The organism is Thiomicrorhabdus sp. ZW0627 (assembly GCF_029767005.1).
GTDB lineage: Bacteria > Pseudomonadota > Gammaproteobacteria > Thiomicrospirales > Thiomicrospiraceae > Thiomicrorhabdus.
In genome coordinates this window covers 288,198-403,540 of the sequence record NZ_JARUQR010000001.1, presented here as the reverse complement: position 1 = coordinate 403,540, position 115,343 = coordinate 288,198, and the positions used below count along the sequence as shown (strand labels likewise).

Below are 115,343 nucleotides of genomic sequence, written 5' to 3'. Positions count from 1 at the left end.
GCGTGAAGCGATAGGCCGGTTCTTGCATTTTATTCAGGGATATCCGTTGGTTGGTTATTATCTTGAATTCGATGTGGCGATGGTGAACGGTGCCATTTCAGATTGGTTGGGGGTTCGTTTGCCCAATCGCATGATTGAGGTCTCGGAGCTTTATTATCAGCAGCGTTTGAAGGAAGTTAGTCAGTCGATTGCCCAGCCGAATATCGATTTGAAGTTTGATTCAATTCTCAAGCGTCTCGATGTTCCCAATCTTGGTCAGCATGATGCGTTTAGTGATGCTTTGATGACTTCTCTGATTTTTCTTAAATTACAACAGCCTAGATAGAAATTGGTGAGTCTGCTTCATGAATCGTAACTAGGTATTTTTCTTGACAAAATTTCATAAAAGGTGTATTGTTCACGCAGATTTTTTAAAAGTTTCGATTAAGTGGTGTTTAAACTGTGTCTAAACATCGGCTTAAATTTTTAAAAACCCCGTTTTTACGGGGTTTTTTGTTATTTGAATTGGCTAAACCTAACGAACGGATAACTGCGTGATATTAGAGAAAAAGTTAGAAGAGTTGCTGAAACCGACCATAGAAACTATGGGGTTTGAGCTTTGGGCCGTAGAGTATATGCCTGCCGGCCGCCATTCAACCTTGCGTGTTTTCGTGGATAAAGAATCAGGTATTACCGTCGATGACTGTGCGGATATCAGTCGCCAGCTCAGTGCGGTTCTGGATGTAGAAGATCCGATTACGAACGCCTACATGTTGGAAGTTTCGTCACCCGGGTTGGATCGTCCGCTGATTAAGCCGGAACATTTCAAACGTTACGAAGGAAAGCAAGTGCGTTTGAGAACGGTTTCGTCTGTATTGGGGCGCAAGAAGTTCACCGGGCCTATGACCCGTGTGACGGACGAAGGAATTGAGGTCGAAGTGGATGGAGAGTTGTTTGAGATTCCGTTCGACATGATTGATAAAGCAAATTTAGTAGTTGAAATTTAATATAACTGACATCCAAATTATTTAGAGCGAGTGAATAATGAGTAAAGAAGTTTTAGCCATTGTTGAAATCATGGCAAATGAAAAAGGTGTAGAAAAAGAGATCATTTTTGATGCGATCGAAACCGCTTTGGCTACGGCAACTCGTAGAAGTCATAACGATGAGTTGGATGCTCGAGTTGAAATCGACCGTGTTTCAGGTGACTACAACACCTTCCGCCGCTGGGAAGTCATTGAAGACGACGCATTGATCGAAGATCACGTTGGTTGGTATATTCGTGAAATGGATGCGGTTGACGTCGATCCGCATATTGAAGTTGGACAATTCATCGAAGAGCCGATGGAATCAATCGATTTCGGTCGTATCGGCGCCCAGACAGCAAAACAGGTCATTATTCAAAAAGTACGTGAAGCAGAACGCAAGAAAGTTGTTGAAGAGTACAGTAAGCGTGTCGGCGAAATCATGACCGGTCAGGTCAAGCGTATCGACCGCGGCGATGTCATCCTGGATATGGGTGACAACGTTGATGCCGTGATTCCTCGTAGTGAGTTGATCAACCGCGAAACATTCCGTATCGGTGATCGCGTACGTGCTTATTTGCAGGAAGTGACTTACCGTCCACGTGGTGCGCAGTTGTTCATGTCTCGTGCCTGCAAGGAAATGTTGATTGAATTGTTCAAGATCGAAGTCCCTGAAATCAGCGATGACCTGATCGATATCATGAGCGCGGCTCGAGATGTCGGATTCCGTGCTAAAGTCGCCGTCCGTGCTAACGATCCACGTCTTGACCCGATCGGTGCTTGTGTCGGTATGCGTGGTGGGCGTGTTCAAGCGGTAACGAACGAGTTGAACGGTGAACGTATCGATATCGTCCTGTGGGATTCGAACGACGCGCAATTCGTGATCAACGCGATGGCGCCGGCCGAAATCTCTTCGATCATGGTCGATGAAGATCGCCACACGATGGATTTGGCTGTAATCGACGAGCAGTTGTCTCAGGCGATCGGTAAAAACGGACAAAATATCCGATTGGCTTCCGAGCTGACCGGATGGGAATTGAACGTCATGTCGGAAACAGATATGGCAGCAAAGCATGAAACGGAATCGAAAGATCAAATCGATACGTTTGTTAATGCGCTGGATGTCGATGAAGATATGGCAGAAGTTTTGGTGGCGGAAGGGTTTACCACTTTGGAAGAAGTGGCTTATGTACCTGCTGCCGAAATGTTGGAAGTTGAAGGGTTTGATGAAGATATTGTCGCCGAATTGAAGCAACGTGCTAAAGATGCGTTGTTGACACAGGCGATCGCGAATGAAGAGAAGGCCGCTTTAGCAGAACCGGCTGATGATTTGTTGGCTCTTGAAGGGATGACAGCGGAGATGGCTAAGCAATTGGCTACCAACGGTGTGATTACACAAGAAGATTTGGCAGAGCTGGATACTGACGAATTATTAGCGTACGTCGATTTAGATGAAGCCGCAGCAGGTGAATTAATCTTAAAAGCGCGCGCACCATGGTTTGAATAAAGGGAGAGTTTCAATGGCAGAAGTATCGATAAAACAATTTTCGGAAACACTCAGCCTTTCGGTAGATAAATTACTTTCACAGCTTGAAGCATCAGGCGTGAAGGGGAAAAGTGCAGATGACACCATTTCGGAAGAAGAAAAGCGCACTTTGTTGGCCTATTTAAAAAGTCTGCATGGTGAGTCGAGTGACGACGCGCCTAAAAAGGTGACGTTGCGCCGCAAGCAGACTTTGAACCTCTCATCAGGTTCCGGTTCCGGTAAGCGTACCGTAAATGTTGAGGTACGTAAGAAGCGTACCTATGTGAAGAAGCCTGAGACTGAACAGGCCGATAATGCGCTTGATAAGGAATTGATTGAACAAGTTGAAGCGGTTGAAGAGACACCGGTAGAAGCGGTTGTTGAGTCAAGTGTCGTAGAGGAAGTAACGGCTGTTGAAGAAAAACCTGCCAAGGAAGAATCTAAGGCGGAAAAGGAATCAACAGAAGAAAATCTTGAAGTCGTTGTCCCTCCACCTGTGAAGGAGGATCATTCAAAAGCGGCTAAGAAAGCCAAGAAGTCACGTCATATAGACGAGGATAGCGAAGAGTCTAAGCAGGGTAAAGGCGGTAAAAAAGTACTGAAAGATAAGAAGACTTCAATCGGTGAAGACAATCTACGTCGTTTGAAAAAACGCAAAGGCAGTCAGCCGGAACGCCAAAAGCCTCAGCAGAATGAACACGGTTTCCAGAAACCGACCGCTCCGGTAATAAAAGAAGTTAAAGTACCTGAAAGTATCAAGCTTTCCGAACTGGCTGATCAGATGTCGGTTAAGGCGGGTGAAGTCATCAAATTCATGATGATGAATCTTGGCACTATGGCGACGATCAACCAGGTGTTGGATCAGGAAACTGCAATGTTGATCGTTGAAGAGATGGGGCATAAACCGGTCGCTTTCAGCGAAGTGACTATTGAAGACGAAGTAACCGGACAGGAGTACCACGGTGAAACGGTTCAGCGTTCTCCTGTTGTAACTATCATGGGGCACGTTGACCATGGTAAAACCTCTTTGCTTGACTATATTCGTAAAGCCAAAGTGGCTCACGGCGAAGCCGGCGGGATCACTCAGCACATCGGTGCTTACCATGTAGATACCGATAAGGGTGGTGTTACCTTTATCGATACTCCGGGTCACGCAGCGTTTACCGCAATGCGTGCTCGTGGTGCCAAGGTAACTGACGTAGTTGTTATCGTTGTCGCGGCGGATGATGGTGTGATGCCTCAGACCAAGGAAGCAATCCAGCATGCGAGAGCGTCTGGCGTAGGCATCGTTGTTGCGGTGAACAAAATGGATAAGGAAACGGCTAACCCTGAACGCGTCAAGCAGGAAATGGTTGCCGAGGAAGTTATTCCTGAGGATTGGGGCGGTGACGTTCAGTTCGTGCCTGTTTCCGCTAAAACCGGTATGGGTATCGACGAGCTTCTTGATGCTATCTCGCTTGAATCTGAAATGTTGGAGCTTGAAGCGCCGACTGAAGGTCATGCTAAAGGTGTGGTTATCGAATCCCGTTTGGATAAAGGACGTGGTCCGGTTGCAACCGTATTGGTTCAGACCGGTACTCTGAAGAAGGGTGATATCGCACTATGCGGTATGGAATACGGTCGTGTGCGAGCATTGGTCAGCGATTCCGGCGACATGGTCGATTCGGCTGGTCCTTCTATTCCGGTTGAGATCCTGGGTCTTTCCGGTGTTCCGGTTGCCGGTGACGAGATGATTACCGTCGAAAACGAGCGTAAAGCGCGTGAAGCGGCGACTTTCCGTCAAGGTAAGTTCAAAGAGCTTAAGATCGCCCGTCAGCAGAAAGCCAAGTTGGATAACATGTTCAACAAGATGGCGGAAGGCGATTTGCAGCATATCAATGTGGTGCTTAAAGCGGATGTACAAGGTTCGATCGAAGCGATTGCGGACGCGTTGACCAAATTGTCTACGGATGAGGTTCGAGTTAATATCGTTTCCAGCGGCGTTGGTGGGATTTCGGAAACGGATGCCAACCTTGCGATCGCTTCCGATGCATTGATCGTAGGTTTCAACGTACGTGCAGATGCAACGGCCAAGCGTTTGATTGACAGTGAAGGCATTGGCTTGAAGTATTACAGCGTTATCTATGAAATTGTTGATGACGTCAAGCGCGCTATTGAAGGTAAGATGGCACCTGACTTCAGAGAAGATATCGTCGGTGTGGCAGACGTTCGTGATGTGTTCAAGGCTCCTAAGATCGGCCTGATTGCAGGTTGTATGGTGACTGAAGGGGTTGTTAAGCGTAATAACCCAATTCGTGTCCTACGTGATAACGTTGTTATCTATCAAGGTGTACTTGAGTCGTTACGTCGCTTCAAAGATGACGTTCAGGAAGTCCAGAAGGGTATCGAATGTGGTATCGGTGTTAAGGACTACAACGACGTTAAAGTGGGTGACCAGATCGAGTGTTATGAACGCGTTGAAGTTAAGCGTACACTGGATTAAGCGTTTACCCCTAAACTTACAAATTGTGTTTACAAAACCAGCAGGCCTGCCGGCTTGTTGAAACACGAACTTAGAAAATGCTCCTGTCGGGGCATTTTCGCTTTATGAGAAGACATAAATATGAATCAACAAAATTTCAGTCGTCCGACCCGAGTGGCGCAAGAAATCAAGAAAACTCTGGCAGAATTGCTTCTGAGAGAAGCGAAAGACCCTCGTTTCCAGAAGATCAATCTGACAGACTGTAAAGTTTCAAAAGATTTGAGTCATGCGAAGATTCACTTTGCCTTGATCGGGCACAATGAATCTGATCCGGAAGTAGCCGACGTGCTTCAAGCGCTTGAAAAGGCACAGGGTTTTTTGAGAAGCGAATTGGGCAGCCGTTTGAAGTTGCGAATCGTACCGCATCTACGTTTTTATTACGACTCAGCACCGGAACATGCCGCCTATATTGAAGACTTGATCAATAAGGCGTTGAATAAGTAAATGGCTCAATACAAACGTCCTCCTAGAGAGAATATCAACGGAATTGTATTGTTGAACAAGCCGGCCGGCGTTTCGTCGAATGGTATCCTTCAGAAAGTCATGCGCGTTTTCAATGCTAAGAAAGGCGGTCATACCGGTGCTTTAGACCCTTTTGCAACGGGGTTGCTACCGATCTGTCTTGGTGAAGCTACCAAGGTTTCCGGTTTGTTGCTCGATTCCGATAAACGATATACCGCCACTTTGAAGCTGGGAGAGCAAAGCGATACCGGAGATACCGAAGGTGACATTGTCAAAACACTACCGGTTCCTGAATTAAGCGTCGAATTGATTGAGTCGGCGTTGGACAAATTTCGTGGTGACATCGATCAGCTTCCGCCAATGTATTCCGCACTCAAGCATCAGGGTAAGCCGCTCTATTACTATGCCCGAAAAGGGATTGAGATTGAGCGCCCGACACGTCCTATCAAAATTCTGGAATTGAATCTTGTTAGTTTCAGTGACGATCAAATCATTTTCGATGTGTTTTGTTCAAAAGGAACCTATGTTCGGACTTTGGGAGAAGACATCGCCATGGCATTAGGTACAGTCGGGCATCTTACGGCGTTGCACCGAACTCAGACAGGCAGTCTATCCGGTGATGATATGTTGACGCTTGAGGAGATTGAGCAGCAGAAGCAGGCCTGCTTGAAACCGCTTGATATCGCTTTGACCCATCTGCAACGCATTGATCTCGATGCCGAACAGGCCGATTTAATCAGGCATGGACAAAAATTGAATCTGCCAAAGCCAGAGACACAGTTAGTGCGTTTTTATGATGATCAAGGCGTATTTTTCGCAGTCGGTGAGTGGCAGGCAGAAAAAAATCTTTTGAAGCCGAAGCGGGTTTTTAATTTGGAAACTACCGAGCTGAAGAGTGCAGAGGTGGCAGCCGAATGATGATGTTTAATAAAGCCGATGGAATCATCGATCTTCGCAGTTTCGAAGCATTCAAGGTATCCCATCTCACGAATTCCACTTGGATGGCTTGGCAGGATCTGCCAGAGTTGCTAAACGAACTTCCTGCATCACCGGCCAGTTTCATGTTGGTGGGTGAAGAGGGTGCGATCGAAGAGATTTCAATTTTTCTGAATGAAAAAAATTATCAGGTGATCGGCTCTCTGGTCATAAACGATGAGGCGGATTTAAGGCGTTGGCAAGAGCAGCTGCCGGAACGTTGGGAAGCTGGATCACAATCTAAAAGGTTGTGGGCGTCCAACCCGCTTTTGGAAGCGTTTTCGGAATTGATTGATTTGGACGTTAAAGGTCTTCGCCCAAGTGCGGTTGATTTAGGATGCGGCGGTGGTCGTGACTCTGTTTACCTTGCGAAGCTTGGATGGCGGGTTGTCGGAATAGACCAGGAGGCCCGGGTCATTAAACGTGCTAAACAGTTGGCAAATCGTGCCGGAGCGGCAGTCAAATGGAAGTGTTGTGATCTGAAAAAAGACGGCTGCCTTCCTGTTGAACCTGTCGATCTTGTGGTGGTGATGCGTTTTCTGAACCGGGATCTGTTTACACAAATCAGGGAGTTGGTCAAACCCGGTGGTTGGATCGTTTTCCAAACATTTGCGGAAGGCGCGGAAGTATTTGGCTCCCCTAAAAATCCAAACTTCCTTTTAAAACCGGGTGAGTTGAAAGAAGTTTTTGCGGACTTTTCGGTGATTATTGATAAAATAGACGCATTGCCTGACGGGCGTCCAGTGGCTTCTTTCATAGCGCAAAAGCCAAAAGCGACCGTCTAATTAGATTAAATGTTGGAGACTTTATGATTAGTATGACCGCCAAAGAATTATTTAACTTCTTTCAAAGCCACTTGATTTGTGAGTCGTTGACTCGCGATGATGTTGAGAAATTGATCACCTTTTTACAGGAAAAATCCTATAACGGTGGCGATGTAATCTCGGATACTGGTGAAGTTGGTGATTCCTTAGGTTTTGTCATCGAAGGTAAAGTTCAATTTATCAGCGGTAAAGGTTCCGAAGCGGCGGAAGTCGGTAAGCAGGGTGAAGGGAGTTTGATCGGTGAAATGTCGTTCTTTGACCGTAAGCCGCGTAACCTTAAAATGTCGGCTTGCAAGAAAGGGGTCAAGTTATTGATCTTGACTCGTCCTATGTACGACCGTTTGAAGGTTGAAGAGCCTTATATCGCGGTAAACATTCTTGAAAATGCGATCGTCAGTCTGGATACATTGATTCGCCATATGGGTGATGACATCAATGCATTGGAAAACTACGTCCACGGTTACGGCAAGCGTTAATCGTTTTTTTAGACTTTTAGAGTCTAATGTCTTGATTATTTTACGGTAGTTACAATTTAGTGTTGAATGTTGAGTTTAAATCCGTAAAATACTCAAGTTCGGCTTCTATCATCGGTTGTGGAAGTTGATATTTAATCAAAACCGATCCAAATGGAGAAAAAACGAATGTTTAATGCTGAAGTTAAAGCAAAAATCATTGCGGAATACGCTACTTCTGAAGGTGATACTGGTTCACCGGAAGTTCAAATCGCACTTCTTACTCACCGTATCAAGTACCTAACTGAGCACTTTAAAGAGCACAAGCAGGACAACCATTCACGTACTGGTTTGTTGCGTTTGGTAAGCCGTCGTCGTAAGCTTCTAGATTATCTTCACAAGAAAAATGGTGAAAGATATCTAAGCATCATCAAACGTCTTGGTTTACGTAAGTAATCACTTCGTTTGAAGATAAAAAAAGACCCTGCTATGCAGGGTTTTTTTTTGCCAAAAAAGTTATAAAAAGGCCTGGTCTGTAAGCGAATAAAAGGTAGAATGGACGGGTTTCAAAATTCGTTTTTTTATCGTATTTTTCTGTATTGGCTGTAAACCAATAGCCTGGATCCCTAAGCGTGAAAATCCTTTTATGTTTAGGGATTCAGGTTTTCAGCCGGAATACAGATCGCTTTAATCATGAGGATGCTGTATGGCTAAGATTACCAAGACATTTCAATATGGAAACCATCAGGTTTCCTTGGAAACCGGAGAAGTAGCTCGTCAAGCTGACGGTGCCGTGATCATCGGTATGGGTGATACCCGTGTGCTTGTCACGGTCGTAGCGGCCAAGTCCGCTAAAGAAGGTCAGGACTTTTTTCCGCTGACCGTTAACTATCAAGAAAAAGCGTATGCTGCAGGCCGTATTCCAGGCGGTTTCCTGAAGCGTGAAGGACGTCCTTCGGAAAAAGAGACTTTGACGTCACGCTTGATTGACCGTCCAATTCGTCCGTTGTTCCCTAAAGGATTCCTGAACGAAGTTCAGATCATCGCAACCGTTATCGCTCTGGATCCGGAAGTCGGTACTGAAGTACCTGCTATGTTGGGTACGTCGGCGGCATTAGCTATTTCCGGTATTCCATTTAATGGTCCGATCGGTGCGGCAATCGTCGGTTATAAGGATGATGGTTACCTATTGAACCCGAGTGCGGATGCGCTTCAGGATTCCGATTTGGAATTAAGCGTGGCTGGGACCAAAGACGCCGTATTGATGGTAGAGTCTGAAGCGGCAGAATTGCCTGAAGAAGTCATGCTAGGCGCAGTTATGTTTGGCCACGAGCAAATGCAAACAGCCATCTCTGCAATTGAAGAGTTCGCTCAAGAAGCTGGAAAGCCAGCCTGGGATTGGCAAGCGCCAGAAGAGAATACGGCACTTAAAGACGCAGTATTCGATTTGATTCGTTCAGATGTTGAAGCGGCATATCTGATTTCAGACAAGATGGATCGTTACAGCGCGTTGGATGCGGCCAAGTCGAAAGCAATTGAAGCGTTGGCTGTTTCGGAAGCGAACCCAGAAGGTTTTGAAGAAAAAGACATTGAAGGCATGTTCGGTAAGTTGCAGAAAGATATCGTCCGCGGACGAATTATTGCGGGTGAACCTCGTATCGACGGCCGTGACGGTAAAACCGTTCGTAACATCGAATGTAAAGTAGGCGTTTTGCCTCAGGTACATGGTTCCGCCTTGTTTACCCGTGGTGAGACGCAGGCTCTTGTTGTTACGACGCTAGGAACCGAAAAAGACGCTAAGATCGTTGATGAGTTGACAGGTTCTTACCATGACCGTTTCATGCTTCACTACAACTTCCCTCCGTTCTCGGTTGGTGAGTGTGGACGAGTAGGTAGCCCAGGTCGCCGTGAAATCGGTCACGGTATGTTGGCACGTCGAGGTGTTGCGGCATTGTTGCCGACTTCGGATGAGTTCCCGTACACCATTCGTGTGGTTTCGGAAATCACCGAATCGAACGGTTCGAGCTCCATGGCTTCCGTTTGCGGTACTTCCATGTCATTGATGCACGCCGGTGTACCGATTGCAGCGCCAATTGCCGGTATCGCAATGGGGCTGATCAAGGAAGAGAGCGGTTTTGCAGTTCTTTCGGATATCCTTGGTGATGAAGACCACTTGGGTGATATGGACTTTAAGGTAGCCGGTACCGATCAAGGTATTACCGCCCTACAGATGGACATCAAGATTAACGGTATCACCGAAGAAATCATGAGCATCGCATTGGATCAGGCTAAGGAAGGTCGTTTGCATATTCTGGGAGAGATGGCGAAAGCAATCACGTCTTCAAACACCGACGTCGCGGGTACAGCACCTCGTTTCTTCATGGTAAAAGTGAAGCCGGAGAAGGTGCGTGAAATCATCGGTAAAGGTGGAGCGACCATTCGTGCGTTGACCGAAGAGACCGGATGTACAATCGAGATCGACGACGATGGAAACGTTAAGATCGCTTCTTCAGATGAAGAATCAGCGAACTTAGCCAAAGCACGTATCGCCGAAATTACGGCAGAACCTGAAATCGGTAAGACTTACGATGCCGTGGTTAAGAAGATCGTTGATTTCGGTGCGTTCGTGGCTTATATGCCTGGTCGAGAAGGTTTGGTTCACGTTTCTCAAATCGCTGAAGAGCGTGTTGAGAACGTTGAAGACTACCTGAAAGAAGGCCAGGAAATCCGCGTGAAGTTGACTGATATCGACAAGCAGGGACGTGTTAAGCTTTCCATGAAAGACGCGGACGCTTAATAAGCCGTTCCGTTTTAACGCGTTTGATTTAAAAGGCCATTTAAAATGGCCTTTTTTATCACTTGAGTTCCGGCTGAGTAAGCCTTATAACAAAACAATTCTACTAAAAATATATTTTGGAACTATCTATGTCTAAATCCCATCCAGCATTCGAGTTTTTAGGTCAACACACAATCGATACTTTGAATCTTACGGTTGAAGAGTACCGCCATAAAGTGACCGGTGCCACCCATTACCATTTGGCGGCAGACGACCCTCAGAATGTATTTTTAGTCGCGTTGCGCACCGTTCCGATGGATTCGACCGGGGTGGCGCATATCCTTGAACACACCGTGTTGTGCGGCAGTGAAAAATATCCGGTTCGCGATCCATTCTTCATGATGATCCGTCGTTCCCTTAATACTTTCATGAATGCTTTCACGTCCAGTGACTGGACCGCTTATCCGTTTGCAACGGAAAACCGAAAAGACTTCCAGAACCTGCTGCAAGTCTATATGGATGCCGTGTTTTTTCCGAATATCGATCCGTTGGATTTCGCTCAGGAAGGACACCGTTTTGAATTTGAGAAGATGGACGATCCTACGTCGCCACTGACCTATAAAGGTGTGGTCTTCAACGAAATGAAAGGGGCGATGAGCTCTCCGGTTAGCCGATTGTGGCAGAGCATGACCGAAGCACTGTATCCAACAAATACTTACCATTACAACAGCGGTGGTGAACCGACTGACATCCCTAATCTGACCTATCAACAGTTGGTTGATTTCCATAAAGCGCATTACCATCCGTCCAATTCGGTTTTCATGACTTACGGTGACATCAGTGCATTGGAACACCAGACGCAGTTTGAGGAACTGGCATTGAATCGTTTCAAAACTCCAGTTGCGCAAGTTCATGTCGGTTTGGAAGAGCGTTTCGATGAACCTCAAACCGTGGATGGCGTTTATGCATTGGATGAAGAAGACACCAGTAACAAGACGCATATTGTTTTGGGTTGGTTGCTTGGTGAGAACAAAGACCCTAAAGAGGTGCTAAAAGGACAGCTGTTGACTTCCGTACTGTTGGACAACAGTGCCTCGCCTTTGCGCAAGGTATTGGAAGAGACAGAACTGGCCAGCGCACCTTCACCGTTGTGTGGTGTGGAAGAATCTAATAAAGAGATGGTATTTGTCGTCGGTGTGCAAGGCTCCGAAGCCGAACATGCCGATGCGGTCCAAGAATTGATTCTGAATGAATTACAGCGTATCGCCGATGAAGGCATCGACCAAAAGCAACTTGAAGCGATGTTACATCAATTAGAGCTGTCACAGCGTGAAGTCGGAGGTGATAGTTACCCTTACGGTCTACAACTGATTTTGCACGCATTGCCAGGTGCTTTGCACGACGGTGATCCAATTGCCTTGCTGGATGTTGACGAGGCGTTGAAAGAGCTGGAAGAAGAGATCAAGAATCCACAGTTCATTCCTGGTTTGGTTCAGTCGTGGTTATTAGACAATCCGCATCGTGTCCGTCTTTGCTTGCAGCCGGATACCGAATTGGCTAAGCGTGAAGAAGAAATCGAGAAAAACAAACTGGCACAAATCCAAGCAGGCCTGTCCGAAGAGGAAAAGCAAGCGATAATAGACCAGGCATTCGCTTTGGAAGAACGACAGCAGCAGGTTGATGATCCAACTATCCTGCCGGAAGTAACCAAGGATGATATACCGGCCGAAATCAAGACCATGACAGGCGAAACGCTTTCGGTTGGCGACCTGCCTGTGACGGCTTACGAATGTGGTACTAACGGCTTGGTTTACGAACAGGTCTTGATTGATTTGCCGGAATTTTCCGACAACGAACAGGCGATTCTGCCGTTGTTCAATACTTGTATCACCGAAGTGGGTAGCGCAGGGCGTGATTACATCGAAACTCAAGAACATCAAGCTGCGGTTTCCGGCGGTATTTCAGCGCGTTCGGCGCTGCATTCCAAAATTGGACAACCGTCTGATTGTCATAGTCACTATATCCTGTCGTCCAAAGCTCTGAACCGTAATCAGCAAGAGCTGGCCGGGTTGATCGAAGATACGCTTTATACGGCTCGTTTCGACGAGTTGGCGCGCATCAAGGATTTGGTTGGGCAGGTTCGTGCCAGTGTTGATCAGGGGATCACCGGTAACGGTCATGGTTTGGCAATGATGGCGGCAACCCAGAACTTCACGCCGATGGCGAAATGGAAATTCGATCGCAGTGGCTTTGCCGGAATCAAGTTCATCAAACAGATTCACGAAACCTTGAAAGACGATGCTGAACTTGAACGTTTTGCCGAGCAGCTACAGGGTATTCAATCCAAATTGCAGGCAGCGCCGAAACGGGCGTTACTGGTGGTGGACGAACCGGGCAAGCAGCAGGCAATTCAAGGCATGGAAAAGCAATGGTCCAGCCTAATGCAAAAAGCATCTTCCGGTTCTTCGTTCAAGCTGGAAATCGGACAGCAACAAATCAAACAGGCTTGGGTAACCAGTACTCAGGTGAACTTCTGTGCTCAGGCGTATCCTGCGGTGTTGGCGGATCATGCCGATGCGCCTAAGTTGGCTGTGTTGGGAGCTTGTCTGCGTAACGGTTTCCTGCATTCGGCGATTCGCGAGAAGGGTGGCGCTTACGGTGGTGGGGCGACCTACAATGCCGAAGCGGCGGCGTTTATCTTTTATTCCTATCGTGATCCGCGTTTGATGGAGACTTATGCTGATTTCGCGAAAGCAAAAGACTGGCTGATGAGTAATGAAATGACACAAGCTAAAGTGGACGAAGCGATTCTGAACGTCATCAGTGCGATGGACAAGCCGGGCTCTCCGGCTGGTGAAGCTAAGAAAGCCTTCTATCAGTCTTTGTATGGTCGTACGCACGATGTCCGCATGGCGTACCGTGAAGGTGTGATTTCAACCACGGTAGAAGAGCTTCGTGAAGTGGCGGAACGTTACCTGAATCCTGAAAAGTCTTCTTCTGCGGTACTGACGCACAGCGGAATGAAAGAGATCGTGGGTGATAACGGTTTTGAGGTATTTACTTTGTAGCTTTCCAAGTTTCCCAGTATCGGTTCAAAAGCCTCAACACATACGTTGGGGCTTTTTTGTATAAGGGGAGCGGAAGGGCTGAACAAAATATTTTAAATATGAATATCGTTACTTTTTGTACAGAATAGATTAATAATCATTACTTATATTATTGGCTTTATATGTTTCAAATGAGAAATTTCGTCCGTGTTTTGTTATGTGTAATGCCTCTGGGGGTTGCTGCATCAGAGGAAGCGTTGCCGCTAAAATTCGATTTTAACGCCACGGCCATTTATCAACACGCCTATGTGTCCGGTCTGGATAATGACTTGAACTGGTCGGCTGATCTGTTTGCACACTATTTGGCAGATAACTACGAGCTTAACGCCCATTTTGAAGCCAACTCTACACCCAAGAGGAAAGGTATCGCCTATGTCATCGGTCAAAGTAACGCGGATGCAGGTACGGCTTTATCTCGTAATGATGAAGGGCGTTTGCAACTATCGGAATTTTATATAAGTGTGCCTTTAGAATTTGGTAGCAAGGTATCTTTAGGGCTTTTGGATTCCACCGCTTACTTTGACACGAGTCGGATTACGAACGATGAAAACAGTCAGTTTATCGCTTCCGATTTTGTTAACAGCCCCGTTATCGACTTTCCGGATTATGCTTTGGCAGTATTCATCGAACATCCGTTTTCACTCACGAATACAACACGGTTAATGATCTCATCGACCAACGGTCTTGCGGATAATCCGAGTCGAGATTACAGCAGTTTGTTTGAGGTAAACGACGATACCAAGGGGATTTTTTCGATTCTGGAAACTCAGTGGCACAATGAGCAAGGTTATATTGAATTGGGAGTTTGGTTGCACAATGGTGACCATGAAGCGTTAGACAATCCTGAAAGTAAGAGACTTAAAAACTATGGCGCCTATTTGACTGGCGGTAGGAATTTAAACAATCACAAGTTGGAAGTACGTGCCGGTAGTAGTAATGAACGTGTCTCGACGGCCAGTTCTTTTGCCTCGATAGCCTATGCGTATGCGGCCAAAGAGTGGACGTTTGGCAGTGCTTATGGCTATACAAAAACTTCCAAGTATCTTAATAGGGTACATGATAATGTTCAGGAGCTCGAGGTTTATGGACGTAGGCAGCTTGGAAAACATTGGTCTTTAACACCTTCCGTTCAGTGCTTTAAACACCCGTTATATGAACCCGCTGGCTTCAACGATGATGAGATTTGGACGGCTAATCTAAGAGCAAATGTTGTTTTTTAGACTGTATTTCCCGGGTTTCAGTTTTGAACAGGCCTGTTCAGTTTTATTTAATTAAAAGACTTATAAAACAAATGGATAGAGTTTAATGCCACATATAATTCTAGAATATAGTCAGGATACGATTCCGGATAATGTTGTCAAAACAATGGTTTCGTCTGCTTATGATGCAGTGAAGTCGACAGGCCTGTTTGATGAGGCCAATCTCAAGGTGCGCGCGCATCCTGTCACGCATTATCAACTCGGATTATTAGACTGTGGTTTCATTCATGTGATGTGCAGGATTCATTCAGGCAAAACAGATGAGCAGAAACGTCTGCTGACGCAAACGGTTTTGAAGAATCTGGAAGGGTTGTTTAAAGGTTCGGTGGTGATTACCGTCGAAGTGGTCGATATGGATAAGAGCACCTACGCTAAGGCGCTTGTCAGTGGTGAATCTTAAACTTAGCTATCGTTGAGAATCGCAAGGGTTCTTTCGTCTCTCTGCTCGCAGTATTTTTCAATTGCCGCATCAAAGAATGCTTTTCGTTCAGCTGTTTCCGAAACTTCTGAAAATAGCGTCATGCAGGAGCAGAATTTGCGATTGTCCGGTTTTCCAAATATCTCGAAAAGGGTAGAGCCCTCTACCGCCATGACCGCTTCTGTGCATTCGATCAAACGCTGACCTAGGACAGAGTCATTCAAATAGGCCTTGGCCTCGTCAACACTCTTGATGCCATAGAAGATCGCCGTTTCGGTACGCCCAAGCCCCTCTAACTGTGGAAAGATAAACCACATCCAGTGCGTACGCTTACGCCCAGCCTGCAATTCAGTAAGAGCCGTTTCATAGGTGTCTTGTTGGGCTTTGATGAAGCGCTCTAATTCAAAGTTATATTCTTGCGGCATCGATTTCCTCTATGATCAGTTTAGAAGGAATGTAATGAAACAAAACCCTTTCTAACAATTAAACGGAGCGATTCCCATCCATACCTTACGTTTGAAATTGATTGGCGGAATTTTTTGCTCCACTCCGTCAATAATGAGAGGCGGTAGAGTGACTTGGAATTGTTCCGGAATTTTCCCTTCGATTTTAATCTCGACGGTATAAGACCAGCTTTGAGAGAAGCTAGAGCTATAAGGCTCTGTCATGGTCGTTGATTTGTCGTTCCTATAAAGATAGCTCGGTGTCTTTTTGAATTTTTGGCCTGACTCAGGGAAATAAACTTCAAATTCTGAACTTGTGAAATTGAACGTCTTCCAGCTTACGTTCTCGGGTCTAATCGTTGGAAGGTTGATTATCACGTATAAGGCTTTATTGTGGCCTTCGACTACTCTAGCCACTAGTGGTAAAGAAGAGAGTTCAATAATGGACGCTGTCTGAGAGCATTTGTTGGTGAGGATATTACCGCCTTGTGCAGAAGGGTGGTAATAGGTCGTTGCACTAGGAACAACACAGCCGACCATTAATAAAGAAAGTACACCGATAGTCAGGTTTCTTATACTCATAGCGGGACAATCTCCATGTGGTTTACTATTTTTGAGAGTGAAGCTATCTAAAATTCCTGTTGTTTAGTATGGATTTTAACCCGATTTCAAGGTTGGTGCTCAAATGCGTGAATTCATTTTTATTCTTTGAGCTATAAGGCTTGAAAGTATCATTCGATAAACGTCAAATATTGCAACTTCCATAAGTCGAACAGAAGTTCCAGATTGCCTTGATTCGATGCAATCTTGCTGAGATCTTCCTGTGTCAGGAAAGACTGGTTGGCAAGTTTTCGGAGGAAGTCCGGCTGGGCTCCGAAGTCGTTCCAGATGGCACCGTTGATGTAAAGTACTGGTTTGTCTTCTGTTTCCGTGTAGGCGAAGCGGCAGACCGGGTCTTTGATCAGGCCGTTCTCAATCATAAGAGCGCCAGCGAAGTCTTCGATAGACGGCGTTTCTTCTTCGGTCAGTGGTTCCGGCAATTGCTGTGCGGCGACTTGATCCAATTGGGTGGCGAAACGTCCGAACCAGGTTTTGAGCAGGGCTCTATCTTGCAGGATTGTTTGCAAAAGCTTCTCAGCTTGATCGACTGCCGCATCGGTCACTTCTCCCGGGTTGAGGTTTTCCTGCCATTGCGGGTCGATGTAGAGGTCTTTGAATGCTCCCATCTCTGAAAGATGGTCGCCGAAGCTGTCCCACAGTTCCTGTCCGCGATAGGTGCGGTAACCGACGGAATAGGTCATGCATTCGTCGTCCAGCGCGATGCCGTGATGCCCCCATTTCGGCGGTAGGTAAAGGATGTCGCCGGCTTCGAACACGTAATCTTCTTCGACCTTGAAGGTTTTCATCAAACGCAGGTCTACGCCTTGGATGTAGTTGTCTTCGGAACAGTCCTGTGCAGTAAGTTGCCAACGGCGTTTTCCGGCCGCTTGCAGAAGGAATACGTCGTAGTGGTCGAAATGCGGGCCAACGTTACCGCCGGTGGTGGCGTAGCTGATCATGATGTCGTCAATGCGCCAGCGCGGCAAGAAGTCGAAATCATTAAGTACGTCGGTAACGTCCGGAATCAAACGGTCCATACCTTGAATCAACAGGGTCCAGTTCTGTTCCGGCAATTCAGCGTAAGTCGACTCGTCGAACGGGCCTTTCAAGAGTTGATAATTCTGTTCGCCGTGCTGAATGACAATTCGGCTTTCCACTTCTTCTTCCAAAGACAGGCCTGCCAACTCTTCGGCGGAAACCGGAGACTCAAAACCGGGTAGGGCATTGCGAATCACCAATGGTTTCTTTTGCCAGTATTCGGTTAGAAAGGTTTTTAAATCAATGTCTTGAAACTGAATCATGATGCGATTCCTAATGGGTTTGGTTTGTTCCGGTAATAAAAAACCCACCAGGCCTGGTGGGTTTTGAATGCGCTCGAAAAGCGGTTGGCTTATCGACCTTTCAGCATGGTGATCGCTAACTCGATGTTCGCCGCTTGCTGAGCTGCGTTACCAATGTAGGTAGCAGGCGTCAGGTTGCGCAAGTACTCTTTGGCGTCAGCAGGTAGGCCTTCAAGACCGTCGACGAAGTTCTGCATGATCTCTTTGTTGACGCGCTGACCGCGAGTCAGGTCTTTCAGTCTTTCATATGGCTTTTCGAAACCGTGACGGCGCATGACAGTCTGGATCGCTTCCGCAAGAACTTCCCAGTTGCTGTCCAGGTCCGCCGCCATTGCTTCAGCATTGACCTCAAGTTTGCCTAGACCTTTCATAGTCGCCTGCAATGAAATCATTGTGTGCGCCACACCGACACCCAAGTTACGTAGAACGGTTGAGTCAGTCAGGTCACGCTGCCAACGGGAGATTGGAAGTTTCTGGCCTAGGTGATCGAAGATCGCATTGGCGATCCCCAAGTTACCTTCGGAGTTTTCGAAGTCGATCGGGTTGACCTTGTGCGGCATGGCCGAAGAACCGATTTCACCGGCAACGGTCTTCTGCTTGAAGAAACCGATTGAGATGTAGCTCCAAACATCGCGGTCGAAGTCGATCAGGATGGTGTTGAAACGCTGCATCGCATGGAAGTACTCTGCAATGTAGTCGTGCGGTTCGATCTGGATGGTGTAAGGGTTCCAAGCAAGTCCAAGGCTCTGTACGAACTGTTCTGACAATTCATACCAGTTGACCTGAGGGTAGGCAGCAAGGTGAGCGTTGTAGTTACCGGTTGCACCGTTGATTTTACCCATGATCTGAACGTTCATCAGTTGTTTGGCCTGACGCTGTAGGCGGTAAACAACGTTCGCCCACTCTTTACCGGCTGTTGTCGGAGAGGCTGGTTGACCGTGCGTACGAGACATCATCGGGATGTCCGCCATCTCTTCAGCCATCTCGACAAGCTTCTCGATCAACTTGTCCATTTCAGGGATGATGATGTCCTGGCGAGCGTCCTTAAGCATCAAAGCGTAAGCCAGGTTATTGATGTCTTCGGAAGTACAGGCAAAGTGAACGAATTCGCTGACGGCATTCAATTCTGCGTTGTCGGCGAAGTGTTCCTTGATTAGGTATTCAACCGCTTTTACGTCGTGGTTGGTGGTACGTTCGATTTCCTTAACGCGCTGTGCCATCTCAAGTGTGAATTCGTCAACCAACTTGATCAGGTGGTTTTCAGCTTCGGAACTTAGAGCCGGAACTTCAGGAATTCCTGGGTGGTTAGCCAGCATACGCAACCAGAATACTTCCACTTTGACACGGTTTTTGATCAAGCCGTACTCACTGAAAATTTCTTTAAGGTTGTCCAAGCGTGCGCCGTAACGGCCATCAACAGGAGAAATTGCGGTCAATTCTGAAAGTTGCATCGTTGTAAGTTCCTTATCAATATTTTTATGCGCGGTATTATATCGCAAAAAACTTCCTTTTTGCGGAGAAGGGCGAAAGGCTTCGCCATATTGAAACCCCTCGGTTGAATTCCTTTTGGTAATTCTTGTCTCTATAGCGTAATAAAGCTCTTCTTCAAGGTTCTGTCAAGGATTCGACGGATGTACTTACAGCTGGGTTTTGTTATAGTTAATCGAAAATTTAGCTATGGCTAAAAATTAAGTTTTGTATGGTTCTTAATCGTTGGTTTTCTCCGGCTTCGAGTAGGTGAAGTGCGGAGCCAGTCCTGCCATGTAAGGTAAAGAAAGGTAAGAAGGTTTTTCATTCATGGATGTTCCAACTGAAAGCAAAATTCCAAAAGAGCGTTCTTTTTGGTATTTTTTAGGGCCTGCTTTTCTGGTGTCTGTCGGTTATATGGATCCAGGTAACTGGGCGACCTCAATTGAGGCGGGTTCGCGTTACGGCTATAGTTTGTTGTGGGTGATTACACTGGCGTCTTTGATTGCTATCTTGATGCAGTTGTTGAGCGCCAAACTCGGGATTGCAACAGGTAAGAACCTAGCACAACTGATACGAATCCAACACCCTGGTAACGGCGGTACTTTTCTGTTGTCGTCCGCCGCCTTGGCGATGATTGCCACTGATTTGGCGGAATTCCTCGGCGTGGCGGTCGCCTTGAACCTATTGTTCGACATTCCTCTGGTAGCGGCTATTTTCCTGACCATATTCGATGTGTTGTTCATACTCTGGCTGGAACGATTCGGATTTCGGTGGGTGGAGATGACCATATTTGCTTTCGTGGCGACAATCGGTTTGGGCTATGTGATTGAATTGTGGCTGGTTCAGCCCGAATGGGCTGAGGTTGCGCAAGCTTTGTTGGTGCCAAACGACACCATTATGAACACCACGGCACTGTTTATTGCTATGGGGATTTTGGGTGCGACTGTGATGCCGCACAATCTCTATTTACACTCTCATCAGGTAACGACGCGAGCAAACGCGGCGGGTGAGGCCTTGAAACGTTTCTACAAGATGATGAAATGGGATACGATTCTGGCATTGATGGCTGCGTGGGTCGTGAACTCCGCCATTTTGATCATGGCGTCGGCGGCATTCCACGAAAAAGGGTTGTTGATCACTGATATCGATGAGGCCTATCACACGCTTGGACCTTTGCTCGGTGAGTCTGCTGCGTTGACGTTTGCTATTGCCTTGTTGGCTTCCGGTATTGCAAGTTCGACTACGGGCACTTTGGCTGGGCAGATCGTATTTGAATCGTTCTTTAGAAGACGTAAGATCAATATCTTGAAAGTCCGCGTTTATATCCGTCTGGCAACCATGATTCCAGCGGCCGTGGCGATCATGTTGAGTGCCAAACCTTTGAGCTTATTGGTGTTGTCCCAGGTGATATTGTCCATGCAATTACCATTTGCCGTGATCCCACTGGTCAGGATGACGTCCGATCCGATGTTGATGGGGGACTTGGTCAACGATGCGAAAACCAAAATCGCGGCTTGGACGGCAACGGCTGTGATTGTCGTCCTGAATGTCTGGTTGCTTATCATGTTGCTTTGGGAAGGTCTGGAAACCGCAAAACTTCATTAAAATAATGTCATTATGAATTTTCCGTCAACTGTATTTTTTACAGTCTGCGTGGTCTTTAAGCTATTGTTTTGAAAACATTCCATTGAGGCTGTTTTGTGGAATTCGACAGGCCTGTCTGTTTTTCAATAGGTTTTTTTAGCTTCTAAGGCCGATGACGTAAGCGTTTCACTTTCTCTGTGTTAAAATATCGCAAATTTATTTAGTTTGATTTTTGAGGATGAATATATGTTAGAAGCTTATCGTCAACATGTTGCTGAAAGAGCGGAGCAGGGAATCCCACCACTTCCTTTGAATGCCGAACAGACGGCGGAATTGGTTGAATTGATTAAGAACCCGCCTGCCGGTGAAGAAGAGTTTGTATTGGACTTGCTGAGCAATCGCGTGCCTCCAGGGGTGGATGAAGCTTCTTATGTAAAAGCTGGTTTCCTTGCTGACGTGGCTAAGGAAAATATCTCGGTTGATTTGATTTCGCCTGAAAAAGCGACGTTCCTTCTGGGTACGATGCTGGGTGGTTATAACGTTCAGCCTTTGATCGAATTGTTGGACAGCAAAAATACCGCAGTTGCGGAAGCGGCTGTTGTAGCGTTGTCGAAAACATTGTTGGTTTACGATGCATACCATGACGTTGTCGAGAAATCGAAAGACAACGATTATGCGATGCAGGTTGTAAAGTCTTGGGCGGAAGCCGAGTGGTTTACGAACAAACCGAAAATGCCTGAAAGCATTACGGTAACGGTATTCAAGGTGGAAGGTGAAACCAATACGGACGACCTTTCTCCTGCAACGGCGGCTTGGTCTCGTCCGGATATCCCACTACACGCTAAAGAGATGTTGGCGGCGAGAATGGATGACGTCGACGGTACAATCGAATCTTTGAAAGCGAAAGGGCATCCGGTTGCTTACGTGGGTGACGTTGTCGGTACCGGTTCTTCGCGTAAGTCTGCGATGAACTCGGTCATGTGGTTCTTCGGTGACGACATTCCTTTCGTTCCAAACAAGCGTCAGGGTGGTGTGGTACTTGGCGGCAAGATCGCTCCGATCTTCTTCAATACTGCCGAAGATTCCGGTTCTCTACCGATCGAATGTGACGTAGACAGCATGAACATGGGCGACGTGATCACAATTTACCCATACGAAGGTAAGATCACTAACGAAGCCGGCGAAACCATTTCGACATTTGAATTAGCGCCTGACACCATGCCGGATGAAGTTCGTGCGGGCGGTCGTGTTCCTTTGATTATCGGTCGTGGTTTGACCGACAAGGCACGTAAAGCTTTGGGTATGGAGCCTTCAGATGTGTTCATGCGTCCTCAGGATAAATCCGAAGCGTCTCACGGTTATACCTTGGCTCAGAAAATGGTCGGTAAGGCGTGTGGTATCGAAGGTGTGCGTCCTGGCATGTACTGCGAACCTCATATGGCAACGGTCGGCTCACAGGACACTACCGGAGCGATGACGCGTGACGAAATGAAAGAATTGGCGTGTCTAGGATTCTCTGCGGATTTGGTCATGCAGTCGTTCTGTCATACGGCCGCTTATCCTAAGCCGGTCGATATCAAACTACAGCACACGTTGCCTGACTTCATGACCAGCCGTGGTGGTGTTGCGTTGCGTCCTGGTGACGGGGTTATCCACTCTTGGTTGAACCGTCTGTTGTTGCCGGATACCGTTGGTACCGGTGGTGACTCACATACGCGTTTCCCGATTGGTATTTCGTTCCCGGCCGGTTCCGGTCTTGTGGCATTTGCCGCGACTTTGGGCGTAATGCCGTTGAACATGCCGGAATCGGTTCTGGTGCGTTTCAAAGGTGAGATGCAGCCGGGTATCACTTTGCGTGACTTGGTGAACGCGATCCCTTACCAGGCGATTCAGGAAGGACATTTGACCGTTGAGAAGAAAGGTAAGAAAAACGTCTTCAACGGTCGTGTACTGGAAATCGAAGGTCTTGAGCACCTTAAGGTTGAGCAGGCGTTTGAATTGTCGGATGCTTCCGCCGAACGTTCCGCGAACGGTTGTGTGGTCAAACTTGGCGAAGAGCCTATCATCGAATACCTGAAGTCGAACATGGCTTTGATCGACTGGATGGTCGAGAACGGTTATCAGGATGCACGTACTTTGTTGCGTCGTCGTGACGAGATGCAGGCTTGGATCGATAATCCAGAGTTGTTGGAAGCGGATGCGGATGCGGATTATGCAGCTGTAATCGAAATCGATTTGAACGAAATCAAAGAACCGATCGTAGCTTGTCCGAACGATCCGGATGACGTCAAGTTGATGTCTGAAGTCGAAAACTCGAAGATTGATGAAGTGTTCATCGGTTCTTGTATGACCAATATCGGTCACTACCGCGCTGCCGGTAAAGTGCTTGAGCAGATGGGGAATGTACCAACCCGTCTATGGATTGCGCCACCAACGAAAATGGACGAGCGTCAGTTGATTGAAGAAGGTTACTACAGCATCTTCGGTAAGGTTGGTGCACGTACCGAGATGCCGGGTTGTTCATTGTGCATGGGTAACCAGGCACGTGTTGCTGATGGTGCGACCGTGTTCTCGACTTCAACCCGTAACTTCCCGAACCGTTTGGGTAACGGCGCAAACGTTTATCTCGGTTCTGCCGAGTTGGCAGCGGTTTGCTCGGTATTGGGCCGTATTCCGACTGTTCAAGAGTATATGGATGCCGTTGGCATGCTGGATACAATGGGTGATGAAGTCTACCGTTACTTGCAGTTTGATGAGATGGCGGACTACGAAGTTGAATCGCCTAAGAACTTGTCTGATATCGGTGTTGCCGTAGCGTAATTCGCTTAGCTAAACCGGTCAATCGAAAACCGCCTGATGAATTTTCGTCAGGCGGTTTTTTTATGTCTTCAGAAAAGTTAAGAGTTTCGTTGTTAATCAGTGTAACTGATGAAAGAAGAGAGTTGGTCTTCTTAATCGATCTGTGCGAACGACAGGCTGCTCATGGCAGCAACACAGTTTCGACCGCGCTCTTTGGCGATATAAAGGAGTTCGTCCACTCTGTGCATGAAACTGTCGGCCGTGTCATGTGGTTGAAGATCGGAAACACCGAAGCTGGAGGTGATTTTGAATTCAAAATCACTCAGGTTTTCCAGTTTCTTTCTAAGACGTTCTGCGACGCCTTCAGCTTGTTCGATGGTGGTGTCTGGTAGAAGAATCACAAACTCTTCGCCTCCCCAGCGGGCAAACACGTCCGTGTGGTGCAAACCGGCCTGAATGGTTTGAACCACTTTTTTAAGTACCTTGTCGCCAGTGAGGTGACCATAGGTATCGTTAATCTTTTTGAAGTGGTCTATATCAAAAAAGATCATGCTTAGAGGCTGTCGTGAACCGTGACTGGATTTAATGCTGTCCTTCAAAGCGCGTTTGAACATAGCGCGGTTTAGGATTCCCGTCAGGTTGTCGGTTCTGGCCATCTTTTTCAAACGGCGGTGCCGGTAGATCTGATGCGAAAGATAAAAGTACATCAACACGCTGATGATTAATAGCAGTACTTCGATGACCAGGCTGTTTTTCAAGAAATTGGCGTAAAGTATCTTCAGTCCGGGTTGCGCTTGGTAATTGATAATATAACCGACTCTTATATTTTGAATATTTTTCAAAGGGAATAAGCTGATTAAATAGTTATCGCCATGCAGATCGGCAATAAAACTGTAGTTATTGCAATCGTTATGGAATTTCTGTTCCATTTCCATTCGTACAGCGGCATGCAATTCATCAAGGCGTTCCTGAGGAATCCGGTTTTGTTCACTTTTGCTGTTATCGAACAAGCTGTTCTGAGTCTGAGTTTGAATCGCCTTGTCGATCAGGAAGTCCTTGAGGATTCCTGAGTCCTTGTAGTTTTTACGCTGTTCTTCGCTTAGAACCTTGTTTTCGATGACCTCTTTGTGAAGAAGCAGGCCGTAGAATTCATTATGGTCATGAACAATCGAGTTGAAGATTGCGTCTAGCGAGAATGAAATCTCGACGCTTCCTACAAATTCACCTTTATAGATAATCGGGTAGACGTGGCGGTAACCGTTGAATATCACACCTTCCTCAAACCCCTCCACGGGCTCATGGGTCTGGTTGACGAGTCGGATACTGTAACGAGCGTGCGAGATGTTATCGCCATAAAGTTCAGGCCGGTGGAATCTTAAAAAACTTTCGCCTCCCGGAAAATGGAAGTGTAGTTGGCGAAGTTTTTCGGTTTTAAGAATCTGGTATTCAGGGTAGAGCTTGGTCAACAACTCCTGTCTTTTCAGGTCTCGTATTTTTCCAGGGTTGTGAAATGCGTCGGCCATGAGCTTATAGATGTCATCTCGGAAAATGACTGTGCTGAAAATGGTCTGTGCATTAATGTTCAATGCTGTAGTGCTGGAATTGAAGCTGTTGATCTCTTCCTTGCTGATGTACTGGATGAGGCGTTGCTGCTGGGAAGTATAGCTGAGGTAATTGAATAGGATGCTGATACCGCTGAACAGAATGAAGATGCCAAACGCGATGAAGAAACTCAAGCGTTTTGTCGATGTCAGAAATTTTCTGATATGGGACTGTCGTTGTTTGTACGAAAGGGGCATCTGCTCTTCAGGGAATATATTGGCATAAGCAGATATTATAACCTTTTATAACTATTTGTTTATATGAGTTTATTACGTATTTTCGTGGCCCATGTTCTAAACGCTGCCTTCCAACAAGGCAGCGTTTAGAGTTTGCTTTTCAGGCACTGGGTCAGGCCTTATTTCAGTGACATCAGATACATTGAAAGTTTGGTCGAGGTTTCGCTGCTGATGTCGCCCATCAACTCTTCGAAAAGCGATTTTTCCGCTTCGTAGACACGGCGATGACTGACACCGATGACATCACGTTGAACCGAGCCCATATCTCCCAAGCCATCAATTAATCCGTTTTCGACGGCCTCGTCACCTAACCAGACAAGACCTGTGTAGGTTAGGTCATTTTCCTTGATGCGGTCACCACGACCAGCTCTGACGGCGGCGATGAATTGCTGATGAGTACGTTCCAATACACGTTCTTTGAAGAATTTACGTCCTTCTTCGTCAACAGGAGCAAATGGGTTGATAAAGGTTTTGTGTTCTCCGGCATGCATGGATCGGTTTTCGATACCGATTTTTTCCATCAGGCCTGTAAAGCCGAAACTGTCCATGCGAACGCCGATCGAACCGACAATCGAACCTTTGTTGGCAAAAATCTTGTCTGCCGCAACCGCGATGTAATAACAACCCGATGCGCACAGGTCCTCGACCACGACGTAAACCGGTTTATTGTATTTTTTCTTCAAACGGGTAATTTCATCATTGATCAATGCGGACTGTACCGGGCTACCGCCAGGAGAGTTAGCTTGAATGATGACCGCTTTGCTGGCTGGGTTTGAGAACGCCTTTTGTAGTAGCGGATTCAGAACCTCTGCACTGACCTTGGAACCAGGCATGATTGGCCCTTCAAGTTTTACGATGGCAGCGTGTTCTTGATTGGAGGAAGTTGTGTTCATTTCATCGAATCGATTCATGTTTTGAATCGCCGTGTAGATGAAGAAGACGATGTAGCCGGCAACCGCCAATTTAAGAAGGTTGGCAAACCGGCGTGTCCAACGTTCCTGTTTGACCAGTGATTCAACGGCGCCTGCCAGACGTTTAAAACCTTGAGGATCGTTTTGTGGGCCTTGTTCCATCTCTTATCCTTTATAATGGTGATTTAGTCATTCGCATTTTACCTTGTAAACACTCATGACCCAACCGAATCTGGAAAAAACCGACACACAATCAAAACTTGATGAAGTCCCTGTAGAAAAAGTCGTGCACGATTTCGATATAGAGGCTTTTCTCAAACAGTTGACTCAGCGTCCCGGCGTTTATCGGATGTATAACGCCAAGGGCAAGGTAATTTATGTCGGTAAGGCCAAAAATCTTAAGCGCCGTGTGTCCAGTTATTTCAAAAAATCACACGAAGAGATCAAGACGGCTGCGATGGTTGCGCAAGTTGCGTATATTGAAGTGACCGTCACAGACACCGAAAGCGAAGCGCTGATTCTGGAAAATACTCTGATCAAACGTTTGAAGCCGAAATATAACATCCTGTTTCGTGATGATAAGTCTTATCCCTATATTTTTGTTTCAACAGGGAAAACCTTTCCATCATTAAGTTATCATCGTGGTGCGAAACGTAGGGTGGGAAAATATTACGGTCCATTTCCAAATGCGTCGGCAGTTCATCAGACGCTGCAGGCGCTGCAGAAGATATTTCCGGTCAGACAGTGTGCCGAAAGCGTATTTAATAACCGTTCCCGTCCGTGTCTCCAATATCAGATAAAACGTTGTTCTGGCCCTTGTGTCGACGGGTTGGTGACTAAGCAGGAATATGACGAAGACGTTCGCCACACTCTGATGTTTTTGGAAGGTAAAAGCTTTGATGTCATCGATGAGCTAGGCCGTAACATGGAGGAAGCTTCCGAGGCGCTGGATTTTGAGAAGGCGGCGGTTTACCGTGACAAAATTGCGGCTTTGCGTGCCATTCAGAGCCAGCACCTGATAAACCAGCCTGGCGCTAAGGATATGGATGTATTGGCGGTTGCTGAGCAAGCCAATCAGATTTGTGTCTGTTTGATGATGTATCGTGGAGGTAATCTTTGGGGGAGCGAGCATTTCTATCCAAAGCAGGTTGACCGTATTGACGACGGGAACAATGAATCAGCGGTTTTGTCGGCTTTTATTGCTCAGCATTATGAAAGCCATCCTGTTCCTGCAATTCTGTTGTTACCGAGTAAGCTGGAAGAGCAGAAGTTGCTGGAAACATGGCTTTCCGAAAAACGTCAGCAAAAAGTTAAGATTCAACAGCCTGTGCAGCAGACGGCCAAGGGTTTGATTCAATTAGCCTCGACCAATGCGATAACCGGGTTGAAGCAGCATCTTGGTCAGAAGGCCAGCCAGTTTGAACGGGTGAAAGCCTTGCAGGAAGTATTGGCACTGGCTAAGCCCCCCGAACAGATGGAGTGTTTCGACATAAGTCATACTCAAGGAACTCATACAATAGCCAGTTGTGTTGTGTTTACGGATGGCGTTCCAAATACTCAGATGTATCGCAAATTCAATATTCAGGGAATTCAGCCTGGAGACGATTATGCAGCGATGCATCAAGCGCTTGAACGTCGTTACAGCCGTATTCAAAAAGAAGATGGGCGATTACCTGATTTGATTGTTGTCGATGGCGGTAAAGGGCAGCTTAATCAAGCCATAGATGTGTTGAAGTCGCTTAATCTTGAATCGGTGCCTTTGGTGTCGGTTGCAAAAGGAGAAGGGCGCAAGGCGGGGCTGGAAATTCTCTATACGCCATTCAATGAAGAAGGCATTGATCTCGAATCGGACGATATTGCTCTGCATCTAATCAATCATATCCGGGATGAGGCACACCGATTTGCAATCACTTCACATCGCGCTAAACGTACTAAAGCACAAACTTCATCCAGTTTAGAGTCGATCGCCGGGATTGGACCAAAAACCCGTAAGTCCTTATTATTGCACTTCGGTGGTCTGAATGAGATTAAAAACGCATCGGTGCAAGAGTTGAGTAAAGTTAAGGGAATCAGTTTGGAAAAGGCTCAGACAATTTACGACTTTTTTCATGGAAGCCTTTAGGTCGCCTGAAGCAGCACTCCAGATTTTGAACAGGCCTGTTTGAATTTGTATGTAAAAATTAAGGTTATTGTTTCTTATAGGGGATTTTAACGGATTAAATACCGTTTAAACGTGATAGTATTAGTGATAATTTGAATTCGTAATTTTGGTTAATTTTTTAAGAGAAACATTTTGAAGATGAATGTTCAGTCCATTCCCATGATCATGACTTGGTCTCGAGTCGTTTTAATTCCTGTATTTTTGATTTGTTATTACGCACCGATTGAGGATGCCCGTTTTTGGGCTGGTTTGGCGTTTATGATTGCCGCCATCACAGATTGGTTTGATGGTTTTCTGGCCCGTAAACTCGGTTCTGACAGTAAGTTGGGTGCGTTTTTGGACCCGGTGGCTGACAAGTTGATCGTTGCGGCGGCGTTAATCGTGGTTGCGGCAGAGTATCATGACAATATATGGGTTATCCTTTCGGCTGTTGTTATCATGATGCGGGAAGTCGGTATCTCTGCCTTACGTGAATGGATGGCCGAAAATGATGCACGAGAAGTGGTGGCCGTTTCCAAGTTAGGCAAGATCAAAACCGCTTCACAGTTGGCCGCTTTGACTTGGTTGCTGTATGGTGGTGAACTATGGGGTGTTGACTGGGGAGCACTCGGTTTCCCGATGCTTTATTTCGCAGCGGCGCTGACAGTGATTACTTGGGTGCAATATACCCGTGCGGCGTTACCTGAAATCATTCGTTCAACGGAATCAAACACTTAGTTTGCATTAAGAATTTATAACTCGTTTATAGCTACCGGGGCAAGAGTGAAAAAACGAGATTCTTTAATAAAATAGCTTGACCTTAATTGGGAAAGCCCTATAATACGCCCTCATCAGCGGGAATAGCTCAGCGGTAGAGCACAACCTTGCCAAGGTTGGGGTCGCGAGTTCGATCCTCGTTTCCCGCTCCAATATGGCGGAATGGCAGAGTGGCTATGCAGCGGATTGCAAATCCGTGGACCTCGGTTCGACTCCGGGTTCCGCCTCCAATTTACCCCTCGTAAATTGACACGAATTCTTTCTAAGGTACTCCGGTACTTTCTGTATGCCCAGGTGGCGAAATTGGTAGACGCAGGGGACTTAAAATCCCCCGGTGGAAACACTGTGCCGGTTCGACTCCGGCCCTGGGCACCATTATTTTCTAAAAGACTTCATATCAACTTGTGAATATTCACATCGGTTTTTGAATCAGAGTGGTTTGTGAGCACTTAGATGGTTTGAATGTTGTTTCTATTCAGTGATTTGGCTTTGTAAAGTGCTTTGTCGGCACGAGAGAAGATTGAGTCCGATGTATCTCCTTGCGTATAGGCTGTTACCCCAAAACTGCACGTAATATTGGCTTTATCCAGAAAATGGGTATTGGCGATGATTTGACGTAATTGTTCCGCTTTCTCCGCCGCTTGTTCAAGTTTGGTGTTGGGAAGTATGGCAATGAACTCCTCACCCCCCCATCGGGCGAGCAGGTCACTGTCACGAAGGTGTTGCTTCAAGAGATTCGCAACACAGCGCAACACCTCATCTCCCATTTTATGTCCGTAGTTATCATTGAAAACTTTAAAGTCATCAACATCCACTAAAATGACACTTAAAGGGTGCGCATAGCGTTTTACACGATCGAGCTCCTGATGGAAGCGCTCTTCGAAACATCTTCTGTTGAAGGCACCAGTCAATACATCGTGTGATGCATTGTATTGAGCCTCTTCGACCTGTGACTTAAGTTTATGATTGAGTTTTATGAGTTCGCCGGCGCGTTGGTTGATAAGGCTTTCGAGCGTCGAGTTGTCGTTTTGAAGCAGTTGGTTTTGACGTCGAAGTTTTTTTTGTGCGTTTTTTTCTTCGTTTATATCGGTATGGGCGCCGATCATGCGCTCTACATTACCGTCAGCACTACGGGCGACGATTTTACCGGAGTCTTCGATCCACAGATAAGAGCCGTCGGCTTTTCTGCAGCGGTACTGAATTCGATATTCATTAATATCGCCACGGATGTAGGCTTCAAAGTGTTGCATGACCTTTTCATAGTCATCGGGATGGATGACATTTTCCCATGTAAAGACACTTTCTTCGAAGCTGTTAACTTCATATCCTAGCATGCGATACCAGCCTGGACTGCGTTGTACGTGTCCAGTCGTGGCGTTCCAGTCCCATACTCCGTCGGAGACGATGTCGAGAATGTATCCCAGTGTGGCATCCGCTTCTTCCAATGAAGCATGGTTGTAACGTGAAGACATAGTTACTCACCGCCATATAATATCCTAGACTCTAAGTATAAAACTAAAAGCGATTCATTGCTAATGTTATGAATTTTAATAAAAAAAATTTATTTTAAGACATTTGTCCTACTTGTTAAAAAGCAGGTAAATGTAAAAAAATCACTTTTTAATATTGACGTGTGAAATTTTCCCATTTAGTATAATCGTAAAAGGATGCATGGATTCTTGAATAATAACTAACCAAAAGGTGGACGCATGACAATTAAAGAAGTTATTACAATCGGTATGTTTGGGTTTGTATTGACCGGAACTTCGGCAGTAGCGGATGCAGCAGAGAACATTCAATTACAGACAAGAGACCAGATTCAGTTGCAGAATCAGGATCGAGTCGGACCGGAAGTTCCTAAAAGCACTAGTAACCAGTATCAGAAACAGAATAAGAATACCTATGAATATCGCTACGAGAAGCAGCAACAGATAAGCAATGGTCAGGGTGATCGTAGCGTTAACCGTCCAATGAACCGTAGCTTTGATAGTGGAGTGAAGAATGGCGGTTCAATGGGAATGAATCATTCAGGTGGCGCGGGCAAGCGCTAATTCCTTTTTTGATTTGTCGTTAAACTCAATTGGCCCGGCTTGTTAGTAACCGGGCTTTTTTGTTTTCGGGGCCTGGTTAATGGGCATTGGTTTTGTTATGAGGTTAGAAGCTACTGCCTTTTATTTTGTTATATAGGGCTAACTTTGAGTGAACCTGGTATTTGAAGAAAATGTTTTTCATATGGGTTTTGACGGTGTTCAAACTAATATTCAGCTCGTCTGCGATTTTTGGGTAGTTCTTCGCTTGTAGAAGCAATTTGATGATTCGTTTCTCCGTAGCGGTCAGCATCGGCATTTCTGTGCAAACACGATTGCACTTAGAGTAGAAAATTTTACTTTCCTGATCATAGAGTGGTTGAACAATGGCTTGAAAAAGCTTATTAATTTTTTTCAAGTTGGTGAGATTTGGTTTTTCATTTTCATGAAAGACGAAGATTGAATAACCGATTTTTTGATCATCGTAACTGAAAATAGGTAACACCAAAGCTGATTGGAATTTAATAGCTTGTTCAAGTTGTTGGCACTTGGTCTCGGTTAATAAACCCTCAAAAAAATTGAAAAGTGTTCTGAATTCGGTGTAACTGCCTTCTTCCAACATTTCGGTTTCATGTTGCTTCATGAAATTTGAAAGGTCCAGTTGACCGGGAACGACGTTCAGTTTTTTCAAGTTCTTAATCAGTTGTTTTTTTCTATCCAGAATAAATTCAAGTTGTAATCTGCCCTGTTGTTCCAAGCAAATCGCCATGATTTTGCATTCTGTTGTTTCGGTGATGAAAGGCACCTCCGTCTTAAGTATGGCTTGTATGTTGTGACCATAAATCAAGCAGGATTGGATGTGTGTGAGTTTTTGTAGGAACTCCGTATCCGTAAATAAATTGGTTACCGATGAACAAGGGCTTTTAGCTATGTTGTCTGGAAGGTTGTGCATTGAAGAAAATCCCTTTATCTAGTTTTTACCAACAATTTTATGAGGGTCATTATTTAAAAAGATAGCAAAAATAACGGTATTTTGTTGATAAAAATCAAGATTGAAAAACATAGAATCAAATTTATGAAAATTTCCCCCGAACGGGGGATGCAAGCGTATTAGGTTTTGTTTATACTTAAGCCCAGAATACCATAAAATACTTATGGGTAATTTTACTTACCCTTGGTCGGGTGACACTATAAATTCAGAAAAGATCGTATCGGAGGATGGAAATGCAAATATCTAAAATGTTCAAACTGAGCATGATTGCTTCAGCTTGTTTGATGGCAGTGCCAACCGTTCAAGCGGGTCAAATTGTAGGTGTTGCCCAAGGCACTCCTAGTTCAAATTTGACTGAAGAATGGAAAAATGGCTTTGGTGGTTGGAATCTTGGAAATATTGAAGTCAAAATAGTTGATGCGGAAACCGGTGCGGTTTTGAATAAAACATTTAATGAAACCGATGGTTCTTATAACGCTATGGTTTCGGGTGATACCTTCCAAAGTTTGATCTACGATGGCGTAGGATCAGGGACTTTAATGGGGCGTCTGACCGGTAAAAACTGGCCGGTTGGTGAACCGGCGGGAATCAAGGTCATTACAACCGATACAATCAGTAACTTAACAAACGGTCGCCCGGCAAGTTGTATTATGACAACCTCTTATCTGAGTGCGGATGACTTAAGCACGGAAGAAACGAATTTGGGTTATACCGGTTATTTAGATACCGCTAAACCGGCTCCGACTTTATGCGGCAGTCCTTACCAGACACATAAGCGTTTTAAAGTGGCGGCCTTACCATCCTCAGCTACTTTGGATGGTTCGAAAGGAATCGACATCGTTTTCAATGTTGATAAAGGCGTCACCAGTTCTGCTGAGACTGCTGTCAGACGATATACGGTTCTTCAGAAGTTGAACAACTACACCGACAAACGCCTTGATGGCTTTAAAATCGAGTTAGGTTTTGGTGTTGGTGCTGATTTCAAGAAAATTACGGATGCATCCTATGCCGATTCAGTAAGAACCAATCTGCATTTGGCGGTAGGTGATAATACTGATGCGGATACAACGAACAATTTTTGGGATTTAACCGACCTGGCAAAATTCTCAACTGGTTTGTTTGGTATTGACGACAAGGTGATTACGGACCCTGCAGATCCTAATTATGATCCTGCTACAGCCGATCCGAATGGTTTCTTCGATACCCGTTCGGCAGGTTATGATGTGACATTGGCGGATGCAGGCACAATTCAATCTGTGGCTGTGAAGACGAGTAATTATCCAACTTTATTCGGTAAGTGGATTCCGAGTACGTTTGTTCCGGCAGGTATTTTCTTCGATCACGACAGTGATGCCACAACGGATGCGTTATTGCGCGCATTTTGGGACGGTACCCAATGGAAATATGGTCAGAAAGAAAATTTTGCACCTGTTCCTATGAGTGTTTTAGAAACATGGTCTCTTGATTCACGTTATTCAGTTGATCGAATTGAAGATTTGCTGAACCTGGGATTGACTTATATGGTTGAAGTTGGTGATGTAAGCGCCTTGCCTCAAGATACGTTTACTATCCGCATGGTGCCAATCGTATCGACGGATCAAACGGCCCCGACAGGGACTACGGCCCCGACTGATTTAACTGGATATATTCCAGCCAGTGGTAATGCATTCAGCGTTTACGATAATGGTAGCTTGTTAGCAAGTATCCTTGGTTTCTTGGGATTGGGAGCCTTGATTGCACGCAGAAAACTGTCTAAATAATCGTCTCTAAAGTCGATTAAACAAAAGGGCGCACCACTCAGATGATAGGCTTTGCAATTCGCTATGCAGTCTGGGTGGGAGCGCTCTTTTTTTTGCTTTTCTTTGATGGGTTGAGCCCGCTCTTTATCGTTAACCAGCTTCAAACCGGATTAACGATTCACATCACCCACCTTTGGGTCTCTATTTTTGATCTTCCCGTTCATTTTCAAGCCGAGAGTCTTTTGTTGGATAATGGCATGCATTTGAAGATTCTGCATGAGTGTAATGGTCTGACCCCATATCTTTTATTGGCAGCGGCGATTCTTGCTTATCCTACTTCTTTACAGAGCAAAGCCCTGTGGCTGTTGATTGGGTATTGCGCTGTGTTAGTGATCAATACGCTTCGTATGCTTTTTATCACGTTAGTTGTTATAGACCAGCCGGAGCAGTTTCATTTGGTTCATGATTGGATTGGACGATACAGTGTTGCATTGTTGACCTTGGGACTGTTTTATCTGTACACGAATTATGTTCGGATCATTCAAAAGAAAACATTCACAGGGTGAGTTGTTTCGGGTGTTTTACAGTTGGTTTCTATCTTTTACAAAGCCAGCAGGCCTGCTCGTTTTTTAAAACAAGTCAATCCTTTCACACACTGTTATTATGGTTGGATTTTGCGAAGAAACCATGCTGGTCGATAAATTCTACAGTATCTTCAAAGCCCGAATTGACAGGTCTGGAAGGCTCTAGTAGACTGCATTTCAAATAGAACTGCTCTCAACCTTTCCAGAGAATAAAAATAACATTATGAATAAAGTCATTGACCTTAAGGGGTCTATTCTTTCTTTAACGGTTTTAAAACTTTTCAGTAACGACATTGAACAGACCAAAGAGGCGTTGGAAGCCAAGGTCAGTCAAGCTCCTGATTTTTTCGTCGGCATTCCAGTGGTCTTAGAGCCGGAAGTCGATAATTTGGATCCCACCTTTTTGGCACTTTTAGTTGAGCTGTTGCATCAGAAGCAGATGATCCCTATCGGGATAAGAACCCAGGATGAGGCTATTAAAGAGCAGGCGAATTATGCAGGGCTGGCCGTATTTACAGAAGAAGTGAAATCCAAAAAACGACCAAAAGAGAAAAAAGAGCAGGGTGGTGCCGAAGAGCAAACGGGTCTTAAAACCGCGATGGTCGTCAATCACGCAGTACGTTCCGGTCAGCAGATTTATGCTAAAGATCGTGATTTGATCGTTATGGGATCGGTGAACCCGGGTGCCGAGATCATTGCCGACGGTAACGTTCACGTTTACGGTACCATTCGAGGCAAGGTGTTTGCCGGCTCTCAAGGTGAAATCTCTGCACGGATTTTCGCCCAGAAGATTGATGCGGAACTGGTCTGCATTGCCGGGCTATATCAGTTATCGGAAGATATTCTGCCTGAGTATAAAACCGGTTTTGTCGAAGTTGCTTTAATGAACGAACAATTAAATTTTAAGCTACTATAATTAAACAAAATTTTTAAAATCATTTAGAAACATTTCACCATCTTTAGATAGATGTTAAAGGAGTCAGAGTGTCTCGTGTAGTCGTAGTGACCTCCGGTAAGGGAGGCGTGGGTAAAACCACCACAAGTGCAAGTTTTTCAACCGGTTTGGCTTTAAAAGGCTATAAAGTTGCGGTCATCGATTTCGATGTGGGTTTGCGTAATCTTGACCTCATTATGGGGTGCGAACGCCGTGTGGTTTATGACTTCGTCAACGTCGTGCAAGGTGAAGCGAGTCTACAGCAGGCACTGATCAAAGATAAGCGTGTACCGAACCTGTACATTCTTGCAGCGTCACAGACCCGTGATAAGGACGCCCTGACTCTTGAAGGCGTCGAGAAAGTCATCGAAGATTTGAAAGAAGCCGGGTTTGACTACATCGTATGTGATTCTCCAGCAGGTATCGAAAAGGGCGCGCAATTGGCACTTTATTTTGCCGATGAAGCGTTGATTGTCACCAACCCTGAAGTTTCTTCGGTACGTGATTCGGATCGTATTCTGGGCATTCTTCAGGCGAAATCCAAACGTGCGGAAAACGGCGACGCTCCGATCGTCGAGCATTTGGTTCTGACTCGATACAACCCGGCACGCGTAGAGACTGGTGAAATGCTGTCAGTCGAAGATGTAATTGATCTTCTGAGTGTGAAGTTGTTGGGTGCGATTCCGGAATCGGAAGATGTATTGAATGCATCAAATGCCGGTTCTCCTGTCGTTTTGGATGAGAATTCAGCGGCGGCACAGGCCTATAACGATGTGGTTGATCGCTTCTTGGGCGAAGAAATCGAGCATCGCTTCTTGACGGTTGAGAAAAAAGGCCTATTCAAAAAATTGTTTGGCAAGTAATAGGGAGTAAAGAATGGCATTACTCGATTACCTAATTGGACAAAGAAAAAAGAAATCGGCTAATGTGGCCAAAGATCGGTTGCAGATCTTATTGGCGCATGAGCGTTCTGAACGTAATACTCCGGATTATTTGCCGAAGATGCGCGAAGAAATTCTCGCTGTGATTTCCAAGTACGTTGATATCGATCAAGACAAACTGCAAATATCAGTGGATGAAGCAGATGGTTTTGAAGTGTTGGAATTGAATTTGGTTTTACCTGAAAATCATTGATTTCATTGAGTATTTTGATTAAAAAAGCCCGGTTTTACCGGGCTTTTTTTGTTCTTTGTTTTTATGACAGTTTTATGAAATTTAGGGGTGTAAAGAATATTTACTCTACCTATTACCCAACGCCTTGATTAGGATGAAATTACCATAAATGAGACTTGGGCAGGAGTATAAATAAAACTTCCACCCAAGTAAGCAATTCTATTTTTTTTGTAAAAAGGGTGATAAAAATGAGTTTGAACAAAAAGGCCATTTGGACGGCGATGTTTACAGCTTCACTAGGATTGACCGCGTGTGGTGGAGGATCTACCACAGCGTCTAATACCGTCAGCGGTACTGTTGCAGATGGTTACCTTGCCGGTGCTAAGGTCTGCCTTGATTTAAACGCAAACAAATTGTGTGATGCAGGTGAACCAAGTGCAACTACCGATGCAAACGGTAAATATTCATTTGAAGCGACTCCTGCACAAATCGCCAGTGCGGCAGTGATCGCCAAAGTGATTGGTGGTGAAACCATTGATAGTGATATTGGTGGTGTGGTTGCCAAGGATTATGTCCTTTCTGCACCGGCAGGGAAGCCGGAATTTGTTAGCCCGATTACAACCATGGTTCAATCGAAACTCGAATTAAACCCTTCAATGACGCCTGCACAGGCAGAAGCCAGCGTCAAAAGCGAATTGGGTGTGACGGCCGATACAGACGTTGATTTGTATGAAAACTTCATCGAAGCGGGTAAAGCGGGTGATGCAAACTACAAAGTGATTCACCAGACCGCTCAGGTGGTGGCACGTGTATTGGCGACATTCTCGGAAACCTTGACAACGACTTTGCAGAACCAAGGTGTTCAGCTGACGGATGAAGACGCCAAGAAAATCCAATTGATCGTTGCTAAAGCGGTTAGCGCTAAGTTGCCTTCGATTTATTCTGCGGCCAAGATTCATATTGAAGACAATGGTGAAGTAGACGTTGATTTTGCCGATAGCAAGTCGAATGAAACAGAAGACGCAACTTTGTCATCTATGACTGGCCAAGATTATGAAGATTCTAAATCAGAACTGACTCTTTTAGAAACTTCTGAAAGCATTACTCCGGTAGAGGCTATGAATGCAGGTGGCGCGGTTTTCATGAACATGCGCATGCAAGAGATGAAGCAGACTAGCACGACTGATACGACTTACACTGAAACGCAGAAAACACCGATCGTTGAAGTGATGGGAATGTTGAAGGATGCATTTTACCAGGCCAAGGTGGATGTGCAGTCATTCCTTGGGCTGAAAAGTGAAGATGAAGTCGCAACCCGCTTGGCCGCTAAAGCACCTGAAGACGAGATTAAAAGCATGCCTGTAACTCAGAATGCTGATGGTTCGATTACTTTTAAGACTCCTGACGGTCACCAACTTCAGGTATTCAGTGTTGCTAAGATGTCTTTGGCAGGAAAAACAATGGATATTGAAAAGGGTATCGAAGATTTCGACGGAGCAGATGCAAGCGTTACGTTTGAAGAGGGGGATTACGTCTATCAGTTCGCCTATAGCGAAACACCGGATCTACATTTAGGTAACATCGGTAATCTTAAGGGCTTCAGTGAATTGTGCCCAACGGTTGAAATTCCAGGTATAGATGGCGATTATGCATGTGATCTAGTTGGTTCATACGAGCTTGGCGGTACCATGGACCCAGCGACTGGAGCTTACACTCAATATACCTTTAGCGATTACATCAACAGTTCGGAAGTACGTAAGGATGCCATTAATCAAAAGTACTGGAAAGAGGAACAGTTGAGCTTCTATATTAAGGATGCAACGGCTGAAACGGTTGCTATGTGTAACTATGAAGCAGATGCGAACGGTATGCCAGTCAAATCGGCCGATGGTTCCATCGCTTGTAAAGCGAACACAGAGGTGGTTCTTGGTAATGTTGTAACCGGAGCTTTGGCGGACACTACACCGTATGTTGCGGTGCCTATGGGACGCTATGAGGATAATAAACTTGAGGTTGGTTATCAGGTGTATACAACCGATGGTACAAATCCTTACCGTCTTGATGACAGTATTGCGGCAGACGGTTCTGTTAGAACGGGAATTTTCAAACCGTTTAACCTGAGTGCTATGCAGCGTATTATCAATACATACAATGCAACGGACAGCACTTCTAGTTCAGAGCCTGTTTCAGGTTCTACTGGCAGTACAGTTGGGTTCGTTCAGTAAAGAGATTAATCTCAAAATTATAAAAGGGGCTTTTAGCCCCTTTTTTGTTTATCACGGTTATTCTCTGTAGGGTGAGTGTTCCGAGCATTCCTCAATGTAATCTTCTATGGCGTTTCTTTCTTCAACGATAAACTGAGCCAAGCCTTCCGGAAATGGATTTGGACTTACCCAATGTGACGATTGGGTTTCGACGGGGATAAATCCTCTGGCAATCTTGTGTTCTCCACCCGCACCGGGTTCAAAGCGTTCCAGCTTATGTCTTATCGCATATTCAATTCCCTGATAGTAACAGGCTTCAAAGTGCAGGTTTTTGACCTCTTCGATGCAACCCCAGTGTCGTCCATATAGAATCGTATCGCTTCGGTACATCAGTGCACCGGCTATGCATACGCCGTCAGGGTTGTCCGCCATGACCAGTACGGTCTGGTCCGGAAGCGATTTCGCCACAGATTTAAAAAAGCCTTCGTTAAGGGTCGGAGTACTCCATTTTTCGGTAAAAGTCTTATGGTAGAAGTAATTGAATCGCTTCCAATCATCGTCGCTGGCAGTGTGTCCGTCCAGTACCCGTATATGGATGCCGGATTGATCAATGCTTTTACGTTCCTGGCGGATGTTCTTGCGTTTTTTTGCGGTCAGTTTATCGAGAAAGTCATCAAACGTAATGTAATCCCGATTGAACCAATGGAAGTGACAGTCGTGTCGGGTATAGAAATCAGTTTGTGTAGATAACCAGGCCTGTTCATTTTGGTTGGCGAATAAGCAATGCCATCCACTGAAACCGTGTGAGAGACAATATTGCTGAACTTGTTCAACCAGGAGGGATTGCAAAGGCTCTTTCCGGTGATTCTCAGAAACCAGTAACCTCGGACCGGTTACCGGACTGTATGGAATTGAGGTCACCAGCTTCGGATAATAGGGCAGACCAATTCTTTGCCAGGCATCCGCCCAGCTATGGTCAAAAACAAATTCGCCGTAAGAGTTATGCTTTTCATATAAGGGCATCGCGGCGACCAGATTGCCGTTTTGACGGACAGACATATGGTGTGGAAGCCAGCCGAATTCAGGGCTGACGCAACGGTGTTCTTCTAGCGCATCTAAGAACTCGTAACGAATGAATGGATTGTTATCGCTGACTAAGGCATTCCACTCTGAAGCGGGTATTTCATTAATGCGTTTATGGAATTCAATCCGGTAGTTTGGCATAGGGCGTTAGACCGATTAAAAGTGACCAGAGACAGATAGCGCATAGCGATGAAACCGTCTTTTAAAAAGCGATTTTTCAGTTTAAGTATGAGGATTATTCCCCTAAAAAACAACAGATGTGTTGCTTTTCGGGGAATTAAGAATGAAGGCTAGGATGTTCAGTGACGAATAACCGGGTCGAATAGGGATTGTTGTCCTAGCAGGAGATCGACTTCTTGGCGTTCTAGAAGATCCAAAGTATCGTCGATTCTGCCTTCTGATTTAAACATTAGATCGCAAGGCAGTTCGAACTTGGTTTGTTCGATTGTTTGCTGATTTAGGTTATCGATGAAATGTTTTAACGAATCCAGTACCTGATGATTTAGTTCACGGCTGCTCTGTTCCAGAATGATATTCTGTAACTGGTTAACCCAGTTCATCTGAGTAAGTCGTACGCGTTCCAGATGCTGTTTTATATCTCCTGATCTAAGTGCGTCCGGGTAGGCCTGAGTCAGTGTTTTGATGTCTTCAATGATCATTTCAGCGATCAGGATTGTTTGTTCCGATTCGTTGTCAAACTGTTCATCGATGAAATCCAGACAGGTTTGCACCTTTTGCTGTGTGGTGAGTTGTGCCATCATATGCTCCTTATGAATCTTAATTCCATGCGTCATAAAATTGACGTTTTTAATCGTATTTAACTGATTTCTATAGGGTTATATCAATTGCCGTGCCAACTTTAACCTGTATGCACTTGTGGGGTTAACTAATTGAAAGTAAAGCGTTATGTCGAATTTGTTAAAGTCGGTTTTTAACCGGGAAAATGTAGAAAAATTGGCAGGCCTGCTCAGTCTTGAATTACCTGAATTTCGTGAAGACGTCTTTATTGAAGCAATTTTTGATGAGGAGTGGGAGACGCGGGAGCTGAAGCAACGGGTTCGTCATGTGAGCCATGCCTTGCAGTCAACTACGGGGCTGTCTTATTGTGAGTCCTTAATTGTTTTACGAAAGGTATCGGTGCATTTTTCCGGTATTTTCCACTTTGTTTTCGCCGATTATGTCGGCTGTTTCGGTTTGGAAGATTATGACGTTTCCATGGAGGCTTTGGCTTTTTTTACATCAGGAAGCACATCGGAATATGGAATCAGAGAGTACCTGAACCGTGAGCCTGAACGAACGCTGCAATGGATGCTTCGCTGGACGGAAAGCGAAAACGAACATGTTCGAAGGCTGGCTAGTGAGGGCGCGCGTCCACGATTACCCTGGGCCACAAAGTTATCTTGGATCGAACGTGATCCTGATCGGGTTTTGCCTATCATTGAAGCATTAAAAGCCGACCAAAGCGCTTATGTCAGGAAAAGCGTTGCCAATTTGTTGAACGACCTGACTAAAACACGAGCGGACTGGGTGCTTGATTTGTTTGACCGTTGGAGCGACATGCCTTCCGATCAGCACGCACAAAGGACACAATGGATCATCAAGCACGCGCTTAGAACCTTGCTCAAGCAGGCAAACCAGAGGGCTTTGGCTTTGATCGGATATGAGCCGCCCGATTTTGACCTGGTTTGTAATTGGAACACAGACCATTCAGTTCGAATCGGAGAACGGTTCGGTTTTGGTTTCAGTTTAAATAGCTCGGCTGGAAGACTTGGACGTTTGCGGCTAGAATACGCGCTCACTTTCAAAAGAAAGCAGCAGGGAGCCTACCGTAAAGTATTCAAAATCGCTGAGGGCGATTATGAAGAAGTGAGCAGGCATTTCAGTAAGCAGCATGATTTTAAGCCGATCAGTACGCGGCGTTATTATGCCGGAACCCATTTCATTGAACTGGTCGTGAACGGGGTTGTTCTAGCGGCGAGCGAATTTGAATTGCTTGAAGCGCAAGAATAAACCAATAGGAAAAACGTGAGCACAAACAGTCACATACCGGTGTTGTTTCAAAACCAGGATTTTGTCGTCATCGACAAGCCTGAGGGGCTGAATGTGCATTCTGAAGATTCAGCAGGCCTGGTTGTTTTACTGAAACAGCAACTTGCCGTTGAAGAGCTTTATCCGGTTCATCGCTTGGATAAGATGACTTCGGGACTGATGCTGTTCGCACTGAATAAATCGACGGCACAAACATTTCAACGCTTGTTTGAAGCCCATGAAGTCCAGAAATATTATCTTGCAATCTCCGATCAAAAACCTAAGAAGAAGCAGGGAACGATTAAAGGGGATATGCTGCCGGCTCGTAGAGGAAGTTGGAAACTCGCCAAGTCGAATGACAATCCGGCAATCACTCGTTTTGTCAGCGTTTCGGTTCAGCCGGGTGAACGGCTTTTCCTGTTGAAGCCGGTGACCGGACGGACACACCAGATTCGCGTGGCCCTGAAGAGTATTTCTGCGCCGATCTGTGGCGATGAACGTTATGCCAGTGCAGAGGTCGCTAAACACGAAGATCGAGGTTATCTACACGCTTATGCGGTCGAGTTCGAACTGTTCAGCGAGCATTACCGATTCGTCTGTAAGCCGGAACATGGCCGGCGTTTTCTAAGTCCTCAGTGTCGACATAAGATAGAGGAATGGTGGGCACCTTGGGATGTGTTTAGTAAGGCGTGAATTCCAATAAATCCATTAAAATCATTTTGTTATATGTTTATTTAAAAAGAATTTTTAATTATGTCAAAGTCTGAATCCGATAAAAACCAGCCTTTCTGGGAAACTAAAACCCTGGATGAAATGAGTCAAGAAGAGTGGGAATCTCTTTGCGACGGTTGTGGTTTATGTTGTTTGAATAAGCTGCAGGATGAAGACACGGAAGAGATTGTTTATACACGCGTTGTTTGCCGCTATTCGAACCTGGAAACCGGTCAATGTTCCGATTACGCCAACCGCTCCGTCAATGTTCCAACCTGTGTACAGCTGACTAAAGAAAGGGTCGCGGAATTCGACTGGTTGCCGGACAGTTGTGCTTACCGTTTGATCTATCGAGGTCAACCATTGCCTGAATGGCATCCTTTGGTTTCCGGCAAGTCAGACTCTATGAAAAAAGCCGGATACGGCATCACGGCTATCCCGGTCGTCATCGACAACGGGAATTTGGATTATGAAGATTATTTGATTGAAAAGCCCTAAAAACTGCGGCTGAACGATTAAAGAGCTTCGACAGATCTTCTGTTGAAATAAAATCCTAAAAAACTGGCGGTATTTATTTCCATCCAGCCGGCGGTTTTCTATACTATGGCTAAATACTTAGTCAATGGAGAACCATGCCATGAAAGAAGGCTCCTGGATCAATCTTCCCAGTCTTTCCCTGTCTGTAAAATCCTTGTTCACCGGTTATATCCTCGTCACTGGAATTGGACTGATGATGGCAGGCGTACAGATAATGTTGACCCATGGTATGGCGGACGGTAAATTCGGTCTTTCGGTGGATGATATCGTCTATAGTTATTATGGAAACCGTCAGGGTTCCAAGCTTGAAAGCAAGCTGCATGGGTCCATGAAAGACAAGGCGACTCCGCAAGAGAACCTGACATTGATCAAATGGGCCCGGAATGGTTCGCCGGAAGCCGAATGGCAACCCGTCATCAAACCGATCGTAGAGGCAAAATGCGCGGTTTGTCATGCTCATATTTCGACTTTGCCGAATATAACCAAATTCGAAACGATGAAAGAGGTTGCGAAGATTGATCATGGTGCTGAAATCAGTGCATTGACACGGGTGTCACACATTCATCTGTTTGGTATCGCTTTCATTTTTTTCTTTATCGGTTTTATCTTTTCGATGGCGGTGGGAATAAAGCGTTGGATCAAAGCCGTTATCATTTTCATTCCGTTTGCATTTCTAATCATAGATGTCGCTTCCTGGTGGTTGACCAAAATCAATCCAAGCTTCGCTTACCTGGTCATCATCGGTGGGTTTGGATATAGCTTGGCTTCGGCTTTCATGTTGTTCACTTCTCTGTATCAGATGTGGATTATGCCTTGGAAAGGGCAAACGTCGGATGAGAATACCTGGCAGCAACAAGGTAAGTAATCCTTCCGTTGTGTGTTATTCGTAATTTATGGGTAATAAAAACCCATATATATACTTGGGTTTTAGCATTATACGGTATAGAATGCACGTGGTTTTCATGGTGATGGAATGAGATTACAGTTCTCATTCATTGTGGATGATTGGTTTATCAAGACTATTTTTCAAAATCCAGTTTAAATAAAATCTAAAGACAGCCGATACATAGAGTGAATCGGTTGAACGCTTTAGGCGGTTCAAGGAAGAGCCGTATGCTTCAATTTAATGTATGGCTTAAATGGAGATGATTTTGCAGGACGCATTAGAGGATTTTTCTAACTTGTCGGTTGTTGTCTTTTCTTTGGATGACAGCAATATTGTGTACGCGAACCCCCGAGCTTCTGAACTACTAGGGTATTCCGACCGCGAACTGTTTGACACACCAATCAAGCACATCGTTTCAAAATCGTTCTGGGATGGATATCTTTCCGATCTACCATCCGAAAATTCCAACAATATCGAAACCTCGCACGTTGTCCAATCCGAATGGCGAACAAAGGATGGCCGAGATTTAATCATGGAATCCAATGTCAATCTGCATAGGTGGCAGGATCAGCAAGTCGGCGTCTGCATTTCAACCAAGACGAACCTTGAAAAGGTCAGTGATTCCAAACTTCGCTTCATCAATGAACTCTACAACCTTCTTAATGGTATCAATAAGTTAATTGTCCATGTTTCTTCACGCGAAGAGCTGTGTTTCCAGTTGGCTCAGACAATCGTAGAAAATTCGACAATCGATTTTGTTTGGACAGGCCTGGTCAATAGGGAAGAGTCCAGAATTGACATCAAGCACAAGGCGGGCTGCTGTCAGGAATACATTGATACTCTCGATATCTCCCTGTTGCCTGATTCTGAGCTGTCTAAAGGGCCACCGGCCCAAGCCGTTCTGCAAAATCGGGTTTTTGTTAACGACGACACCAATAGAAATCGTTTTATGGCGCCTTGGGAAGCCAAAATGACGGAATGCGGGTTTCGCTGTTCGGTTGCTTTGCCTTTGCGTCAGGGTGACCGGGTTGTTGGTGTGGTGACATTTTATTCGAAAAAATGGCGCTTCGACAGTCCGGAAGAAAAAGAACTTTTGGACAGCATGGTTGTCGACTTGAACTATGTTTTGAACCGTTTCAACGAACAGAGTCAAAGTGAGTTGTTCTTTGAAAGCGCTAAACGCAGTCCTAACTGGATGATGGTGTGTGATCAGTCGGGTACAATCGAATTCGTCAACGACAGTGTTTGTCAGATCACCGGCTATTCCCGTCAAGAATTGTTGGGAATGAAACCATCGATATTCAAATCCGGTAAGCACGTTGAGTCGTTTTATAAAGATTTCTGGGATACGATCCTTGCCGGCGAGACATTCAATGGCGTGTTCACCAACAAAAAGAAAAATAATGAAATTTTCATTCTCGATGCCACCATCGTACCGGTAAAGCATTGCGACGGTTATAAATACGTTTATGTCGGTAAAGACATGAGCCGCGAAATCGAACTGACACAAGAACTCAGCTTCGTCACTTATTACGATCCGATCACAAAGTTACACAACCGAACCTTCTTTACAAAAGAGCTTGAGAATATCATCGCCAATGCCCATCAGCAAAAAACCTCTATGGCGTTGATGGTTGTCGATATCAAGAATTTTGCGATGATCAATGACACCTACGGTTTTGAGACCGGTAATGATATCCTTACTCAAGTTGCATCGCGACTTTCGCTGAAGGTTTGCGAGAATGATATTGTTGCACGATTCGGCAGTGATGAGTTTGCCATTGCTTTGCAGGGGTTAGAGTCTGATGAAGAGATCTATGCGATGGTCAACAAACTGTTTGACTGTTTGGTCCAACCGATCAAGCTGTCCAACCAGAAGGGTTCGATCCAGCTTAATTGTGATTGCGGCGTCGTAACCTATCCGGATGGGTCCAAGACGGTGAATGATTTGATTCATAATGTCGATTTGGCTTTGGTCAATGCCAAGAAATCGAGCAGTCAGAGCATTCAATACTATGAACCGGACATGAACATTCGTGCGAAGGTGTTTTTACAGACTTATCATGCTTTGCAACAGGCTGTCGCCGACCAAGACTTTGAGTTGCACTATCAGCCGTATTTCGAAAGTCGTACTGATATCATGGCAGGAATCGAATCCTTGATTCGTTGGAGAAGGAACGGCGAATTGATTTACCCGGGAGACTTCATCGAAGAACTGGAGAATTCCGGTTTGATCTTAATGGTTGAAGACTATATCTTGGAGCATGTTTTCCAGAAAGCCGTTAGTTGGAGAAAGTATTTCGAGGATGGTCAACGTATCGCTATTAACCTGTCCGCAGTTAACTTCGAACATCAGAACTTGCTCGAGCGTATCCAGGTCATCATGGAGAGGACTGGAGTGGATCCACATTGGATTACTCTTGAGATTGTCGAAAGGGCTCTGATTGAAGACACACAATATGCCAAAACCGTTTTCAAGCAATTGCGTGAACTAGGCTTCAAGATCGCCATTGATGATTTCGGAACCGGTTATTCTTCTTTCGGTTATTTGCTTGAGTTGCCTGCGGATTATCTGAAAATCGACATGTCGATCATTCGCAAGATCAAAACAGATGACAAGGCGCTTGCTGTGGTGGAAAGTATTATCACGATGGCGCATAACCTTGAGATGCAGACGATTGCGGAAGGTGTTGAAGACAATGAGACCTTTAGACTGCTTAAGCTGATTGGCTGCAACATCATTCAAGGGTTCTTTAAGGCACGTCCGATGGATGCGGAAGCATTGGAACAGTTCATTCAGGGAAGATAAGTTTCGTCTTGGGTGTGAGAGGAACCGTAGTCGGTTAGTTTGAGGCTTCTGTTTAAGCAGAATTGAATAATTTGCCGTAGTGATTTAAACGGGCGATGTAAGAACCGCCCGTATAGAAGTGAGGTCGATTAGTGGTGGTGTCCGCCTTCACCGTGAGCGTGGCCATGTTCCAACTCTTCTTCCGTTGCATCACGAAGACCTGTTACTTCGATATCGAACGTCAAAGGCATGCCCGCAAGAGGGTGGTTTCCGTCTACAGTGACCTGGTCACCATCAACCGCAGTGATTTCAACAGAATGCATGCCCTGTTCAGACTGTGCCTGAAAACGCATACCGACTTCCAATGTTTCAACGCCTTGGAACATGCTGCTTGGAACTGTCTGAACCAATGCATCCACACGCTCGCCGTAGGCGTCTGCAGCCGGAATGGTTGCTGTGAATTTGTCCCCAACCGATTTCCCTTCCAACTCTTTTTCCAGACCTGGGATCAAGTTGCCGTGACCGTGGAGGTAGGCAAGAGGGTTACCGTTGGAAGCATCTAAAGTTTCGCCAGCTTCGTTGGTTAAGGTGTATTCGATTAAGGCGACTTTATCGTTTTGGATAGACATGATTAATTCCTAAGTTTTGAGAGTTTTAATTCATTACAAAAACGTTATGATACAGATACCGCGCACAAACTTCTAACTTTTGACAACTTTCGAGGAAAATCTATGCTTTGGTTAAAAACGTTCCATATTCTTTTCATGATGTCCTGGATGGCAGGTATTTTTTACCTACCGAGAATTTTCGTACATTTCGTGGAAGGGAAAGAAGCCGGCCAGGACGTAACACGTTTGGCGATCATGGCGAAAAAGCTCTACGGTTTCATGACCATCATGATGATGTTGGCGATCGGTACCGGAATCTGGTTGTGGCTGGCGTATTTTCCGCTTGCCGAGGGCATGGGATGGTTGCACGCCAAGATTGTCTTCGTGATCTTGATGTTGGTTTACCATATGTGGACCAAAGCACGCATGAAAGAGATGCAGGAAGGACACTTGGATCATAGCGGCATCTACTATCGCTGGGCGAACGAGATTCCACTCGTGCTGGTAACGATTATCCTGATTTTGGTTGTCGTCAAGCCGTTCTAATTCATGTGTATGATCAAACACGACCAAATTAGACTGGACTTCAAGTTGGCGCCGGTTACTGAAGAGCCGGTTTTCCTGCACGAAAAAGTAACGCCGTCCAATCATGGTCTTGCCGGGCCCTTTGTACGAAACCGGCAGGGTGAATTGGTCGGGTTCGATTCCAATCAAATTCATATTTCTCAGGACGAAGGAAAAACCTGGCAGGCCTGGCCACTTTTTGGTTCGGAGGATTTTTCGATTGACGATTCCCGTTCAATGATTTGTCTTGAATCCGGTGTCATTGTGTTGTCTTTTGTTAATACCGGGCGTAGGTATTTTAATTGGCATCGCAAGACCAATAAGCCGACTAAGAACTCATGGTTGTACCATTGGATTACGCGCAGTCTCGATGGAGGTAGAACCTGGGAAGAGCCGATTCGGATTCAGGCCGGTTATGCGGCGGCCACCACTTCGATTATTCAGCTTGAAGGCGGAGAAGTGGTTGTATCGGCACAGAATCTCGATTACGAAAACGGGCGTCACTACGCCTTGAGTTTTAGTTCTGAAGACGATGGAAAAACCTGGCAGGCCAGTAATCGACTTGATATTGGCGGACAAGGGCATCATGGCGGCTGCTATGAAGGGACTTTGATTGAATTGAAGGACGAACGCCTCTGGTATTGCATCCGCACCAACCGGGATTGGTTCTGGCACGCTTATTCGAATGACAAAGGACTAAGTTGGACGAGTGTTGAACCGGGATTGCCGGCTTCGAGTTCTCCCGGCATGCTGACCCGTCTGGCTTCGGGGCGATTGATGCTCTCCTATAATCAGCTCTATAAAGAAAATGAAACGACGGCCGTTCGCCGGGCGGGATTGTGTTCTGAAGTGGCGGCTTCTTGGCAACGTGAAGAACTCTCTGTAAGGTTCTCGGACGACGACGGTGACAGTTGGTCGAATCCGGTAGTCATCGCTTCTTGTCAGGGTGCATGGCTGGCCTATCCGATGGTATTTGAAGTAACACCCGGTGAGATCTGGCTGACCACCATGCAAAGCGAACTTAAAATCCGTTTTCTTGAACGTGACCTTGTTGGCTGAACAAGTGCTTACGAATTTTAAAATAGAGATCGTCAAGGTTTAACTGTCGTCAACCCCAATCCATTCCAGGCTTGCATGCCCCCTCTATACCAAAACAGTTTATGTGCGGGGTAACCCATATTAACGAGTGCAATAAGATTTGTCGGCGATTGTCCGCACCACGGGCCGTTACAGAACAGAACCAACTGTTTTGCTTTGGTGAAGTTCCAGATGCCGTCCTCGTTTTGCGCTCCGAAACGGTCGGTTAAAATTTCTTCCACCACTAAGGGTTCGTAACTGGAAGATTCCCGGTAAAGCTGTGTCCATGGAATGTTGATGGCGCTCGGTATCGTGCCTTTCGCGACCCAGTCCGGCGTCCGTGAATCAATGATCAGCAGGTTCTTATCACCTGTGGCTTTCTGTTTCAGAAACTGTATCATTTCCAGCTCTCCGATGGTGGTTACGCCCGGCAGTAGATTCATTGGCTGGACACAGAACGGCGGGCAAGAACGAGAGGTGAGAGCGTAGTCATCAATGATTTTATGCGTGGTATCCTGATTACGCATAATGGTAACCGGTTGGCCGTTATGCATGACCGTGAAACTTCCTATTTCGGGTGTGATGTTGACCTTGAGTTTAGTTTGCTCGGCGTGAGCCGGAAAAATGATAGCAAACGTAGCGATAAGCTGTACGACCAGTACTCGTAAGATGGTTTGAAAAGCCATGACTCCCCCTTATCCGATAGACTGGGTTGTAGATTCATTTTTTATTCTACAGTAGTCTTTGGTTGTGTAAAAATAACTAAATTCAATGGGTTATGGTTTATTTTTATGAGCGCTTCTATTGAGTCTGAAACGGGGTGTGTTGGAAATCATTATGGATAGCAGCTATTGCTGAGGTGTTATTTGGGTAGCTTAACTTCGATTTCGATGGATTGCACTTCCGTCTCATCCTCGCCTTTTTTGATGCCGCTTTTGATGGTCACGTCGTCTTTTTGAACGCCGAGCATCAGGTTCACATTGTCATCCTTGTCCTTACCTTCATAGCCGTAAAGCAGCTTGTCCTTTTTGCCGGTTCCTTTAAGTGGCAAGGTATCCTTTTCGCCTGTGGCAGCACCTTCGGAACTTGATGGCGGTTTTACCGGTCCTTCTATGGAAGAAGAGGGTGAAATACTGGAAGGTGTGTTATTCAACTCCAAGTTTAATGGCTTGAGTTGTTTGTCCGCCGTTTGCGATGTTGCCGGCTTTATTGTGGATTGCGTTTTAGGCGCCTCATTCTTTAGTTCATTCGATACTGGGTTTGAGGATTGCAACGGTTGTTGTGAAGAGGGTGCCTTTAAGGGGGCGGTCTGGTTATTTACGATACGCGGAGCTTTTATGCTCATGTAAAACCATGCACCGATTAGGCAAAGCAAAATGAACAGGCCTGTCCAGATAAGTAAAAGCCGCTTAGACATAGAATTTAAGCCTTATGGTGAGAATGAAAAACCGTAAATGAATTATTTTATGATTCACTGTGAATATTTTAGTGCCTTTGAGTGATAAATGCCTTAAACTTCCGCCGCTTTTATCTAGCCGTCATGAATGCGCACTGGATTATGATTTCGAGTAGTTTGATGTCTTATCTTTCATGGGGGATTCTGCTAGTATAATTCGTAAAGGGTCTTTCATAGGATGACTGCATGTCTGAAATGGTTGGTTGGCGAGAATGGGTTTCTTTGCCGGAATTGGGAATCCAACGCTTGAAGTGTAAAGTCGATACCGGAGCTAAAAATTCGGCGTTGCATGCGTTTGGACTCGAACCTTTTGATAAAGATGGCATGCAGTGGATCCGATTTTCAATCCACACCGATGAACAGGATCTGAGCCAAATTCAAATCTGTGAAGCCAAAGTCAATGATATCCGTGCCGTAACCGACTCCAGCGGCAATGTTAGCGAACGTTATTTCATACGTACGCGAATCCAAATCGGTGAGCACCGTTTAAAAATTTCGGTTTCCCTCACCAGCAGGGATACCATGACTTATAAAATGCTGTTGGGCAGGACGGCATTAAGAAAAGCGGGGTTGCTTGTTAATCCAACTAAATCGTTTATGCAAGGAAGTGAATAATGAAGATTGCCATCCTTTCCAGAGGGCCGGAACTGTACTCCACCAAACGACTTGTCGAAGCGGCGGAATCCCGTGGGCACGAAGTACAGATTATCGATGTGTTGCGTTGCTATATGAACATCAATTCGGTGAATCCTGAAATTCATTATAAAGGAAAAATTCTGGAAGGATTTGATGCGGTCATTCCTCGTATCGGTGCTTCGGTAACCTTTTACGGTACAGCTGTATTGAGACAGTTTGAGATGATGAACGTGTATCCGCTTAACGAGTCGGTTGCTATTACCCGTTCCCGTGACAAGCTGCGTAGTCTTCAATTGCTTTCGCGTCGGGGAGTTGGCTTGCCTGTCACCGGATTCGCGCATTCGCCTGATGATGTCGATGATCTTTTGAAAACGGTCGGCGGTGCACCGGTCGTCATAAAATTGCTGGAAGGGACGCAAGGTGTCGGTGTGGTTTTGGCGGAAACGCATTCTGCTGCAACCAGTGTTATCCAGGCTTTCAACGGCCTTAAGGCAAACATTCTCGTACAAGAATTCATCAAGGAAGCCGGCGGAGCGGACATCCGCTGTTTCGTGGTTGGCGGCAAGGTGATCGCCGCAATGAAACGCCAGGGTAAGGAAGGGGAGTTTCGTTCCAATTTACATCAGGGCGGTTCAGCTAATCTGGTTAAAATCACGGCGGCCGAGCGCGCTACTGCGGTTAATGCCGCGAAGATCATGGGACTTAACGTTTGCGGTGTCGACCTGTTGCGTTCCAATCACGGGCCGGTTGTCATGGAAGTGAACTCTTCGCCGGGGCTTGAAGGAATTGAAGGATCGAGCGGTAAGGACATTGCCGGAATGATCATCGAATTTTTGGAAAAAAATTCACATAAAAAACACAATCGTACCCGTACAAAAGGAACCGGCTAATGCCTAGGCGTAACCAGCCCATTACGATTGGAGGGGTGACGGTTGCCCCCGGTGAGCGCAAAACAATTGATTTGGAAATCGGTAAACTTTATACGCACAGTGAATTGATTATGCCGGTTCAAGTTTGGTGTGGCCGTCAGGCCGGACCGGTCGTGTTCATCAGTGCCGCGATTCATGGTGACGAACTGAATGGTGTTGAGATCATCCGCAGGTTGCTCAAGGTCAAGTCTCTGCAGCGCTTAAAAGGTACTTTAATCACCGTTCCGATCGTCAATCTGCACGGCTTTATCAACCATACCCGTTATCTGCCTGACCGTAGAGATTTGAACCGTAGTTTTCCGGGTTCGAAAACCGGTTCCATCGCCGGACGTTTAGGGTATATCTTTATGAATGAGATCGTTAAGAAATCCACGCACGGGATCGATCTGCATACGGGGGCGATCAATCGCAGCAATTTGCCTCAAATCCGAGCGAATCTTGACGATGATGAGACCCGTGAGATGGCAATGGCATTTGGTGCTCCGCTTATGTTGAACTCGAATCTCAGGGATGGATCTTTACGTGCCGCCGCCGTCAAAAAAGGAATTCCTATTCTGTTGTACGAGGCAGGGGAAGCCTTGCGATTCGATGAGGTTTCGATTAGGGCCGGAGTGAAAGGAATCATCAATGTCATGCGGCATCTTGAAATGTTACCGAAGTCGAGAAAGAAAAAAGACCGTAAGATCCAACCAGTGTTGGCTCGGTCCAGTTTCTGGGTGCGTGCACCACACAGCGGAATTTTTCGCTCATTGGTAAGTGATGGTAGCCGTGTACATGGGAACAAGACGTTGATCGGTGTCGTTTCCGATCCGTTTGGTGAAACGGAGGTAGAGGTTTATTCACCGAGCAGCGGCATTGTCATCGGGCAGATGAAGATGCCGCTGGTAAACGAGGGTGAGGCATTGTTCCATATCGCCAAATTCGCACGCAGTGACATTGCAGAAGGCAAGGTTGAGGAATTCCATGAGGAACTGCTGGACGAAACGATACTGCCGTATCCGACCGACGACATCCCTTCTTTGCAGTGAATAATTGTTGAACTAAGGATTTGAACAGGCCTGTTCAAATCCGTCTTTACGAGCTTTCCGCCGAATTTGAGTTAACCGTCCAACGGAGCCAGTTGATTGGTACGGATCATCGACGAAATGATTTCCACATATCTCGCTTTTAAAGCCGAATAAGATTCCAATCCTTGTGCCAAGAGGATTCCATTCACGGAATTGTTGGCCTTACGTGCCTGCTGTCGTAGGTCACGCAGAGTTTTGAATGCGGGACGGTTGTTCAGCATCAGCATATAACTCTGCACCGATTCCAGAGGGGAAGCGAATTTTTTCACTTCATGATATTGTCCCTCTGGTCTTCTCAACGGAACCAAACCACAGCCTTTCTTAAAACACCATTGGCCAAAGTAGTTATTGGCCTGAATGGCAAAACGAGAGGTTCCCCACGATGATTCGTTTGCGGCTTGAGCCAGCGCCATAGAATTTGGAATGATGTCGATTCGCTTTAATAATGTTTCTTGTGTTTGCTGAGTGAGATATTGAGGTTCTATACGATATTTCTGCATTAACAGCCTGACTTCTTTACGTTGCTTCTTATTCAGGCGATTGAAGTTCAGAGACTGAATAAACGCTCTTTCTTTCAGTATAGCCTCATTGGCTTGCTGGATATAAGGGGTGAGATATTCAAAAAAGAGCTGTTTCTTCAGCTTTACATCCTTGATGTTAGCGAAGTCGGGCGTGGCGATTGAAGCCGATATTTTTGTCGAACTTTCCGCAAGACATATAAAAGGAAAGAACAGAAACGGGATTAAGGTTCTAAGTGTCCAAGTTTGTAGCATCTATCACTGCCGTTGTTTTTTCAAAGCCGTGAATTATACCTATAGTTCCGGCGATTTATAGAATTTACTTTAAAAAGCAACGGTAATGCGTGAAAAAAGTCTAGAAAACGTATTGAAACTCTTGAGCGAAACGTTCAGTTCCCTCTGGTTTTGGCAAGGGACTGTTTACCGTGAAGGCGGTGCATCAAGAATGTCAAAGGTAACCCTAAACCGAACAGAACATGGATGATGCTACTGTATTGTGAGTAAAGTTCGTCTCCAACATAGTAGATGCCAAGACTGGTTGCTAAAAGCACTGTCCAGTAAATTGAGAATACGAGGCCGCTGGCTTGATTCTCTTTCCGGCGCCAGTGTGACCGCATATGTAAAGACCATAATGCACCGATGATCCAAACCATTATCCATCCCGAAATGGCGTGAAGGGTGGTGGTTATACTTCGAATGTCGCCACTGCTCAAGCCCGAATCCATGATCCAGTCATAATCCCATTGCATCCGAAACATCAGGAAGGAAGGGATTAGCAGAAGTCCTGTCACGAAAAGTGTCGTTGTAACGCTCATTAAAAGGGGCATGAATATTTTCGGGTATCCGTTCATTTCGAATCCTTAAAATAGGTTGATTGAGTTCTTTATTTAAGCAAAGTGTTTGATTTCTGGTTGTTCACTGGCTGTGCAGTAGCAAGCATCAAATCGTTCAGCAATGTTCTTTCTTTGATTGTCCGGCAGCAGCGCAAGCACTTTCGTCAAACCATCGGCGAGCCAAGCTTTAGATGCCCTGACACTGATGATGCAATCGTCCGGCCATTGACCGTGATTATTGATGATGTGTGAAGGCTGGTCGTAACGATTAAATTGGTTGACTTCCGAAGTTGCCAAAGCGTTTTGCTTGAGTGTGATCAGGTTGCTTAACCCTTGATTGCTGCGTTGGTAAATCGGCATTTCTATTTCACCAAAAACCCGCAGATCGCCTCCTGCATTTACCCAACCGGACTGAACCCCTTGTCTTTGCATGGTCTCGACGGCGCAATCTACAGCATAGCCTTTAGCGATGCCGTCCAAAGTTACGAGAAATGGCGCTCTTAATCGTACAAGTCCGTTTTCGATTTCAATGTCCTCGGACGAACCATTGACCTTAAATGAAAAATCAAAGTGGTTTGGCAATTTACCGCGCTTTACCAGGTAGCCTCCCAGTGTGCAGTTGAATAAACCATCTGTCTGACGGTATAGCTGTTTGGCATGTTTCAACACTTTGATTGTTTCAGGTGGCAGTTCGAGCCATTTCCCTTGTGCATGATTAAGTTTAGACAGGGCACTGTCTGAATCATGAAAGCTCATCTGGTTTTGCAACATTTCGATGGTCGCAAAAGTTTGGGTAAATATTGTCTGTATATCTAAATTGTGTTGTTCAGAGACCATTCCTATTTCAACGAATGTACCTAACAACGGTTTCATGCGCTTAAAGGTAGTATATGTTTCGGTCATTTCAAAACCACTTCGTATAATGCCAATAGACGTTTGACGCCATTGGTCACGTTGCGGCACGAAAGCGTGGCACCACTGATGTTCTGGATGTCCTCGTTGAGTGTAAGCGGGCTATTTTTTGTCGTCCCGATAAACTGTTTTTTCCAGAAGGCTTCGTTGACCTCGCCACCGTAAGTTTCACGGTAATCCATGATTTCGATTCCCAATACCTCGCCTTGTGGAGAAAGGGCGGTCGCATAGGTGATGAATTCGTGTTTACCTATGACCTTATCGACGATGAACCAGCCTATAAAGGTTTCGCCGTCGTAAGCCTTCCAGGCCTGCTGTTTCTTCCAGCGTTGGCGAACGTCACTGATTTCTTCGATTCGGTCACGTTGCTCGCTGTTAAGTTTGATGGTGTTTTCTGTAAATTGTGTGGCTTGCGCAAACAGAACCTGCTGCGCTTGCTCCACACTGAGATATTGTATGCCGTAAGCCGGGCAGGTTATTGCGGCGACCGGAAGCATAAACAATGGGTTGAATGCTTTCATAGCGTGTTTAAACCTCTCATTGTATTTGTGAAACAAGCGTCGGATTAGAAGTTGTAACCGATCTTGAACTTGATCTCCTGCTTGGTTTTTTCGATCAGGTGCAAGTTGTCGTCAGTCTGTCCGTCATAGCTTTCACCGCCACCTGAAATTTGCGGAAGGTAGGTCAGAGTAGACCAAAAGTGTCTGCCGCCGTAGTGGATGGATGGCCCTGCAAATACCGACCAGCGCTCCTGTCCGACCTCGGTTTCATGTTCCTGTTCGTAAATCGCTTCTGCACCGACAGACCAATTTGGAGCAAAGCGGTAGGACAAACCGGTGCTTACATAGGTTCCGATTTCCATTTCAGGCACCGTCGGCCACATCTCTTCATCGTTGATTCCACTGATAGAAGCACGTTTAGCATGAGTGCTTTCCATTCCTATGTTTGCCAGCCAGACCAGCTGTGCATCCATGAAGTATTTCTGAAGCATTAGGTCCAGAGTAATGGAAAGCGTGTCTTTATCCTGTCCTGAGTGCTTGTCGATGGTGTCGTACTCGAATCCGACGGCTGTCGCCAGTCCGATATCATCAAGGGCAGGGGTTAGGAAACTGTATTTCAATTTACCTTCGATACCGGATAGGGTCAGTCCGTTGCTCTTTTCTTCAGGCAAGTAGCCACCTATGATCAAACCGTTGGTGTCGACCGAGCGGGCAATCAATGCAGCCGAACCGGAAAAACGGTTGGTGAATCCGTATTCAAGCTCTGTAATACTGTCCAAAGCCGTATATGAACCTTGGCCTTTGTCTGAGCGTTGAACAAAAATCTGGTAGAACTCGAGTGCGCCTTTAGGAAGTGGTTCTGCACCAGCGGTATAACCCAGCAGGTTTTCTCCGGCCATTGAAGGTAGGTTCCACGCCATTGCGCCTAGTAGTAGGGCTGATGAAAGAGCTTGTTTTTTCATTCTTGTCTCCGCTAATGTAAATGTTAATAATTTGCATTTGCATATGTTAGCGGCGTTTGATTTAAAGTCAATGCTAATGAGAATAATTTTTATTTCTTTTTTGTTTAGGGGTCTGATAGATGTATTCATGAATCGCTATGAGTGCTTAAAGTGAATAATTTAAGAGAAAGGTGTCCTGAAGGGTAAAAGCGGAAACCTAAAGCTGTTTGAAAAACAAATTTCAGGTAAAATGACGCCAGTTTATTCAGTTGGAAAAAATCATGTCGAAGTCACAGCCTACCGTTGGTGTTATCAGTTTAGGGTGCCCGAAAGCCACAGTCGATACCGAGCGCATCCTGACCCAGTTGCGTACGGAAGGGTATCACCTTACAAACTCCTATGAAGATGCGGATACCGTCATCGTTAATACCTGTGGCTTTATCGACAGCGCCGTACAAGAGTCGTTGGATACGATCGGCGAGGCACTCGAGGAAAACGGTAAGGTAATCGTGACCGGCTGTCTAGGCGCTAAAGAAGAACAGATTCTGGATGTTCACCCTAAAGTAATGGCGGTTTCCGGCCCGGCTGCTTATGAAGAGGTGGTGAAAGCCGTTCATAAAGCAATCGCTCCGCCACAGCACAACCCATTCACTGATTTGGTTCCTCCTCAGGGCATTAAACTGACACCTAAGCATTTCGCTTATCTGAAAATTTCGGAAGGGTGTAACCATCGTTGTACTTTCTGCATCATCCCATCTATGCGTGGTGACCTGGTGAGTCGTCCGGTTGCGGATGTGATTGCCGAGGCCAAACGCTTGAAAGAGGCCGGAGTGAAAGAGCTTTTGGTGGTTTCACAGGATACGGCCGCTTACGGTGTGGATGTTAAATACAAGACCGATTTTGCCGAGGGTCGACCAACTAAAACCTCCATGGTTGGTTTGTGCGAAGCCTTAGGCGAGATGGGTGGCGTTGACGAGTTCTGGGTTCGCTTACATTATGTTTACCCTTATCCGAACGTTGAGGAAGTCATTCCTTTGATGGCCGAGGGTAAAATTCTGCCTTACCTGGATATGCCTCTGCAACATGCAAATCCACGTGTTTTGAAAGCTATGAAGCGTCCGGGTAACGTTGAGAAGACATTGGAACGCATCAAGAAGTGGCGTGAAGCTGTTCCGAATTTGACGATTCGATCAACGTTCATCGTCGGATTCCCAGGGGAATCCGAAGAAGAGTTTCAGGATCTGTTGGACTTTTTGGAGGAAGCTCAGTTGGATCGTGTCGGGTGTTTCCAATATTCGCCTGTTGAAGGCGCAGTCGCCAACGAGATTGCAGAACAGGTTCCTGATGAAATCAAACAGGATCGTTTTGAACGTTTCATGGAAACCCAGCAAAGAATCAGTGCCGAAAAGATGCAGGCCAAGATCGGTCAGGTCATGCAGGTGTTGATTGATGAGGTTGATGGAGAGGGCGCTATTGCTCGATCCATGGCCGACGCTCCTGAAATTGACGGACTGGTCTTCATTGAAAACGGGTTCCATCTTGAGCCGGGGCAATTCGTTAAAGTCGAGATTGTCGCGGCCGACGAATATGACCTATGGGCGAGACCGGTCGAAGAGTTTGTCCCGCAAGAAAGCTCTTACGTAGAATTGGGTTAATTAAATTCGTATTTCTGGTATACGAAACAGGCTGTTAATTGCAGCCTGTTTGATTTTTAGTTAGTTATTGGCTTTATTCCATTACAGAACTAACTCATTGGACTCAATGATAAAAGACTGTTCAGGTTTGTAGTTAACGACCCTGTTTTTGCCAAGACGTTTTGCACGGTAAAGCGCCTTATCCGCATTATTAATTAAATCATCGACGCTTGGTGTTTTTTCATTCCACTCCGCAATTCCAAAACTGCATGTGATTGAGTTCGGGATAGAGTCGAATTTTGAAATTTCTATAATTTTCCTTAGTTTTTCGGCCAATCTTTGTCCGGATTGCAGATCTTCTTCAGGAAGTATTAAGCAAAATTCTTCACCGCCCCAACGACCGGGGTTATCTGTCTGGCGTATATTGCTTTTTACGATTTCAGAGATTTTTTGCAGTACATGGTCACCGCTAATATGGCCGTATACATCGTTAATTTGTTTAAAATCATCGATATCAAACAAGATAAATGATAATTTGTGACCGTAACGTTTGGCGCGGTTAATTTCTTTGCTTAGAATGTTGTTGATTTCCCGACGGTTTGCTATTTGGGTTAACTCATCTAGACAGGAGAGTTTTTCCAGTTCATTTCGGGCGTCCCTTTCTTTTTCTTTTGCCTTTGTTATGGATACTTCATTGCTATAGATGATGATCGTGAGAATGATGGATGAAATAATCAGCCGAAAGAGGCTGGTAGAATCCCATTCTCCATTTTGCCACACGCCAATTCCCTGGTAGGCCATGACAAAAAGGATTAAATAGAAGGTTATGGTAATTTGGAGCCCGAGCTTTGATCCGTTTACCCAAATCGCAAAAATGGGTAAGAATATGACCCAGATCAGACCAAAGCTGTTGTTTTGGTTTAGTTGCACAAAAGCAAGCAATAAAACAATCAGGCTGATTGAGCCAATGAACGCAGCTCGGTCAATATTGCCGCTGCGTCTCAGGTCCAAAATGGCTACCAACATTCCTAGTGCGCATAAAAAGTCGACTAGCGCAATATTTTGTTGCCCGTTGGCAAACACAAAAAAATGCAAAAAAGAAAAAATGAGCAGTATCACGCAAACAAGATACAGCATGGAGTTTACGATCACGAGTCTTCGGTAACGCTGAGAATTGCTATAAGGTTGATTAGCACTTAAAAGATTGTTGTAAATAGAGCGAAAAAAAGAATTCACAAAATCCCTCACTTAATTGAGATAGTCTTTAAAGCATTAGTAAAAATGAGGAATTGTACAGTATTTTACGTAAATTTACACATAAAATATGTAGTATTTGCACCATTGATTTTCGTGATTTATTTTTTCAGTGCAGTCATAGTCGGCTCAAGCGTATAAATAGGTAAAGGAATACAGAGTTCATGTCATTTTGTGAAGGTTTTTTTCCGATAGAACCGGAATCAGCAAAAGTCGTTGTTTTAGGTACGATGCCGAGCATTGAATCGATAAACCAGAATTTTTATTATGCGCATCCTCGCAATGCATTTTGGTTCATCATAGGATCAATGGTTCATCGGGAGTTGCAATCTGTTACTCAAAAGAAGCATGCGTTAGAGGAATTGGGCATTTTTTTGTGGGATGTGCTGGGCGCTTGTAATCGTGAAGGAAGTTTAGATTCGGCAATTAAAAACCCCTCTGCAAACGATTTCACTTGGGTTTTTAAAAAACACCCCCATATAAAAGCCATTGTTTTTAATGGAAAAACGGCGGAAACATTGTTTAAGCGGCACGTGTTCGGCATTCAGTCTCTGCCAGAAGACTTGGAGTTTGTCACTCTTCCTTCAACCAGTCCTGCGAACGCTCGTTTAACCTTGGAAGATAAACGGTTGTTATGGCAGGAAAAATTATCCGCTTTGTTGTAAAATACCCGTCTTTATTTTCAAACTGATTATTTTAGGAGTTTTGCCTTGGAAGCAGACAACCTTAAGCCACCGGTTCAATCGGAGCTACTTTCGCCTGCGGGCACATTGAAGAATATGGAATACGCCTTTGCTTACGGCGCTGATGCGGTCTACGCCGGGCAGCCGAGATACAGCCTGCGTGTGCGTAATAATGAGTTTGACGAAGAGACTTTGGAGAAGGGGATCAAACGCGCTCACGAACTTGGTAAGAAGTTCTATGTGGTGAGTAACATCGCGGCGCACAACTCTAAAATCAAAACTTATATGAAGGACATTGCGCCGATCATCGCGATGAAGCCGGATGCCTTGATTATGTCCGATCCTGGTTTGATTGCGATGGTTCATGAAGCGTACCCTGAACAGGAAATTCATCTGTCGGTGCAGTCCAATGCGGTCAACTGGGCAACGGTAAAGTTCTGGTATAACCAGGGCGTCAGCCGAGTCGTCTTGTCACGCGAACTGTCGATGCAGGAGATTCGTGAGATTCGCGAAGCGGTTCCTGAGATGGAAATCGAAGTTTTCGTTCACGGGGCTTTGTGTATCGCCTATTCCGGTCGCTGTCTGCTTTCCGGTTACATCAATAAGCGTGATGCCAACCAAGGAACCTGTACAAACGCCTGTCGCTGGAACTACAACACCTATGAAGGTAAAGAGGACGAAAGTGGCGATATCGTCGGTATTCCATTGGAAAACGTCTCAAATATCACCGATTTGACCGGCTCGGAAACTACATCGGTGGAGCCGACCCTTGGTGTCGGGCAGACGACCGAGCAGGTCATGCTGTTGGAAGAGGAAGGACGTCCTGGCGAATACATGCCGGCTTATGAGGACGAGCACGGTACCTATATCATGAACTCCAAAGACCTGCGTGCGGTCGAGTTGATTCCGGAACTGGTCGAAATGGGCGTTCACTCGTTGAAGATCGAAGGCCGTACCAAGTCGCATTATTATGTTGCCCGTACCGCACAGGTTTATCGTAAGGCGATCGATGACGCTTTAGCTGGAAAACCGTTTGACCAAAACCTGCTTGCAGATTTGGAAAGTCTTGCTAGTCGTGGTTATACAGAAGGCTTCCTGCGTCGTCACGTTCATTCCGAATATCAGAATTACGAATACGGTGTTTCCAAATCGGATCGCCAGCGTTTCGTAGGTGAAGTCGTTGATGTGGTTGAGCGCGATGGTCGTTCATTGCTGGAAATCGACGTTAAGAACAAGTTCTGCGTTGGTGACTCGATCGAAATCATGAGCCCGGCCGGAAACGTCACGATGGTGCTGGATCACATGCAGACGCATCATGATGAAGTGGTTGATTGTGCCAAAGGTTCCGGTTGGCTTGTTAGAATTCCGAACCCGTTTAAAGATTTGGATATCGAGGTATTGAAGTTCGGTTTAGTGATGCGTAACGAAGCGTGGGGCGGAGACGTCAAACGAGATGCTGCTGCGAAAAAAGTGAAACAGGAACAGGATGCCAAAGACGCTGAGAAGCGTGCAGCGGCCAAACGCGCCTAAGGAAGTGATTTTAGATGGCTCTTAAAATCATCAAAGGCTGCATAAACTGCGACATGTGCGAGCCGGAGTGCCCGAACAAGGCGATTTCAATGGGTGAGAAAATCTATGAAATCAATCCGGACCTATGCACAGAGTGTGTCGGTTTTTATGACCAGCCAACTTGTATCAGTGTTTGTCCGTTAGATTGCATCATAACGGATCCGGATCGTGTCGAAGATCATGAAACGCTGTACGAAAAATTCAAAGAACTGGTTCATGCCGATAAAATCTAAACGGTTTTAACCTTCAATTAAAAGCACCCAACGGGTGCTTTTTTGTTTTGGATATTTGATAAGTTTCCGTATTTGCACAAAAATTGATTTGAGTCTATTTGCGTAGCGTTTGATATTCATTTGAATTGAAAATACAGTGTCAATCGGTATGATGAAGGCATCCCATGCATTTACCGACAAAGGAGATGGTATGACGCCTAAATTAGAATTGATCAGCTTCAAGCTCTGTCCTTTTGTTCAAAGAGCTGTAATCGTATTGAAGCAGAAAAATGTCGATTTTGATATTACCTACATCGATCTCAATAATCCCCCAGAATGGTTTGAAGCCATTTCCCCTTTGGGACAGGTTCCAGTACTAAAAGTTGGAGACGAAGTATTATTTGAATCCGCCGTTATTCAGGAATATGTGGATGAAATCACACCGCCGAGCCTTCAGCCTGAAGATCCGCTAATCAAAGCAAAAAACCGCGCCTGGATCAGTTTCGGTAACGACATCCTGTTTGCCATGCATGCAATGATCACGTCAAAAGACGGTGAAGTCATGGCCGAGAAACAAAAAATGATCGAGCATAAACTTGCGCAGCTGGAAGCGGTCCATTCCGGCGGGAATTTTTTTAACGGTGAGGCATTCAATATGATCGACGCTGCCTATGCACCGATGTTCATGCGGATTGATTTCATTAAGAACCTGAGCGGTCTTGACCTTTTGGAACATACTCCTAAACTTACCAAATGGTCAGACAGTCTTTTGAAACTGGACTTTGTCAAGCAGTCGGTTGTTGAAGAGGTGCCGCAAATGTACTGCGGAATGATCAAGAACATGGACGGTGTATTCGCATCCAGACTGTGTGATTAACCTGATGATTCTTGAATGTTGAAGTCGATTCATAACAAAACCGTTCTTTCTGTCCTGAGTGCGGTAATCTTTTTGCATGCTTCTACGGCCATGGCTCTGGAGGCTGCTGACCAACCGTTGCATTCGACGTCTTCACTGAACTTCCTGACTCAGAATGATTACGCCTGGATTGGGTCGCGCATTTATCAAAACGAATGCGCAGGTCAGTCTAAATACCTAACTCATTGGGGAGAGGGTGAGGAATTTCCCTCATTTGGTATCGGGCATTTCATCTGGTTTCCCAAGGAAGTCACGCCACCGTATACCGAAACCTTTCCATTATTGGTTCAGTTTGTCTCTAAATCCCATTCACCGCCAGTATGGCTTCATAGATTGGATCCGTTTGACGCACCATGGAACTCCAAAAAAGAATTTGAACAGGCCTGGTCGGAACCGGAATTAAACTCGCTACGTGAGTGGTTGTCGGAAACCAAAACTCAACAGGCCGAGTTTATTGTTTCAGCTTTTAAAGCGCGCTGGAAAGAAGAAACAGCACGCTTGTCATTTGAAGAGCGACAAGAACTGGAAAGCAAATTGGCTGTCATGATGGCTTTCAGAGAAGGATTGTTTTCAGTTATCGATTACTTTAATTTCAAAGGGATAGGTTCCAACCCTAAGGAGCAGTATCAAGGTGAGACATGGGGGCTCGTGTCGGTTTTGAGACAGTTGCCGTCGCCTCAAAATATGCCTGGCAGCAATCAAGCCAGACTTGAATTGTTTGTGGAGAGTGCTAAACAACGCCTTCTTTTACGGACACAGTTAGCGCCAAAGGAACGCAACGAATCACGCTGGCTAAAAGGATGGTATAAACGTTTAGACGGTTACCTGTTGAAATGACTTCGTATTTGAAAGGTTTAAATAACCGCAATCAAAAGCGCAGAAACTGCTGTTTGAAATGTTAATGAATGTCATAATAAATCCCATTGTAATTCAGACGAAAGCCGATCAGACCTGCGTGGGCGTTCGGCTACAGAGATGGAAAAGGTAGATGCAGTATAAGAGTTTAATGGATTTTGTCGGTAACACGCCTCTGGTGCAGTTGAAGCGCATGGTGAATCCTAAAACCAACAGTGTGGTTTTGGCCAAGCTGGAAGGTAATAATCCGGCCGGTTCGGTTAAAGACCGTCCGGCAATCAACATGATTAAACAGGCTGAGTTGCGCGGTGAAATTAAACCCGGTGACACTTTGATCGAAGCAACCAGCGGTAATACGGGCATCGCCCTGGCTATGGCAGCGGCGTTGATGGGCTATAAGATGAAGTTGATCATGCCCGATAACATGAGCATGGAACGAAAGGCTTCTATGGCGGCCTACGGTGCCGAGTTGATCACCGTTACCCAAGAAGAGGGTATGGAAGGTGCAAGAGATCTTGCAACCTCTATGCAGCAACGCGGTGAAGGGATTGTATTGGATCAGTTTGCCAATCCAGACAATCCATTGTCCCACTACCTTACTACCGGCCCTGAAATCTGGAATGACACTAAGGGAAGTGTCACCCATTTTGTCAGTGCGATGGGAACAACAGGCACAATCATGGGAACCTCAATGTATTTGAAAGAACAGAATCAGGATGTTCAGATTGTTGGTGTCCAGCCAGAAGACGGTGCTTCCATTCCTGGAATCCGTCGTTGGCCTGCTGAATACATGCCCGCAATCTACGAATCGACACGCGTTGACCGCATCATCGATATGTCCCAGCAGAAAGCCGAACAGACTATGCGTGACTTGGCTAAGGTGGAAGGGATTTTCGGTGGGGTTTCTTCCGGTGGCGCCTTGGCGGCCGCCCTACAGGTAGCGGAAGAAACTGAGAATGCTGTTATTGTGACTATTGTCTGCGATCGTGGTGATCGTTATCTGTCTACCGGCGTATATGGTTAATTTGGTATTGGAACCCCATGGCAAGAGAAATTGAACGTAAGTTTTTATTGAAGAATTCAGATTGGAAAAAGCTAGCCTTTCAGGAAACCCATTTCGCACAGGGTTACCTGAATGATATTTCGGACAAAACCGCCAAAAGTTCGGTACGGGTACGTCTGGAAGGTAACGAGGCCAATATGAACATCAAAAGTTTGGAAATCGGCTTGAGTCGTGATGAGTACGAATTTTCGATTCCGGTTGAAGACGCTAAAAAAATGCTGGCGACCTTGACGGTCGGGCCTGTAATCGAAAAGGTCCGTTATCTCGTCAAATACGGTAATCACACCTGGGAGATTGACGAGTTTCTAGGCGATAACGCCGGTTTGGTGGTAGCCGAAGTTGAGATGGAGTCCGAAGACGATGTGGTGGAAATGCCTGATTGGGCCGGACAAGAGGTGACAGACGAAGTTCGTTTCTATAACATCAGCTTAAGTAAGTATCCGTTTAAGGATTGGAGTGAAGATGAAAAACTGTAGTTTTCCTTGGCGTAAATTCGTTCCGGCCACTCTGTTATGCGCAATGGCCGTTCCGGTTCAGGCTGCGCAAAGTGCCGGTTTGCTCGACGTTTATCAGATGGCCGTCTTACATGATGCGACGCTTGCCCAACAGCGTGCAACCTATCAGGCGAATAAACAGGTCGTGACCACTGCACGTGCCGCTTTATTGCCGCAGATTCAAGCGGATGGTTCTTATTCCAGAAACGAAACCGACTTGCCGGCCGGCGCTGGTGATGTTGATGTACGTAGCTTGTCTTTGACGTTGAATCAATCTCTGTACAACCATGCTTCATGGGCGCGTTATGCACAGTCAAAATATACACTGGAGCAAGCCGAATTCGTCATCAAGGCTTCCGAGCAAGATCTGATCGTTCGTGTATCGGATGCTTATTTCAAGGTGTTGCTTGCTCAGGAAGACGTTAAACTTTCCAAAGCTCAGGAAGAGGCGGATAAAACCCAATGGGAACGTGCTAAAGCATCGGCGGAAGTCGGTTTGGCAAGTCGTACCGACGTACTCCAGGCAAAATCCAGTTATGACTTGTCAAAATCCAACCGGATCAGTGCTGAAAACGCGTTGGATGTGGCTTATGAGGAATTGATGAAGCTGACGGGGAAACCGGTTGAGCACTTGAAGGTGTTGGCGCTACAGGTTTCTTTGCCGAGTGAATCGCTTGATATCGCTACCTGGGAAAATAAAGCCCAACGCGATAACCTGACGGTCAAGCAGTTTGAGGCACAGGCCGAGGGTGCTGCCGAGGAGATCGAGGTGCAGAAATCGGGCCACTGGTTCAGCGCCGGATTGCAGGCCAGCATGTCAAACAACGAATACTCTAATTTTAATACTAATTTCAATAACAGTTATACCGACCGGACCAGTACCAGTATTGGGGTCAGTGTCACGTTACCGCTTTATTCAGGTGGCGCGACCTCTTCTCAGGTCACCCAGGCCAGATACCTGTACCAGTCTTCGTTCGAAGGTTTGAGAGATAGTCGTGAGCAAGCTCGTCTGAATGCAAGAATTCAGGTGAGAAGTGTTGAAAGAGGCACGAGTCTGGTTGCGGCGCTACGTGAAGCGGTTAAATCCAATAAAGCGTTCTTGGAAGCGGCAGAAGAGGGTTATAAGGTCGGATTGAAGAGTCTTCTGGAAGTGTTGACGGCACGATCGAATTATTACAGTGCCAGACGTAACCTCGTTGAAGCTTTACATACTCAGGTACTAAATCGTCTTAACCTTGAAGCAACTGTCGGTGACCTTCAGGCGGACGACCTAGCGGTTTATGACGCTCTGCTGACAGAAACCAATTAAGCCGTTTCAAAACAAGTAACCGGATTTGTAAATAAGGGTTAGATGAAGACACGTTTTATTAGAAGAAATTTGTTTAAGTTAGGGCTGGCGGCATCTGCAACCAGTATCCTTCCCTTATTAAGCGGTTGCAATAATTCAGAATCGACCCGACTTATACGGATGGGCGTCAATACTCGTGTGAGAATGCTTGATCCACGCAAGGCGACTGATGCGTTGTCCAGCCGTATTAATCGTTTGATCTATCGTCAACTGATTGATTTCGACGCCCATTTTCAACCCAGGGCCGATCTGGCGGATTGGCAGCAACTCAGTCCGACTCATTACCGCTTCACGTTGACTCCAAGCCGTTTTCATAATGGCGAACAGTTGAATGCAGAGGATGTTGTCGCAACTTATCGCAGTGTTCTAGACCCGAATTTCGGTTCCGCTCACAGAGGCTCTTTGAAAGTTATCAAAGAAGTCACAGCGCATAATTCAAACCAGGTCGATTTCATTCTTAACGAACCCGATCCTTTGTTTGTAGGACGTTTGGTAATTGGTGTTTTGCCCAAATCCTTGATAGAAAAAGGGCATGCTTTTCATGAAGAGCCGGTCGGTTCCGGTCCTTGCCGTTTCATATCCATGAACGAACAGAAACTTGTGTTGCAGCGTAGTGATAACGTTTTGTTGGAATTTGTTCCGGTCAAAGACGCGACCGTTAGAGTTTTGAAATTGATAAAGGGCGAGTTGGATATTGTGCAGAACGACCTGTCGCCTGAATTGGTCGGGTATTGCCAGAAACAGCCTGAATTGCAGGTTGATTGGCACAACGGTACCAATTTCGGTTACGTCGGTTTCAATTTCGAAGACGAATTGCTGGCACAGAAAGCCTTACGGCAGGCGATTGCGATGGGGATTGATCGCCAAGCAGTGATTGATGCTTTATTTAATGGCCATGCTCGTCTTGCAGGCGGTTTGCTGGTTCCCGAACACTGGTGTGGTGTGAAGGATATTCACGGTTTCGACTATGATCCTGAAAGAGCGAAAGCGTTACTGAAACAGGTGAAAATCTCAACAGGCCTGCTCAATTCAAATGGGATGATCGAATTGAGTTATAAAACCTCCAACGACCCAACAAGAATTCGCCTAGCGACTATTTATCAGTCTCAACTCAAAAAAATCGGGATTCAACTGAAAATTCAGAGTTACGACTGGGGGACGTTTTACAGTGATATTAAACAAGGTCGTTTTCAGCTTTACAGTTTGGCCTGGGTCGGTGTTAAAAGTCCCGATATCTTTCAGTATGTTTTCGATAGCGAAGCGGTGCCGCCAAAGGGCGCCAACCGAGGACGTTATCGGGATCCTGAAGCGGATCGTTTGATTCGTAAAGCAGCAACTCAACAGAGTTTGGAAGCACAGGCGCAAACCTATCAGCAACTGCAAAGGCATTTACAGGACGATTTGGCAGCATTGCCGTTATGGTATGAAGACCAGTATGCGGTGTCACGTGCAAATGTGGCCGGTTATGAACTTTATTCCGATGGACGACTAGACGGTCTGCTGAAAGTACGGAAGATGTTAAGCTGACTTAGGTCAGCTTTTTGAAGAAAGCGATAGGAGGAGTTGGTGGGTGCCAACCCCGTAAATGAACGTTTGATTATTCGCCGGCGATGATGTCGTCAAATTCTTCCTGACTGATATGGGAAGGTGTGTATTCGAATCCGCCTTGTACAATCAGGTCATAAAAGCTTCTCAAATGGTTCGCGGAACCTTCCAGCAAGTTACCGTAAACCTGGGTGATATCGCGCTTCTTGATGACATTCAACTGTTCGCTGATGTCGGCGATGTCCAATTCTTCAATTTCAGCACCGACCATCAAGGCGGCTTCGTAGCTTTGAGAACCGGTTTCAACCAGAAGATTAAATAATTCCGTGAAGGCCGGGTTGGTGAAAGCACCGATTTCGTCCGAGGTCACCGGGTCTTCGATGTTGTATTTTTCCAGCAGGCCTGCAATGGTATCTGTATGAGTCTGTTCAGAGCTGGCAATGTTGTTGAAAATCGGCACACCCCAACGGTTATATAATGATAAATAGACATCGCGCGCTAATTTTTCCTCTTCACGCATGTATTGCAAGCTGGTGGTTTCAAAAGTAGTGAGTTGTGACACGGTTTCTGTGGTTGTGGTCTGACTGCTTTGATTCCACTTGCCGCCAGCCGCATACGCCGCTGAATTTCCTGCTAAAAGCGCTAAAGATAATACAGTCGTTTTCAAGATGATGTGTTTCATAATAAACCTTCCTTTTTAATGTCGAAATAGCAGCCCGAACCATAAGAGAAGCAGAGCAGGCTGTGATAAAGCAAAATTGACGTTTTAAAATTGAAGGCACAAAAATGAGGGAAGAGACACAAATAAGGTCGGACGATGAGTCCGTAAGTTATTTGGCAACCGGCTATCTTATAGGAATAAGACCCTTGGCTTTCCGTCCTTGCTTCGCAACAAGTTTGGCGCAACAAATAATGTTCAAGTCGCTTCGTGATTGGTTTTGAATTGACTTGGTTTCTATTGTAAGAACCCTGTTTCTGCAATTCATTCACCCGTTCAGGTGAAATCTTTCGGTTTTAAACTGAATATATTTATACGCTAATATAAGCATTGGTTATGAATGGATAAGATGGGTTGATGATAATAAAAGAAGCACCTCTGATTATCGTTTTTCTTTGCAATATTGATTTGTATTAGTTGTTTTAAAACAATGTGTTACAGGTTGGATATAAAAGGTATCTTATACCCGGAAAGAGTGGTCGATTAATGTAAAATCTAACACATTTTGCATTGTAATTATTGTGCCGTCAAATATAGAGAGGGACGCCCGTATGAATAAACGGGCGTCAAAGTGAAGAAGTGTTTAGCCGTTATTCAGGCGAACAGGTAGACGTTTATTGCCCCAAGTTCCGGGTTTATCTTCAAAAACGCCTGCAAGAGGTGTTTGACAATAGGCGCATTTGCCGTTTTCAAGGTGCCATTCATTGATTTCATAATACTGTCGCCCGATTACCTTCTGATGGCAATCAGGGCAGTAGGTTGCCTGTCCTTCAGGGTGGATGACGTTTCCCGTATAGACATACTTCAAGCCAGCCTTCATGGCTATATCCCGTGCCATCTCAAGAGTGGAGGCTGGAGTCGGTGGATTGTCCATCATCCGGTAGTCCGGATGGTAGGCGGTGAAATGCAATGGTACCGAATCACCGCAGTGCTGGATAATCCATTCGCTCATAGCCTGTATCTCTTCCGGCTTGTCGTTTTCTCCGGGAATAAGCAGCGTCGTCAGTTCCAGCCAGCAATCGGTTTCATTGGCCACGTATTCGATTGTATCCAGTACCGGTTGAAGTTTGGCTCCCGTCAGTTTCTCGTAGAAGGTATCGTTAAATCCTTTAAGATCAATGTTGGCGGCATCCATCCATTTGAAGAATTCTTTACGCGGCTCTTCACTGATATAGCCTGCAGTGACGGCAACGTTTTTGATCCCGTGTTCACGACAGGCCTTGGCAGTATCGATCGCATATTCGTAAAAAATAACCGGATCGTTGTAGGTGTACGCGACTGACGCACAGTTGTGTTTTTTGGCTGCAAGCGCCAAAGCTTCCGGATCGGCCTGATCGAGCAAGCGATCCATATCGCGCGCTTTTGACATGTCCCAGTTCTGACAGAATTTACACGCCAAGTTACATCCTGCGGTACCAAACGAGAGTACGGCGGACCCCGGCAGGAAGTGGTTTAGAGGTTTTTTCTCAATCGGGTCTATGCAAAAACCACTTGAACGGCCGTAGGAGGTCAGCCACATTTTGTCTTCTTTGCGTCCTCGTACAAAGCAGAAGCCTCGTTGTCCTTCATGCAGTTTGCACTCCCTAGGGCAGAGGTCGCACTGAATCAAACCGTTATCCAGCTTGTGCCAGTGTTCGACCGGTACGACGGATGGATGTTCAATATCGACGTTTTTCATTTTTTGTTACCTTGAAAACTTAAATTGTTATGACTATATATGGCTGTAAGTAATTAATATTTCAAGGTTTGACAACATGATTTTATCGAATGATATCCGTCAGACAGCCGTAGCAGGCCTATTTTATCCGCAACAGCCGGAACTTCTTCTGACGATGTTCAAGGAGTGGATGCCTGATGAAGACATGCAATCTTCTAATAGTGAAATTCCTCGAGCCTTGATCGTGCCGCATGCTGGTTATGTTTATTCCGGCGAGGCGGCAGCTAGAGGTTATAAATTATGGATGGGGGCAGAAGACCAAATCAAGACAGTTGTGGTGATGGGGCCTGCGCATCGTGTTGGATTCCACGGAATCACCACTTTGGATTTCGATGCGGTGGATTCGCCATTAGGCCCTCTGGAAATAGATACGCAACTGCGTGATGAATTATTGGAAACCTTTCCTCAGATAGAGGTTTCAAACTTCGCACAGAAGCAAGAACATAGTCTTGAGGTACATTTTCCATTTTTAAAATATCTGTTACCGGACGTGAAGGTTCTGCCTTTGTTGAACGGCAGTGTAAGCGTGGATCAAGTTAAACAGGTATTGGAAAACCTATGGCAGCGTAAGGATGTCTACTTCGTCATCAGTAGTGATTTAAGTCACTTTCATCCTTATGATGAAGCAAGGACGATTGATTCCCAAACGGCCGAGATGGTCAATCAGGCTAATTGGCTGCCATTGAATGGCGAACGTGCCTGCGGCTATAAAGGAATTCAGGGGTTGCTGGCATTGCATGATGAATTTTCTATGCAGATTCAAGAGGTTGGTTTGGTCAATTCAGGTGATACCGCAGGTGATAAGAGTCGAGTTGTTGGTTATGGAACTTGGGCCATTTACAGAGGGAAATCATAATGTCACTTACAAGCGAAGAACAAAAGTATCTATTATCGATAGCCAAGCAGTCGATAGAAAACGGTCTTGAAGGGTCTCAGGCTGATACGGATTCATCGGCATTGCCGGTTGAATTGGAGCGTCTGAAAAATCCTGGAGCCAGTTTCGTAACGCTTAACAAGGACGATCAACTGCGAGGTTGTATCGGTACATTAGAAGCAGTGCGTCCCTTACATGAGGATGTCTCCCACAATGCATATAATGCCGCATTCAGGGACCCACGTTTCATGCCGCTTACAAAACATGAAGTGGCACAGCTGAATGTTGGCATTTCTTATTTGACAGCACCCGTACCTATGAAAAATGTTGTCACTCTGAATGACCTTCTTGATCAGTTACAACCAGGTGAAGACGGTTTAATTATCAGTGAAGGTTTCCGTAGAGCGACGTTTCTTCCGTCGGTATGGGAACAGTTGCCCGATAAACAGCTCTTCGTCCAACATTTATTGCGCAAGGCAGGTATCAGCGGATGGTCGAAGCAAATCGTTTGTGAAAGATATGCTTCATTTTCGTTCACTCTAGACTGGCACGAGATAGAGAATTGAGCGATAGTCGTGATAATGCATAAAACTACTTAAAATATAAGTGAATGATTTTATAAAAGCCGTTTTTAACGGCTGTAAATTGGTATACTTCGATAACATGACAACTGAATGGGAAATCAGTCTTTCACCTGTGTTCAGCCTATATTCCTCCAACGGAGTTGCCAATGCAAACCAAAACCAAAACCCGACTAAGTTTTCTATTTGTCGCCTTTCTATTAGCCGCTGCCATTTACGGCTTCGTCAGCTCTCGTCCGGCCACGGTTCCTGATAATCTGATTAAAGTGAGCGGCCGTATTGAAGGCGAGCACCATCTAGCTTCAACCAAAATGGCCGGTAAAATAATGGAAGTTCGGGTCGCGGAAGGGGATCAGGTTAAAAAGGGCCAGGTTTTGGCGGTATTGGATGATACCCAGGTTCGGGCTCGAGTGACCCAGGCGGCTGCGGCTTACGGTGCGGCTATGGCCAATTACAAAGCGGCCCAGACCGGTCTGGTGGTTTATGAAAAACAGACACCCTTGCAGATTGCGACTTCCGATGCGAACCTGACACATGCACAAGCGGCTTTGAAAGCAGCAGTTTCCAGCGAGGATCAGGCGAAAACCGACCTGAAACGAATGCAGGCATTGATCAAAAAGAACGCGGTTTCTCAGCACGACGTAGAAAGCGCTGCACTCAGCCTCAAGACTCTTCATGCACAGGCTATAACCGCACAAACAGCCGTCGAACAGGCTCGTAAAGCTTTGGCACTGGCTCAACTCGGATGGGAACAGTTGGAGGCCAAACGCGAAGAAACGGATGCCATCAAGGCTCAGACACTTCAAGCTCATGCCACACTTATGGAGGCGATGAGCGTATTGGAAGACATGAAGATCCGATCGCCGATTGACGGGGTCGTGACGACCAAACTAATCAATACCGGTGAAGTCATCAATAGCGGAACAGGCCTGTTCGATATTGTTAATTTAGACCAGGTTTTCCTTAAGGGTTACATCGCCGAAAATCAGATCGGTAAAATCCACCTTGGTTTGAAAGCTGATCTTTACCTTGATTCCTTACCCGATCGACCTTTCGATTCCGAAATCCGCTACATCTCCTCGCAGGCCGAATTTACGCCAAAAGAAGTGCAGACACAGGAAGAGCGGGTCAAGTTGGTTTACGTTATCAAACTCTATCTTTCGGATAACCCTCAGCACCGGGTTACGCCCGGTTTACCCGCCGATGCCTACATCCATATCCAATAGCAGAATTTGATATGTCGCCGGTGATTGAAGTCAAACAGCTCAGCAAGTGCTACAAGAAACAACCTGCCGTCAAATCGATCGACCTGACGGTCAAATCCGGCGAGATTTACGGTTTGATCGGTCCGGACGGTGCCGGGAAAAGCAGTGTCATGCAGATACTGGCTGGGGTCTTAAGTTATGAATCCGGTGAAGTTAAAGTGTTCGACCACATTCTGGATTCCGAAATGTCTGCCGAAGCTGTCAAGTCCCGTATCGGCTTTATGCCCCAAGGGCTCGGCCTGAACCTCTATCCCGAACTTTCCATTGAAGAGAATATCAATTTCTTTGCCGATCTGCGTGATGTACCGGTTGCAGAGCGGGAAGCGCGCAAACTACAGTTGATGGATATGACGCAATTAACCGCTTTTCGTGACCGGCCTATGAAAAATCTCTCCGGCGGTATGAAACAGAAACTGGGCTTGGTATGTACTTTGATACACAAACCGGAGCTGGTCATTCTGGACGAGCCTACAACCGGGGTCGATCCGGTTTCGCGCCGTGATTTTTGGGAAATCCTCTCGTATCTGGTTCGGCACGAGCATATGACCGCACTTGTGTCGACTTCGTATATGGATGAGGCGGAACGTTTCCAGAACCTCTCATTCTTTTATGAGGGCAGTGTTTTGGCGCAAGGCGAACCGGATTCAATACTGGACAGTGTCGAAGGATGGGTGGCGGAATGCGACTGCGAGGAGGGACTGAATATCATAGGAGAACTACAATCAAAGTTCTCTCAGGCCGAGTTGATTGGTAAAACCATGCGTATCGTGGCCTATGATGTGACGCAAGAGTGGTTTGAAGGCGAGTTGCTTGGGTTGTTGCAACAGCACGGAGTATCGAAGACGGTTGAGATTCGTCCTATTGAACTTGAAGATGCTTTTATCGGCATGTTACACCGTTGGGAGAAACAGAAAGCGGGCGACGGAGAGTTCGATTTCGGTCAGCAAGATAATGCCGTCAATCATTTCGATGAATCCCCTGAATTCGACCGTAACGCCGTTATGATTGAAGCCAATGAGCTGAGTCGTCATTTCGGCGATTTCGTTGCTGTGGACGAAGTCAGTTTTAACGTAAGGGCTGGGGAGGTGTTCGGTTTGTTGGGCGCAAACGGTGCCGGCAAGAGCACGGCGATCAAAATGCTGACAGGCCTGTTGAAACCCACTCACGGATTCGGCCAAATTTCACAATCGTCACTGGAACGGTCAGGACGCGAAATCAAACAGAAGATCGGTTACATGTCGCAGTCATTTTCGCTTTATGAAGACCTTACGGTGCACGAGAATCTGAAGCTATATGGGCAGATTTACGGTGTTCCTAAATCCAGGCTCAAACAACGAATCCACTGGGCGTTGCAGATGGGAAGCCTGCAGGATGAGATCGACACTTTGGCGGGAAGCTTGCCGATGGGGTTACGCCAGCGTTTAGCCTTGGGTTGCGCGTTACTGCACGAACCCAAGGTACTGTTCCTGGACGAACCGACCTCCGGAGTAGACCCTTTAGGCCGGCTGCAATTCTGGGAAATTCTGGTAGCGCTTGCCAAACTGAAAGGGGTTGCGATTCTGATTACCACTCACTACATGAGCGAAGCGGAACACTGCGACCAATTGGCATTGATGCAAGCGGGTAAAGTGGTTGCCAATGGCTCTCCGATTTCATTGAGAGAACATATTGCTGATGAGCTTGGAATGGTGCTCAGTATCAAGGTCGATTACCCCTATCAAGCTTTAGATGTGCTAAGAAAAAACGGTTTCGAACAAGTCTCTCTGTTCGGGCGGCGCATCCACTTGTTTTCCTTAGTCCCTGACCGGATTTTGAATCAGATTAAGAAAGTATTGTCTTCCCATGAAATCGAAATACACGATACCAGGAAGATGCTGCCCTCGCTTGAAGACGTGTTCATCCATTTCATAGAAACCCATGCAGAGGAATTGCCAGACGCAAGCCCATCAAGGGTGGCCTCATGAAGTGGTCACGTATCAAAACAGTCGCTATTAAGGAAGTGCTGGAAATCTGGCGAGACAAGTTATATCTGTCGATGGCTTTCCTCATTCCGGTTCTGATGATGATTGTTTTGGGATTCGGTATGTCTATGGATGTCGAGAAGATCCCTTTTGTAGCAGTGGATTATGACAACAGTGAGCAAAGCCGAGATTACCTTCACCGTTATATCGATTCTCGCTATTTCGATTACAAAGGTATGAAGGCGCATGAGAGCCAGGCGGAACCATTGATGATTCAAAACAAGATTCGTTTCATTCTGGTGATACCTCCCGGATTCCAGGAAAAACTGTTGGCCGGAAAACGGGTACAGGTGCAGCCTGTTATCGACGGTTTATTTACCTATCAATCAAAAGTTGTGAGGGGTTATGTCTCCTCGATCAATGCGGATTTCAATCAACAGTTGATGCGCCAATGGCTTAAAAAGAAACGGGGGATGAACGACAATGATATTGAGGCTTTGCTGGCACCGGTGACGCTTGAGACGCGCTATCTGTTCAATGAGAAATTAAGCAGTCTATGGTCGACTGGTTCGGGAATGATCATGCTTGTAATGTTGATGGCGCCAGCGGTTTTGACTGCCTTGGGCGTCGTGCGAGAAAAGGAAAGTGGTTCGATCTTCAATATCTACGCCTCTACCGTCAGTCGTAGTGAGTTCATAATCGGCAAAATTCTGCCTTACGTGGTGATTTCATTTGTGAACTTACTAGTTCTGTCTTGGATGGCACTCGTCATGTTCGGAGTGCCGTTCAAGGGTGATCCGGTATTGTATCTGGTCGCCTCTTTACTTTATGTTGCCTGTTCGACAGGTATCGGTATGCTGGTTTCCATACTGGTGAAAACGCAGGCCGCTGCGGCATTAATCACTATGTTAGGTACAATGATTCCCGGAATGATGATGTCGGGACTGATGATACCGGTCAATTCCATGGAAGCGGGCGCCAAAATGGAAGCGCACCTATTACCAGCCATGTATCAGCTCAATATAGTTTGGGGTAGTTTCCTTAAAGGCCAGGGCTGGCCGGAACTGGGCACCAATGTTTTGATATTGGCGCTTCATGCCTGTGTGCTATGGGGAATTTCCATCTGGCGTTTCCGCAAGAGGGTGAAGGCATGAGCTGGTTATGGTGGTCTCGCGTCATCGCACTCACGAAAAAGGAGTTGCTGCAATTCTCCCGCGACGTCGTTCTGGTGTTTGCGGTTGCCTGGTTCTTTACTGCAGAAGTGTTTATTGCCGGTTCCGGTGTGACGATGGACTTAAACAACGCGCCGGTGGTGATTATGGATCATGACCGAACCGAAGCGTCTCGTGAGTGGATCAGTCAGCTCAAACAACCTTATTACAACGTCCTTGGTCAGGCGCAATCCCGGGAGCAGGCGAACGAAATGCTTGATAAGGGCGATGTACTGGGTATTTTTGACATACCGCCCGATTTCCAGAAGAAGCTGTTAAACCAGCAGCAAACGTCCATACAGTTGCAACTGGATGCCAGTAACATCATTTTGGGCACGCTGGCGAGTAGTTACTCGGGGTTGATGAACGCCCAGTACAATCAGAAGTGGATGCTCAAAAACATGAAGATCGTCGATCCCGATTCGATTCAGGCACCGATTGTCGAGGAGCGTCAGAAAATCCGCTTCAATCCGGAAGGTAAAAGCACCTGGTTCATGCCGATTTCGGAAATGATGACTGTCATTACCTTGCTATCGTTGTTCTTGCCAGCTGCGATTGTAGTCCGGGAAAAGGAACGAGGGACAATCGAACAGTTGTCGGTGGCTCCTTTGTCCACGTTTCAAATCCTGTTTCCTAAAATCTTAGCGGCCGAGATCATCATACTGGTTGGTGTGGCCGTGTGTATATTTGGTGTTGTGGGAACCGTTTTTCAGGTGCCGTTCCGAGGCAGTCTGTGGGCATTCTTTTTTGTGACCATGGTATTTGTCTATGCCGTTTCGGGGCTTGGTTTGTTCATATCCAGCGTCAGCCGCAATCTGGGACAAGCATTGATGGTGTCGTTCATGTTGTTGATGCCGATGCTGCTGCTTTCCGGTGCCTGGACGCCACGTGAATCCATGCCTGATTTCCAGCAATATTTGATGTTTCTGTCGCCGTTGTCTTATTACATCGATATTGGCTACAGTATTATTTTGAAAGGTGCGAGTTTGGAATTGATGTGGCTACCATTGCTTGAAATGTTCGGGCTAGGCACGATTCTGTTTTGGTTCGGGTTAAAACAATTCCATCGCCAGTTCAGCTGAATGAAATACTTTTGAACAGGCCTGTTGATAATAACTACCAAAATTCCGACGATTCCTTTTCAAACGGAAGGGAATCAAGGGTAGAATATTTTCATTCCTTGGGAATTTCGCCCACGGACTTTGAATTTAAACACTAGAGCAGTAGAAGCCATTTGTCTTACTCCATTTCGATTTCCATTGCAGATCAGATACTGAAACTGTTTCAGGACGGAAAACCGCTCAAGCAGTATCGAGTCAGTACTGCGCTTAACGGCATCGGCAGCGAGAAAGGGTCTGGTAAAACACCTTTGGGTAAACATATTATCCGCGCCAAAATAGGCGAAGGCTTACCAATCAACAGCGTTCTGGTCGGACGCAGGCCTACCGGTGAAATCTATTCACGGGAATTAGGTGAACAAAACCCGCAACGCGACTGGATTCTCAGTCGTATCCTCTGGCTTTCGGGTTGTGAAATCGGCAAAAATCGACTTGGCCAAGTGGATACGATGCAACGTTATATCTATCTGCACGGCACCCCTGATACCGAACCAATGGGGACGCCCAAGTCTCATGGCTGCATTCGCATGCGTAACCAAGATATTATTGATCTGTTCGATAAAATCGACGCTGGTACACAGGTGGACATTTCGGCATGATTAACTATCTTCTTCGTCTTTTGGGGTCCGTTATTTTTGTCTCGTGGATCGTCGGGACTCTGGTGTTTTTTCTTATTCACCTGGTACCCGGTGATCCTGTTGCAGTCATGCTGGGGGACTGGACGAGTCCTGCAGACGAAGAAGCTCTCAGAAGTCAACTGGGATTGGATCAGCCGATTCTTGCGCAGTACTGGCATTACCTAGTCGGTTTAAGTCAATTCAATTTGGGGAGTTCCCTGTTTTTTCAACAACCGGTTAATTCTTTGATTGCCGAACGCTTTCCCATGACATTGCAGTTAGCGTTGATGGCTCTGTTGATAGCCGTTCTAATTGCTTTTCCGCTTGGTATCTGGGCAGCACTGCGAGCCGGGAAGTGGCCGGATCATGCTGCCATGACTGTTTCCCTAATTGGTGTATCGGTACCAAATTTTTGGCTCGGGCCGATGTTGATTCTGCTGTTTTCTATCGGTCTGGGTTGGCTGCCCGTCAGTGGAGCGGATCAACCGCTTTCATGGATATTGCCGGCGGTTACATTGGGGACGGCACTTGCGGCCATTCTCGCGAGAATGTTGCGCGCGTCACTGTTGGAAGTGTTGCATGAGGATTATATCCGTACGGCCAAAGCGAAAGGGCTTAGCAACCGTTGGGTCTACGGACAACATGCATTACTGAACGCTTTATTGCCGGTCGTGACGATATTGGGCTTGCAACTTGGAACCCTGCTCGGCGGTGCAGTCATCACAGAGGTGGTGTTTGACTGGCCTGGCTTGGGACAGCTTCTGGTTGAATCGATTCAGCGCCGTGATTATCCCGTAGTACAAGGCTGTATTCTGGTTATAAGCATCGCCTATATTACCGTCAACGGTTTGACCGAACTTGTCTACGGTTGGCTGGATCCAAGAATCAGGGTGGCCGGCTGATGTTACGTTATCTAAGTTACAGTATTCTCGTGGTCTGGTTATTGATGGGGGCGGTCGGATTCATTATCGGAGACGGTGCCAATAATGTGATGCTCTCCCAATTGTTGGTCGGACCGAACAGTCAGGCCATACTCGGTTCGGACGAACTAGGGCGCCCCGTTCTTGAAAGAGTCATACTGGGTGCACAGACATCTCTTTTCGTAGCGATAGGCGTTGTGTTCTTTTCGGCGATTATTGGAACTACGGTTGGTGTCTATAGCGGATACATGGGAGGGTGGACCGATCGGATCATCACCAAGATTATTGATGTTTTCCTGGCATTTCCAGGCTTGCTGCTTGCCATTGCGCTGGCTGCCATATTAGGCCCGGGAATCGAAAATGTGGTATTCGCCTTGGTGGTTGTCGGCTGGGTAGGCTATGCGCGCCTGGCAAGGGCACAAACGCTCAGTCTTCGGAGCCGAGAACATGTGCTTGCAGCCCGTGCCTTGGCGATTCCGACCTGGTTAATTCTGTTCAGACATCTTTTGCCTTTACTTCTGGCTCCGCTTGGCGTGGAAGCGACTTTCGGTGTGGCTGGTGCGGTGATATCCGAAGCGGGACTGTCGTTCCTAGGATTAGGGGTGCAGCCGCCGGAAGCGTCTTGGGGGAGTATGATCAAGGAAGGAACACGTTATTTGCTTGTTGCACCGCATTTGGTATTGGCGCCTGGTATCGCCTTGATGCTGGTCGTGTTGGCAGTTAACCTGATTGGGGACCAGTGGCGCGATCACCTGGATGTGAAGGCGCGTCATAATCGAAAATGAAGTAACGGTGAGGTAAGTTTTTTCAGGGTTGACACGTGTTTAGAAACGCTTGAGTAGACTGACGTTGTCGTCCAGCTCAATCTCGCCTTCACGAAGCACCTTGCACCGCGCTCCGCCATACCAGTTGGGAGTCAGGGCTTCTTTAAGTCCCGGCTTTATGGCTTCCATTCGCATACAAGGATCGGTTTCGCAGGTGATTTCCAGCAGAACCGAACCGACTTGGATTTGTTGGCCGATCATGCTTTCGTCAAAGTCCATATCATCGACTAAAAGGTTCGCGCGTCGCTCCGTCCAGTTGATGTCGGCATCGAGTTGACGGCAAACTTCATCCCAACGTTTTTTGGAAAGAAGGGTAACTTGGGTTTCTCGTCTTCTTGCACCTTGATAGTCGTTTTCCAGTCCGCTTTCTTTGCTGACGTGGATACGCTCATGTGTGGTGATAGGACCTTTTGAACTAGAGTGTGTGGCGATGCCGATCAATTTTGCCATGGCTTATTCCTGTCTTTCTTTTTTATCAATTAGCAATATACAAAGCGAGTATGACAATCATTTGAAGATTTCACTTAGTGCGAACTTTTCGGTATCATACCCGCAAATTTATTGAAAGGGCATATATGAATATACCAGCCGGTAAAGCGATGTCATTGGGCTCCGTAATGGTCGACATTGAAGGAACCACTCTTCAACCCCACGAAGCCGAACGGCTTATGGACCCATTGGTTGCGGGCGTGATCTTGTTCAGCCGGAATTTCGAATCGGTTGAGCAATTACAGGCTTTGACGGAATCGATTCACGCGTTGAGACATCCTCGGTTATTGATTGCTGTGGATCACGAGGGTGGACGGGTTCAGCGTTTCCGGTCCGGTTTTACCCGAATTCCGCCGATGCGTGTCCTAGGTCAGCTTCACGATCATAATCCACGTCAAAGTTATGAAGCGGCGGAAAAGATCGGTTGGTTACTGGCGACTGAATTACTGTCAGTAGGGGTGGATTTCAGTTTCGCGCCGGTAGTGGATCTAGACTACGGCGGCAGTAAGGTGATTGGTGACCGCTCCTTTTCAATGAATCCAGTTACGGTCGGTCAGCTTGGTTTCCATCTGATGAAAGGCATGCGCAAGGCGGGTATGGCTTCGGTTGCGAAGCATTTCCCCGGGCACGGCTTTATTGAAGCGGATACCCATACCGAAATAGCCGTTGACGAAAGACCGTTTGCGGAGATCCAGCAAAAGGACATGCAACCTTTCCTGACCTTGATTGAAAACGGTCTGGATGCAGTGATGCCGGCACATGTTATTTACCCCAAAGTAGATAAATTGCCTGCCGGCTTCTCAACCCATTGGTTGCAAACCGTACTACGTAAACAGTGCCACTTTGAAGGTGCGATTATTAGCGATGATATGAGCATGCAAGCGGCAGTGGAGTACGGTTCTGCATCGGAGCGTGTCCTTAAAGCGTTGCAGGCTGGTTGCGATTTGGTGTTGGTGTGTAACGATCCACAAGCGGCTGATGAAGTATTGGCTAAGGTGGACTGGCATGCCGGGCCTTTATCCCATGCAAGACTCATCCGCTTGCATGCACACCAAAAAGTAAGCTATTCAAAATTGCCATATCACCCATTGTGGCAGGCGGCTGTCACCGTTATCGACAATCTGAACAAGTCATATGGTCAACAGGAGTTAATTTGATGGAATGGGCAATGCAAATCTGGAATGAACTTGTCGTTTTGTTCGGAGGTAATGTCTGGATACTGATTGTGACCGGAATCCTGTTAGCTACGGCGATAATTGATTTATTGCAACGTTCTTTTCTCAAGATGGCGCATAACCACCTCCTTAAAAAAGAGAAATACTGGCTCGACAGTTTTGTCGATGCCGCACGCTCACCGGCTTCTTTCTTTATCTGGGTGAACGGTACGGTATTAACAATGACCACGATCATCATGCATTTCAATGTTTATGTTGATATGGTTCCGTACATACAGTCGTTTAAATCGACGATTCTGACGTTATCTTTCGGTTGGTATGTGATCCGGTTGGTGCATCGTTTGGAAGCCCATCTAAAAGCGTACGCGCGTGAAGACGACCGCCTCGATGAGGTCACGGTCGAAGCGATGGCCAAAATCATTAAACTGCTGGCGTTCACTTTAACGGCTTTATTCTTCCTGAATGCGTTCGGTGTCAGCATGGGCGGGCTACTGGCTTTTGGTGGTATGGGTGGTATCGCGATCGGTTTTGCGGCTAAAGACCTGCTGGGTAATGTATTTGGTGGCTTGATGCTTTACATGGACAAGCCTTTTACAGTTGGTGACTGGATTCGTTCTCCTGATAAAGAGATAGAAGGTACGGTTGAGAAAATCGGTTGGCGTATGACGACGGTGCGTACCTTTGATAAGCGACCTCTTTACATCCCTAACGGCATCTTTTCAAATATCGCCATTGAAAACCCGTCTCGCATGACCAACCGTAGAATTTATGAAACGGTCGGAATCCGCTACGCAGACGTATCGCAGATGGATACGATTACGGCGAAGGTCAAACAGATGCTGGTTGAACATCCTGAAATCGATAACAACCAGACTATGATTGTTAATTTCAATAAGTTTGGACCTTCGTCACTGGACTTCTTCATCTATACGTTTACAAAAACCACAGAATGGATTCGCTTTCATGAAATCAAACAGGATGTATTGCTGAAAGTAAGTGAGATCATTGAATCACAAGGTGCTGAAATCGCATTTCCAACACGCACTTTGCATATTGAATCCAATCAGGAAGCGATTAATTTTCAGAATCAATCCGCTGTAACGGTACCACCGGAAGCGTAAACGTAGGTAATTCGTACCCGGGTGGTAATATAGTCCGGGTTACATGGTGTATTGAAATTGAACAGGCCTGTTCAATTTGAAAAGTTATTTAAATGATGATGACCTCAGGCTCCAGATGGATACCGAACTTATGGTCTACGGCATCCTGAACCATCTGTGAGAGTTCTACAATATCCTGGCCTTCTGCGCCACCCAGGTTTTCCAATATCAAAGCATGTTTGGATGAAACGCGTGCTTTCCCATGCCGTTGTCCTTTCCAATTCGCTTTCTCGATCAACCAGGCGGCTGGTATCTTATAATTCCCGTCTAAGGTCTTGTGATGGGGCATATCAGAATAATCGTAGATCAGTTCCTCGAAGTATTCCGGACTGACCACCGGGTTTTTGAAGAAGCTTCCGGCATTACCAAAGATTTCCGGATCCGGAATGCGTGACTGACGTATTTTTATGACGGCATCGTAGATCATTTTAGGCGTTAGATCCGATTTCGGAATGTCGGCGAGTTCTTCTCTAAGCGGTTGGAAAACTAGGTTAGGGTTTCCGGCATGTAATTTTCTCAGTCGGAAGGTCACTCGGTGCACGAGCACCTTGTCGGTAAGCTCTTGCTTGAATATACTGGTTCGGTAACCAAAATTGCATTCGGCGTTACGGAATTCGGTTCTCTGTCCCGTATAAAGGTTCAATGTCTGAACACGGGTAATGGCATCGCGCGCCTCAGCACCATAAGCACCGATATTCTGAACCGGCGCAGCACCGACGGTACCAGGTATAAGTGCGAGATTTTCAAGACCCCATAGGCCATGTTCAACTGTGTAGGTAACCAGCTCATGCCAACTCATGCCCGCACCGACTGAAAGCCAAACGTTATCGGCATCGGATTTTACGACTTTCAGTTTTTTAAATCCGCAATGAACTACGACACCTTCGATATCGTGGGTGAAAAGCATATTGCTGCCACCGCCGATAATACGCCATGGCAAAGATGCCAAAGTCAGGTCGGAACGCAATACGGCAATGTCACTCTGTCGATTGATTTCGACGTAGTATTGGGCTTTTACATCGATCTTAAAAGTGTTGTGTTTTTTAAGTGAGTAGTTGGCCTGAATGTGCATTTTGGTCTTTGCTATAATCTGTTAAAAATACAATTATAAAGGAAGATACATGAGTCAACTGAAACTTTCTACAGAAGGTTGGTCCAATCAAACGGTCTTCATCATGGCCGCGATTGGTTCCGCCGTCGGTTTAGGAAACATCTGGAAGTTTCCTTACATCACTGGTGAGAATGGCGGTGGTGCTTTTGTATTGGTGTATTTGGCTTGTATTTTATTAATCGGTATACCGGTCTTGATGTCAGAAATCGCATTAGGGAGAGCAGGGAAAGCGAATCCCGTTCAAGCAATGGCAAACTTGGCTCGTGAAAATAATGCCAGCCGGTTATGGTTTCTGCTTGGCTTGAACGGGGTGTTGGCAAGTGCTTTGATTCTCTCTTTCTACACCGTCATTGCCGGATGGGCGACATCGTATTTTTTTGAAAGCTTGCAAGGTACGTTCATTGGTATTGATTCTGCCGGAGTCGATGCGCATTTTAAATCGCTGCTGGCGAATCCCTATGAATTATTATTCTGGCACAGTTTAATCTCATTGGTGACGGTTCTAATTGTGTCTCAAGGTGTCAAAAGCGGTTTGGAGCGTGCCATTAGTTGGATGATGCCGGGCTTGTTGCTCATTCTTTTGATTCTTTTAGGTTATGCAACAACGACCGGTGCGTTCGGGCAGAGTTTTGCATTCCTGTTTTCCCCCGACTTTTCAAAACTAAGCTGGGAAGCCGTTTTAATTGCAATGGGGCATGCGTTCTTTACTTTGAGTATCGGTCTTGGGGTCATGATGGTGTACGGCTCTTATGTCAGTCAACAATACTCAATCGTTAAAGCGAGCCTCTGGATTGCTGCTGCAGATACTTTGGTCGCGTTGATGGCCGGCTTGGTTATTTTTTCAATCGTTTTTTCAAATGGCATGGAAGCCGGTGCCGGTCCGGGATTATTGTTCCAGACACTGCCGATTGCATTCGGCCAGATGACTGGTGGTTGGTTCTTCGGAACCCTGTTTTTCGCATTCGTAGTCGTAGCGGCACTTAGTTCTGCGATTTCTCTTCTTGAACCGGTAGTCAGTTGGTTTGAACAGAACTGGGGTATCAACCGGGTTCGTTCTGCCTGGATACTGGGCTTTTTGATATGGTTATTCGGAATCGGTTCACTGCTTTCTTTCAATGAATGGTCGGGATTGAAAATTCTCGGTGACCGTAATATTTTCAACAGTGTTGATTTTATTACGGCTAATATCATGCTGCCGATGGGAGGTCTGTTGATTTCGATCTTCGTGGCCTGGGTTTTGAGTTCAAAGCAACGCAGGAATGAAATCGAACTTAACGAGAAGGGTATGATGTGGTTTTTATTTGATCTTAAATGGATTGCTCCGGTTGCCATCCTGATCGTTTTTGCGTCCAATCTTGTCAGTTCAGATAGCGTTTGGCTGATGATTGTTGTAGCGTTGGCGGCTTATGGTATTTTCATATTCAATAGCGTAAGGAAGTCGTGAATAGGAAAAGAGTTTATGCAATAAATACGGGGACATAGCGTCCCCCGTTTTTGTGTTGGGTTTTTATTGCGTTTGATTTAGTACTGTGCCGTATATTGATTTTGAACTAAACGAGTCATTTCGAGGTATTTGGCATTCATTTTTCGCTGTAACTTGTGAGAGTAGCGAAGAATAGAACGCATGACATGAAATGTAACTAGTGGATGCGTTTCTACCAGCGATTCGAATTTTTCACGGTGAAGAAGCAGTACTTCACTGTCGCTTTTGGCAATGATATGCAGAGAGTGACTGTCGCCGTCGATAAAACTCAACTCACCGCTCATGGCACCTTCTTTAAGTGTATCGATATGTACCGATTTACCTGAAGAAAGCATTTTGACCACATTTAATTTCCCGGTAATCAGGATGTATAAAGTATCGTCTTTGGTGCCTTCCTCGTAAAGGATTTCACCACTTTTCAGCTGACGGGTTTCAACGGCATTCGCCAAGACCTCACAATCTTCAATTGTCACATCTTGACCTAGTACAGTATGGGCGATTTTCTCTGCGTCTGACATGAACGTGTCCTCGGAATTAACGGTAAGTGTGAATTCAATTCTACGCTCAAAAAAAATCAAATACTAGAGTTTGGGATAAGGAAAAACCAGAATGGCCTAAGTGACTTTCCTGCAAGGGTGTTTAGCGGGATGAAGCGGGGGTATCAAGGCGCTCTACCGGGAAGAAAGCATCGAAAAAAGCGCCCAAGCCAAATACGAAAATCAAGATAAAGACAAAGACAATGATAATTGAAAGGGCTTGCTTATTTTCTACAAACTTTTCTTTCCAGCGCTCTGATTTCACCAAAGGCCATATAAAATACAGAAACACGCCTAAAGCAATCAGCTGAAGTCCAATCAGTATAGACTGGACGGTGGTTGGCAATTCGGTTTCTGTCATCATGCAATAGTGGACCTATTTCAGAAGGTGAACAAGGGTTTGGTAATAGATTTCGGTCAACTTTTCCAAATCGGAAACACTGACGTTTTCATCGATTTTATGGATAGTTGCATTTAGAGGCCCTAGCTCAATCACTTGAGCACCAGTTGTGGCAATGAAACGGCCGTCAGAAGTCCCGCCACCCGTCGATAATTCAGGGGTGTAACCAACCACTTGCTCAGTAGCCTTTTTAACGGCTTGAATTAACTCACCGTTCGCAGGTGTGATGAAAGGCAGGCCTGATAGGTTCCAGTCCAGGGTGTAATCCAGGTTGTGGTGGTCCAAAACGGCATGCACGCCTTCTTTCAAGGTTTCTGGCGTATGTTCAGTCGAGAATCGGAAATTGAAAAGCACTTCGACACTGCCGGGAATGATGTTGGTCGCACCGGTACCGGCATTGATATTCGAGACCTGGAAAGAGGTGGGTGGGAAGTATTCATTTCCATGATCCCATTGTAGATGAACGAGCTGTTCGAGCGCGGGAGCGAATGTATGAATCGGGTTTTCGGCAAGTTCAGGGTAGGCGATGTGTCCTTGTATCCCTTTGATTGTCAACGTTCCGCTCAGAGAGCCGCGGCGGCCGTTCTTGATCGAATCGCCAAGTTTGTTGGAGCTTGAAGGCTCGCCCACCAAACAGTATTCGAATTTTTCGTTGCGTGCTTCCAATGTTTCGATGACCTTAACCGTGCCATCGACAGCCGGACCTTCTTCGTCACTGGTGATCAGAAAACCAATCGATCCTTTGTGATTCGGATTTTCTTCGATAAAACGTTTGCTGGCCACCATAAAGCAGGCGATGCTGCTTTTCATGTCTGCTGCACCTCGACCATAAAGCAGGTCGCCCTCAATGTGCGCTGAAAAGGGTGGATGAGTCCATGCGGACTCCGGTCCGGTTGGTACGACATCGGTGTGGCCTGCGAATACGATAAACGGTCCGCTATCACCTTTACGAGCCCACAAATTGGAAACTTCACCAAACGGCATGTGCTCTGTCTCGAAGCCAAGCGGTTTGAGATATTCAGCAATTAGGTTTTGACAGCCTTTGTCATCCGGTGTCACCGAATCGATTTGGATCAGTTGTTGGGCTAGGGTGATGATTTCGGACATGGTTTACTCTTTTTATCGTTAGGTGGCTATTTTACGGTTTTGGGTACAGATATGATAAGAAAATTAATTTATACGATTACCATAATAAAAATTAATTAAGTCTCGTGTATCATTTTAAAGCTTGGTACTCATCTGCTTTGAAACCGACCAAAAGAACATTCGCCGTTTCAAGAACCGGTCGTTTGATTAAAGTTGGCATCTCGGTCAAGACAGTCAAGTCGGACTGATTCATCAAGTTTTCTTTTTGCTGTTCTGTGAGTTGCTTCCAACTGGTACTACGTTTGTTGACAAGGATTTCGATTGGTAGATTCTGTAACCATTTCTGAATGGTTTCCTGTGTCAGTCCGTCTTTTTTAAAGTCGTGAAAACGGTAATCGATCTGGCGCTCTTCAAGAAATTTTCTCGCTTTGCGTACCGTGTCACAATTGGGGATACCATATAAAATCATATTCATCCTACTTCGTCGTTTATTTTCCGCACATAATTCTAAAGCATTTTTAACTTTATGGACGGCCCACATTCCAAAAACGTCTAAATGATCCACCTTTAACTTAATAAAACGGAATAAAGCCTTATCATTTAGATGGTTTTTAGTCATTAAATCGCGTTTTTTCCTATTTAGGACGTGATTTTTTTTCTGTTACGCCCTAGAGCAGGTATACTTCCATTTGATTTTTTGTAACGTTTATTTAAGAGAGTAGCATTATGACAATTAAACGAATCGGACATCGTTATAGCGATACTAAAACAGGTGCAACATTGGATGTATGGTTTCCACGCTCCAACAAAGAGATTGCCCGTAACTGTTTGGCTTTACAGGTAGGTTTGATTAAAAGTGATTTTGTTACGGTTGAAATCGATTCAGTGGATGATGCGCCAAAATCCGCTGAAGACGCATACCTTCGCCTACACCTTTTGTCAGAATGTGCTTATAAGCCGCATGAAATCAATTTGGACGGTGTGTTTGGATTGTTGACGAATGTTGCTTGGACAAGTGCCGGTCCTGTCTTGCCATCAGAGGTTGAAAACTTGCGTGAAGCGATTGCCGGTGAAGTACACCAGCTTAATGTGACTTCCATCGACAAGTTCCCTCGCATGACGGATTACGTGATTCCAGAGGGTGTGCGTATCGGTAATGCCGACCGCATCAGACTGGGTGCACACTTGGCTCCTGGTACAACGGTCATGCATGAAGGATTCGTAAACTTCAATGCCGGTACCTTGGGTAACTCAATGGTTGAAGGACGTATCAGTGCGGGTGTCGTTGTTGGAGAGAACACCGATATCGGCGGCGGTGCCTCAATTATGGGTACGCTTTCAGGTGGCGGTAAGCAGGTTATTTCAATGGGTCAAAGAAACCTGTTGGGTGCCAATGCCGGTTTGGGTATCTCTCTAGGTGACGACTGTATCGTTGAATCGGGTCTGTATTTAACAGCCGGTACAAAAGTGAAAATGCCGGATGGCTCGATTGTTTCGGCACGTGAATTGTCCGGTCAATCTAAATTGCTATTCAGACGCCATAGCCAGACTGGTGCTGTCGAAGCAATCGTTACTGATGGCACCTTGTGGGGCGGTTTGAACACAACACTTCACAGCAACGATTAATCGTTGTGCTGTCGACAAACAGTCGGCTTGCTAATCTTTTATTACCCAGCCTTGAAGGTTGGGTGATCTAATCCTCTCTTTTTCTATTGTTCTCTTGACACATTTGCATTAGCAATTACACTTTCTGCCTACCCTTGAGTATGGGTAATTCTGTTTTTATCTGGGTTTATAAGCGTGTTCATTTTAAATAAACCGTGAATTCGTTACGATTGTTGACTCAGGTCTTAGTAATTCAAGAGAAGGGATTGTATGTCTAAAGTTTTAGGTTTGGATCATGTGAGTATCATCGTGAAAGACGCGGCGGCATCACTGGCATTTTATCAGTCATTACTGGGGTTGACGTGTTTGGATCGCCCGGACCTTGGATTTCCTGGGTACTGGTTGGATTTGCATGCCGGACAGAGCCTACACATAATGCAACTTGATAACCCAAACCAAAATACGATCCGCCCGGAGCATGGTGGGAGGGACTACCATTTTGCGTTGCGAGTCGACTCAATCGACTCATGCTGTGCAAAACTCGATGAGATGGGCATGAATTACACCCGTAGTCGTTCAGGAAGAAAGGCTTTGTTTATCAAGGACTTGGATGATAATGCTTTTGAGTTGTTTGAATGCGGTCAAAATTAGTATCACTATCTTAAAAAGAAAACCCGACAGGCCTGTCGGGTTTATTAAAAGCTGCTTAACTTATCGATTAGGCGTCTTTTTCAATCAAGCTCAATAAAGCCTCAGTTAACTCATCTTTTTTGTGCTGTTCAGTGATGGCCTGATTATTGGTGTCGCTAATAAAGAAAACGTCTTCCGCTTTTTCCCCGACTGTATTGATTTTGGCATCGTGTATACGGATATTACAGGTTTTCATAGCGCACCCGATGCGAGACAGTAATCCAGGAATGTCTTTGGTATTGATGGTTAATTCCGTCAGATGCTTGTTGATCTTGTGGAAGATGATTTCTGTTGGGGTTTCGAAACAGCGGATTCGACGTGAATTTAGCATCGGACGCATCTCGGCAGGGTCAATTTCCGGCTCTGCTAACTGGCTTTGAATCTTTTCGATAATCGCTTTATGCATTTGTTTATCGGAGATGCTGTGCAACTCATTATCAAGAATATATAGAATCACCAAGGTCATATTCTGCGTCGTGGAATAGATTCGAGCTTCCATAACGTTCAAATTAAGTTTGTCGAGCGCATAGGTGATGTGTGCGAACAGGAAATCCCGGTCCGGCATATAAATCAACACCTCGGTTGCACCACGCTGAGCTTGGTTCTGTAGATAAATGTGCGTCGATTTCAAGTCACGATTGTAAAGCAGCTTACTGATTCTGGCGATATCCGCAGGCGTTTGGCGACTGAAGAATTCCGTTTTGCTGAGGCTGTCCCAGAATGGCTGGTAATCCGAAGACTTAAGTTCGCGCTTCGCAAGAATTTCTTTTGCTTTTTCCTGGGCTTGCAACGCTTTCTTAGCACGGTTTTTAGGTGTGCTGGAGGCTTCGTCCAGAACATTGGTCGTTTCGTTATACAATTCGAGGAAGAGGGCATTCTTCCAATCATTCCAAACTTCGTCCGAAGTTGCGCAAACGTCCGCTACCGTCAGTAGATAAAGGTAGTCCAGACGCTTTTGATCTTCTACTATTTCGGCAAAATGGTGGATAACGGCCGGGTCGCTAAGATCTTTTTTCTGTGCAATACCGGAAAACTCAAGATGATAGCGCACCAGCCAGCTCAATAAGTCACTGTCTTCCTGTGAAAGGTTGTGTTGTTTGGCGAAAATTTTGGCGTCTTCAGCCCCAAGTACTTCATGTGCGCCTCCACGCCCTTTGGCGATATCGTGGAACAGGCCTGCCAGAAACAGAATTTCTGGTTTGCAAACCGATTTGGCTATCTGGTGTGCGGTCGGGAATTCATAGGCATATTCTTCCACAAAGAAGCGGCGCAGATTTCGAATTACCAGTATCGTATGATCATCCACCGTATAGGCATGAAAAATATTAAATTGCATCAATCCGGTGATTTTGGCGAAAACCGGTAAATAAGCACTGAGAATTCCGTAGGTATGCATACGACGAATTGCCGCATTCACTCCCTTGGGCTGTCTGAAAATTTCGATGAACAGCGCCTTATTAATCGGATCTCGTCGGAAATTATCATCGATTAAGTGTAGGTTGTCGCGTATCGAACGGATTGTATGAGAGCGGATTCCTTCAATCTCAGGGTAGTGCTGTAGGATCAGGAAAACTTCCAATAATGCAGTAGGGAAGTCGCTGAATACCGTTGGATACTCGATATCCAGATACTTGTCGACCAACTTGAAACGTGCATTTACTTGTTTGACTTCCGGCTTGCTTGAGATAAAGATCTCTTCACGGAAGTGTTGCAATAGGATTTCGTTGACCTTGACCACATTCTGAACGTTACGGTAGTAACTGTTCATGAACTGTTCGACCGCCATTTTTTCGTTTGTATCTTTATAACCGAAACTCTCGGCTATGTGTTGTTGATGGTCGAACAGTAAACGGTCTTCGCGACGTTTCTTCATGCGGTGCAAGGCGAAACGAACACGGTTGAGGTATTTATAAGCCGCTTCAAGCTCTCGATACTCTTCAATTGTCAGGAACTGGTTTTGTACTAATTGGTTGATGGATGAGGCTTTGAAATGGCGTTTCGCAACCCAGTAAATCGTCTGGATGTCGCGGAGTCCGCCCGGGCTCTCCTTAACATTAGGTTCAAGCTGATAGGTCGTGTCGTTAAAACGGCGATGACGGGCTTGCTGTTCGTCGAATTTCGCTTGAAAGAAGGCTTGGCTAGGCCAGAAGTCTTCACGCTTCCATATTGTTGAAAGGTGTTCATACAGACTGTAATCGCCCGTAATCCAACGAGACTCCAATAGATTAGTCGCGGTGGCAACATCTTCAAGACCTGCGGCGATACATTCGTCTACGGAACGTAAGGCGTGGCCGACATCAAAGCCGAGATCCCATAAGAATGTGATGAATGTCGAAAACTGTTCGTGTTGGCTTTCAGCATCCTGCGTCAGGATCAGCACATCGATATCGGAGTAGGGATGTAGCTCACCACGACCGTAACCACCCACTGCCAATAAGCTGGCGTTGATGTGTTCAGGAATGAAGTGTTGCCAGATCTTTTTCAATATCTGATCTACAAACGTTGCACGTTCCTTGACCAGTTCGGCTACCGCCGCACCGTCATCGAATTGATCGAATTGATAATCCAGAAACTGTTTTAGGGTTTCCCGCCCGGCTTTGATGGCGTCGATTGGTTTTTCACTTTTCTCTAAGGCCTTGACAAAACTTGGGACGGAAGGGCGTACTGCGTTCATTGGTTCGCTCATATAATTGATTGGCTGTTCACAAAAGCGATTACTGTTCCGGTCACCGCTTACGGCAATACCGGAACCTCGTCTTTGCGCATAGTGAAGATTTCATAACCATCTTCGGTGACGGCCAATGTGTGCTCCCATTGAGCTGAAAGTTTACGATCCTTGGTGACGACAGTCCAGTTATCACCCAATAACTTCACGTCCGCTTTTCCAAGATTGATCATCGGCTCGATCGTAAACACCATTCCTGGCTTCAATACGATGTTTTTCAAATCTGGTGCGGCATAGTGAAGGACTTGTGGCTCTTCGTGGAAGTCGGCACCGATTCCGTGACCGCAATATTCTCTGACCACGGAGAAATTATTTATTTCGGCATGCTGCTGAATGGCATAGGCGACATCATATAAAGTAGCATTCGGTTTGACCTGTTCGATTCCAAGCCACATGCACTCATGGGCAACCTGGCATAGACGGTGTGCAAATGGCTTGACTTCGCCGACTTCAAACATCCGGCTGGTATCACCATGATAACCGTCTTTGATGACGGTGACGTCGACATTAACGATGTCACCCTTTTTCAGTTTCTTATTGTGATCGGGAATTCCGTGACAGACGACATGGTTGATCGAGATACAACTTGAAGCAGGAAAGCCGTGGTAGTTCAAAGTTGCCGGAACCGTGCCTTGCTGATTAACCATATAATCATGCATGATCTCATTCAGCTCTCCCGTTGAAACGCCGGGGACAATATGGGGTTCGATCATTTCCAACACCTCGGCAGCCAAACGGCCAGCCACCCTTAATTTTTGAAGCTCGTCTGCAGTTTTGATTTTAATCGTCATGTCCTGATCACTTTTCCTTGAAAATCGCTGAATTTCACGGGATTTTTTAAATTAAAAATTGTTAAGTTTGCGGGAATATGGTATAAATGCCGCGCCTTTCGGAATGAAAGGAATTTTAACAGAAAATCCGCACGTTTACCGAGACATAAAACGGGGTGCTGGAAAACCTTTATTAAGGTCTTCGAGTTCGTCTTTATGGGTAAACGGAGGCTTAACCCCAATTTGGAGAAATATCATGGCAAAAGTTACAATGCGCCAAATGCTAGAAGCGGGTGTTCACTTCGGACACCAGACACGTTATTGGAACCCTAAGATGGGTGAGTACATCTTCGGTGCTCGCAACAAGATTCATATCGTTAACTTGGAAAAAACCCTTCCGTTGTTCAACGATGCCCTAAACATGATCGGTGGCATCGCTGCAAACAAAGGTAAAGTTTTGTTTGTTGGTACTAAGCGCGCTGCGCGTGACATCGTTGCTGAAGAAGCGCAACGTTGTGGTATGCCATACGTTAACCACCGCTGGTTGGGTGGTATGTTGACAAACTTCAAAACCATCAAGCAGTCAATCAAGCGTCTAAAAGAACTTGAAACTCAAGAGCAAGACGGTACTTTTGAAAAGATCACTAAGAGAGAAGCGCTTGAGCGTACTCGCCAGAAAGAAAAGCTAGAACTTTCTTTGGGTGGTATCAAAGATATGCGTGCTATGCCTGACGCAATCTTCATTATTGATACTGGTAATGAGTCAATTGCCATTCAGGAAGCTAGAAACCTAGGTATTCCGGTTATTGGTGTTGTTGATACCAACAACGATCCTCGTAACATTGATTATGTAATCCCTGGTAACGATGATGCAATCCGTGCAATCAAACTTTATTTGTCTGCTGCTGCTGACGCGGTAATTGAAGGTAAAAACTCAATTACGACCGCTGTTGAAGGCGATGATTTCGTAGAAGCTGCCGAGCAAGCGGCTGAATAATTTGAACAGGCCTGGTCATACCAGGCCTTTTTAATTGATAACGAATTCGATTTAAGTAAGGAATTTTAAAATGGCAATTACAGCAAGTATGGTTAAAGAACTGCGTGAAATCACTGGCGCAGGTATGATGGATTGTAAAAAAGCGTTGGGTGAAACCGACGGTGATATGGATGCAGCAATCGAATTCCTTCGCAAGAAGGGTATGGCTGGTGCAGATAAGAAAGCTGGTCGTGTTGCAGCGGAAGGTGTAATCGCGATTGCTATCTCTGATGATAAGAAAAAAGCGGTTATCGCAGAAGTAAACTGTGAAACTGACTTCGTTGCCAAAGGTGATGAGTTCAAGTCTTTTGCGGATGAAGTTGCACAGATCGCTTTAGCAAAAGAAACCACTGATATTGAAGCTCTGATGGCTGAGAAAATGGCTAGTGGCATGACGATCGATGAGCGTCGTCGTGAATTGATCGCCAAGATTGGTGAAAACATGTCTGTTCGTCGTCTTGAGTTGGTTGAGACTAACGGTCAAATCGGTCAGTACCAGCACGGTGAGAAGATCGGTGTTGTTGTTGACATGACTGGTGGTAATGACGACTTGGCTCGTGACGTTGCGATGCACGTTGCAGCATTGAAGCCAACGGCCGTTTCTGCTGACGATGTTGATCAGGAAATGGTTGAGAAAGAGCGTAAGTTCCAGATCGAACAGGCTCAGGAAAGCGGTAAGCCAATGGAAATCATCGAGAAGATGATTGAAGGGCGTATGCGTAAGTTCCTACAAGAAATCACTCTACTGGGTCAGCCTTTCGTTAAGGATTCTGACAAGTCTGTAGAAAAACTTCTTAAGGAAAACGATGCTTCTGTTGCTCGTTTCATTCGTTTGGAAGTTGGTGAAGGTATTGAGATCGAAGAAACTAACTTTGCTGATGAAGTAGCTGCAGCTGCAAAAGCAGTAACTGGTTAATTTCACTTCTGTCTTGAGGCCATAGTTGGTTTTGCCGAATTTTTCGGCAAGCCAGCTGTGGCTTTTTTGTATTTAAAACTTTTTGTAAGTGATGATTTGAACATTTAAATGTCCCTTACAAAACGTTTTACGGTATCAACACACAAGGAAGAAACACATGGCATTAAAATACAAACGCATTCTTTTAAAATTTAGTGGTGAAGCACTGATGGGAAAAGGGGAGTTTGGTTTGGACGCCGACACATTGAAGCAAGTGGTCGGTGAAGTCAAAGCCCTCCGTGATCTGGGTGTGGAAGTTGGTATCGTAGTCGGCGGCGGTAATATCTTCCGAGGCGCCCAAATTCAAGGGGCAGGTATTCAACGTACCACTGGTGATCATATGGGTATGATGGCCACTGTCATCAACGGCTTGGCTTTGCGTGATGTGATCGAAAGTGAAGGTATGTCTGCAACTGTTTATTCGGCCATGACCATCGAGGGAATCTCAAGTGGATTCAATGCCAATGAAGTCAAGAAGCAGCTTGCTGCAGGCCAGGTTGTTGTTTTTGCGGCTGGAACCGGTAGCCCGTTCTTTACAACGGATACCGCTGCAGCGTTGCGCGGTGTTGAAATCGACGCAGACATTGTGTTGAAAGCTACCAAGGTTGACGGTATCTATACTGCCGATCCGGTTAAGGATCCATCTGCCACGCGCTATCAATCATTGACCTACGACGAAGTGATTCAAAAGAATTTGCAGGTAATGGATATGACTGCTTTCGTATTATGTCGTGACCATGATATGCCGATTCGTGTGTTTGACATGTTTAAAGACCACGCCGCTATCAGAATTGTTCAGGGTGACGATGAAGGCACCTTGGTAAGCTCAGGAGAATAAAAATGATAAATGAAATTCGTGAAGACGCTAAAAGCAGAATGCAGAAATCTTTTGAGAACTTGGAAAGTAATTTCGCCAAGATCCGTACAGGGCGCGCTCATCCAAGCATTCTTGATTCAATCACAGTCGATTATTACGGTTCTGAAGTCCCAATTGGCCAGGTAGCCAATGTTAATGTTGAAGATGCGCGTACTCTGACGGTACAGCCTTGGGAACAGCCAATGGTTTCAGTGGTAGAGAAAGCCATCATGATGTCTGATTTGGGAATCAACCCTTCAACTTCTGGTAACTTGATCCGTATTCCAATGCCGCCATTGACCGAAGAGCGCCGTCGCGATTTTATTAAAGTGGCACGCAACGAAGCGGAGCAGGCTCGTGTAGCAGTACGTAACATCCGTCGTGATGCAAACAATGACATCAAAACTCTATTGAAGGACAAGGAAATTACTGAAGATGAGTCTCGCCAAGCGGAAGACCAGATTCAAAAGATCACCGATGAGATCGTCGCTAAAATCGATTCTGCACTTTCTGATAAAGAAGCAAGCTTGATGGAAATTTAAGTCGATATTTATGCCGTTTTACGGCATAATCTATTGGTTTTTTCATAAAACGGCCTTTAAATAATAGAGTGTCTCTATTATTGTTGGCCGTTTTTTATATCTCTTTTCCTGGGGTTTGTTTTGCTTAAAGAACAAAATCAACATGTTAATGTTCCGAAACACATTGCCATCATCATGGATGGTAACGGGCGTTGGGCAAAAAAACGCTTATTGCCACGCTTTGTTGGCCACCAGAAAGGGTTGAATGCTGTTAAACGTGTGGTTTCGCACTGCTCCGAACTCGGCGTGGAAGCACTTACCCTGTTTGCGTTTAGTACTGAAAATTGGCGCAGACCGGAAGAAGAGGTGAACAAGCTAATGGGGCTTTTCCTCAAAGCCTTGCAAAAAGAAGTCCGTAAACTTGATGAAAACAACGTCCGGTTACAAATCATTGGCGAACGATCTGCTTTCAATCAGGATATTCAGACAAACATCGAAATGGCTGAAAAGCAGACCGAAAACAACACGGGACTGATATTGAATATCGCTGCCAATTACGGCGGACGCTGGGATATGGTCGAAGCGGTTAAAAAATGGCATGCAGCCAACCCGGATTCACCAATCGAGACTCTGACTGAGGACGACGTAGCTCAATATGTTTGCTTGGCAGGTCTGCCTGAACCCGATCTATTGATTCGTACAGGTGGCGAACAGCGCATAAGTAACTTCCTTATTTGGCAGATGGCCTATACAGAATTCTTTTTCACCAACACACTCTGGCCCGATTTCAAAGAGTCTTCCATAGACGAAGCAATCGAGTCTTTTAATAATCGTGAACGTCGTTTCGGAAAAACCGGCGACCAGGTGAAATAATGTTAAAGCAACGCGTCATTACTGCTCTCATACTTACTGTCTTGGCCATCACGGCTTTATTCAAATCTTCAGACACCGTTTGGCAAGTTTTGATTCTTTCAATCTCATTCATTGCTGCCTGGGAGTGGGCAGGGCTTGGACGTATTGCTTCTGTTCTTCATAAAGTCTTATTTTCGTTATCCACGACTGCATTGGCCTACTTAGGATTAATTTTTCTTCCTTCATCGTCGATTGCAGGACTGGCTGTTATTGAGACTCTGATCCTATTTTTGGTGGTTGGACGCTATCAACGTACAAAAGGAAAAGATGGCGTCAATTCGAGCCTATTGATTTTGGCCCTGGGTTGGCTTTGTATTGTCCTATTTACGATTGTTACGATTCGTTTTCGCGAACAATTTTCGGCCGAAATCCTATTGATGAGCATGTTTATAGTATGGTCCATGGATACGGGCGCCTATTTCACAGGCCGCCGCTTTGGTAAGACTAAATTGGCACAGTATGTCAGTCCCGGCAAAACCTGGGAAGGTGTATGGGGTGGAGTTGTGCTGGCTTTTATCATTAGCTTGATTGGCCTTTATTGGATTCAACCGACGCTCTCATTGCCTGTGTCGCTATTTGCTGCAATCACTGCAGTTATCGCCTTGATTTCGGTAATGGGAGATTTATTCGAAAGCGTGCTAAAAAGACAGATGGGTGTAAAGGACAGTGGCTCAATCCTTCCCGGTCACGGTGGGATTTTGGATAGGATTGACAGTCTTCTGATTGCTTTACCTCTGTTTTACCTACTTTGGTTTTTAGGGAGTGTTTCTGCGTGACGTTTCTGTGGTCGGTTTTGGGTTTTATCCTCGTAATCGGTATTTTGGTCACGATCCACGAATGGGGGCACTACCAGGTCGCTCGCTGGTTCAATATCAAGGTATTGAAATTCTCCATCGGTTTCGGCAAAACTATCTGGAGTAAGCAAAACGGAGAAACCGAATTCCAGATTGCTGCAATCCCGTTAGGCGGCTACGTCAAATTCGTTGATGAAGCAGAGGGTCCAGTAGCTCCGCAGGACTTAGACAGGGCATTCAATCGACAGAGTGTCTATAAACGTTTCGCAGTTGTCGCAGCCGGTCCTTTAGTCAATCTTATCTTTGCATGGTTGGTGTTTTCAGTCATCTACATGATTGGAATTACCGGTTTGAAGCCAATTTTTGAACATCCGACCGAATCCACCGCGCTTTATGAAGCGATGCCTAAAACCGAACAGGCCTGGTTGGTTTTGGAAATTGATGAAAAGCCTGTTACTACTTGGCGCTCTGTACATGAATCACTTTTGAAGGCACTGGTCGATAGTCAACAAACCATTTCACTCAAAGTGGAAGGGCTCAACCAAAGTCACGAAACGCTATTACTTAAGAATGTTTCACTTAAAGACTTGGATTTGAATAATCAGAAGCAGAATTGGCTTAAGGCATTGGGATTCAACCCCGTTGCCATTTCCGTCCCCGCTGTCGTGGGCAGCATCTCTGAGGGAAGTCCTGCCGAATTAGCTGGCCTTCAGGAAGGCGACATTATTCTTTCAATTGATGGCATTCAAATCGATGATTGGAGGGATCTTGTCAAGACGGTGGCGGCTAAACCCAATCAACAAGTTTCATTCGTATTGAAGCGAAATGGTGTTGAACTAATTAAAACCGTTGGCTTATCGCAACGTAAGAATTCTATGGGTGAAACCGTCGGTCAGCTTGGAGTAGGGTTGAAGCAGTCACCCGAGGATATGAAACCCTATCTGTCCACATCGCAATACGGCATTATCGATTCCTTAATTCTTGGGTACGAGAAAAGTCTGGATCTGTTTGATATGAGTCTCGTCATGCTCAAGAAGATGCTTTTTGGTGAAGTTGGAGTGGAAAACCTTTCTGGGCCGGTGAGTATAGCCCAATTTTCCGGCCAGGCATTGCAAACAGGCCTGATCTCATTTTTAGGTTTGCTTGGTCTTTTGAGCTTAAGCTTGGGAATCTTGAATTTATTGCCGATTCCAGTGCTTGATGGCGGCCATTTGCTTTATTATATGATCGAAATGGTTAAAGGCTCTCCCGTAAAAGAATCAACCATGATAATAGGTCAAAAAATAGGCTTGCTTTTGATTATTGGTTTAACAATACTTGCGTTAACAAACGACATTTTAAGAATTACAGATGGTTAATATGAAAAATATGCGTTCTAAATATGGTGTGATGAGTGGTCTTGTTCTTGGATTGATGTTGAATGCAAGTGCAAGTTACGCATTCACTGTCGACAAGATCGAAGTGGAAGGTTCTCAGAGAATTGGTTTTGAGACAATCAACAGTTACCTTCCTATTACTATCGGCCAGGACATCGATGAAAAACTAGTTCAGCAAAGTATTCAGCAACTTTATAAAACCGGCTTTTTCAAAGACGTCTCTTTATACCAGCGCGAACCTGGCATATTGGTCGTCAAAGTCATTGAAAGACCTTCTGTTGCAGAAATTAAGATTGATGGAAACTCCTTAATCGAAACCGATGATTTCATGGAAGCTCTGAACTCATTAGGCATAAAAAAAGGGCGTATTTACAACCAAGTTGAACTAGACCGTGTCGTTGTTGACTTAAAACGCCGTTATCAAAACCAGGGTTATTATGCTGCCGAGGTCAAGTTCATTACTGAGCAGTTGCCGCGTAACCGCGTAAGCTTAAAAATCGAAGTGGAAGAGGGAGAGCCGGCTACAATTGGTGCAATCAACCTAGTCGGAAATGAAACCTATAGTGACGACCGTCTTAAATCATTGCTGCTTTTGTCGGAAAGTCCCGTATTTGGAAGCGCGGACAAATACTCGAAACCAAAGTTGCAAGCAGATATTGAGACGTTGAAATCCTATTATATGGATAGAGGGTTTGCCGAATTTAATATACGATCTTCACAGGTCAGTCTGTCTACGGACAAAACCAAGGTCTTTATCACCATCAACATGACGGAAGGCGTTCAATATACCGTCGACGACATCAGTTACACCGGTGACACCAGAATTTCACAGGAAGAGTTAGGGAAATTACAAAAAACAAAGGTAGGAGACCTTTTCTCACGAAGTGATGTTATTAGCACGATGAACGCCATTCGAGATCGCTTGAGTGAAGAAGGCTATGCCTATGCTGAAGTAAAACCGGATACAGAACTTAATAAAGAAGCCAAAACCGTTTCACTTAAGTTCGATATTACCCCTAAAGATCGTGTATATGTCCGTCGAATCGAAGTCGAAGGGAACACCCGTACTCGTGATTATGTTATTCGTCGAGAAATGCGCCAACTTGAGAGTGCTCCATACTCGCTTGCACAAGTCAGAAGGTCGACTACACGCCTCAATCGTCTTGGGTACTTCACTAAAGTTGATATCGATACCAAACGTGTCTCTGCTGATCAGGTGGATTTGGTTGTAAAAGTAGAAGAACAGTCTACTGGCTCTTTTACCGCCGGTGTTGGTTATTCTCAGATTGATGGTGTTAGTTTTAATGTCGGGGTTTCAGAACGAAACTTCATCGGTAGCGGTAACCAACTTGACTTCAAAGTCAGTACTTCGGCCGCACGTAAATCGGCTGATATTGGTATGACTAATCCCTATTTCACCCCGGATGGTGTCAGCTTCGGTGGCGGGTTCTATCTCAGTGAAATTGATGCTGAACAGCTGGGTGTGTCCGATTACACGACCAATAATTACGGTATACGCTTTACAGTCGGTTATCCGCTAAGCGAATACAGTCGAATAAACTATGGGTTGAAATTTGATGATCAGACTTTGGTCTGTTCGGACAATTTCATCGTATGTAAAGACTATGTGGCCGAGAAGGGGGATAATAGTACTTCAGCTGTTTTAAGTTTGAGCTGGAGTTACGACACTAAAAACTCATATTACTTCCCAAGTAAAGGACAGCGCTTTAGCCTCTCGGGAGAAGTGACCGCACCAATTTCGTCTGATGTTTCGTTTTACAAATTATTCATGGATGAAAAATGGTATTATCCTTTATCAGAAAACCTAACAATGAAGCTAAAATTAGGTCTTGCGTACGGAAATGGTTTAGGGAACTATACAAGTTTGCCGTTTTATGAAAACTTTTATGCTGGTGGAATAAGCTCAGTAAGAGGGTATGAATCGAACTCGTTAGGTGCGCATTACGATCTTGCTGCAGACGGTAGTGATCGTCCTATAGGTGGTGCAGCAAAAGTTGTTTCTACTGTGGCATTGGTTATGCCTATGCCATTTATCGACGACTCAAGCAATATGCGTCTAAGCCTATTCTATGATGCAGGTAATGTGTTCACTGATATTAACGCCATTGAGGTTGCTGAATTACGTTCCTCAGCTGGCGTCGGATTATCTTGGATCACGCCAGTTGGACCTTTATCGTTTAGCATCGCGAACCCAATTAGCTACACCAAGGACGATAAACTACAAGCTTTCCAGTTTAATTTAGGTATTCCTTTATAAATAAGCTTAAAACTACGCTAAAAAGGAACAGATAATAACCAGGATGGGATACATGTTAAAAATTTCAAAACTCTTTCTAGCAACCTTTTTGATGACGGCATCTTTGCTTGCACACGCCGAAAACTCGGTTAAGCTCGGCGTGGTAAATGTCGCACTATTGCTTGAACAAGCACCTCAGGCTAAGGAGGCCAGTGCTAATCTTGAAAAAGAGTTTTCTCCCCAACAGACTGAATTAAAAACGCTCGCAAGTAAATTGGAAAAAAAGCAGAGTGAATATCAGAAAAACAAATCTGTTATGAGTGAAAGTCAGAAGGTGACGAAAGAGCGTGAAATTGGAATGATGACACGTGAAATTCAGCGTCGCCGAAACGACATACAGGAATTGCTCAATCTAAGACGTAATGAAGAGCTTGCTAAACTGCAAACGCTTGTAAACGATGCGATTAAAACAATTGGCAAACAGCAGGGGTTTGATTTGATTCTTTATGAAGGAATCGCATACACCAATAACCGTTTAGATGTAACACAGGATGTATTGAAACATTTGCAAGATGTCAGCAAGAAACAACGAGCTGATTTTAATAAGTAAACGCTATAAGTAGGTGGGAGATGCAACTACAGGCAATTATTCGTTACTTGAATGACGCTGATATTGCAGTTGAAGTTCAAGGTGATTCTGAGATTGAAATTTGTCAAGTCTCAAGTCTTGCAAATGCATGTGAAGGTAATATTAGCTTTCTATCAGACAAAAAACGTATAAACGAACTTGAAACAACTCGTGCTTCTGTCGTAATCGTTCAACGAACTTATGCTGAGAAGTGTAAACATACTTGTTTGATTGTCGACAATCCATACTATGTTTATGCAAAAGTCGCGCAATTATTAAATCCTCAACCTCAATATGCACCAAACATCCATGCCTCTGCATCCGTTGATTCAACTGCAACCATAGGTGATGACGTCAGTATTCAGGCTAATGTGGTTATAGAAGGGGAAGTAATAATTGGTGATTCCACAGTTATTATGGCTGGCGCGTACATAGGTAAAGGTGTACGTATTGGCAAAGGCTGTAGGATTGCACCTAATGTCGTCATCATGGATGAATGCCAAATCGGGTGTGATACGACCATTGAAGCAGGAGCCATCATTGGCGGTGACGGATTCGGTTGGGCGAATCACAATGGAGAATGGATAAAGATCCCTCAAATAGGCCGCGTAATTATTGGCGATCGTGTATCAATCGGTAACAATACTACGATTGACCGTGGCGCAATCGAGGACACTGTCATCGGTGATAACTGCATCATCGATAACCTTGTACAGATCGGACATAATGTACAGATCGGAAAAGGCAGTGCTATTGCAGGACAGGCTGGATTAGCGGGCAGTACTATCATCGGACAATACTGTACCATTGCAGGTCAAGCCGGTTTTGCGGGTCATATCTCCATTACTGATGGCACACATATTATGGCAAAAGCAGGTGTGACACACAGTCTTAACGAACCGGGCGCTTATGCTGGATTTCCAGCCGTCCCGGCAGCTGATTGGCAAAAAAACAGTGTGCGTTCACGCCAGCTGGATAAAATGGCTCAAAAAATTAAATCGCTTGAAAAAGAATTACAATTGCTTAAAGATGAGCAGAAGAATTAACGTTTGATAATTTTGTATTGATAACTTTGGAAATAATAGAACATGATGGAAGTTAAAGAGATTTTTGAATATTTACCGCATCGTTACCCGTTCCTATTGGTCGACAGGGTCACTGATTTTGTACCGGGTGAATCGTTGAAGGCCTATAAAAACGTTACTTTCAATGAGCCACAGTTTACTGGTCACTTTCCTAACAACCCTATCATGCCAGGCGTTATGATCATCGAAGCAATGGCCCAGTGTACCGGCATTCTGGCTTTCAGAAGCCAAGGGGTAAAACCGGATGGGACCTCTATGTATTATCTCGCTGCCGTTGATAATTGCCGTTTCAGGCAGCCTGCCGTACCAGGTGACCGTCTGGATTTCGAAGTAAAAACACTTGGAAATAAACGCGGTATTTGGAAATTCGAATGTGTTACAAAAGTTGAGGGCAAGGTCATTGCTTCAGCGGATTTATTGTGTGCTGAAAGAAAGGTTTAAGCTTTGATTCATACAACTGCGATTATTGACCCATTGGCTAACATTGCCGATGACGTTCAGATAGGACCTTATTGCGTAATAAAGGGAGACGTTACGATTGGTTCCGGCTGCATCTTAGAATCCCATGTCGTAATCGAAGGCCCGACGGTAATCGGTAAAAATAATCATTTTTACCCTTTCGGAAATATCGGAGCGGCTCCGCAAGACAAAAAATATGCTGGTGAAGCAACCACACTAAAGATCGGTGACGACAATACCTTCCGTGAAAACGTCACAGTGAATCGTGGCACGACCCAAGATCGTGGCGAAACAACCATTGGCAATGACAACTGGATTATGGCAGGTGTACACATCGCTCACGACTGTGTGATTGGAAGTCACTGTATCTTCGCCAATGCAACCGCGCTGGCTGGGCACGTCACTGTTAATGACTGGTCTATTTTGGGTGGTTACACTTTAGTACATCAATTCTGCCAAATCGGCGAACACAGTTTTTGTGGAATGGGAAGTGTGATTAACCAAGACATTCCCAATTTTGTTATTGTTTCGGGTAACCTTGCCAAACCACGCGGCATCAACATAGAAGGGCTAAAAAGACGAAATTTTAGTTCGGACCAGATCAACCTGATTAAAAAAGCTTATCGCTCATTGTACCGCACAGGGAATAAACTTTCGTTCGCGATAGAGGAGCTTGAATCAATCAATGATTCGGCAGGTACATTGGACTCTCTGATTAACTTCTTGAAATCATCCAACCGTGGCATTGTCAGATAACATTCAACCGAATTTGGAACAAGTTTCTTTGGAGCATGCACCTGTCATTGCAATGGTGGCAGGTGAAGCTTCTGGTGATACGCTAGGAGCGGACTTGATTGCTAGTTTCAAACACCGTTATCCCAATGCCCGTTTTGTAGGTATCGGCGGGCCCAAAATGATAGCACAGGGCTTTGAGAGTTGGTATCCGATGGAAAAGCTCTCTGTAATGGGTTTTTTCGAAGTCTTAAAACATCTATTTGAACTTCTGAAGATTCGTAAAGAATTGATTAAAAGATTATCCGAGCTTAAACCAGACGTCTTTATTGGGATTGACGCTCCGGATTTCAACTTCAAAATTGAAGCCTCTCTTAAGCAACAAGATGTGACGGCCGTACATTATGTCGGTCCGTCCGTCTGGGCATGGCGAGAAAAACGCTTAGAAAAAATAAAACGCAGTGTTGATGGTGTACTTGTTCTGTTTCCGTTCGAACCCGATTATTACGACCGTTATCAAATCCCTGTTCAATTTGTTGGCCATCCATTAGCACACCGTTACCCGTTAAAGCCGGATAAGTATGCGGCTAGAAAAGCCCTGAACCTACCAGTCGACTCTCAAGTGACAGCATTACTTCCTGGTTCCAGAATGTCTGAAATCGATCGCATGGCAGATGTATACATTCAAGCCGCCAGAAAAATTTCTGAGATCTATCCTCACATGCTGTTCATCGTCCCTTGTGTTCATGAAAAGGCAAAGGAAAGAATTCAGCAGTCAGTAGATACCTATGGCGCGAATTTGAATATCCACTTATTTGACCAAAGTGCCAATCTTGTTTTAGCTGCATGTGATCAAGTTATTGTCACTTCTGGTACAGCCACACTGGAAAGTGCGCTTATGAAGCGCCCAATGGTATTAGCCATTAAGTTACACCCGATTACTCATTGGATTATGAGGCGCCTTGCTACAACAAAATGGGTCGGCCTGCCAAACGTTCTGGCTGGCGAGTCGATCGTTACAGAACTGATACAAGATGATGCAACGCCTGAAAAATTAGCGCTGCATCTTGGACGTTTGGTTATGGACGAATCATTACGAGAAAAGCAGATCAGGGCTTTCGAAAAACAGCATCTCCAGCTTAAACAGAATGCATCTGAAATTGCGGTTGATGCGATCAAAAAATGGGCCGACCTACCTTGAATATGGAGCAAACCAATCTATTCGCAGGCTTAGGTCTTGAGGATGAGTTTTCTAGTGGCTATAAGGTTGGTGTTGACGAAGTTGGCAGGGGACCGCTGATTGGGGATGTTGTAGCTGCGGCAGTGATTCTACCCGACGGTTGCGAACTCGGCTTAATGGATTCAAAAAAACTATCCGAATCAAAGAGGGATCTATTAGCCGTTGAAATCAAAGAGCAGGCAATAGCCTATGCCATCTGCAGCGCTTCTCCCGATGAAATCGACGAGCTGAATATCCTTCATGCCACAATGCTGGCAATGCGAAGAGCCGTTGAAGAGGTTGTAAAACAAGCCGGAGACGTCAGCCTTGTTCTAGTCGACGGCAACCGTTGCCCTCACATTCCATATCCATGTGAAGCAATTGTAAAAGGGGACGACAAAGTCGCCGAAATCAGTGCCGCCTCTATCCTCGCCAAGGTACATCGTGACGAACAGATGCTTGAGTTGGACAAGCTCTATCCGGAATACGGCTTTGCTCAACATAAGGGCTATCCGACATCCAGCCACCTTGCCGCCATTGAACGTTTAGGCATCATCCCCGGTTACAGAAAGTCTTTTAAACCGATTAAAAGAATATTAGACCTTTTATAAGACTGAACAGGCCTGTTCATTAAAGCGCGGGGCCAGCACTGGACTTATTCACTCTGCGATTCCGTATAAATCGGGTTAATATTTTATTTAAACCTTATTTTTATAGGTATAATTACCACCATTGCATTATAAGCCTAACGAATTTATTACCAAGGTCAGACGATGAGCACGACATTAGAACAAGTTGAAAAGACAGCCCAACTAAGCAAGAACAATCAATTGAGCCTGATGATTTTTCAAGTTCAATTTCCACGTGATGGAGTTCAACCACCGTATTACGGCTTGAATGTTTTCAAAGTTCGTGAGGTCTTGGAAGCGCGTGCTTATGAAATTTCCCCCATCCCGGATGCCAATCCTCTGGTAGAAGGGATGATCGAATTACGTGGTGTTTACCTGCCGGTCATCGACCTTCCTAAATGGATGGGATTCGACATGACAGAAGAAGACCGGGATAAGTCTATTATTATAGTTGCAGATTTCAGTCATAACTTTGTTGGTCTGCGTGTCTCCCACATTCATGGAGTCGAAGAAAAGGAATGGACCGACATTAAGCCGGCAGGTAACTATAAAGTTGATGTAAACACCAACCAGGTTGTTAACCATACCTATCTAGAAAACAGTGAAACCCTTTGCTTTATTTTAGATATTGAAAAACTTCTTATTGAAGCAATGCCTTCCATGGCCGAGAAAATTTTCGCATCCGCTGAAGACGTTAAAAACAACAATAATGAATTCAACTTTAGCTCTCAACTTGTCGAAAAAACAATTCTTTTTGCTGAAGACAGCCAGGCGATTCAAAAATATATGGGCATGGTCTTTGACAACCTCAAATTGAAATATAAAAGTTTTGATAATGGCAGGTTATTGCTTGATTACATCCAAAGCCTTCACTCTTTGGATGAGATTGCGATGGTTTTTACAGACTTGGAAATGCCGGTCGCTTCGGGACACACCGTTATCAAGGAACTAAAATTAAATCCTAAAACTCGCCAATTACCGATTATCGTCCATACATCAATGACAAGCGATAACAACCAGAGAGAAGTGTTGGAAATGGGGGCTGATTATTTTATAGGAAAAGTGGATACCGATTTGATTCTCGAAACCATTTCTAAAGTAGACGAGAAGTATTTCAAGAACTGATAGGTTGTTTTCCGGTACTGATATTAATTGCGATCATTACCGATAAATTTCAGACAATAAAAAAGGCGCATGATCAGTGCGCCTTTTTTCATACCCTGTTAAAGTCGTGCTTAACGCTGACGAGCTTTGAACTTAGGGTTAGTCTTATTGATTACGTACACTTTACCGCGACGCTTAACAACCTGGCAGTCTTTATGACGCGTTTTTGCTGATTTCAATGATGATAAAATTTTCATTTTTGTAGTTCCATAATTATGGTCGAATATTCAAAACCGATTTCGGTTTTAGCTCAAATTTGAAGCTGCGGATTTTAACGCCTTATAGACATTTTGTCTAGTACCATCCATTCAAAACAACCAAAAAAACGGCAATTCGAAACAAATTAATGGTAGCACCCACTTTATAGGGTGAATTTTACATCATTTTATCCCGTCACAAAGGCTGGTCATCAGGCTTTACGATAAAACTGGGAACGTAGCCTTGGTAGAGAAATCCAATTTCAACGGATTGTTTCAGTATAATAATCTCCCTTTATTACTATAAGTTTGAGCCGCATCGTCGTAATGGGTGAAAAAGCAAAATCAAAACAGGTATTGACTATAGAACAAGTCATGGGAGAAGAGGGCACGCTTTCGGAACTTGTTGACGGTTATACACCAAGGCAATCCCAGCTAGACATGGCACATGAAGTAGCGGATTTGATCGAGGATCAATCTACTTTATTGGCGGAGGCAGGAACAGGGACAGGTAAGACATTTGCCTACCTGGTACCAGCGTTGTTATCCGGAAAGAAAGTCATAATTTCAACGGCCACCAAAACTCTGCAGGAACAGCTAATTCAAAAAGACTTACCGATCCTTTTAAAAGCATGTCAATCCAAAGGTAAGGCGAGGCTCCTAAAAGGGCGCGACAACTATTTGTGCCCTCAGCGTCTTGAAATCACCGAAACAACGGAACATCATTCAAAGGAAGACTGGAAAAAACTCTCGTTGATAAGGGATTGGTCTGAAAAAACCAAACTTGGCGATCGCGCTGAATTAGCCAGCGTTTCAGAAAATGATCCTATCTGGCGTAAAGTTACAGCAAGGCTTGAATTCTGCCAAGCGGCCGAGTGTCTATCCGAATCCGGCTGTTTTTATCCTAAAGTCAAGGAGTTGGCGACCGAAGCTCAAATTCTTGTCGTCAATCACCATTTATTCTGCGCGGATCTTTCCTTGCGTGAACAGGGATTTGGAGAATTGTTACCGGACGCGGATGTCTATGTTTTTGATGAAGCCCACCAACTCCCAGATATCGCAGCGCAATTCTTGGGTTTTTCCATCAGCCGAGGGCAGCTTGAAGAATTAGCAAGGGATGTACGACATGCGCAAAAAATGGAGTCGCCTGACAGTAAGGAAATTTCTGACCTGGCGATTAAACTGGAAGAACAGGTCAAACAAGTCAATGATTCACTCGGTAAATGGGAGAAGCGCTGGACTTGGAAACAGCTTGAACAGGAAAACATCTTTCAGACGACAATCAAGGCGCTTAAAAATCAACTGGGTTTCCTTTCAGATAGCCTTAAAGCCGTTTCCGAGCGAGGCAAACAATTAACCGCTGTCTACAAGCGCTCTAAAGACTTCGAAATCCAGCTTGGCGAGTGGACGAACCCTCAAGCGGAAAACAAAATACGCTGGATCGAATCATCTCAAGCGCGTTTCAAATTGAACTTAACACCATTAAGCGTTGCTGCCGCTTTCAGTCGTCAAAGGGAACAGATCGGCGGTGCTTGGCTGTTCACTTCCGCCACACTAAGTGTTCGCAACCAATTCGACTATTTTGCCAACCGCCTAGGATTGTCCGATGCAAAAACCGTTCAGTGGCCGAGTCCCTTCGACTATGTCAAACAGGGCGTTATTTATCATCCCATCGGTTTACCGGAACCTAAAGACCAGAACTATATAAAAATATGCCTTAGGGCAGCCTGGCCTCTACTGAAAGCGAGTAAAGGACGGGCTTTCATGCTTTTTACAAGCCACCGTGCCATGCAGGAAGCACATGCCATCCTCAAGCAACACTGGGATGGGAAGCTACTGGTGCAGGGAGAATTACCCAAATTGACTCTTCTGAACCAGTTCAAAACCCTTGATAGTGTCATACTATTAGGCACAAGCAGTTTTTGGGAAGGGGTGGACGTAAAAGGTGAGGCGTTGAAACTGGTCATGATCGACCGTATTCCGTTCGCACCGCCTGATGATCCAATCGTACAGGCTCGGGAAGCTTATTTAAAAGAGAAAGGGCTTAACGGTTTCGTGCATTTCCAACTGCCGGAAGCGGTTATTGCAATGAAGCAAGGAGCAGGCAGGCTGATCCGGGATATTGAAGACACCGGAGTATTAATGCTATGCGATCCACGATTGAGTAGCAAAAGCTATGGAACGGTTATTCGTGAAAGCCTTCCAAACTTCCCATGGGTATATGAACCGCAAACGGCAATAGAGAAACTGTCTGAGTGATAAAGAGCGATAGAGACGCTCTTAAGAATTTGAAATTTGAGTGAAAAAGGCATATAAAACGTTCACCGTTATTGGATGTGCAAACAGGAACCTTCAAACCTTATGAATACCATTTTATCGATAGAAACTTCAACGGCTGCATGCTCGGTTGCCCTATTGCATCAAGGCGAAATCACCGAAATTTTTGAGATGCTACCTCAAAAGCACGCTCAAAGAGTGCTTGAAATGGTAGATGAAATATTATCCCAAACCAAAGTAACGCCTGCCCAAATCGATTATCTGGCCTTTGGAGAAGGGCCGGGCGCATTCACAGGTATCCGTATTGCAGCTGGTGTGGTTCAAGGATTGGCGTTAGGATGGGACAAACCGGTAATAGGCGTCTCCTCACTAGAAGCAATGGCTCATTCGGGTATTGCTAAACAAACTTCAGGCATGCCAGAAGAATCGATTCAGTGGATCGCGCTCATGGATGCCAGAATGCAGGAAATCTATTTACAAAGAGGTGAATATGACCCGAATAATGGTATTTGGCAATCACAGTCTCCGGTTATGCTTAATGAATCAGGTATCGTTGAACAGCTAAAGAGGATTCCCGATTTTAAGAACTCGGCAGCTTATGGCGATATACTAGATAGCTATCCGGATATAACAGCCTTATTCGATACGTGGAACGAAACGCTACCTACAGCCTCTTCAGTAGCTCGATTAGCAGACTTGAAACCGGATACGGCCAAACTGATCTCGGAAGAGGTTCCTTTACCGGTGTATCTGAGGAACAATGTCGCCGAGACCATAGAGCAGCGTCGAGCAAAGGCTAACTGAAAAGGGTAAAAAACTTAGCACTGCTTACTAAATAAGCAGGTTAAGAGAAGTTTAAGAGATTATTGGTTTTTTTTGATTTGACCATTGCTTACGCACAAATTTATCCACAGTAATTGTGTATAAAACCTCTGTCCAAATAGTGAATAGGAGCAACAAATGCATAACTATCAAACCATTCTAGTGGCGGTTGATTTCTCTAAACATAGCGATGTTGCTCTTTCTAGGGCAATTCAGCTGTCTCAACTCTATAATGCTTCTATTCGCGTGATCCACGTAGTGGAAATTCCGACCTATCCGGTACTTGAAGATGTCGCAGTAACAGGCTTGCCAGGTGTATGGGATGTTGAGCTTACACAAACTCTGATGGAAAACGCCAATAAAAAAATGAGCGCTTTAATGGAGTTGTGCGGCCTTTCACAGAATCACGCTTCGGTCATCAACGGTATTGCCAGCGATACGATCGTCTCAACAGCGGAAGAAATCGATGCCGATATTATTGTCATGGGCAAATACGGCTTATCCGGCTGGAAAAGACTTCTCGGTTCAACAACGGATAGTGTCATGCATAGATCGCCATGCGATGTTCTCGCCGTTAAGATTGATGAATAAGTGCCCGGCATAAGAACGATAAGGAGAAAGAATGTTAGGTCAGTTCAATAAAAAAATATGGGGTTTAAGTAGGGCAGTGGCAGTTATGTTATTCATGCTGTCGGCCGGCATCGCCTATGCCGGACAGTACGCCATCGGAGAAACTGTTTTTGTAGCGTTCCCACAAGCAAATATCAAAGATGACGCTTTCATCATAGGAAAGGTGACAAAACAACTTAAAAGCGGTGACTACCAGATTTCGGTACTGGATTATGTGGAGGGACATGATTACGGCTCTTCATGTGTGCCCATCAGCAAAACAGAAGACCAAGGCTTAGGTCAAGGCTGGGAGATCTGGCAGGACACAACCAAGTTGGACACAAAGCAACTTGAATATGTCGTACCCAAAAAAAACATCATGAAGCTGGACAGTGGAAAACTTTATTTTGTAGAACGTAATAACCTCTACATCGTTTTCGGACGCTGGCGCTCCGACGCTCCGATGTTAACTTTAGAGAGACTAAATAATGCCCAACGTGAAGCGAAAAGTGCCGGCCTATCTGATATGATTCCTGCTTTCGAGCTAAGTAAATTGCATAGACAGAGCTTTTACGGTGAATATGGCAGACCCCTGATGGCGTTTGAAACCATTGCACCGCTCAACAAAGCACTCAATTGGATTCTAAAACAGTTTAATGAAGACAAAACACTTGAAGCAATGTGGCGCGCCAAGCAAAGGGACTGGAAGAAAATTGAACAATCTACCCGCGACTACTTCTTAATCGAAGCCATTGATAAAGTCATTAATGATGCCAAAGATCAATTATACGAGGATGGCGTTGAAGAAGCCGACCCTAAAGATTTAAACTCTTTGAAAGCCAAATTGGATAAATTAAAACGGGATGAATAAGAAAAAAGAACAGGGAGTCAAATTTTGATTTGACTCCCCCTTGTTCTCAATAAGAATGCATTATTTTTCGTAGTGATAATATTTCTGGTTCAAGTAATCTGCGAGTTCTTCAACTTCTTCATCCCAAAAACCGGTATTTAAGTTAACGTTACAGAAATTTACCGCTTTAACAAGTTGAGGATAATCTTTGGTTTTTTGCGGATCGAATGGTTTAGCCTCATGACATTTCATGCATTGTCCTTTATCCAACAATACCTTACCGGGATGTGGCTCTGCCAACAGCCCGCTTGAAAAAAACATTAGACTGCTACTGAGAGTGATAGCGATTGGTGTACTTTGATTTTTCATTTTAGCCCCCTTAATGAAATCAAACACAAGTTTTATTCTACTTAATATTAACCAAAACTACTTACTAAAATTATTTTATAAAAGCATAATAAAAAAACGATTGGCACTTGCCTATACAAAACAACCAAGGAATCCGGTTCAATGAGTGAATTAACGTTTATCAAAGGCAAAGACGCCTGTTTGGAAACCTCGATCGAAAAGATGCAAAACATCCTTAAGCAAGCTGGCTTTGAAATTGTAGAGGCCTCCTGGCTTAATCCGGTTTCCAACGTCTATTCGGTCCATATTTATGACCAGAACTGTCCAGGCTTGTTCACTAATGGTAAGGGGACCAGTCGGAAAGCAACATTGGCTAGTGCGTTGGGTGAATTCATTGAACGCCTATCCACTAACTATTTCTTTTCAGATTATTGGCTTGAGAAGGTGCCATCCGAACACGCTGCAAACTGGCTTTATTATCCTGACGAGAAAAGCTTCGACCTCGTTGACCACAAAAAATGCTTGACCCCTGAACTATGGAACTTTTACGACGCAACCCAAGAATACCAAGCCGAGGATCTGCTGAGCTTCAATGACAGCGGTGACACAATTAGAGCCATACCACTAAAGCAAGTCAGCACCGGCAATGATGTTTATTTTCCTATGAATATTTTGAGTAATATTTATGCAAGTAATGGGCTGTCTGCAGGTAACACACATTTAGAAGCACAGGTACAAGGCCTATCCGAGGTATTTGAGCGCTGGGTAAAAAATAAGATCATGCGGGAAAACCTGTGTTTACCTGAAATTCCCGAAACCATCGTCCAGCAGTTCCATACTGTCGTTCAAGCACGTGAGGCACTGCAAAAAGAGGGGATCGAGGTATCCATGCGTGACGCATCATTGGGTGGACACTTTCCTGTAATCAATGTCACTTTGTTCGAACAAAAAACCGGTCGCTGCTTTGCTTCATTTGGTGCACACCCAATCTTCGAGGTTGCCCTAGAAAGAACTTTAACTGAATCCCTGCAGGGCAGGCAGCTTGGGAACTTGGATGGTTTCCAAGTCCCGGTGTTTGATGAAGAAGCCGTTGCCGAAGACGAGAATATCGAAAACCATTTCATAGACTCAAGCGGTCTGATTCATGCCCGTTTTATCACTAATGATGCAGATTATGAGTTCCACGCTTGGGATTTTTCCGGTTCGACTGAACAACAGTGGCAACAATTGGTGGAAATGGTCCATCAACAAGGTTCCGATGTTTACGTTGCACAATACGAACATTATGATTTCCCATCCTGCAGAATTATTGTACCGGGAATGTCCGAAATCTACCCTTGTACCGAATTGGTTGAAAGCAACCAGAATGTGGGCCTGACTTTGCGTGAACTACTGTTGTCTATTGACGAAGGTTCCGACTTCGAATCCTTGGTCGACGAACTGGATTCTTTGGGCTTAAGTGAACACCAGGGGATCGCTTCTCTGATCGGGTTGATGCCGGATCCAGGTAGTTTCTGGGCTCAGTTGAAAGTCAGTGATTTACGTTTCTGGCTGGCATTAGCCGCCGGAAATCATGAAGCCGCTCTGGAATCCGTTCAGGAATCGCTCTATTTTATCGAACCTCTAAGCGAATGGGGTGTACGCTACAAAGCCTTTGAATTCTGTCTGGAAATGATTGTTGCTGATCAGCTCGACACAGATTCGGCAGTTTGTCTTTTCGGACAAGCTTTGACCGATAAGGTTTTAAAGAATATCGATGGTAAAGAGTATTTCTATGACGAACCCCTCGGCTTGAATATCTACCGCCAGTCAAACCGTCATCAATCGATGCTGTCTATCTATAATCGTGTACGTCAGGTCAAACAGGAACGATTCGTTTAAGATTAAGAGTCCCGGTCTGGTAGACTGAAAACAAAAAAGCCACAAGCTCATTGTTGTGGCTTTTTTATTGATTCAACGTCTGTTCTGGTAAAAATCAGAAGTCATACATCAAAGTGACAATAGTCTGGGTGTCGACCTTCTTAACGCCAGGGGCAGGGTCACTGTTGCTACGGTATTGGTAAGTCGCTTTTAAACTCAGACTTTCCATCATTTTGACCTTGATCCCCGTATTGGTT

General features: G+C 45.4%; 110 protein-coding genes, 3 tRNA genes and 1 riboswitch (2 of these 114 cut by a window edge). Of the genes, 81 read left to right on the top strand and 32 right to left on the bottom strand.

What is annotated here, in order from left to right:
• The 13 genes from QCB45_RS02020 to QCB45_RS01960 all read left to right on the top strand — a co-directional run.
• Nucleotides 1-325: the 3' portion of a 3'-5' exonuclease gene (locus QCB45_RS02020; RefSeq protein WP_279418868.1), read on the top strand. Its footprint begins 317 nt before the window's first position; only the last 325 of its 642 coding nucleotides appear in the window; its start codon lies beyond the left edge, outside the window; the stop codon is at nt 323-325.
• A gap of 208 nt (nt 326-533) precedes the next feature.
• A complete protein-coding gene (gene rimP, locus QCB45_RS02015) occupies nt 534-986 on the top strand; it encodes a ribosome maturation factor RimP (RefSeq protein ID WP_279418867.1) in 453 nt (150 codons plus the stop codon).
• A 37-nt stretch (nt 987-1,023) separates the two neighbouring features.
• Nucleotides 1,024-2,511, top strand: a complete 1,488-nt coding sequence (nusA, locus tag QCB45_RS02010; RefSeq protein WP_279418866.1) for a transcription termination factor NusA — start codon at nt 1,024-1,026, stop codon at nt 2,509-2,511.
• Between the two features lie 13 nt (nt 2,512-2,524).
• Nucleotides 2,525-5,011, top strand: coding sequence for a translation initiation factor IF-2 (gene infB / locus QCB45_RS02005; RefSeq protein ID WP_279418865.1), 2,487 nt, complete (start codon nt 2,525-2,527; stop codon nt 5,009-5,011).
• 120 nt (nt 5,012-5,131) lie between these two features.
• On the top strand, nt 5,132-5,494 hold the full coding sequence (gene rbfA / locus QCB45_RS02000; protein ID WP_279418864.1) for a 30S ribosome-binding factor RbfA: 363 nt from the start codon (nt 5,132-5,134) through the stop codon (nt 5,492-5,494).
• Complete coding sequence (gene truB, locus QCB45_RS01995; protein ID WP_279418863.1) at nt 5,495-6,430, top strand: tRNA pseudouridine(55) synthase TruB; 936 nt, start codon at nt 5,495-5,497, stop codon at nt 6,428-6,430.
• A complete protein-coding gene (locus tag QCB45_RS01990; protein ID WP_279418862.1) occupies nt 6,427-7,272 on the top strand; it encodes a class I SAM-dependent methyltransferase in 846 nt (281 codons plus the stop codon). Before truB ends, QCB45_RS01990 begins: the two co-directional genes overlap by 4 nt.
• A gap of 23 nt (nt 7,273-7,295) precedes the next feature.
• Nucleotides 7,296-7,787, top strand: coding sequence for a cyclic nucleotide-binding domain-containing protein (locus QCB45_RS01985; protein WP_279418861.1), 492 nt, complete (start codon nt 7,296-7,298; stop codon nt 7,785-7,787).
• A gap of 165 nt (nt 7,788-7,952) precedes the next feature.
• Nucleotides 7,953-8,219: a 30S ribosomal protein S15 gene (gene rpsO, locus QCB45_RS01980; protein ID WP_279418860.1), complete on the top strand. Its 267-nt coding sequence runs from the start codon at nt 7,953-7,955 to the stop codon at nt 8,217-8,219.
• A gap of 250 nt (nt 8,220-8,469) precedes the next feature.
• The gene (gene pnp / locus QCB45_RS01975; RefSeq protein WP_279418859.1) at nt 8,470-10,560 is read left to right on the top strand and encodes a polyribonucleotide nucleotidyltransferase; all 2,091 of its coding nucleotides are present in this window, start codon (nt 8,470-8,472) and stop codon (nt 10,558-10,560) included.
• A 128-nt stretch (nt 10,561-10,688) separates the two neighbouring features.
• Nucleotides 10,689-13,607, top strand: coding sequence for an insulinase family protein (locus QCB45_RS01970; RefSeq protein WP_279418858.1), 2,919 nt, complete (start codon nt 10,689-10,691; stop codon nt 13,605-13,607).
• Nucleotides 13,608-13,768: 161 nt separating this feature from the next.
• Nucleotides 13,769-14,866 (top strand): hypothetical protein, encoded by a 1,098-nt coding sequence (locus QCB45_RS01965; protein WP_279418857.1) that lies wholly within the window; start codon nt 13,769-13,771, stop codon nt 14,864-14,866.
• An 85-nt stretch (nt 14,867-14,951) separates the two neighbouring features.
• On the top strand, nt 14,952-15,305 hold the full coding sequence (locus tag QCB45_RS01960) for a hypothetical protein (protein WP_279418856.1): 354 nt from the start codon (nt 14,952-14,954) through the stop codon (nt 15,303-15,305).
• A 2-nt stretch (nt 15,306-15,307) separates the two neighbouring features.
• On the opposite strand, the gene QCB45_RS01955 is transcribed toward QCB45_RS01960, so the two are convergent.
• From QCB45_RS01955 to purB, 4 genes are all read right to left on the bottom strand, one after another.
• Nucleotides 15,308-15,748, bottom strand: a complete 441-nt coding sequence (locus QCB45_RS01955; protein ID WP_279418855.1) for a DUF1810 domain-containing protein — start codon at nt 15,746-15,748, stop codon at nt 15,308-15,310.
• A gap of 51 nt (nt 15,749-15,799) precedes the next feature.
• Nucleotides 15,800-16,348: a hypothetical protein gene (locus QCB45_RS01950; protein ID WP_279418854.1), complete on the bottom strand. Its 549-nt coding sequence runs from the start codon at nt 16,346-16,348 to the stop codon at nt 15,800-15,802.
• Nucleotides 16,349-16,497: 149 nt separating this feature from the next.
• Nucleotides 16,498-17,667, bottom strand: a complete 1,170-nt coding sequence (locus tag QCB45_RS01945) for a cupin domain-containing protein (protein WP_279418853.1) — start codon at nt 17,665-17,667, stop codon at nt 16,498-16,500.
• Between the two features lie 89 nt (nt 17,668-17,756).
• Nucleotides 17,757-19,157 carry an adenylosuccinate lyase gene (gene purB, locus QCB45_RS01940; protein WP_279418852.1) on the bottom strand — a complete coding sequence of 467 codons (1,401 nt, stop codon included), beginning with the start codon at nt 19,155-19,157 and terminating at the stop codon, nt 17,757-17,759.
• A 346-nt stretch (nt 19,158-19,503) separates the two neighbouring features.
• On the opposite strand from purB, the gene QCB45_RS01935 reads away from it, so the two are divergent.
• Nucleotides 19,504-20,781: an Nramp family divalent metal transporter gene (locus QCB45_RS01935; protein WP_279418851.1), complete on the top strand. Its 1,278-nt coding sequence runs from the start codon at nt 19,504-19,506 to the stop codon at nt 20,779-20,781.
• A 225-nt stretch (nt 20,782-21,006) separates the two neighbouring features.
• The gene (acnB, locus tag QCB45_RS01930) at nt 21,007-23,580 is read left to right on the top strand and encodes a bifunctional aconitate hydratase 2/2-methylisocitrate dehydratase (RefSeq protein ID WP_279418850.1); all 2,574 of its coding nucleotides are present in this window, start codon (nt 21,007-21,009) and stop codon (nt 23,578-23,580) included.
• A gap of 131 nt (nt 23,581-23,711) precedes the next feature.
• Here acnB and QCB45_RS01925 read toward each other — a convergent pair whose 3' ends face one another.
• Both QCB45_RS01925 and QCB45_RS01920 read right to left on the bottom strand, forming a co-directional pair.
• Nucleotides 23,712-25,358, bottom strand: a complete 1,647-nt coding sequence (locus QCB45_RS01925; RefSeq protein ID WP_279418849.1) for a diguanylate cyclase — start codon at nt 25,356-25,358, stop codon at nt 23,712-23,714.
• 158 nt (nt 25,359-25,516) lie between these two features.
• Complete coding sequence (locus tag QCB45_RS01920) at nt 25,517-26,470, bottom strand: S49 family peptidase (RefSeq protein WP_279418848.1); 954 nt, start codon at nt 26,468-26,470, stop codon at nt 25,517-25,519.
• Nucleotides 26,471-26,525: 55 nt separating this feature from the next.
• Here QCB45_RS01920 and uvrC point away from each other — a divergent pair, with 55 nt between their 5' ends.
• The 5 genes from uvrC (at nt 26,526) to QCB45_RS01895 (ending at nt 29,600) form a co-directional block, all read left to right on the top strand.
• Nucleotides 26,526-28,430 (top strand): excinuclease ABC subunit UvrC, encoded by a 1,905-nt coding sequence (gene uvrC / locus QCB45_RS01915; RefSeq protein WP_279418847.1) that lies wholly within the window; start codon nt 26,526-26,528, stop codon nt 28,428-28,430.
• Between the two features lie 177 nt (nt 28,431-28,607).
• Complete coding sequence (pgsA, locus tag QCB45_RS01910; protein WP_279420003.1) at nt 28,608-29,186, top strand: CDP-diacylglycerol--glycerol-3-phosphate 3-phosphatidyltransferase; 579 nt, start codon at nt 28,608-28,610, stop codon at nt 29,184-29,186.
• A gap of 116 nt (nt 29,187-29,302) precedes the next feature.
• A tRNA-Gly gene (locus tag QCB45_RS01905) sits at nt 29,303-29,377 on the top strand.
• A gap of 4 nt (nt 29,378-29,381) precedes the next feature.
• Nucleotides 29,382-29,455, top strand: a tRNA-Cys gene (locus QCB45_RS01900).
• Nucleotides 29,456-29,513: 58 nt separating this feature from the next.
• A tRNA-Leu gene (locus QCB45_RS01895) sits at nt 29,514-29,600 on the top strand.
• A gap of 74 nt (nt 29,601-29,674) precedes the next feature.
• Here QCB45_RS01895 and QCB45_RS01890 read toward each other — a convergent pair.
• Nucleotides 29,675-30,697, bottom strand: coding sequence for a diguanylate cyclase (locus QCB45_RS01890; RefSeq protein ID WP_279418846.1), 1,023 nt, complete (start codon nt 30,695-30,697; stop codon nt 29,675-29,677).
• A gap of 237 nt (nt 30,698-30,934) precedes the next feature.
• Between QCB45_RS01890 and QCB45_RS01885 the strand changes: the two genes are divergently transcribed.
• The gene (locus QCB45_RS01885) at nt 30,935-31,276 is read left to right on the top strand and encodes a hypothetical protein (RefSeq protein ID WP_279418845.1); all 342 of its coding nucleotides are present in this window, start codon (nt 30,935-30,937) and stop codon (nt 31,274-31,276) included.
• A 103-nt stretch (nt 31,277-31,379) separates the two neighbouring features.
• Here the strand turns inward: QCB45_RS01885 and QCB45_RS01880 are convergent, their stop codons facing one another.
• Nucleotides 31,380-31,895: a helix-turn-helix transcriptional regulator gene (locus QCB45_RS01880; protein WP_279418844.1), complete on the bottom strand. Its 516-nt coding sequence runs from the start codon at nt 31,893-31,895 to the stop codon at nt 31,380-31,382.
• 581 nt (nt 31,896-32,476) lie between these two features.
• Here QCB45_RS01880 and QCB45_RS01875 point away from each other — a divergent pair.
• The 6 genes from QCB45_RS01875 to QCB45_RS01850 all read left to right on the top strand — a co-directional run bounded on the left by QCB45_RS01875 (nt 32,477) and on the right by QCB45_RS01850 (nt 38,838).
• Entirely contained in the window at nt 32,477-34,003 is a 1,527-nt protein-coding gene (locus QCB45_RS01875) for a choice-of-anchor F family protein (RefSeq protein ID WP_279418843.1), read from the top strand.
• A gap of 41 nt (nt 34,004-34,044) precedes the next feature.
• Nucleotides 34,045-34,548 carry an exosortase/archaeosortase family protein gene (locus QCB45_RS01870; RefSeq protein ID WP_279418842.1) on the top strand — a complete coding sequence of 168 codons (504 nt, stop codon included), beginning with the start codon at nt 34,045-34,047 and terminating at the stop codon, nt 34,546-34,548.
• 241 nt (nt 34,549-34,789) lie between these two features.
• The gene (gene minC, locus QCB45_RS01865; RefSeq protein ID WP_279418841.1) at nt 34,790-35,482 is read left to right on the top strand and encodes a septum site-determining protein MinC; all 693 of its coding nucleotides are present in this window, start codon (nt 34,790-34,792) and stop codon (nt 35,480-35,482) included.
• A 68-nt stretch (nt 35,483-35,550) separates the two neighbouring features.
• Nucleotides 35,551-36,363, top strand: a complete 813-nt coding sequence (minD, locus tag QCB45_RS01860) for a septum site-determining protein MinD (protein WP_279418840.1) — start codon at nt 35,551-35,553, stop codon at nt 36,361-36,363.
• 13 nt (nt 36,364-36,376) lie between these two features.
• Complete coding sequence (gene minE, locus QCB45_RS01855; protein ID WP_279418839.1) at nt 36,377-36,634, top strand: cell division topological specificity factor MinE; 258 nt, start codon at nt 36,377-36,379, stop codon at nt 36,632-36,634.
• Between the two features lie 227 nt (nt 36,635-36,861).
• Nucleotides 36,862-38,838 (top strand): hypothetical protein, encoded by a 1,977-nt coding sequence (locus tag QCB45_RS01850; protein WP_279418838.1) that lies wholly within the window; start codon nt 36,862-36,864, stop codon nt 38,836-38,838.
• A 57-nt stretch (nt 38,839-38,895) separates the two neighbouring features.
• Here the strand turns inward: QCB45_RS01850 and QCB45_RS01845 are convergent, their stop codons facing one another.
• Nucleotides 38,896-40,041: a GNAT family N-acetyltransferase gene (locus tag QCB45_RS01845; RefSeq protein ID WP_279418837.1), complete on the bottom strand. Its 1,146-nt coding sequence runs from the start codon at nt 40,039-40,041 to the stop codon at nt 38,896-38,898.
• Between the two features lie 158 nt (nt 40,042-40,199).
• Nucleotides 40,200-40,694 carry a hypothetical protein gene (locus tag QCB45_RS01840; protein WP_279418836.1) on the bottom strand — a complete coding sequence of 165 codons (495 nt, stop codon included), beginning with the start codon at nt 40,692-40,694 and terminating at the stop codon, nt 40,200-40,202.
• 112 nt (nt 40,695-40,806) lie between these two features.
• Here QCB45_RS01840 and QCB45_RS01835 point away from each other — a divergent pair, with 112 nt between their 5' ends.
• The 5 genes from QCB45_RS01835 to QCB45_RS01815 all read left to right on the top strand — a co-directional run bounded on the left by QCB45_RS01835 (nt 40,807) and on the right by QCB45_RS01815 (nt 46,871).
• Nucleotides 40,807-41,910, top strand: coding sequence for a DNA alkylation repair protein (locus QCB45_RS01835; RefSeq protein ID WP_279418835.1), 1,104 nt, complete (start codon nt 40,807-40,809; stop codon nt 41,908-41,910).
• A 15-nt stretch (nt 41,911-41,925) separates the two neighbouring features.
• Nucleotides 41,926-42,621, top strand: coding sequence for a TIGR01621 family pseudouridine synthase (locus tag QCB45_RS01830; RefSeq protein ID WP_279418834.1), 696 nt, complete (start codon nt 41,926-41,928; stop codon nt 42,619-42,621).
• A 60-nt stretch (nt 42,622-42,681) separates the two neighbouring features.
• Nucleotides 42,682-43,137 (top strand): YcgN family cysteine cluster protein, encoded by a 456-nt coding sequence (locus QCB45_RS01825; RefSeq protein WP_279418833.1) that lies wholly within the window; start codon nt 42,682-42,684, stop codon nt 43,135-43,137.
• A gap of 139 nt (nt 43,138-43,276) precedes the next feature.
• Nucleotides 43,277-44,041: an elongation factor-1 alpha gene (locus QCB45_RS01820; protein ID WP_279418832.1), complete on the top strand. Its 765-nt coding sequence runs from the start codon at nt 43,277-43,279 to the stop codon at nt 44,039-44,041.
• Between the two features lie 286 nt (nt 44,042-44,327).
• Nucleotides 44,328-46,871: an EAL domain-containing protein gene (locus QCB45_RS01815; protein WP_279418831.1), complete on the top strand. Its 2,544-nt coding sequence runs from the start codon at nt 44,328-44,330 to the stop codon at nt 46,869-46,871.
• 128 nt (nt 46,872-46,999) lie between these two features.
• Here QCB45_RS01815 and QCB45_RS01810 read toward each other — a convergent pair whose 3' ends face one another.
• Nucleotides 47,000-47,479 carry a peptidylprolyl isomerase gene (locus tag QCB45_RS01810; protein ID WP_279418830.1) on the bottom strand — a complete coding sequence of 160 codons (480 nt, stop codon included), beginning with the start codon at nt 47,477-47,479 and terminating at the stop codon, nt 47,000-47,002.
• Between the two features lie 102 nt (nt 47,480-47,581).
• On the opposite strand from QCB45_RS01810, the gene QCB45_RS01805 reads away from it, so the two are divergent.
• Both QCB45_RS01805 and QCB45_RS01800 read left to right on the top strand, forming a co-directional pair.
• The gene (locus QCB45_RS01805; RefSeq protein ID WP_279418829.1) at nt 47,582-48,004 is read left to right on the top strand and encodes a CopD family protein; all 423 of its coding nucleotides are present in this window, start codon (nt 47,582-47,584) and stop codon (nt 48,002-48,004) included.
• A gap of 3 nt (nt 48,005-48,007) precedes the next feature.
• On the top strand, nt 48,008-49,081 hold the full coding sequence (locus QCB45_RS01800) for a sialidase family protein (RefSeq protein ID WP_279418828.1): 1,074 nt from the start codon (nt 48,008-48,010) through the stop codon (nt 49,079-49,081).
• Between the two features lie 32 nt (nt 49,082-49,113).
• On the opposite strand, the gene QCB45_RS01795 is transcribed toward QCB45_RS01800, so the two are convergent.
• Together QCB45_RS01795 and QCB45_RS01790 are read right to left on the bottom strand one after the other, a co-directional pair.
• The gene (locus tag QCB45_RS01795) at nt 49,114-49,785 is read right to left on the bottom strand and encodes a rhodanese-like domain-containing protein (RefSeq protein ID WP_279418827.1); all 672 of its coding nucleotides are present in this window, start codon (nt 49,783-49,785) and stop codon (nt 49,114-49,116) included.
• Nucleotides 49,786-49,961: 176 nt separating this feature from the next.
• A complete protein-coding gene (locus tag QCB45_RS01790; protein WP_279418826.1) occupies nt 49,962-50,516 on the bottom strand; it encodes a hypothetical protein in 555 nt (184 codons plus the stop codon).
• Between the two features lie 225 nt (nt 50,517-50,741).
• On the opposite strand from QCB45_RS01790, the gene QCB45_RS01785 reads away from it, so the two are divergent.
• The 3 genes from QCB45_RS01785 to QCB45_RS01775 are packed head-to-tail and all read left to right on the top strand — an operon-like array spanning nt 50,742 to nt 53,148.
• Complete coding sequence (locus QCB45_RS01785) at nt 50,742-51,170, top strand: ATP-dependent zinc protease (protein WP_279418825.1); 429 nt, start codon at nt 50,742-50,744, stop codon at nt 51,168-51,170.
• Complete coding sequence (rimK, locus tag QCB45_RS01780) at nt 51,170-52,081, top strand: 30S ribosomal protein S6--L-glutamate ligase (protein ID WP_279418824.1); 912 nt, start codon at nt 51,170-51,172, stop codon at nt 52,079-52,081. Before QCB45_RS01785 ends, rimK begins: the two co-directional genes overlap by 1 nt.
• Complete coding sequence (locus QCB45_RS01775; protein ID WP_279418823.1) at nt 52,081-53,148, top strand: succinylglutamate desuccinylase/aspartoacylase family protein; 1,068 nt, start codon at nt 52,081-52,083, stop codon at nt 53,146-53,148. The genes rimK and QCB45_RS01775 overlap by 1 nt, the downstream gene beginning before the upstream one ends.
• Nucleotides 53,149-53,219: 71 nt before the next feature.
• Here QCB45_RS01775 and QCB45_RS01770 read toward each other — a convergent pair whose 3' ends face one another.
• The 5 genes from QCB45_RS01770 to QCB45_RS01750 form a co-directional block, all read right to left on the bottom strand.
• Nucleotides 53,220-53,960, bottom strand: coding sequence for a glucosaminidase domain-containing protein (locus QCB45_RS01770; protein ID WP_279418822.1), 741 nt, complete (start codon nt 53,958-53,960; stop codon nt 53,220-53,222).
• Between the two features lie 134 nt (nt 53,961-54,094).
• Nucleotides 54,095-54,496, bottom strand: a complete 402-nt coding sequence (locus tag QCB45_RS01765; RefSeq protein ID WP_279418821.1) for a hypothetical protein — start codon at nt 54,494-54,496, stop codon at nt 54,095-54,097.
• A 96-nt stretch (nt 54,497-54,592) separates the two neighbouring features.
• Nucleotides 54,593-55,441: an FAD:protein FMN transferase gene (locus tag QCB45_RS01760; RefSeq protein ID WP_279418820.1), complete on the bottom strand. Its 849-nt coding sequence runs from the start codon at nt 55,439-55,441 to the stop codon at nt 54,593-54,595.
• The gene (locus QCB45_RS01755; RefSeq protein ID WP_279418819.1) at nt 55,438-55,971 is read right to left on the bottom strand and encodes an FMN-binding protein; all 534 of its coding nucleotides are present in this window, start codon (nt 55,969-55,971) and stop codon (nt 55,438-55,440) included. The genes QCB45_RS01760 and QCB45_RS01755 overlap by 4 nt, the downstream gene beginning before the upstream one ends.
• A 44-nt stretch (nt 55,972-56,015) precedes the next feature.
• Complete coding sequence (locus tag QCB45_RS01750) at nt 56,016-56,912, bottom strand: DUF6662 family protein (RefSeq protein ID WP_279418818.1); 897 nt, start codon at nt 56,910-56,912, stop codon at nt 56,016-56,018.
• 260 nt (nt 56,913-57,172) lie between these two features.
• Here QCB45_RS01750 and rimO point away from each other — a divergent pair, with 260 nt between their 5' ends.
• Nucleotides 57,173-58,546, top strand: coding sequence for a 30S ribosomal protein S12 methylthiotransferase RimO (gene rimO / locus QCB45_RS01745; protein ID WP_279418817.1), 1,374 nt, complete (start codon nt 57,173-57,175; stop codon nt 58,544-58,546).
• Nucleotides 58,547-58,627: 81 nt separating this feature from the next.
• Here rimO and QCB45_RS01740 read toward each other — a convergent pair whose 3' ends face one another.
• On the bottom strand, nt 58,628-59,761 hold the full coding sequence (locus QCB45_RS01740; RefSeq protein WP_347710066.1) for a GGDEF domain-containing protein: 1,134 nt from the start codon (nt 59,759-59,761) through the stop codon (nt 58,628-58,630).
• A gap of 182 nt (nt 59,762-59,943) precedes the next feature.
• On the opposite strand from QCB45_RS01740, the gene QCB45_RS01735 reads away from it, so the two are divergent.
• The 9 genes from QCB45_RS01735 (at nt 59,944) to QCB45_RS01695 (ending at nt 68,446) form a co-directional block, all read left to right on the top strand.
• Nucleotides 59,944-60,444, top strand: a complete 501-nt coding sequence (locus QCB45_RS01735) for a DNA-deoxyinosine glycosylase (RefSeq protein WP_279418815.1) — start codon at nt 59,944-59,946, stop codon at nt 60,442-60,444.
• A 45-nt stretch (nt 60,445-60,489) separates the two neighbouring features.
• A complete protein-coding gene (gene yegQ, locus QCB45_RS01730; protein WP_279418814.1) occupies nt 60,490-61,992 on the top strand; it encodes a tRNA 5-hydroxyuridine modification protein YegQ in 1,503 nt (500 codons plus the stop codon).
• 14 nt (nt 61,993-62,006) lie between these two features.
• Entirely contained in the window at nt 62,007-62,264 is a 258-nt protein-coding gene (locus QCB45_RS01725) for a YfhL family 4Fe-4S dicluster ferredoxin (protein ID WP_279418813.1), read from the top strand.
• Between the two features lie 190 nt (nt 62,265-62,454).
• Nucleotides 62,455-63,120 carry a glutathione S-transferase family protein gene (locus QCB45_RS01720; protein WP_279418812.1) on the top strand — a complete coding sequence of 222 codons (666 nt, stop codon included), beginning with the start codon at nt 62,455-62,457 and terminating at the stop codon, nt 63,118-63,120.
• Between the two features lie 15 nt (nt 63,121-63,135).
• Entirely contained in the window at nt 63,136-63,996 is an 861-nt protein-coding gene (locus tag QCB45_RS01715) for a hypothetical protein (RefSeq protein ID WP_279418811.1), read from the top strand.
• 151 nt (nt 63,997-64,147) lie between these two features.
• The gene (cysM, locus tag QCB45_RS01710) at nt 64,148-65,038 is read left to right on the top strand and encodes a cysteine synthase CysM (RefSeq protein WP_279418810.1); all 891 of its coding nucleotides are present in this window, start codon (nt 64,148-64,150) and stop codon (nt 65,036-65,038) included.
• A 17-nt stretch (nt 65,039-65,055) separates the two neighbouring features.
• Nucleotides 65,056-65,553, top strand: coding sequence for a CYTH domain-containing protein (locus QCB45_RS01705; protein WP_279418809.1), 498 nt, complete (start codon nt 65,056-65,058; stop codon nt 65,551-65,553).
• A complete protein-coding gene (locus QCB45_RS01700) occupies nt 65,540-66,880 on the top strand; it encodes a TolC family outer membrane protein (RefSeq protein ID WP_279418808.1) in 1,341 nt (446 codons plus the stop codon). Before QCB45_RS01705 ends, QCB45_RS01700 begins: the two co-directional genes overlap by 14 nt.
• A gap of 42 nt (nt 66,881-66,922) precedes the next feature.
• Entirely contained in the window at nt 66,923-68,446 is a 1,524-nt protein-coding gene (locus tag QCB45_RS01695; RefSeq protein ID WP_279418807.1) for an ABC transporter substrate-binding protein, read from the top strand.
• 70 nt (nt 68,447-68,516) lie between these two features.
• On the opposite strand, the gene QCB45_RS01690 is transcribed toward QCB45_RS01695, so the two are convergent.
• Together QCB45_RS01690 and amrS are read right to left on the bottom strand one after the other, a co-directional pair.
• Nucleotides 68,517-69,146: a DUF2202 domain-containing protein gene (locus tag QCB45_RS01690; RefSeq protein WP_279418806.1), complete on the bottom strand. Its 630-nt coding sequence runs from the start codon at nt 69,144-69,146 to the stop codon at nt 68,517-68,519.
• Between the two features lie 151 nt (nt 69,147-69,297).
• Nucleotides 69,298-69,376, bottom strand: a riboswitch (cyclic di-GMP riboswitch).
• Between the two features lie 389 nt (nt 69,377-69,765).
• Nucleotides 69,766-70,860, bottom strand: coding sequence for an AmmeMemoRadiSam system radical SAM enzyme (gene amrS, locus QCB45_RS01685; RefSeq protein ID WP_279418805.1), 1,095 nt, complete (start codon nt 70,858-70,860; stop codon nt 69,766-69,768).
• Nucleotides 70,861-70,936: 76 nt separating this feature from the next.
• Between amrS and amrB the strand changes: the two genes are divergently transcribed.
• The 9 genes from amrB to QCB45_RS01640 all read left to right on the top strand — a co-directional run bounded on the left by amrB (nt 70,937) and on the right by QCB45_RS01640 (nt 80,231).
• Nucleotides 70,937-71,755 (top strand): AmmeMemoRadiSam system protein B, encoded by an 819-nt coding sequence (gene amrB / locus QCB45_RS01680; protein WP_279418804.1) that lies wholly within the window; start codon nt 70,937-70,939, stop codon nt 71,753-71,755.
• Nucleotides 71,755-72,339, top strand: coding sequence for an AmmeMemoRadiSam system protein A (gene amrA / locus QCB45_RS01675; protein ID WP_279418803.1), 585 nt, complete (start codon nt 71,755-71,757; stop codon nt 72,337-72,339). Before amrB ends, amrA begins: the two co-directional genes overlap by 1 nt.
• A 164-nt stretch (nt 72,340-72,503) precedes the next feature.
• On the top strand, nt 72,504-73,580 hold the full coding sequence (locus QCB45_RS01670) for an efflux RND transporter periplasmic adaptor subunit (protein ID WP_279418802.1): 1,077 nt from the start codon (nt 72,504-72,506) through the stop codon (nt 73,578-73,580).
• A gap of 11 nt (nt 73,581-73,591) precedes the next feature.
• Nucleotides 73,592-75,583: an ATP-binding cassette domain-containing protein gene (locus QCB45_RS01665; RefSeq protein WP_279418801.1), complete on the top strand. Its 1,992-nt coding sequence runs from the start codon at nt 73,592-73,594 to the stop codon at nt 75,581-75,583.
• Nucleotides 75,580-76,734 (top strand): ABC transporter permease, encoded by a 1,155-nt coding sequence (locus QCB45_RS01660; RefSeq protein ID WP_279418800.1) that lies wholly within the window; start codon nt 75,580-75,582, stop codon nt 76,732-76,734. Before QCB45_RS01665 ends, QCB45_RS01660 begins: the two co-directional genes overlap by 4 nt.
• The gene (locus tag QCB45_RS01655) at nt 76,731-77,873 is read left to right on the top strand and encodes an ABC transporter permease (RefSeq protein WP_279418799.1); all 1,143 of its coding nucleotides are present in this window, start codon (nt 76,731-76,733) and stop codon (nt 77,871-77,873) included. Before QCB45_RS01660 ends, QCB45_RS01655 begins: the two co-directional genes overlap by 4 nt.
• Nucleotides 77,874-78,025: 152 nt before the next feature.
• Nucleotides 78,026-78,508 (top strand): L,D-transpeptidase, encoded by a 483-nt coding sequence (locus tag QCB45_RS01650; protein WP_279418798.1) that lies wholly within the window; start codon nt 78,026-78,028, stop codon nt 78,506-78,508.
• On the top strand, nt 78,505-79,428 hold the full coding sequence (nikB, locus tag QCB45_RS01645) for a nickel ABC transporter permease (RefSeq protein WP_279418797.1): 924 nt from the start codon (nt 78,505-78,507) through the stop codon (nt 79,426-79,428). The genes QCB45_RS01650 and nikB overlap by 4 nt, the downstream gene beginning before the upstream one ends.
• The gene (locus QCB45_RS01640) at nt 79,428-80,231 is read left to right on the top strand and encodes an ABC transporter permease (RefSeq protein ID WP_279418796.1); all 804 of its coding nucleotides are present in this window, start codon (nt 79,428-79,430) and stop codon (nt 80,229-80,231) included. The genes nikB and QCB45_RS01640 overlap by 1 nt, the downstream gene beginning before the upstream one ends.
• A 39-nt stretch (nt 80,232-80,270) precedes the next feature.
• Here QCB45_RS01640 and QCB45_RS01635 read toward each other — a convergent pair whose 3' ends face one another.
• Nucleotides 80,271-80,720: an MOSC domain-containing protein gene (locus tag QCB45_RS01635; protein WP_279418795.1), complete on the bottom strand. Its 450-nt coding sequence runs from the start codon at nt 80,718-80,720 to the stop codon at nt 80,271-80,273.
• 125 nt (nt 80,721-80,845) lie between these two features.
• On the opposite strand from QCB45_RS01635, the gene nagZ reads away from it, so the two are divergent.
• Both nagZ and QCB45_RS01625 read left to right on the top strand, forming a co-directional pair.
• A complete protein-coding gene (gene nagZ / locus QCB45_RS01630; RefSeq protein ID WP_279418794.1) occupies nt 80,846-81,916 on the top strand; it encodes a beta-N-acetylhexosaminidase in 1,071 nt (356 codons plus the stop codon).
• 11 nt (nt 81,917-81,927) lie between these two features.
• A complete protein-coding gene (locus QCB45_RS01625) occupies nt 81,928-83,055 on the top strand; it encodes a mechanosensitive ion channel family protein (protein ID WP_279418793.1) in 1,128 nt (375 codons plus the stop codon).
• Nucleotides 83,056-83,143: 88 nt separating this feature from the next.
• Here the strand turns inward: QCB45_RS01625 and murB are convergent, their stop codons facing one another.
• Nucleotides 83,144-84,166, bottom strand: coding sequence for a UDP-N-acetylmuramate dehydrogenase (gene murB / locus QCB45_RS01620; protein WP_279418792.1), 1,023 nt, complete (start codon nt 84,164-84,166; stop codon nt 83,144-83,146).
• 49 nt (nt 84,167-84,215) lie between these two features.
• On the opposite strand from murB, the gene QCB45_RS01615 reads away from it, so the two are divergent.
• Nucleotides 84,216-85,649, top strand: coding sequence for a sodium-dependent transporter (locus QCB45_RS01615; protein WP_279418791.1), 1,434 nt, complete (start codon nt 84,216-84,218; stop codon nt 85,647-85,649).
• 77 nt (nt 85,650-85,726) lie between these two features.
• Here QCB45_RS01615 and QCB45_RS01610 read toward each other — a convergent pair whose 3' ends face one another.
• The 4 genes from QCB45_RS01610 to QCB45_RS01595 all read right to left on the bottom strand — a co-directional run bounded on the left by QCB45_RS01610 (nt 85,727) and on the right by QCB45_RS01595 (nt 88,185).
• Nucleotides 85,727-86,206, bottom strand: coding sequence for a cyclic nucleotide-binding domain-containing protein (locus QCB45_RS01610; protein WP_279418790.1), 480 nt, complete (start codon nt 86,204-86,206; stop codon nt 85,727-85,729).
• Between the two features lie 121 nt (nt 86,207-86,327).
• Nucleotides 86,328-86,588, bottom strand: coding sequence for a hypothetical protein (locus tag QCB45_RS01605; protein WP_279418789.1), 261 nt, complete (start codon nt 86,586-86,588; stop codon nt 86,328-86,330).
• 12 nt (nt 86,589-86,600) lie between these two features.
• Nucleotides 86,601-87,731, bottom strand: a complete 1,131-nt coding sequence (gene dapE, locus QCB45_RS01600) for a succinyl-diaminopimelate desuccinylase (protein WP_279418788.1) — start codon at nt 87,729-87,731, stop codon at nt 86,601-86,603.
• Between the two features lie 109 nt (nt 87,732-87,840).
• Nucleotides 87,841-88,185, bottom strand: a complete 345-nt coding sequence (locus QCB45_RS01595; RefSeq protein ID WP_279418787.1) for an ArsC family reductase — start codon at nt 88,183-88,185, stop codon at nt 87,841-87,843.
• A 251-nt stretch (nt 88,186-88,436) separates the two neighbouring features.
• Here QCB45_RS01595 and QCB45_RS01590 point away from each other — a divergent pair, with 251 nt between their 5' ends.
• Both QCB45_RS01590 and QCB45_RS01585 read left to right on the top strand, forming a co-directional pair.
• Nucleotides 88,437-89,336, top strand: coding sequence for a DapH/DapD/GlmU-related protein (locus QCB45_RS01590; protein ID WP_279418786.1), 900 nt, complete (start codon nt 88,437-88,439; stop codon nt 89,334-89,336).
• A gap of 249 nt (nt 89,337-89,585) precedes the next feature.
• Entirely contained in the window at nt 89,586-89,966 is a 381-nt protein-coding gene (locus QCB45_RS01585) for a VOC family protein (protein WP_279418785.1), read from the top strand.
• 67 nt (nt 89,967-90,033) lie between these two features.
• On the opposite strand, the gene glnD is transcribed toward QCB45_RS01585, so the two are convergent.
• Complete coding sequence (gene glnD, locus QCB45_RS01580) at nt 90,034-92,679, bottom strand: [protein-PII] uridylyltransferase (protein WP_279418784.1); 2,646 nt, start codon at nt 92,677-92,679, stop codon at nt 90,034-90,036.
• Nucleotides 92,680-92,738: 59 nt separating this feature from the next.
• Nucleotides 92,739-93,521 (bottom strand): type I methionyl aminopeptidase, encoded by a 783-nt coding sequence (gene map / locus QCB45_RS01575; protein ID WP_279418783.1) that lies wholly within the window; start codon nt 93,519-93,521, stop codon nt 92,739-92,741.
• A gap of 235 nt (nt 93,522-93,756) precedes the next feature.
• On the opposite strand from map, the gene rpsB reads away from it, so the two are divergent.
• From rpsB to QCB45_RS01500, 15 genes are all read left to right on the top strand, one after another.
• Complete coding sequence (rpsB, locus tag QCB45_RS01570; protein ID WP_279418782.1) at nt 93,757-94,497, top strand: 30S ribosomal protein S2; 741 nt, start codon at nt 93,757-93,759, stop codon at nt 94,495-94,497.
• Between the two features lie 70 nt (nt 94,498-94,567).
• Nucleotides 94,568-95,452 carry a translation elongation factor Ts gene (gene tsf / locus QCB45_RS01565; protein ID WP_279418781.1) on the top strand — a complete coding sequence of 295 codons (885 nt, stop codon included), beginning with the start codon at nt 94,568-94,570 and terminating at the stop codon, nt 95,450-95,452.
• Between the two features lie 157 nt (nt 95,453-95,609).
• Nucleotides 95,610-96,329, top strand: a complete 720-nt coding sequence (pyrH, locus tag QCB45_RS01560) for a UMP kinase (RefSeq protein WP_279418780.1) — start codon at nt 95,610-95,612, stop codon at nt 96,327-96,329.
• Nucleotides 96,330-96,331: 2 nt separating this feature from the next.
• Entirely contained in the window at nt 96,332-96,889 is a 558-nt protein-coding gene (frr, locus tag QCB45_RS01555) for a ribosome recycling factor (protein WP_279418779.1), read from the top strand.
• Between the two features lie 120 nt (nt 96,890-97,009).
• Nucleotides 97,010-97,741 (top strand): isoprenyl transferase, encoded by a 732-nt coding sequence (locus tag QCB45_RS01550; protein WP_279418778.1) that lies wholly within the window; start codon nt 97,010-97,012, stop codon nt 97,739-97,741.
• Nucleotides 97,741-98,556 carry a phosphatidate cytidylyltransferase gene (locus QCB45_RS01545; RefSeq protein ID WP_279418777.1) on the top strand — a complete coding sequence of 272 codons (816 nt, stop codon included), beginning with the start codon at nt 97,741-97,743 and terminating at the stop codon, nt 98,554-98,556. Before QCB45_RS01550 ends, QCB45_RS01545 begins: the two co-directional genes overlap by 1 nt.
• The gene (rseP, locus tag QCB45_RS01540) at nt 98,553-99,932 is read left to right on the top strand and encodes an RIP metalloprotease RseP (RefSeq protein WP_279418776.1); all 1,380 of its coding nucleotides are present in this window, start codon (nt 98,553-98,555) and stop codon (nt 99,930-99,932) included. The genes QCB45_RS01545 and rseP overlap by 4 nt, the downstream gene beginning before the upstream one ends.
• Entirely contained in the window at nt 99,925-102,228 is a 2,304-nt protein-coding gene (bamA, locus tag QCB45_RS01535) for an outer membrane protein assembly factor BamA (protein WP_279418775.1), read from the top strand. Before rseP ends, bamA begins: the two co-directional genes overlap by 8 nt.
• 52 nt (nt 102,229-102,280) lie before the next feature.
• Entirely contained in the window at nt 102,281-102,817 is a 537-nt protein-coding gene (locus QCB45_RS01530; RefSeq protein WP_279418774.1) for an OmpH family outer membrane protein, read from the top strand.
• 20 nt (nt 102,818-102,837) lie between these two features.
• Nucleotides 102,838-103,881 carry a UDP-3-O-(3-hydroxymyristoyl)glucosamine N-acyltransferase gene (gene lpxD, locus QCB45_RS01525; protein WP_279418773.1) on the top strand — a complete coding sequence of 348 codons (1,044 nt, stop codon included), beginning with the start codon at nt 102,838-102,840 and terminating at the stop codon, nt 103,879-103,881.
• A gap of 42 nt (nt 103,882-103,923) precedes the next feature.
• Nucleotides 103,924-104,361 carry a 3-hydroxyacyl-ACP dehydratase FabZ gene (fabZ, locus tag QCB45_RS01520; RefSeq protein ID WP_279418772.1) on the top strand — a complete coding sequence of 146 codons (438 nt, stop codon included), beginning with the start codon at nt 103,924-103,926 and terminating at the stop codon, nt 104,359-104,361.
• 3 nt (nt 104,362-104,364) lie between these two features.
• Nucleotides 104,365-105,135 (top strand): acyl-ACP--UDP-N-acetylglucosamine O-acyltransferase, encoded by a 771-nt coding sequence (gene lpxA / locus QCB45_RS01515; RefSeq protein WP_279418771.1) that lies wholly within the window; start codon nt 104,365-104,367, stop codon nt 105,133-105,135.
• Nucleotides 105,119-106,312 carry a lipid-A-disaccharide synthase gene (gene lpxB, locus QCB45_RS01510; RefSeq protein ID WP_279418770.1) on the top strand — a complete coding sequence of 398 codons (1,194 nt, stop codon included), beginning with the start codon at nt 105,119-105,121 and terminating at the stop codon, nt 106,310-106,312. The genes lpxA and lpxB overlap by 17 nt, the downstream gene beginning before the upstream one ends.
• Nucleotides 106,294-106,941, top strand: a complete 648-nt coding sequence (gene rnhB / locus QCB45_RS01505) for a ribonuclease HII (protein ID WP_279418769.1) — start codon at nt 106,294-106,296, stop codon at nt 106,939-106,941. Before lpxB ends, rnhB begins: the two co-directional genes overlap by 19 nt.
• Nucleotides 106,942-107,103: 162 nt before the next feature.
• Nucleotides 107,104-108,084 (top strand): chemotaxis protein, encoded by a 981-nt coding sequence (locus QCB45_RS01500; protein ID WP_279418768.1) that lies wholly within the window; start codon nt 107,104-107,106, stop codon nt 108,082-108,084.
• A gap of 110 nt (nt 108,085-108,194) precedes the next feature.
• On the opposite strand, the gene ykgO is transcribed toward QCB45_RS01500, so the two are convergent.
• Nucleotides 108,195-108,320, bottom strand: a complete 126-nt coding sequence (gene ykgO, locus QCB45_RS01495; protein ID WP_084205718.1) for a type B 50S ribosomal protein L36 — start codon at nt 108,318-108,320, stop codon at nt 108,195-108,197.
• Between the two features lie 327 nt (nt 108,321-108,647).
• Here ykgO and QCB45_RS01490 point away from each other — a divergent pair, with 327 nt between their 5' ends.
• From QCB45_RS01490 to QCB45_RS01475, 4 genes are all read left to right on the top strand, one after another.
• Nucleotides 108,648-110,579: an ATP-dependent DNA helicase gene (locus QCB45_RS01490; RefSeq protein ID WP_279418767.1), complete on the top strand. Its 1,932-nt coding sequence runs from the start codon at nt 108,648-108,650 to the stop codon at nt 110,577-110,579.
• A 102-nt stretch (nt 110,580-110,681) separates the two neighbouring features.
• Nucleotides 110,682-111,401, top strand: coding sequence for a tRNA (adenosine(37)-N6)-threonylcarbamoyltransferase complex dimerization subunit type 1 TsaB (tsaB, locus tag QCB45_RS01485; protein ID WP_279418766.1), 720 nt, complete (start codon nt 110,682-110,684; stop codon nt 111,399-111,401).
• Between the two features lie 156 nt (nt 111,402-111,557).
• Nucleotides 111,558-112,010: a universal stress protein gene (locus QCB45_RS01480; protein ID WP_279418765.1), complete on the top strand. Its 453-nt coding sequence runs from the start codon at nt 111,558-111,560 to the stop codon at nt 112,008-112,010.
• Between the two features lie 31 nt (nt 112,011-112,041).
• Nucleotides 112,042-112,899, top strand: coding sequence for a hypothetical protein (locus tag QCB45_RS01475; RefSeq protein ID WP_279418764.1), 858 nt, complete (start codon nt 112,042-112,044; stop codon nt 112,897-112,899).
• A gap of 60 nt (nt 112,900-112,959) precedes the next feature.
• Here the strand turns inward: QCB45_RS01475 and QCB45_RS01470 are convergent, their stop codons facing one another.
• Nucleotides 112,960-113,247, bottom strand: coding sequence for a hypothetical protein (locus QCB45_RS01470; RefSeq protein ID WP_279418763.1), 288 nt, complete (start codon nt 113,245-113,247; stop codon nt 112,960-112,962).
• Between the two features lie 141 nt (nt 113,248-113,388).
• Here QCB45_RS01470 and ycaO point away from each other — a divergent pair, with 141 nt between their 5' ends.
• The gene (ycaO, locus tag QCB45_RS01465) at nt 113,389-115,107 is read left to right on the top strand and encodes a 30S ribosomal protein S12 methylthiotransferase accessory factor YcaO (protein ID WP_279418762.1); all 1,719 of its coding nucleotides are present in this window, start codon (nt 113,389-113,391) and stop codon (nt 115,105-115,107) included.
• A 94-nt stretch (nt 115,108-115,201) separates the two neighbouring features.
• Here the strand turns inward: ycaO and QCB45_RS01460 are convergent, their stop codons facing one another.
• Nucleotides 115,202-115,343, bottom strand: partial view of a DUF481 domain-containing protein gene (locus QCB45_RS01460; protein ID WP_279418761.1) — the end only. Its footprint extends 581 nt past the window's final position; 142 of the gene's 723 nt are visible here — the last part of the coding sequence; its start codon lies off the right edge, out of view — the gene reads right to left on this strand; the stop codon is at nt 115,202-115,204.

Coding starts and splice junctions, on each gene's coding strand:
- nusA (WP_279418866.1), top strand. CDS start 1,024: ATGAGTAAAGAAGTTTTAGCCATTGTTGAAATCATGGCAAATGAAAAA.
- infB (WP_279418865.1), top strand. CDS start 2,525: ATGGCAGAAGTATCGATAAAACAATTTTCGGAAACACTCAGCCTTTCG.
- rbfA (WP_279418864.1), top strand. CDS start 5,132: ATGAATCAACAAAATTTCAGTCGTCCGACCCGAGTGGCGCAAGAAATC.
- truB (WP_279418863.1), top strand. CDS start 5,495: ATGGCTCAATACAAACGTCCTCCTAGAGAGAATATCAACGGAATTGTA.
- QCB45_RS01990 (WP_279418862.1), top strand. CDS start 6,427: ATGATGATGTTTAATAAAGCCGATGGAATCATCGATCTTCGCAGTTTC.
- QCB45_RS01985 (WP_279418861.1), top strand. CDS start 7,296: ATGATTAGTATGACCGCCAAAGAATTATTTAACTTCTTTCAAAGCCAC.
- rpsO (WP_279418860.1), top strand. CDS start 7,953: ATGTTTAATGCTGAAGTTAAAGCAAAAATCATTGCGGAATACGCTACT.
- pnp (WP_279418859.1), top strand. CDS start 8,470: ATGGCTAAGATTACCAAGACATTTCAATATGGAAACCATCAGGTTTCC.
- QCB45_RS01970 (WP_279418858.1), top strand. CDS start 10,689: ATGTCTAAATCCCATCCAGCATTCGAGTTTTTAGGTCAACACACAATC.
- QCB45_RS01965 (WP_279418857.1), top strand. CDS start 13,769: ATGTTTCAAATGAGAAATTTCGTCCGTGTTTTGTTATGTGTAATGCCT.
- QCB45_RS01960 (WP_279418856.1), top strand. CDS start 14,952: ATGCCACATATAATTCTAGAATATAGTCAGGATACGATTCCGGATAAT.
- QCB45_RS01955 (WP_279418855.1), bottom strand. CDS start 15,748: ATGCCGCAAGAATATAACTTTGAATTAGAGCGCTTCATCAAAGCCCAA.
- QCB45_RS01950 (WP_279418854.1), bottom strand. CDS start 16,348: ATGAGTATAAGAAACCTGACTATCGGTGTACTTTCTTTATTAATGGTC.
- QCB45_RS01945 (WP_279418853.1), bottom strand. CDS start 17,667: ATGATTCAGTTTCAAGACATTGATTTAAAAACCTTTCTAACCGAATAC.
- purB (WP_279418852.1), bottom strand. CDS start 19,157: ATGCAACTTTCAGAATTGACCGCAATTTCTCCTGTTGATGGCCGTTAC.
- QCB45_RS01935 (WP_279418851.1), top strand. CDS start 19,504: ATGGATGTTCCAACTGAAAGCAAAATTCCAAAAGAGCGTTCTTTTTGG.
- acnB (WP_279418850.1), top strand. CDS start 21,007: ATGTTAGAAGCTTATCGTCAACATGTTGCTGAAAGAGCGGAGCAGGGA.
- QCB45_RS01925 (WP_279418849.1), bottom strand. CDS start 25,358: ATGCCCCTTTCGTACAAACAACGACAGTCCCATATCAGAAAATTTCTG.
- QCB45_RS01920 (WP_279418848.1), bottom strand. CDS start 26,470: ATGGAACAAGGCCCACAAAACGATCCTCAAGGTTTTAAACGTCTGGCA.
- uvrC (WP_279418847.1), top strand. CDS start 26,526: ATGACCCAACCGAATCTGGAAAAAACCGACACACAATCAAAACTTGAT.
- pgsA (WP_279420003.1), top strand. CDS start 28,608: ATGAATGTTCAGTCCATTCCCATGATCATGACTTGGTCTCGAGTCGTT.
- QCB45_RS01890 (WP_279418846.1), bottom strand. CDS start 30,697: ATGTCTTCACGTTACAACCATGCTTCATTGGAAGAAGCGGATGCCACA.
- QCB45_RS01885 (WP_279418845.1), top strand. CDS start 30,935: ATGACAATTAAAGAAGTTATTACAATCGGTATGTTTGGGTTTGTATTG.
- QCB45_RS01880 (WP_279418844.1), bottom strand. CDS start 31,895: ATGAAGCAACATGAAACCGAAATGTTGGAAGAAGGCAGTTACACCGAA.
- QCB45_RS01875 (WP_279418843.1), top strand. CDS start 32,477: ATGCAAATATCTAAAATGTTCAAACTGAGCATGATTGCTTCAGCTTGT.
- QCB45_RS01870 (WP_279418842.1), top strand. CDS start 34,045: ATGATAGGCTTTGCAATTCGCTATGCAGTCTGGGTGGGAGCGCTCTTT.
- minC (WP_279418841.1), top strand. CDS start 34,790: ATGAATAAAGTCATTGACCTTAAGGGGTCTATTCTTTCTTTAACGGTT.
- minE (WP_279418839.1), top strand. CDS start 36,377: ATGGCATTACTCGATTACCTAATTGGACAAAGAAAAAAGAAATCGGCT.
- QCB45_RS01850 (WP_279418838.1), top strand. CDS start 36,862: ATGAGTTTGAACAAAAAGGCCATTTGGACGGCGATGTTTACAGCTTCA.
- QCB45_RS01845 (WP_279418837.1), bottom strand. CDS start 40,041: ATGCCAAACTACCGGATTGAATTCCATAAACGCATTAATGAAATACCC.
- QCB45_RS01840 (WP_279418836.1), bottom strand. CDS start 40,694: ATGACGCATGGAATTAAGATTCATAAGGAGCATATGATGGCACAACTC.
- QCB45_RS01835 (WP_279418835.1), top strand. CDS start 40,807: ATGTCGAATTTGTTAAAGTCGGTTTTTAACCGGGAAAATGTAGAAAAA.
- QCB45_RS01825 (WP_279418833.1), top strand. CDS start 42,682: ATGTCAAAGTCTGAATCCGATAAAAACCAGCCTTTCTGGGAAACTAAA.
- QCB45_RS01820 (WP_279418832.1), top strand. CDS start 43,277: ATGAAAGAAGGCTCCTGGATCAATCTTCCCAGTCTTTCCCTGTCTGTA.
- QCB45_RS01810 (WP_279418830.1), bottom strand. CDS start 47,479: ATGTCTATCCAAAACGATAAAGTCGCCTTAATCGAATACACCTTAACC.
- QCB45_RS01805 (WP_279418829.1), top strand. CDS start 47,582: ATGCTTTGGTTAAAAACGTTCCATATTCTTTTCATGATGTCCTGGATG.
- QCB45_RS01800 (WP_279418828.1), top strand. CDS start 48,008: ATGTGTATGATCAAACACGACCAAATTAGACTGGACTTCAAGTTGGCG.
- QCB45_RS01795 (WP_279418827.1), bottom strand. CDS start 49,785: ATGGCTTTTCAAACCATCTTACGAGTACTGGTCGTACAGCTTATCGCT.
- QCB45_RS01790 (WP_279418826.1), bottom strand. CDS start 50,516: ATGTCTAAGCGGCTTTTACTTATCTGGACAGGCCTGTTCATTTTGCTT.
- QCB45_RS01785 (WP_279418825.1), top strand. CDS start 50,742: ATGTCTGAAATGGTTGGTTGGCGAGAATGGGTTTCTTTGCCGGAATTG.
- rimK (WP_279418824.1), top strand. CDS start 51,170: ATGAAGATTGCCATCCTTTCCAGAGGGCCGGAACTGTACTCCACCAAA.
- QCB45_RS01775 (WP_279418823.1), top strand. CDS start 52,081: ATGCCTAGGCGTAACCAGCCCATTACGATTGGAGGGGTGACGGTTGCC.
- QCB45_RS01770 (WP_279418822.1), bottom strand. CDS start 53,960: ATGCTACAAACTTGGACACTTAGAACCTTAATCCCGTTTCTGTTCTTT.
- QCB45_RS01760 (WP_279418820.1), bottom strand. CDS start 55,441: ATGACCGAAACATATACTACCTTTAAGCGCATGAAACCGTTGTTAGGT.
- QCB45_RS01755 (WP_279418819.1), bottom strand. CDS start 55,971: ATGAAAGCATTCAACCCATTGTTTATGCTTCCGGTCGCCGCAATAACC.
- QCB45_RS01750 (WP_279418818.1), bottom strand. CDS start 56,912: ATGAAAAAACAAGCTCTTTCATCAGCCCTACTACTAGGCGCAATGGCG.
- rimO (WP_279418817.1), top strand. CDS start 57,173: ATGTCGAAGTCACAGCCTACCGTTGGTGTTATCAGTTTAGGGTGCCCG.
- QCB45_RS01735 (WP_279418815.1), top strand. CDS start 59,944: ATGTCATTTTGTGAAGGTTTTTTTCCGATAGAACCGGAATCAGCAAAA.
- QCB45_RS01725 (WP_279418813.1), top strand. CDS start 62,007: ATGGCTCTTAAAATCATCAAAGGCTGCATAAACTGCGACATGTGCGAG.
- QCB45_RS01720 (WP_279418812.1), top strand. CDS start 62,455: ATGACGCCTAAATTAGAATTGATCAGCTTCAAGCTCTGTCCTTTTGTT.
- QCB45_RS01715 (WP_279418811.1), top strand. CDS start 63,136: ATGTTGAAGTCGATTCATAACAAAACCGTTCTTTCTGTCCTGAGTGCG.
- cysM (WP_279418810.1), top strand. CDS start 64,148: ATGCAGTATAAGAGTTTAATGGATTTTGTCGGTAACACGCCTCTGGTG.
- QCB45_RS01705 (WP_279418809.1), top strand. CDS start 65,056: ATGGCAAGAGAAATTGAACGTAAGTTTTTATTGAAGAATTCAGATTGG.
- QCB45_RS01700 (WP_279418808.1), top strand. CDS start 65,540: ATGAAAAACTGTAGTTTTCCTTGGCGTAAATTCGTTCCGGCCACTCTG.
- QCB45_RS01695 (WP_279418807.1), top strand. CDS start 66,923: ATGAAGACACGTTTTATTAGAAGAAATTTGTTTAAGTTAGGGCTGGCG.
- QCB45_RS01690 (WP_279418806.1), bottom strand. CDS start 69,146: ATGAAACACATCATCTTGAAAACGACTGTATTATCTTTAGCGCTTTTA.
- amrS (WP_279418805.1), bottom strand. CDS start 70,860: ATGAAAAACGTCGATATTGAACATCCATCCGTCGTACCGGTCGAACAC.
- amrB (WP_279418804.1), top strand. CDS start 70,937: ATGATTTTATCGAATGATATCCGTCAGACAGCCGTAGCAGGCCTATTT.
- amrA (WP_279418803.1), top strand. CDS start 71,755: ATGTCACTTACAAGCGAAGAACAAAAGTATCTATTATCGATAGCCAAG.
- QCB45_RS01670 (WP_279418802.1), top strand. CDS start 72,504: ATGCAAACCAAAACCAAAACCCGACTAAGTTTTCTATTTGTCGCCTTT.
- QCB45_RS01665 (WP_279418801.1), top strand. CDS start 73,592: ATGTCGCCGGTGATTGAAGTCAAACAGCTCAGCAAGTGCTACAAGAAA.
- QCB45_RS01660 (WP_279418800.1), top strand. CDS start 75,580: ATGAAGTGGTCACGTATCAAAACAGTCGCTATTAAGGAAGTGCTGGAA.
- QCB45_RS01655 (WP_279418799.1), top strand. CDS start 76,731: ATGAGCTGGTTATGGTGGTCTCGCGTCATCGCACTCACGAAAAAGGAG.
- nikB (WP_279418797.1), top strand. CDS start 78,505: ATGATTAACTATCTTCTTCGTCTTTTGGGGTCCGTTATTTTTGTCTCG.
- QCB45_RS01640 (WP_279418796.1), top strand. CDS start 79,428: ATGTTACGTTATCTAAGTTACAGTATTCTCGTGGTCTGGTTATTGATG.
- QCB45_RS01635 (WP_279418795.1), bottom strand. CDS start 80,720: ATGGCAAAATTGATCGGCATCGCCACACACTCTAGTTCAAAAGGTCCT.
- nagZ (WP_279418794.1), top strand. CDS start 80,846: ATGAATATACCAGCCGGTAAAGCGATGTCATTGGGCTCCGTAATGGTC.
- QCB45_RS01625 (WP_279418793.1), top strand. CDS start 81,928: ATGCAAATCTGGAATGAACTTGTCGTTTTGTTCGGAGGTAATGTCTGG.
- murB (WP_279418792.1), bottom strand. CDS start 84,166: ATGCACATTCAGGCCAACTACTCACTTAAAAAACACAACACTTTTAAG.
- QCB45_RS01615 (WP_279418791.1), top strand. CDS start 84,216: ATGAGTCAACTGAAACTTTCTACAGAAGGTTGGTCCAATCAAACGGTC.
- QCB45_RS01610 (WP_279418790.1), bottom strand. CDS start 86,206: ATGTCAGACGCAGAGAAAATCGCCCATACTGTACTAGGTCAAGATGTG.
- QCB45_RS01605 (WP_279418789.1), bottom strand. CDS start 86,588: ATGATGACAGAAACCGAATTGCCAACCACCGTCCAGTCTATACTGATT.
- dapE (WP_279418788.1), bottom strand. CDS start 87,731: ATGTCCGAAATCATCACCCTAGCCCAACAACTGATCCAAATCGATTCG.
- QCB45_RS01595 (WP_279418787.1), bottom strand. CDS start 88,185: ATGAATATGATTTTATATGGTATCCCCAATTGTGACACGGTACGCAAA.
- QCB45_RS01590 (WP_279418786.1), top strand. CDS start 88,437: ATGACAATTAAACGAATCGGACATCGTTATAGCGATACTAAAACAGGT.
- QCB45_RS01585 (WP_279418785.1), top strand. CDS start 89,586: ATGTCTAAAGTTTTAGGTTTGGATCATGTGAGTATCATCGTGAAAGAC.
- glnD (WP_279418784.1), bottom strand. CDS start 92,679: ATGAACGCAGTACGCCCTTCCGTCCCAAGTTTTGTCAAGGCCTTAGAG.
- map (WP_279418783.1), bottom strand. CDS start 93,521: ATGACGATTAAAATCAAAACTGCAGACGAGCTTCAAAAATTAAGGGTG.
- rpsB (WP_279418782.1), top strand. CDS start 93,757: ATGGCAAAAGTTACAATGCGCCAAATGCTAGAAGCGGGTGTTCACTTC.
- tsf (WP_279418781.1), top strand. CDS start 94,568: ATGGCAATTACAGCAAGTATGGTTAAAGAACTGCGTGAAATCACTGGC.
- pyrH (WP_279418780.1), top strand. CDS start 95,610: ATGGCATTAAAATACAAACGCATTCTTTTAAAATTTAGTGGTGAAGCA.
- frr (WP_279418779.1), top strand. CDS start 96,332: ATGATAAATGAAATTCGTGAAGACGCTAAAAGCAGAATGCAGAAATCT.
- QCB45_RS01545 (WP_279418777.1), top strand. CDS start 97,741: ATGTTAAAGCAACGCGTCATTACTGCTCTCATACTTACTGTCTTGGCC.
- bamA (WP_279418775.1), top strand. CDS start 99,925: ATGGTTAATATGAAAAATATGCGTTCTAAATATGGTGTGATGAGTGGT.
- QCB45_RS01530 (WP_279418774.1), top strand. CDS start 102,281: ATGTTAAAAATTTCAAAACTCTTTCTAGCAACCTTTTTGATGACGGCA.
- lpxD (WP_279418773.1), top strand. CDS start 102,838: ATGCAACTACAGGCAATTATTCGTTACTTGAATGACGCTGATATTGCA.
- fabZ (WP_279418772.1), top strand. CDS start 103,924: ATGATGGAAGTTAAAGAGATTTTTGAATATTTACCGCATCGTTACCCG.
- rnhB (WP_279418769.1), top strand. CDS start 106,294: ATGGGCCGACCTACCTTGAATATGGAGCAAACCAATCTATTCGCAGGC.
- QCB45_RS01500 (WP_279418768.1), top strand. CDS start 107,104: ATGAGCACGACATTAGAACAAGTTGAAAAGACAGCCCAACTAAGCAAG.
- ykgO (WP_084205718.1), bottom strand. CDS start 108,320: ATGAAAATTTTATCATCATTGAAATCAGCAAAAACGCGTCATAAAGAC.
- QCB45_RS01490 (WP_279418767.1), top strand. CDS start 108,648: ATGGGTGAAAAAGCAAAATCAAAACAGGTATTGACTATAGAACAAGTC.
- tsaB (WP_279418766.1), top strand. CDS start 110,682: ATGAATACCATTTTATCGATAGAAACTTCAACGGCTGCATGCTCGGTT.
- QCB45_RS01480 (WP_279418765.1), top strand. CDS start 111,558: ATGCATAACTATCAAACCATTCTAGTGGCGGTTGATTTCTCTAAACAT.
- QCB45_RS01475 (WP_279418764.1), top strand. CDS start 112,042: ATGTTAGGTCAGTTCAATAAAAAAATATGGGGTTTAAGTAGGGCAGTG.
- QCB45_RS01470 (WP_279418763.1), bottom strand. CDS start 113,247: ATGAAAAATCAAAGTACACCAATCGCTATCACTCTCAGTAGCAGTCTA.
- ycaO (WP_279418762.1), top strand. CDS start 113,389: ATGAGTGAATTAACGTTTATCAAAGGCAAAGACGCCTGTTTGGAAACC.